Origin of the sequence: Pseudomonas sp. (genome assembly GCF_046581935.1) — a bacterium.
Classification (GTDB): Bacteria; Pseudomonadota; Gammaproteobacteria; order Pseudomonadales; family Pseudomonadaceae; genus Aquipseudomonas.
The window spans coordinates 342,948-424,243 of sequence record NZ_JAYGFK010000003.1 but is presented as its reverse complement, the minus strand read 5'-3'; the positions used below and the strand labels follow the sequence as shown (position 1 = coordinate 424,243).

General features: G+C 58.6%; 77 protein-coding genes and 2 pseudogenes (1 of these 79 only partly in view). 43 read left to right on the top strand and 36 right to left on the bottom strand.

Going from position 1 to position 81,296, the window contains the following annotated elements:
- Positions 1-136: 136 nt before the first annotated feature.
- From VCA57_RS03970 to VCA57_RS03945, 6 genes are all read right to left on the bottom strand, one after another.
- Positions 137-619: an Lrp/AsnC family transcriptional regulator gene (locus VCA57_RS03970; RefSeq protein ID WP_411183653.1), complete on the bottom strand. Its 483-nt coding sequence runs from the start codon at positions 617-619 to the stop codon at positions 137-139.
- A gap of 81 nt (positions 620-700) precedes the next feature.
- Positions 701-1,702 carry a N(2)-acetyl-L-2,4-diaminobutanoate deacetylase DoeB gene (doeB, locus tag VCA57_RS03965; protein WP_411183652.1) on the bottom strand — a complete coding sequence of 334 codons (1,002 nt, stop codon included), beginning with the start codon at positions 1,700-1,702 and terminating at the stop codon, positions 701-703.
- Between the two features lie 125 nt (positions 1,703-1,827).
- Positions 1,828-3,018 (bottom strand): ectoine hydrolase DoeA, encoded by a 1,191-nt coding sequence (gene doeA, locus VCA57_RS03960; RefSeq protein WP_411183651.1) that lies wholly within the window; start codon positions 3,016-3,018, stop codon positions 1,828-1,830.
- A 98-nt stretch (positions 3,019-3,116) separates the two neighbouring features.
- Positions 3,117-4,094 carry a cyclodeaminase gene (locus tag VCA57_RS03955; RefSeq protein ID WP_411183650.1) on the bottom strand — a complete coding sequence of 326 codons (978 nt, stop codon included), beginning with the start codon at positions 4,092-4,094 and terminating at the stop codon, positions 3,117-3,119.
- A gap of 9 nt (positions 4,095-4,103) precedes the next feature.
- Positions 4,104-5,075, bottom strand: coding sequence for a hydroxyectoine utilization dehydratase EutB (eutB, locus tag VCA57_RS03950; RefSeq protein ID WP_411183649.1), 972 nt, complete (start codon positions 5,073-5,075; stop codon positions 4,104-4,106).
- Positions 5,076-5,592: 517 nt separating this feature from the next.
- A complete protein-coding gene (locus VCA57_RS03945; RefSeq protein ID WP_411183648.1) occupies positions 5,593-6,990 on the bottom strand; it encodes a PLP-dependent aminotransferase family protein in 1,398 nt (465 codons plus the stop codon).
- Positions 6,991-7,207: 217 nt separating this feature from the next.
- Here VCA57_RS03945 and ehuB point away from each other — a divergent pair, with 217 nt between their 5' ends.
- From ehuB to ehuA, 4 genes are all read left to right on the top strand, one after another.
- Positions 7,208-8,053: an ectoine/hydroxyectoine ABC transporter substrate-binding protein EhuB gene (gene ehuB, locus VCA57_RS03940; RefSeq protein WP_411183647.1), complete on the top strand. Its 846-nt coding sequence runs from the start codon at positions 7,208-7,210 to the stop codon at positions 8,051-8,053.
- A gap of 64 nt (positions 8,054-8,117) precedes the next feature.
- Positions 8,118-8,777, top strand: coding sequence for an ectoine/hydroxyectoine ABC transporter permease subunit EhuC (ehuC, locus tag VCA57_RS03935; RefSeq protein ID WP_411183646.1), 660 nt, complete (start codon positions 8,118-8,120; stop codon positions 8,775-8,777).
- Positions 8,774-9,436, top strand: coding sequence for an ectoine/hydroxyectoine ABC transporter permease subunit EhuD (gene ehuD, locus VCA57_RS03930; protein ID WP_411183645.1), 663 nt, complete (start codon positions 8,774-8,776; stop codon positions 9,434-9,436). Before ehuC ends, ehuD begins: the two co-directional genes overlap by 4 nt.
- 41 nt (positions 9,437-9,477) lie before the next feature.
- A complete protein-coding gene (gene ehuA, locus VCA57_RS03925; RefSeq protein WP_411183644.1) occupies positions 9,478-10,257 on the top strand; it encodes an ectoine/hydroxyectoine ABC transporter ATP-binding protein EhuA in 780 nt (259 codons plus the stop codon).
- A gap of 3 nt (positions 10,258-10,260) precedes the next feature.
- Here the strand turns inward: ehuA and VCA57_RS03920 are convergent, their stop codons facing one another.
- The 4 genes from VCA57_RS03920 to VCA57_RS03905 all read right to left on the bottom strand — a co-directional run bounded on the left by VCA57_RS03920 (position 10,261) and on the right by VCA57_RS03905 (position 12,774).
- The gene (locus VCA57_RS03920) at positions 10,261-10,536 is read right to left on the bottom strand and encodes a PilZ domain-containing protein (protein WP_411183643.1); all 276 of its coding nucleotides are present in this window, start codon (positions 10,534-10,536) and stop codon (positions 10,261-10,263) included.
- A gap of 87 nt (positions 10,537-10,623) precedes the next feature.
- The gene (locus VCA57_RS03915) at positions 10,624-11,511 is read right to left on the bottom strand and encodes a lysophospholipid acyltransferase (protein WP_411183642.1); all 888 of its coding nucleotides are present in this window, start codon (positions 11,509-11,511) and stop codon (positions 10,624-10,626) included.
- 88 nt (positions 11,512-11,599) lie between these two features.
- Entirely contained in the window at positions 11,600-12,211 is a 612-nt protein-coding gene (locus VCA57_RS03910; protein WP_411183641.1) for a pyridoxamine 5'-phosphate oxidase family protein, read from the bottom strand.
- Positions 12,212-12,222: 11 nt separating this feature from the next.
- Positions 12,223-12,774 (bottom strand): DNA-3-methyladenine glycosylase I, encoded by a 552-nt coding sequence (locus VCA57_RS03905; RefSeq protein ID WP_411183640.1) that lies wholly within the window; start codon positions 12,772-12,774, stop codon positions 12,223-12,225.
- A 66-nt stretch (positions 12,775-12,840) separates the two neighbouring features.
- Here VCA57_RS03905 and glyQ point away from each other — a divergent pair, with 66 nt between their 5' ends.
- From glyQ to VCA57_RS03855, 10 genes are all read left to right on the top strand, one after another.
- Positions 12,841-13,788: a glycine--tRNA ligase subunit alpha gene (gene glyQ / locus VCA57_RS03900; RefSeq protein ID WP_339409334.1), complete on the top strand. Its 948-nt coding sequence runs from the start codon at positions 12,841-12,843 to the stop codon at positions 13,786-13,788.
- Positions 13,785-15,839 carry a glycine--tRNA ligase subunit beta gene (gene glyS / locus VCA57_RS03895; protein WP_411183639.1) on the top strand — a complete coding sequence of 685 codons (2,055 nt, stop codon included), beginning with the start codon at positions 13,785-13,787 and terminating at the stop codon, positions 15,837-15,839. The genes glyQ and glyS overlap by 4 nt, the downstream gene beginning before the upstream one ends.
- 115 nt (positions 15,840-15,954) lie before the next feature.
- Positions 15,955-16,488: a D-glycero-beta-D-manno-heptose 1,7-bisphosphate 7-phosphatase gene (gene gmhB / locus VCA57_RS03890; RefSeq protein ID WP_411183638.1), complete on the top strand. Its 534-nt coding sequence runs from the start codon at positions 15,955-15,957 to the stop codon at positions 16,486-16,488.
- A gap of 32 nt (positions 16,489-16,520) precedes the next feature.
- Complete coding sequence (locus VCA57_RS03885; RefSeq protein WP_411183637.1) at positions 16,521-17,294, top strand: lysophospholipid acyltransferase family protein; 774 nt, start codon at positions 16,521-16,523, stop codon at positions 17,292-17,294.
- 248 nt (positions 17,295-17,542) lie between these two features.
- Complete coding sequence (locus tag VCA57_RS03880) at positions 17,543-18,166, top strand: CDP-alcohol phosphatidyltransferase family protein (RefSeq protein ID WP_411183636.1); 624 nt, start codon at positions 17,543-17,545, stop codon at positions 18,164-18,166.
- Positions 18,167-18,176: 10 nt separating this feature from the next.
- Positions 18,177-19,934, top strand: coding sequence for a bifunctional alpha/beta hydrolase/class I SAM-dependent methyltransferase (locus VCA57_RS03875; protein WP_411183635.1), 1,758 nt, complete (start codon positions 18,177-18,179; stop codon positions 19,932-19,934).
- Positions 19,934-21,292 carry a phosphatase PAP2/dual specificity phosphatase family protein gene (locus VCA57_RS03870; protein ID WP_411183634.1) on the top strand — a complete coding sequence of 453 codons (1,359 nt, stop codon included), beginning with the start codon at positions 19,934-19,936 and terminating at the stop codon, positions 21,290-21,292. The genes VCA57_RS03875 and VCA57_RS03870 overlap by 1 nt, the downstream gene beginning before the upstream one ends.
- Positions 21,282-21,737 (top strand): hypothetical protein, encoded by a 456-nt coding sequence (locus tag VCA57_RS03865; RefSeq protein WP_411183633.1) that lies wholly within the window; start codon positions 21,282-21,284, stop codon positions 21,735-21,737. The genes VCA57_RS03870 and VCA57_RS03865 overlap by 11 nt, the downstream gene beginning before the upstream one ends.
- 10 nt (positions 21,738-21,747) lie before the next feature.
- The gene (locus VCA57_RS03860) at positions 21,748-22,368 is read left to right on the top strand and encodes a lysophospholipid acyltransferase family protein (protein WP_411183632.1); all 621 of its coding nucleotides are present in this window, start codon (positions 21,748-21,750) and stop codon (positions 22,366-22,368) included.
- 1 nt (position 22,369) lies between these two features.
- Positions 22,370-23,311, top strand: a complete 942-nt coding sequence (locus tag VCA57_RS03855; protein WP_411183631.1) for a phosphatidate cytidylyltransferase — start codon at positions 22,370-22,372, stop codon at positions 23,309-23,311.
- 1,547 nt (positions 23,312-24,858) lie between these two features.
- Here VCA57_RS03855 and gyrB read toward each other — a convergent pair.
- From gyrB to dnaA, 4 genes are all read right to left on the bottom strand, one after another.
- On the bottom strand, positions 24,859-27,276 hold the full coding sequence (gene gyrB, locus VCA57_RS03850) for a DNA topoisomerase (ATP-hydrolyzing) subunit B (protein ID WP_411183630.1): 2,418 nt from the start codon (positions 27,274-27,276) through the stop codon (positions 24,859-24,861).
- Positions 27,277-27,280: 4 nt separating this feature from the next.
- Positions 27,281-28,384, bottom strand: coding sequence for a DNA replication/repair protein RecF (gene recF, locus VCA57_RS03845; RefSeq protein WP_411183629.1), 1,104 nt, complete (start codon positions 28,382-28,384; stop codon positions 27,281-27,283).
- Positions 28,385-28,391: 7 nt separating this feature from the next.
- Entirely contained in the window at positions 28,392-29,495 is a 1,104-nt protein-coding gene (gene dnaN / locus VCA57_RS03840) for a DNA polymerase III subunit beta (protein WP_411183628.1), read from the bottom strand.
- 85 nt (positions 29,496-29,580) lie between these two features.
- Complete coding sequence (gene dnaA, locus VCA57_RS03835) at positions 29,581-31,050, bottom strand: chromosomal replication initiator protein DnaA (protein ID WP_411183627.1); 1,470 nt, start codon at positions 31,048-31,050, stop codon at positions 29,581-29,583.
- Between the two features lie 523 nt (positions 31,051-31,573).
- On the opposite strand from dnaA, the gene rpmH reads away from it, so the two are divergent.
- The 24 genes from rpmH (at position 31,574) to VCA57_RS03715 (ending at position 53,653) form a co-directional block, all read left to right on the top strand.
- Entirely contained in the window at positions 31,574-31,708 is a 135-nt protein-coding gene (rpmH, locus tag VCA57_RS03830) for a 50S ribosomal protein L34 (protein ID WP_002551315.1), read from the top strand.
- Between the two features lie 15 nt (positions 31,709-31,723).
- Positions 31,724-32,128, top strand: a complete 405-nt coding sequence (rnpA, locus tag VCA57_RS03825) for a ribonuclease P protein component (protein ID WP_411183626.1) — start codon at positions 31,724-31,726, stop codon at positions 32,126-32,128.
- Positions 32,121-32,366 (top strand): membrane protein insertion efficiency factor YidD, encoded by a 246-nt coding sequence (gene yidD / locus VCA57_RS03820; protein ID WP_411183625.1) that lies wholly within the window; start codon positions 32,121-32,123, stop codon positions 32,364-32,366. The genes rnpA and yidD overlap by 8 nt, the downstream gene beginning before the upstream one ends.
- 2 nt (positions 32,367-32,368) lie before the next feature.
- Positions 32,369-34,120: a membrane protein insertase YidC gene (yidC, locus tag VCA57_RS03815; RefSeq protein ID WP_411183624.1), complete on the top strand. Its 1,752-nt coding sequence runs from the start codon at positions 32,369-32,371 to the stop codon at positions 34,118-34,120.
- A gap of 75 nt (positions 34,121-34,195) precedes the next feature.
- On the top strand, positions 34,196-35,563 hold the full coding sequence (mnmE, locus tag VCA57_RS03810) for a tRNA uridine-5-carboxymethylaminomethyl(34) synthesis GTPase MnmE (protein ID WP_411183623.1): 1,368 nt from the start codon (positions 34,196-34,198) through the stop codon (positions 35,561-35,563).
- A 665-nt stretch (positions 35,564-36,228) separates the two neighbouring features.
- Positions 36,229-38,121 carry a tRNA uridine-5-carboxymethylaminomethyl(34) synthesis enzyme MnmG gene (gene mnmG, locus VCA57_RS03805; RefSeq protein WP_411183622.1) on the top strand — a complete coding sequence of 631 codons (1,893 nt, stop codon included), beginning with the start codon at positions 36,229-36,231 and terminating at the stop codon, positions 38,119-38,121.
- Complete coding sequence (gene rsmG / locus VCA57_RS03800) at positions 38,121-38,768, top strand: 16S rRNA (guanine(527)-N(7))-methyltransferase RsmG (RefSeq protein ID WP_411183621.1); 648 nt, start codon at positions 38,121-38,123, stop codon at positions 38,766-38,768. The genes mnmG and rsmG overlap by 1 nt, the downstream gene beginning before the upstream one ends.
- A 13-nt stretch (positions 38,769-38,781) precedes the next feature.
- Positions 38,782-39,570: a ParA family protein gene (locus tag VCA57_RS03795; RefSeq protein WP_411183620.1), complete on the top strand. Its 789-nt coding sequence runs from the start codon at positions 38,782-38,784 to the stop codon at positions 39,568-39,570.
- Between the two features lie 10 nt (positions 39,571-39,580).
- The gene (locus VCA57_RS03790; RefSeq protein WP_411183619.1) at positions 39,581-40,453 is read left to right on the top strand and encodes a ParB/RepB/Spo0J family partition protein; all 873 of its coding nucleotides are present in this window, start codon (positions 39,581-39,583) and stop codon (positions 40,451-40,453) included.
- A gap of 157 nt (positions 40,454-40,610) precedes the next feature.
- Entirely contained in the window at positions 40,611-41,018 is a 408-nt protein-coding gene (locus VCA57_RS03785; RefSeq protein WP_411183618.1) for a F0F1 ATP synthase subunit I, read from the top strand.
- A 16-nt stretch (positions 41,019-41,034) separates the two neighbouring features.
- A complete protein-coding gene (gene atpB, locus VCA57_RS03780; RefSeq protein WP_411183617.1) occupies positions 41,035-41,904 on the top strand; it encodes a F0F1 ATP synthase subunit A in 870 nt (289 codons plus the stop codon).
- A gap of 113 nt (positions 41,905-42,017) precedes the next feature.
- On the top strand, positions 42,018-42,275 hold the full coding sequence (gene atpE / locus VCA57_RS03775; RefSeq protein WP_002555987.1) for a F0F1 ATP synthase subunit C: 258 nt from the start codon (positions 42,018-42,020) through the stop codon (positions 42,273-42,275).
- A gap of 55 nt (positions 42,276-42,330) precedes the next feature.
- A complete protein-coding gene (locus tag VCA57_RS03770) occupies positions 42,331-42,801 on the top strand; it encodes a F0F1 ATP synthase subunit B (protein ID WP_090240971.1) in 471 nt (156 codons plus the stop codon).
- A gap of 14 nt (positions 42,802-42,815) precedes the next feature.
- A complete protein-coding gene (locus VCA57_RS03765; protein WP_411183616.1) occupies positions 42,816-43,352 on the top strand; it encodes a F0F1 ATP synthase subunit delta in 537 nt (178 codons plus the stop codon).
- A 21-nt stretch (positions 43,353-43,373) separates the two neighbouring features.
- The gene (gene atpA, locus VCA57_RS03760; protein WP_411183615.1) at positions 43,374-44,918 is read left to right on the top strand and encodes a F0F1 ATP synthase subunit alpha; all 1,545 of its coding nucleotides are present in this window, start codon (positions 43,374-43,376) and stop codon (positions 44,916-44,918) included.
- Between the two features lie 50 nt (positions 44,919-44,968).
- On the top strand, positions 44,969-45,829 hold the full coding sequence (gene atpG / locus VCA57_RS03755; RefSeq protein ID WP_411183614.1) for a F0F1 ATP synthase subunit gamma: 861 nt from the start codon (positions 44,969-44,971) through the stop codon (positions 45,827-45,829).
- A gap of 30 nt (positions 45,830-45,859) precedes the next feature.
- Complete coding sequence (gene atpD / locus VCA57_RS03750) at positions 45,860-47,236, top strand: F0F1 ATP synthase subunit beta (protein WP_411183613.1); 1,377 nt, start codon at positions 45,860-45,862, stop codon at positions 47,234-47,236.
- Positions 47,237-47,318: 82 nt separating this feature from the next.
- Positions 47,319-47,744 (top strand): F0F1 ATP synthase subunit epsilon, encoded by a 426-nt coding sequence (locus VCA57_RS03745; RefSeq protein ID WP_411183612.1) that lies wholly within the window; start codon positions 47,319-47,321, stop codon positions 47,742-47,744.
- Between the two features lie 136 nt (positions 47,745-47,880).
- The gene (glmU, locus tag VCA57_RS03740) at positions 47,881-49,239 is read left to right on the top strand and encodes a bifunctional UDP-N-acetylglucosamine diphosphorylase/glucosamine-1-phosphate N-acetyltransferase GlmU (RefSeq protein ID WP_411183611.1); all 1,359 of its coding nucleotides are present in this window, start codon (positions 47,881-47,883) and stop codon (positions 49,237-49,239) included.
- Between the two features lie 84 nt (positions 49,240-49,323).
- Entirely contained in the window at positions 49,324-49,935 is a 612-nt protein-coding gene (locus tag VCA57_RS03735) for a LysE family transporter (protein WP_411183610.1), read from the top strand.
- Positions 49,936-50,008: 73 nt separating this feature from the next.
- Positions 50,009-50,776, top strand: a complete 768-nt coding sequence (locus tag VCA57_RS03730; protein ID WP_411183609.1) for a DeoR/GlpR family DNA-binding transcription regulator — start codon at positions 50,009-50,011, stop codon at positions 50,774-50,776.
- Between the two features lie 10 nt (positions 50,777-50,786).
- Complete coding sequence (glmS, locus tag VCA57_RS03725) at positions 50,787-52,622, top strand: glutamine--fructose-6-phosphate transaminase (isomerizing) (RefSeq protein ID WP_411183608.1); 1,836 nt, start codon at positions 50,787-50,789, stop codon at positions 52,620-52,622.
- Positions 52,623-52,636: 14 nt separating this feature from the next.
- Positions 52,637-52,867: a hypothetical protein gene (locus VCA57_RS03720; RefSeq protein ID WP_411183607.1), complete on the top strand. Its 231-nt coding sequence runs from the start codon at positions 52,637-52,639 to the stop codon at positions 52,865-52,867.
- A gap of 24 nt (positions 52,868-52,891) precedes the next feature.
- Positions 52,892-53,653 (top strand): YoaK family protein, encoded by a 762-nt coding sequence (locus tag VCA57_RS03715; RefSeq protein WP_411183606.1) that lies wholly within the window; start codon positions 52,892-52,894, stop codon positions 53,651-53,653.
- 19 nt (positions 53,654-53,672) lie between these two features.
- On the opposite strand, the pseudogene VCA57_RS03710 reads toward VCA57_RS03715, so the two are convergent.
- A pseudogene (locus VCA57_RS03710) lies at positions 53,673-53,801 on the bottom strand (precorrin-4 C(11)-methyltransferase); the annotation flags it as partial.
- A gap of 48 nt (positions 53,802-53,849) precedes the next feature.
- On the bottom strand, positions 53,850-54,719 hold the full coding sequence (locus tag VCA57_RS03705) for a LysR family transcriptional regulator (protein ID WP_411183605.1): 870 nt from the start codon (positions 54,717-54,719) through the stop codon (positions 53,850-53,852).
- Positions 54,720-54,949: 230 nt separating this feature from the next.
- Between VCA57_RS03705 and VCA57_RS03700 the strand changes: the two genes are divergently transcribed.
- The 3 genes from VCA57_RS03700 to catA are packed head-to-tail and all read left to right on the top strand — an operon-like array spanning position 54,950 to position 57,373.
- Positions 54,950-56,071, top strand: coding sequence for a muconate cycloisomerase family protein (locus VCA57_RS03700; protein WP_411183604.1), 1,122 nt, complete (start codon positions 54,950-54,952; stop codon positions 56,069-56,071).
- A 24-nt stretch (positions 56,072-56,095) separates the two neighbouring features.
- Complete coding sequence (catC, locus tag VCA57_RS03695; protein WP_411183603.1) at positions 56,096-56,386, top strand: muconolactone Delta-isomerase; 291 nt, start codon at positions 56,096-56,098, stop codon at positions 56,384-56,386.
- A gap of 57 nt (positions 56,387-56,443) precedes the next feature.
- A complete protein-coding gene (gene catA, locus VCA57_RS03690; RefSeq protein ID WP_411183602.1) occupies positions 56,444-57,373 on the top strand; it encodes a catechol 1,2-dioxygenase in 930 nt (309 codons plus the stop codon).
- A gap of 88 nt (positions 57,374-57,461) precedes the next feature.
- Here the strand turns inward: catA and VCA57_RS03685 are convergent, their stop codons facing one another.
- The 7 genes from VCA57_RS03685 to VCA57_RS03655 form a co-directional block, all read right to left on the bottom strand.
- Positions 57,462-57,938 (bottom strand): MarR family winged helix-turn-helix transcriptional regulator, encoded by a 477-nt coding sequence (locus VCA57_RS03685; RefSeq protein WP_411183601.1) that lies wholly within the window; start codon positions 57,936-57,938, stop codon positions 57,462-57,464.
- Between the two features lie 127 nt (positions 57,939-58,065).
- Positions 58,066-59,061 (bottom strand): 3-hydroxybutyryl-CoA dehydrogenase, encoded by a 996-nt coding sequence (locus VCA57_RS03680; RefSeq protein WP_411183600.1) that lies wholly within the window; start codon positions 59,059-59,061, stop codon positions 58,066-58,068.
- On the bottom strand, positions 59,058-60,164 hold the full coding sequence (locus VCA57_RS03675; RefSeq protein WP_411183599.1) for an NAD/NADP octopine/nopaline dehydrogenase family protein: 1,107 nt from the start codon (positions 60,162-60,164) through the stop codon (positions 59,058-59,060). The genes VCA57_RS03680 and VCA57_RS03675 overlap by 4 nt, the downstream gene beginning before the upstream one ends.
- A gap of 96 nt (positions 60,165-60,260) precedes the next feature.
- Positions 60,261-61,007 (bottom strand): ABC transporter permease, encoded by a 747-nt coding sequence (locus VCA57_RS03670; protein WP_411183598.1) that lies wholly within the window; start codon positions 61,005-61,007, stop codon positions 60,261-60,263.
- On the bottom strand, positions 61,004-61,798 hold the full coding sequence (locus tag VCA57_RS03665; RefSeq protein WP_411183597.1) for an ABC transporter permease: 795 nt from the start codon (positions 61,796-61,798) through the stop codon (positions 61,004-61,006). Before VCA57_RS03665 ends, VCA57_RS03670 begins: the two co-directional genes overlap by 4 nt.
- Positions 61,795-62,586, bottom strand: a complete 792-nt coding sequence (locus VCA57_RS03660; RefSeq protein ID WP_411183596.1) for an ABC transporter ATP-binding protein — start codon at positions 62,584-62,586, stop codon at positions 61,795-61,797. Before VCA57_RS03660 ends, VCA57_RS03665 begins: the two co-directional genes overlap by 4 nt.
- A 15-nt stretch (positions 62,587-62,601) precedes the next feature.
- Entirely contained in the window at positions 62,602-63,585 is a 984-nt protein-coding gene (locus VCA57_RS03655) for an ABC transporter substrate-binding protein (protein WP_411183595.1), read from the bottom strand.
- A gap of 495 nt (positions 63,586-64,080) precedes the next feature.
- On the opposite strand from VCA57_RS03655, the gene VCA57_RS03650 reads away from it, so the two are divergent.
- Entirely contained in the window at positions 64,081-65,055 is a 975-nt protein-coding gene (locus VCA57_RS03650; RefSeq protein ID WP_411183594.1) for an AraC family transcriptional regulator, read from the top strand.
- Positions 65,056-65,061: 6 nt separating this feature from the next.
- Here VCA57_RS03650 and VCA57_RS03645 read toward each other — a convergent pair whose 3' ends face one another.
- From VCA57_RS03645 to VCA57_RS03585, 13 genes and pseudogenes are all read right to left on the bottom strand, one after another.
- A complete protein-coding gene (locus VCA57_RS03645) occupies positions 65,062-65,967 on the bottom strand; it encodes a ketopantoate reductase family protein (protein WP_411183593.1) in 906 nt (301 codons plus the stop codon).
- Positions 65,964-66,908: a transcriptional regulator FeaR gene (feaR, locus tag VCA57_RS03640; protein WP_411183669.1), complete on the bottom strand. Its 945-nt coding sequence runs from the start codon at positions 66,906-66,908 to the stop codon at positions 65,964-65,966. Before feaR ends, VCA57_RS03645 begins: the two co-directional genes overlap by 4 nt.
- A gap of 174 nt (positions 66,909-67,082) precedes the next feature.
- Positions 67,083-68,570, bottom strand: coding sequence for an aldehyde dehydrogenase family protein (locus tag VCA57_RS03635; protein WP_411183592.1), 1,488 nt, complete (start codon positions 68,568-68,570; stop codon positions 67,083-67,085).
- 24 nt (positions 68,571-68,594) lie between these two features.
- Positions 68,595-69,488 carry a transporter gene (locus tag VCA57_RS03630; RefSeq protein WP_411183591.1) on the bottom strand — a complete coding sequence of 298 codons (894 nt, stop codon included), beginning with the start codon at positions 69,486-69,488 and terminating at the stop codon, positions 68,595-68,597.
- Positions 69,489-69,563: 75 nt separating this feature from the next.
- Positions 69,564-71,261, bottom strand: a complete 1,698-nt coding sequence (locus tag VCA57_RS03625) for a GMC family oxidoreductase (RefSeq protein WP_411183590.1) — start codon at positions 71,259-71,261, stop codon at positions 69,564-69,566.
- Between the two features lie 138 nt (positions 71,262-71,399).
- Positions 71,400-72,509 (bottom strand): methyl-accepting chemotaxis protein, encoded by a 1,110-nt coding sequence (locus VCA57_RS03620; protein ID WP_411183668.1) that lies wholly within the window; start codon positions 72,507-72,509, stop codon positions 71,400-71,402.
- Positions 72,510-72,620: 111 nt separating this feature from the next.
- Positions 72,621-72,959 (bottom strand): annotated as a pseudogene (locus VCA57_RS03615) (PAS domain-containing protein); the annotation flags it as partial.
- A 17-nt stretch (positions 72,960-72,976) separates the two neighbouring features.
- Entirely contained in the window at positions 72,977-73,744 is a 768-nt protein-coding gene (locus VCA57_RS03610; RefSeq protein WP_411183667.1) for a class II aldolase/adducin family protein, read from the bottom strand.
- 13 nt (positions 73,745-73,757) lie between these two features.
- On the bottom strand, positions 73,758-74,750 hold the full coding sequence (locus tag VCA57_RS03605) for a ketopantoate reductase family protein (RefSeq protein ID WP_411183589.1): 993 nt from the start codon (positions 74,748-74,750) through the stop codon (positions 73,758-73,760).
- Positions 74,751-74,802: 52 nt separating this feature from the next.
- Positions 74,803-75,564, bottom strand: coding sequence for an ABC transporter ATP-binding protein (locus VCA57_RS03600; protein ID WP_411183588.1), 762 nt, complete (start codon positions 75,562-75,564; stop codon positions 74,803-74,805).
- 5 nt (positions 75,565-75,569) lie between these two features.
- Positions 75,570-77,372: an ABC transporter permease subunit gene (locus tag VCA57_RS03595; protein WP_411183587.1), complete on the bottom strand. Its 1,803-nt coding sequence runs from the start codon at positions 77,370-77,372 to the stop codon at positions 75,570-75,572.
- Entirely contained in the window at positions 77,369-78,406 is a 1,038-nt protein-coding gene (locus VCA57_RS03590; RefSeq protein ID WP_411183585.1) for a branched-chain amino acid ABC transporter permease, read from the bottom strand. Before VCA57_RS03590 ends, VCA57_RS03595 begins: the two co-directional genes overlap by 4 nt.
- Positions 78,407-78,502: 96 nt before the next feature.
- Entirely contained in the window at positions 78,503-79,651 is a 1,149-nt protein-coding gene (locus VCA57_RS03585; protein ID WP_411183584.1) for an ABC transporter substrate-binding protein, read from the bottom strand.
- 682 nt (positions 79,652-80,333) lie between these two features.
- On the opposite strand from VCA57_RS03585, the gene VCA57_RS03580 reads away from it, so the two are divergent.
- Positions 80,334-81,296 carry the 5' portion of an amidase gene (locus VCA57_RS03580; protein WP_411183583.1) on the top strand. It continues 159 nt past the right edge of the window, so the window shows 963 of its 1,122 coding nt (coding positions 1-963); the start codon lies at positions 80,334-80,336; its stop codon lies beyond the right edge, outside the window.

Genomic DNA, 81,296 nt, shown 5'->3' with positions numbered 1-81,296 from the left:
TAGCCGCTGCGAAGCGTTCGCAGCGGCTAAAAACACTGAAATATGCGAGATACTGATCGTTTTTTGGTCAGTTGCCGTTTTAAAAATCAGCAAGGGCTGAAGTCGACCGGAAATACAGGGCTACTTCAGAGCATCCTTAGGTGGCCTCGTCTAACTCGGCGGGCGGGCCTTCGATGTCGAGTTTTACCGTCTTGGTGACGATGTAGGTGAAGTAGCGTTCGATGCCGAGATCGTCCAGCAGCAGTTGGTCAATAAAGCGCTGGTAGTGGTCGATGTCGCGCGCGCGGATCATCACCATGTAGTCAACACCGCCGCCGGTGGCGTAACAAAACGCCACTTCCGGCGCCTCACTCAGGCGCTGCTCAAAACGGCGCATGTCTTGCGCGGTGTGGCGCGCCAGGGTGATTTCCACCAGCACTTGCTGGGTTTTGAACAACGCCGCCCAGTCGATCTGCGCGCGGTAGCCTTTGACCAAACCGGCGGCCTCCAGCTTGCGTACGCGCTCCCAGGCGGGGGTTACCGAGAGGTTGATGGCCTCGGCCAGGGCCGACTTGGTGATCCGTCCGTCCTCGGAGAGGATGCGCAGGATTTTCAGGTCGTAGCGGTCGAGTTTGTGCATCGTTGGCCTCGGTTAGTCAGGGTTGCGTGCATTGAGCAGTCGCCGCTAAAGCGCCTCCCACAGGAAGCGCCGCGAGCAGGTTCAGCCCAGCACGTCGGCGACCACGGCGATGGTATCACCGCCTTTGACCAGCCCCGGGAAGTGCCGGGCCGCGAGCACGCCGCTGCGTTTGGCGTGGTATTCGCTGGGCGCGCTGCCGGTGCGCTGAACGCTATGGACGCGGGCGATGACTTGGCCTTTTTCCACGTGGTCACCAAGGTCGCTGCACATTTCCAGCAGGCCGTCCTCGGCACTGGCGACAAAGCAGTCGCCGTCAGGCATATCAAGCATCACCGAGTCGGCCGCGTCGATCTCGCCTGCCAGCAGGCCAAAGTGAATCAGCAGGTTGCGCACGCCACGCTCAGCGATGGCTAGGCTCTTGGCCGTGCTGCTGCCGCCGCCACCGAGTTCGCTGGTGACGAACACCTTGCCTTGCTCCTCAGCGGCGGTGTCGTACATGCCCACCGCGTCCAGCTCCAGCATGCGCATGCTGTAGGGCGCAGCGAAGGCGCGCATGCCGGCTTCACAGGCGGCGTCCTGGGCTTTGTCCGCCAGCATGTGGCAGGCGGCGAAGGGCAAAAAGTCCAGGGTTTTACCGCCGGAGTGAATATCCAGCACCACGTCGGCCATGGGCAGCAGGGTGCGCTGGAAGTAGTCGGCGATTTTCTGCGTCACGCTGCCGTCGGGTTTGCCGGGGAAGCTGCGGTTGAGGTTGCCCTTGTCGATAGGCGAGGTGCGGGTGCCGGCCTGCACCGCCGGGGTGTTCATAAACGGGATGATGATCACCCGGCCGCTGACGTCTTCGGCGCGCAGGCTTTGTGTCAACTTGGCCAGCGCCAGCGGGCCTTCGTATTCGTCACCGTGGTTACCGCCGGTAAGCAGCGCGGTAGGGCCGCTGCCGTTCTTCACTACGGTGACCGGGATCATCACTGCGCCCCAGGCGGAATCGTCCCGCGAGTAAGGCAGTTTGAGGAAGCCGTGTTGCACACCGTCGCGGGCAAAATCGACGGTGGGGCTGATGGGGTTGTCGCGTAATTGGGTCATGGCCGGGGCCTTTGATCATTAAGGAAGGGGCTGGCGGCGTTCCGTTTTAGCCGCGACTGTTGTCAGGGGATCGTCGCGGCTAAAGCCCCTCCCACGTTCAGTAACAGGGGCTTGCCGCTACGGGATCAATCCTTAACGAACAGCTTGCGCGGTATGTCGCAGAAGGTTTCCACGCCGCTGTCGGTGATCAGGATCGATTCGGTGATTTCCAGGCCCCAGTCGTCCAGCCAGAGGCCGGGCATAAAGTGGAAGGTCATACCCGGCTGCAGCACGCTCTCGTCGCTCGGCCGCAGGCTCATGGTGCGCTCGCCCCAATCCGGCGGATAACTGATACCGATTGGGTAGCCGCAGCGGCTGTCTTTATGAATGCCGAACTTCTCCAGCACCTTGAAGAAGGCGCGGGCGATGTCGCCGGTGGTGTTGCCCGGCTTGGCGGCTTCCAGCCCGGCAGCGATGCCTTCGACCACGGCCTGTTCGCCATCGAGGAAGTGCTGCGGCGGTTTGCCCAGGTAAATCGTGCGTGACAGCGGGCAGTGGTAGCGCTTGTAACAACCGGCGATCTCGAAGAAGGTGCCGGCACCGCTCTGCATGGGCGAGTCGTCCCAGGTCAGGTGCGGTGCGCTGGCGTCCGCGCCGGTGGGCAGCAGCGGCACGATGGCCGGGTAGTCGCCGCCGTGGCCGTCGGCACCGAGGATGCCGGTGCGGTAGATCTCGGCGACCAGTTCGTTTTTGCGCAGGCCCGGTTCGATTTTCTCGAAGATTGCCGCGTGCATTTGCTCGACGATTTTCGCCGCGATGCGCATGTAGCCGATCTCGGTCGGCGACTTAATCGCCCGCTGCCAGTTGACCAGTGCGGTGGCGTCAACGAAGCGCGCCTTGGTCAGGTTGCGTTGCAGCGACAGGTAGGCGGCGGCGCTGAAGTAGTAGTTGTCCATCTCGACACCGATGCTCAGCTTGTCCCAGCCGCGTGCGGCGATGACGTGCTGAGACAGGTAGTCCATCGGGTGGCGCTCGGTGGACTGCACGTAATGGTCCGGGTAACCGACGATGTTGGCCTGGTCCATAAACACGGTGCGCTTGGCACCGTTGGCGTCCTGGCCACGGCCAAACCACACCGGCTCGCCCTCTTGGGGCAAAAGCACGCACTGGTGCACGTAGAACGACCAGCCGTCATAGCCGGTGAGCCAGGCCATGTTGGACGGGTCGGTGACGATCAGCAGCTCGATGCCACGCTGCGCCATGGCTGCGCGGGCCTTGGCGATGCGCTGGGCATATTCCTCCCGGGTGAAGGGCAGGTTGACGATGATTTCGGACATGGATGAGTCCCCGTTAGTGATGCTCGACAGTACTGATGTGGGAGGGGCCGGGCGGCGTTCTGCTTCAACCGCGATGTGCACCAACCTCTCCTACAGGTTTATGAATCGAAGTTGAGGCCTTTGCCGGCCTGCCGCGCCCGTTGGTAGGCGAAGCTGGCGATGGCGGTGTCTTGCGCGCCGGTGCCGGTCAGGTCGCAGAGGGTGATCTGCTGCGCTGAGGTGCGGCCGGGGCGTTGACCGGCGATGATTTGCCCGAGTTCGGCGAAGTCATCTGCGGCATTGATCAACCCGGCGTTGATGGCGTGGTGCAGCTCGCCGAGTACGCGGGTCTGGCTGAGGCGGTCGGCGACGTAGGCATCCACCTGCGCCAGCGCGGCCGGGGCGATTTCATTCTTGTGCTCGGCATCCGAACCCATGGCGGTGATGTGCAGGCCAGGGCGCAGGTGCTGCGGCTGGATCAGCGGCTCGCGGCTGGGCGTGGTGGTGATGACGATGTCGGCACCGTCCAGCACCGCGTCGATACTCGCCACGGCGCAGGCATCGTCTAGCTCGGCGGCCATGGCAGCGGCCTTGGCTGGCTCGCGCGCCCAGATGCGCACCTCGCTCACCTCACGCACCAGGCGCAAGGCCTGCAATTGCAGCCGCGCCTGTTCGCCAGCACCAAGAATGGCAACCACCTTGGCGTCTTCACGGGCTAGCCATTTAGCGGCCACCGCACCCGCCGCCGCAGTACGCACGGCGGTGAGATAGCCGTTATCCAGCAGCAATGCGTCGGCCAGGCCGGTTTGTGCGGAGAACAGCATCATCAAGCCGTTGAGGCTGGGCAGGCCGAGCGCGGGGTTGTCGAAAAAACCGGGGCTGACCTTGATGGCGAAATGCGCCACGCCTGGCAGGTAGGCGGTTTTTACGTCGACCTCGCCGTTGTGCTGGGGGATGTCCAACCGCAAGATTGGCGGCATGGCCACGGCAGCGGTGGCGAGCAGGCGGAAGGCGTTCTCCACCACCGCCAGGCTGTCGTTATCAAGGCCAACGCAGCTGCGCAGGTCGGCCTGGTTGAGGATCAGAGTCTTGGCCATGGGGGTTCCTTAGGCGTCTGCGCCGTTGAGCACGCGCAGGTGCTGGTCGATATCGATGTTGCGACCGCTGATCACCACCACCACCGGGCCGCGTGGCGTGATCAAGCCGTCGAGCAGGGCGGCAATGCCAACGGCAGCGCCGCCTTCCACCACCAGGCGCTCCTCGCGGTAGGCGTGACGGATGCCACGGGCGATAGAGGCTTCGTCGAGCAGATGAACCTGATCGCACAGCTCACGGGTGATGGCGAAGGTGTAGCGGTTGTCGAGGCCAATGCCGCCGCCGAGCGAATCCGCCAGGGTCGGCAGTTCTTCGACATCCACGGGCTGCCCGGCCTGCAGGCTGGCGTGCATTGCCGCACCACGTTGCATGCTGATGCCGTGGGTGCGGATCGCCGGACTGGACGCTTTGATCGCCAGCGCCACGCCGGCAAACAGGCCACCACCGGAGAGCGGCACCAGCACTTCGCAAACATCCGGGCACTGCTCAAGAATCTCCAGGCCGAGGCTGCCCTGGCCGGCAATAACATGCGGGTGGTCGAACGCCGGAATAAACGCCGCGCCCTGTTCGCGGGCAATGCGTTCGGCCTCGCGCTGGGCATCGTCCTGGCTGCGGCCAACGATCACCACCTCGGCACCCAGCTCACGGATGGCGCGCACCTTGTTCTGCGGCACCAGCTCGGACAGACAAATCGTCGCCTTCACGCCCTGCTGCGCGGCCGCATACGCCAGCGCTCGGCCGTGGTTGCCCGTGGAGGCAGTAACCACCCCCAAGCGCTGCTGCTCGGCACTCAATTGCGCCACGGCATTGCTCGCCCCGCGCAGTTTGAAGCTGCCGGTGGCCTGCTGTGATTCCAGCTTCAACCACACCGGCACGCCGGCCAAACGACTCAGGCTAGGCGAGTGTTCCATGGGCGTCTGCCGGACCAGACCAGCGATACGCTGGCGAGCCTGCAGGAGGTCATGCAGTGGGATAAAAGACATGGCACGCATTCCGTAACGACATGCGACCGAGTGTATGAGCGGAAAATTAACCCGCTGAATGTACTAGGACGATTTTTTATTGCGGGTGATCGCGGATGGGCTTTAGCGCCTCGCAATCGTTGCGCACCCGCCCGTAGCCCGGATGCAATCCGGGAACCTGAGCGTGGGTAAGCTCCCGGATTACATCCGGGCTACGACAAAGCGTTTACGTAGGGTGGATCACGCTTCACCGATCCACCATTTCGGTGGACGTAAAAAGCGACGTCCACCCTACGCGCTCCAAGGTCTTATGAGCCGAAGGTGATCTCTTCGGACTTCTTTAAAAGCATGCGCGGCCCCACTGAGTCCGAAGCCGGTATGCAATCCGGGAGCCTGGTGTGAGTCGCTTCCCGGATTGCATCCGGGCTACGCGAAGGCAACCTCTCCAACCCTCGCCAGCAAGCGGTTGAGGGAACAAAACCTGCACGGTATCGAGGGTATTGTGGGAGCGGCTTCAGCCGCGAAGCGCTTTGCCGCGCTAGAAGTCATGCACCTTCGGGTATTGCTCGAACACGTCACGCACGATTTGCACGCCCTGGCGCATCTTGCTTTCGTTGCATTCGGCACCGACACACAAACGCACCGCGCGCGGCCTTGGCATGCCGGGCGGGACAAAGGGGTCGGGCAGGGTCAGGGCGACATTGCGCCGGCGCAGTTCGCGCAGCAGGCCGTCGATCTCCCAGCCGTCAGGCACGCGCAGCCAGCTGTTGAGCGAGTAAGGGTGGCTGCCGATCAGGTGTTCGCCCAGCGCCTGCTCGACCAGCGTTTGCCGATCGGCCAATAGCTGGCGTTGCAGTTGCACCAGGTCTTCGGCTTCGCCGGAATTGATCCAGCGCGTGGCCACTTCACCGAGCAGTGCAGGGGCCATCCAGCTGTTCACCCGCAGGATGCTCTCAGTGCGCAGCGCCAGGCGCTTGGGCATAACCAGGTAGCCGATGCGCAGGCCGGTGAGCACCGACTTGGTCAGGCTGGTGCAATAGAACGACAGCTCCGGGGCGTAGTGGCTGAGCGGGCGGGTTGTTTGCTGGCCGGCTAGCAGCGGGCCATACACATCGTCCTCAATGATGTACACGCCAAAGCGCCGGGCAATTTCGGCGATCTCCCGCCGGCGCTCATCGGGCATCAGCGAGCTGGTGGGGTTATTCAGGTTGGGCGTGCAGACCAACGCGGTGATGCGCTCGTTACTGCACATGTCCTCGAAGTGCTCGGGATTAAGGCCGAAGCGGTCCATCTCCAGGCCCTTCAAGGTGAAGCCGAGCACCTGCGAGCTGCCAATTGCGCCGTGATCGGTCAGCCCTTCGCAGAGCACCACATCGTCCGGGCCGGCCAGGGTCGCCAGGGCGAGGAAGATGCCGTGGGCGGCACCGTTGGTCAGCAAAACATCCTCAATGCCGACATTCATGCCCAAACGTGCCAGCCAGCGCACCGCTGCATCGCGGTGATGCTGCATGCCGGCAATCGGCCGGAAGGCGTGAATCCACGGTTGATCAGGCTCCTGCGACAGCTCCAGGCAGGTCTGCCGCCAGAGGCGATCATGGGCATCGGTGTGCAGGATGCGCGCGTTGGAAAAGTCCATCAGCGCCTGCTCGCTGTGATCCAGCATGGTGCTGGCCACGCGCTCGCTGGTCCGCCGCGAAACGAAACTGCCACGGCCGACCTCACAGCGCACGCGGCCCTGGCGTTCCAACTCCTTATAGGCGTTGGTCACGGTTTGCACGCTGATGCCGAGCGCATCAGACACCTGGCGCTGGGGCGGCAGCCGCTGACCGTCGATCAGGGTACCCTGTTCAATATCGACGGCAACGGCCTGTACCAGGAGTTTGTATTTCGATTCGCCCGGGCGCGCAGCAGCCAGGGCCTTCTTCCAGTTTTGCATCGACGGCTCCATGGGCGGCTGTGCACAGCATCCCGCGCATGAGCTTGCGATTCAATTGTCCTAGTGCAATGCCATAGGCAAAAAAGCCTTTGTATGCTCGGTCCAAGGGTGGAAAACAGTACTCAAAAAATAACCTACCCGTAATGCTCTTGATGCAACTGCCTCCTAACACCACATGCCGCCGCTGGCGGACTACAAAAAACAGGAGAACATCACGATGATCAGCGTTAAACCATCCCGCATCGGCCGCCTCGCACTGGCCTGCAGCCTCTTCGCCAGCGTCACCGCTGTGGCACAGGCTTCGACCCTGGATACGATCAAGGAAAAAAGCAGCGTTCGCATCGGTTACGCCAACGAAACGCCCTTCGCCTATACCGCGCTGGATGGCAGCGTGACCGGAGAATCGCCGGAGATCGTCAAGCAGATTTTCGCGCAAATGGGCGTCCAGACCATCAAGCCGGTGCTGACCGAATGGGGTTCACTGATCCCCGGTCTGCGCGCCAGCCGCTTCGACCTGATCGCCGCCGGTATGTACATCACCCCCGAGCGTTGCAAGCAGGTGCTGTTCACTGACCCGCACTATCAGTTGCCCGACACCCTGCTGACCAAGACCGGCAACCCGAAAGACCTGCACAGCTATGCAGACATCGCTAAAAGCGGTGCCAAGGTAGCAATCATGGCCGGTACGGTGAACCTGGGTTACGCCCGCGACGCTGGCATCACCGATCAGCAAATACTTCAGGTGCCGGATACCACCGCGCAGTTGCAGGCCGTGCGCGCCGGACGTGCCGATGCCGCAGTTGGTACTCAGCTGACCATGAAGGGCTTGGCCGATAAGGGTGGCGACAGCGTGGAAGCCATCGCCGAGTTCAAGGACGACCCATCCCACACCGGTTACGGTGCCCTGGCTTTCCGCCCGGAAGACAAGGACCTGCGTGATGCGGTGAATGCCGAGCTGAAAAAATGGCTAGGCACTAAAGAGCACCTGGCGACGGTCAAGCCATTCGGCTTCGATCAATCCAACCTCACCGACAAGACTGCCGCCGAGCTCTGCGGTCAGTAGTGAGCGGCCCCTGCCGCGCGCTTCGGCGCGCGTCCTGTAACCGTCCTTCGAGCGGTAGTTATTGATGACTGATCTATTCCCCCTCCTGCTGCAAGGCGCGTGGGTCACCGTGCAGGTCACCTTCTGGGGCTCGCTGCTGGCCATCGCCTCGGCCGTGATCGCCGCGCTTGGTCGGCTGTCGCCAATTGGCCCTGTGCGCTGGCTGGCGATCAGCTATATCGAGGTGTTTCGCGGCACCTCGTTGCTGGTGCAGCTGTTCTGGCTGTACTTCGTATTGCCGATGCCGCCGTTCAATGTCGAGATGAGTGCCTTTTCCGTGGCCGTCGTCGGCCTTGGCCTGCACATTGGTGCCTACGGTGCAGAAGTGATGCGCGGGGCGATTCGCTCGGTGGCCAAAGGCCAATACGAGGCGTGCATCGCGCTGAACATGACGCCATTCAAACGCTTTACCCGCATCATCCTGCCGCAGGCGCTGCTGTCAGCAATTCCGCCGGGCACCAACCTGCTGATCGAGCTGCTGAAAAACACCTCGCTGGTGTCGCTGATCACCCTGTCTGACCTGGCCTTCCGCGCCCGTCAGCTGGATCAGGCGACCTTTATGACCCTGGAAATATTCGCCCTGACCCTGCTGCTGTATTTCATCATGGCCCAGGCGATCAACCTCGGCATGCGCCTGCTGGAAAAACGCCTGAGTCGTGGCCGGATGCGAGGTGGCCTGCAATGAACTTCTTCGACTGGAACTTCGCCCTAAGCATCCTCCCGCAATTGCTCAAGGCCTCGCTGAACACCTTGTTGATCACCTTTGCCGGCTTTGCCATCGCCATCGTTCTTGGCCTGTTTCTGGCCATCGCCCGGCGTAGTAACTACCTGTGGTTGTCGTGGCCAGCAACGGCGCTGATCGAATTTATCCGCAGCACGCCGCTGCTGATTCAGGTGTATTTCCTGTTCTACGTGCTGCCCAACTATGGCCTGAGCATGACCGCGCTGCAGACCGGGATTATCGGCATCGCCCTGCACTACGCCTGCTACACCGCCGAGGTGTACCGCGCCGGCCTTGATGCCGTGCCGCGTGGCCAGTGGGAAGCGGTGACGGCACTGAATATCTCGCCGCTGTCGGCATACCGGCAAATCATCCTGCCGCAAGCGCTGCGCCCGATCCTGCCGGCACTGGGTAACTACCTGGTAGCGATGCTCAAGGACACCCCGGTGCTCTCGGCGATTACCGTGGTGGAAATCATGCAGCAAGCCAAAAACATCGGCTCCGAAAGCTTCCGCTACCTTGAGCCCATCACCATGGTTGGGGTGTTCTTCTTGCTCCTCAGCTTGGCCCTGGCCTGGGGCGTGCGCCGCCTCGAAGACCGCATGGAGTTGCAGCCACGATGAACTCACTTGACCTTAATTTGCCCGCTGCAGGGAGTACCTTCATGGCCCAGCCTCTTGTTCGCTTCACCGACGTAACCAAGCGCTACGGCAACCTGACCGTATTGAACAAACTCAACCTGGAAGTCGCCCCCGGCGAGAAGGTGGCGATCATCGGCCCCAGCGGCTCGGGCAAATCCACGCTGCTGCGCGCCCTGATGACCCTGGAAAGCATTGATGAAGGGGTGATTGTGGTCGACGACCAACCCTTAACCCATATGAGCACTCGCGACGGCCGCCTGGTGCCAGCCAGCGCCAGCTACCAGCGCAAGGTGCGCGGCAAGATCGGCATGGTGTTCCAGAGCTTCAATTTATTCCCGCACATGAACGCCCTGCAGAACGTCATCGAAGCGCCGATCCAGGTGCTGGGGATGAACCGCAAGGAAGCCACCGAGCGGGGCAAGGAATTGCTCGACATGGTTGGCCTGAGCGAGAAATTCAACCACTACCCGGCGCAGCTTTCCGGCGGCCAACAGCAACGCGTGGCCATCGCCCGTGCCTTGGCCATGCGCCCCAAGGTGATGTTGTTTGATGAAGTAACCTCGGCGCTCGACCCCGAGCTATGCGGTGAGGTGCTCAACGTTATTCGCCGCCTCGGCAGCGAGCACAACCTGACCATGTTGATGGTCACCCACCAGATGGGCTTCGCCCGCGAGTTCGCCGATCGAGTGTGCTTCTTCCACCAGGGCTGCATTCACGAACAAGGCACGCCGGAAGAGTTGTTCACTAACCCGCAAGAGGTGCGCACGCAGAGTTTCCTGAGTGCCGTGAACGAGGCGCATTGAGCCTCAGTCTGGCTGCTCCTCAAACACAAAGCGCAGGCCGACCCCGTCACTATCTACGCGCATCACCTCCATCTGCAGGACCGGTGCTTCAATCGGCAGGTCCTGCACTTGGCCAGTGACACGGGTGCCCTGGCTGAGGGCGGCGAGGGCGGGGTGTTTGACATAGACACCGCCGTCGGAGAGGTCGCCGGTCTGGGCGACCAGCTCACCAAAGCTCGGGTGGCTGATCTTGATCCGGCACTTCATGGGAATACGCGGATGACGGCGTTGATTGGACATGAAGGACAATGATCCTTGAGCGTGAAAGGATCAGCCGTTAATAACCTACTTTCTGCCATTCGCCCAGACTATTGGCAAAATGCTGCCTTAGTACCAACGCTTCTCGCCTTCAGGGCGCTTTTTAAAGCGCTTCATGCTCCACATGTATTGGCTCGGGTAGGTGCGTACATAACGCTCAATAACCTTGCTCATGCCGGCCACCGCAGTTGCCGTATCGGTGCTGTACATGTCCTCCGGGGCAGCTTCAAGGATGACCTTAAAACCCGAGCCATCCGGCAGGCGCAGCGCATGCAGAAACACTCCATTGGCTTTGCCGCCACTTAGCATGCCGGCGACAAACTTGCTGGTCAGCGCCTCTGTGCCGAGGAAGGGTACAAACACACCTGACGACAGGCTCGGCTCCGGATCAGCCGGAATCCCCACCGCACCGCCTTTACGCACTTCTTTGATAACGCTGAGAATGCCTTCTTTGGTCGACGGGGCGACACGGTTACCCAACTGCACGCGTTGTTGACGCAGCAGCTCATCAACCGCCTTCAGCTTGGGCGGACGGTAGAAGATGATCGGTTTGCATTGCGCACAATAGAAGTGGTTGAGCACTTCCCAGTTGCCCAGGTGACTGGTGATGCCGACCACGCCCTTGCCGCTGGCCAAGGCTTGCTGCAGCACCTCTAAGCCTTCGACTTCACGCACCAGGCCGATGGACTTCTGCGCCGGCCAGATCCAGGCACAGGCGCTCTCGGTCAGGGTTCTACCGATATCCATCAACGATTGGCGCAGCAGACGCTGATGCGCGGCTTCGTCCAGTTCAGGAAAGCATTTGCGCAGGTTGATGCTGGCGACCGTACGCGAGCCGTTCGGCAGCCGCCACATCAGCCAGCCAATGGCCGCCCCCACCGCCTGCACGGCACGCCAGGGCAGCATGGCAAACAAACGTAGAAAGCCCACCACCAGGGCACCTTTGAGCTTTTCCACAGGTCACTCCAGCCGATCAAAAGGCGCTTATTGTAACCGCCTCGCACTCTCTTGACTGTTACAAGCGCCCGCCCAGGCGGCGAGAGCGTCAGTACAGCATCGTCTTCAAACGCTCCTGCAACCCGCGCTCGTAAGCCGGCACATCGAAGTCCGCCTCCATCACAGCCTTGAGGAGATCCCCAGCCGACGGCAGGCTGGAGCGCTCGACATGCCGCTCGGCATCCCACAGGCCGGAGCGCACCGCCGCCTTGGAACACTGGAAGTAGCACGTGTCGACGCTGATGCGCAGCACGCTGCGCGGCAGCTTGCCTTGCGCGCTACACAGCTCCAGCAATTCCGGCTCCAGGCAGATGCTGGCGCGGCCGTTGACCCGGAAACTCTCGCCGACACCCGGTATCAGAAACAGCAGCGCCACATGCGGGTCGTGGATGATATTGCGCAGGCTGTCGATGCGGTTGTTGCCGGGGCGATCCGGCAGCAGCAGGGTGCGGTCATCGAGCACCCGCACAAAGCCCGGCGCATCGCCACGCGGCGAGCAGTCCAGGCCATCCTGGCCATGGGTGCCAAGAATCACGAAGGGCGAGGCGGCAACCAGCGCCTGATAGGGCTCGCTGAGGTAGGCGATTTCCTTGCGCAGGGAGCGTTCGTGGGGCTCGCCGTACAGTGCATGGAGTTGTTCCAGGGTTTCGATGCGGTTCATGGCGAATGCTCCTATTGCAGTTGCGCGTAACGATCACAGTCGGTGGTGTGGTCCATGACCATGCCGGCGGCCTGCATATAGGCATAACAGATGGTCGGACCGACAAAGGTGAAGCCGGCCTTTTTCAGCGCTTTGCTCATGGCCTCGGCTTCAGCGGTTACCGCAGGCACCTGGCTACGCTCGCTGAAGTGATTGATCGTTGGTACACCGCCGACAAACGACCAGAGCAGCGCCACCGGGTCATCCAGTTTTAGCCAGGCCTGGGCATTCTGCCGCACGGCTTTGAGCTTGAGACGGTTGCGAATGATGCCGGGGTCTTGCATCAGCGTGCCTTCGATGTAGTCGTCGGTGAGCGCCGCCAAGCGCTGCACATCAAAGCCAAACAGCACCTCGCGGTAACGCTCGCGCTTCTTCAGCACGGTGATCCACGACAGCCCGGCCTGAAAGCCTTCGAGCAACAATAACTCGAACAACACCTGCGCATCGCGCTGCGGCACACCCCATTCGTGGTCGTGATAAGCGATGTACAGCGGATCGTCAGTGCACCAAAAACAGCGTGGCATGCGGGTTTTCCCTGGCTTCGGTATACTCGCGGACTTTCTGAAGCCGCCAAAGTACGGGTGAAATTTGTGAGCCAGACTACGCCTGCCGTGCGCACCTTCCAAGATTTGATCCTCGCCCTGCAACAGTACTGGGCCGAGCAGGGTTGTGTGGTGTTACAGCCCTACGATATGGAAGTTGGCGCGGGCACCTTCCACACCGCCACCTTTCTGCGCGCCATTGGCCCAGAGACCTGGAACGCCGCCTACGTGCAGCCTTCCCGTCGTCCGGCTGACGGTCGCTATGGCGAAAACCCCAACCGTCTGCAGCACTACTACCAGTTCCAGGTGGTACTGAAGCCGAACCCGGAAAACTTCCAGGAGCTGTACCTCGGCTCGCTGAAAGCCATCGGCATCGATCCGCTGGTGCACGACATTCGCTTCGTCGAAGACAACTGGGAATCGCCGACCCTCGGCGCGTGGGGCCTGGGCTGGGAAATCTGGCTGAACGGCATGGAAGTCACCCAGTTCACCTACTTCCAGCAAGTCGGCGGCATTGAGTGCTACCCGGTGACCGGCGAGATCACCTACGGCCTGGAACGCCTGGCCATGTACATCCAGGGCGTCGATTCGGTGTACGACCTGGTGTGGACCGACGGCCAGTTCGGCAAGGTGACTTATGGCGACGTGTTCCACCAGAACGAAGTGGAGCAGTCGACTTACAACTTCGAGCACGCCAACGTCGACAAGCTGTTTGAGCTGTTCGATTTCTATGAGTCGGAAGCCAACCGCCTGATCGAGCTGGAGCTGCCGCTGCCCACTTACGAGATGGTGCTCAAGGCCTCGCACACCTTCAACCTGCTGGATGCGCGCCGGGCTATTTCGGTGACTGCGCGTCAGCAATACATCCTGCGGGTGCGCGCCCTGGCCCGTTCGGTGGCGCAGAGCTACCTGCAAGCGCGGCGTAAACTCGGCTTCCCGCTCGCCGCCCCCGACCTGCGTGATGAAGTATTGGCCAAGCTGGAGGCAGCAGAATGAGTACCCGTGATTTCCTAGTAGAACTGGGCACCGAAGAACTGCCACCGAAAGCCCTGAAAACCCTCGGTGAAGCCTTCCTGGCTGGCATCGAAAAAGGCCTGAAAGCCGCTGGTTTGTCTTACAGCGCCAGCCGCTATTACGCAGCACCGCGCCGCCTGGCCGTGTTGATCGAGCAGCTTGAAGAACAGCAAGCCGATCGCACCCAGAACATCGATGGCCCGCCCGTCCAGGCGGCATTCGATAAAGACGGCAACCCGACTCAAGCGGCCCTTGGCTTTGCCAAGAAGTGCGGCGTTGAGCTGAGCCAGATCGACCAGAGCGGGCCGAAGCTGAAATTCAGCCAGAGCATTCCTGGCCAGGCCGCCGCTGGTCTGCTGCCGAGCATCGTCGAAACTTCGCTGAACGAGCTGCCGATTCCCAAGCGCATGCGCTGGGGTGCACGTAAAACCGAATTCGTCCGTCCAAGCCAGTGGTTGGTGATGCTGTTTGGCGACGAGGTGATCGATTGCGAAATCCTCGCCCAGCAAGCCGGCCGGGTTTCCCGTGGGCATCGCTTCCATGCCAACCATGACGTACGCATCAGCGCGCCGGCTAACTACGCCGAAGACTTGCGCAGCGCCTATGTGATTGCCGACTTCACCGAGCGCCGCGCGCAAATCGCCGCGCGGGTCGACCAACTCGCCGCCGAGCAACAAGGCACGGCCATTGTGCCGCCGGCGCTGCTCGATGAAGTCAGCGCGCTGGTCGAGTGGCCGGTGCCGCTGGTGTGCTCCTTCGAGGAGCGCTTCCTGGAAGTGCCGCAAGAAGCGCTGATCACCACCATGCAGGACAACCAGAAGTACTTCTGCCTGCTCGATAGCAACGGCAAACTGCTGCCGCGCTTTATCACCGTGGCCAACGTTGAGTCCAAGGACCCGGCACAGATCGTCTCGGGTAACGAGAAGGTCGTGCGTCCACGCCTGACCGACGCCGAGTTCTTCTTCAAGCAGGACAAGAAGCAGAAGCTGGAAAGCTTCAACCAGCGCCTGGCCAACGTGGTATTCCAGGCTCAGCTGGGTTCGGTTTACGACAAAGCCCAGCGGGTTTCCGCCCTGGCTGGCTTTATCGCCCAGCGCATCGGCGGCGACGCCAAGCGCGCCGCGCGTGCCGGCATCCTCTGCAAATGCGACCTGGCCAGTGAGATGGTTGGCGAATTCCCGGAAATGCAGGGTATCGCCGGCTACTACTACGCCAAACACGACGGCGAGCCCGAAGACGTCGCCCTGGCGCTGAACGAGCAGTACATGCCGCGCGGTGCCGGTGCCGAACTGCCCAGCACCCTTACCGGTGCCGCCGTGGCCCTGGCCGATAAGCTGGACACCCTGGTCGGCATCTTCGGTATCGGCATGCTGCCCACCGGCAGCAAAGACCCGTACGCCCTGCGCCGCGCCGCGCTGGGTGTGTTGCGCATCCTGATCGAGAAGCAATTGGACCTGGACCTGGCCGAAGCTGTCGCGTTCGCCATCAGCCAGTTGGGCGATAAGGTCAAAGCAGCTGGCCTGGCTCCACAAGTGTTGGACTTTATCTTCGACCGCCTGCGTGCGCGCTACGAAGACGAAGGCATCGACGTGGCCGTGTATCAAGCGGTACGTGCGGTTAGCCCGACGTCGCCACTGGACTTCGATCAGCGTGTGCAGGCCGTACAAGGTTTCCGTGCGCTGCCGCAGGCGTCTGCTTTGGCAGCGGCGAACAAGCGCGTGTCCAACCTGCTGAGCAAAGCCGAAGGGCAAGTAGCGGCAAGTGTTGAGGCGCACTACTTCGACAATCCCAGCGAGTTCGCCCTCAATGCGGCCATCCAGCAAGCCGAGCAAGCGGTGCAGCCACTGGCCGCAGCACGCCAGTACAACCTGGCACTGGGCCAACTGGCCAGCCTTCGCGAGCCGGTGGATGGCTTCTTTGAAGCCGTGCTGGTGAATGCCGAAGATGCCAACGTGCGCGCCAACCGATATGCCCTGCTGGCCAAGCTGCGCGGGCTGTTCCTCGGTGTCGCCGACATCTCGGTACTCGGCTAACGCAACGCCGGATGGGTTGAACCGCGCAGGCAGCGCAGCGATATCCATCACCCTGTATACGATGGGTTACGCCGCTTTGCGGCTAACCCATCCTACGGAGCTTTAAGCTGCCGCCATGAAACTGCTGATTCTCGACCGCGACGGCGTGATTAATTACGACTCCGACGCCTATATCAAAACCCTCGACGAATGGATTCCGCTGCCTGGCGCGATTGAGGCCATTGCGCGTTTGTCACAAGCCGGCTGGACCGTCGCTGTGGCCACCAATCAATCCGGCATTGCCCGCGGTTACTACGACCTGGCCACGCTGGACGCCATGCATACGCGCTTACGTGAGCTGGTGGCAGAGCAGGGCGGCGAACTGGGCTTGGTGGTTTATTGCCCGCACGGTCCGGATGACGGCTGCAATTGCCGCAAACCGAAACCCGGCATGCTTGAGCAAATTGCTGCGTACTATGCAGTGGCACTCAAGGACGTTTGGTTTGTTGGCGATACCAGCGGTGACCTGACAGCCGCGCAGGCCGTCGATTGTCAGCCTGTGTTGGTAAAAACCGGCAAAGGTCAACGAACCCTGGCCAAAGCATTACCAACGGGCACACTGGTATTCGATGATCTGGCGGCAGTCGCCGCTCAGCTACTCCACTCATAAAGCAGGTCCTGCCTGCGACGGTAAAGCCCCTTATGTCGACACTGCAGACCATCAGAACAGTCATCTTCTACCTGCTACTCGCTTCCACCTCCTTCTTCTGGTGCACCCTCAGCGTCTTCGTCGCACCCTTTTTGCCGTTTCGTGCGCGCTACCGGTTTGTCAATCAGACCTGGTGCCGCTGCGCCGTTTGGCTGGCCAAGGTAGTGGTCGGCATCAACTACGAGATCAAGGGGCTGGAGAATATCCCTGAACAGCCCTGCGTGATTCTCGCCAAACACCAAAGCACCTGGGAAACCTTCTTTCTCTCGGCACTGTTCGAGCCACTGAGCCAAGTGATCAAGCGCGAACTGCTGTATGTGCCGTTCTTCGGCTGGGCCATGGCCATGCTCAAACCTATCGCCATTGACCGCAGCAACCCCAAGGCAGCACTCAAACAACTGGCCAAGCAGGGCCATGAGCGTCTGGAGCAGGGCGCTTGGGTACTGGTATTTCCGGAAGGCACGCGTATTCCACCAGGCCAGATCGGCAAATTCGGCCGAGGCGGCGCGTCCCTCGCGGTAAACGCCAACTTGCCGGTACTGCCGATTGCCCATAACGCCGGGGAGTTCTGGCCCAAAGACGGTTGGAGAAAAACGCCTGGGACCGTGCAAGTGGTTATCGGCCCGTTGATGCACGCCGAAGGCACAGGGCCGCGTGCCATTGCCGAGTTAAATGATCGCGCGTTCGCATGGGTCAGCCAGGCGCAGCGCGATATCGGCTCACTGGATGCACAGAGCCAGCCGCTGGATACCCAAGCACCAGCCTGAGCGATTGTGGATAAGTCCTGTATAAGAATACCAGCAGAGTGCCATCAACATACGTAACCTATTGATAGTAAATACTTTAAGGCCTGAAATGGACTATCAGGCCTGCGGGGATAAGTTTTCGCCCCAGTACCCAGTAATTGGCCAACCGGCAAATCCGCGCGCTCGCGCACAGTCTTACTGGGCTGTACGGCAAATAAAGCGGTTAAGCTGAGGCGATACACCCAAGCAGCGAAAAGGAACGATTCGCCATGCTGTCTATCTATCAGCTCAAACCTGCCTTCCAGAACCTACTGCGCCCCGGCGTTAAACACCTCTACGACAAAGGCGTGACGGCCAATCAGGTCACGCTGTTTGCTGCTGTGGTTTCCGTTTTACTCGGCATCCTGCTGCTGGCTCTGCATCAGCACACCTGGTTGTTCGCCCTGATTCCGCTGTGGATGCTGCTGCGTATGGCGCTAAATGCAGTCGACGGCATGCTTGCTCGTGAGTTCGGCCAACAGTCGCAACTCGGTGCCTACCTCAATGAACTCTGCGACGTGATCGCCGACTGCGCGCTGTTTCTGCCCTTTGCCTTGCTGCCCGGCGTATCACCGTTGTTGGTGGTGCTGGTGGCGCTGTTCGCGCTGATTAGCGAATACGCCGGCGTGCTCGGCCCGATGGTGGGCGCCTCGCGCCGTTATGACGGGCCGATGGGCAAGAGCGACCGGGCCTTCTGCTTCGGTGTGCTGGGTGCCGGCGTAGCCTGCGCATTGCTCCCGGCAGCCTGGCTCAACGGCCTGCTCGCGCTGATTCTCGCCCTGCTGCTTTACACCCTGTACAACCGCGTGCGCCAGGGTTTGGCCGAAGCGGCACAGCCAACTGACTCGAAATAAGGATATCTCGATGCGCCAAGCCGAAGAGCTCAGCTTTACCACCCACGACGGCGTAGAGCTGTTTTACCGTCATTGGCCGGCCAGCAACGCGAACAGCGCCGCGCCTAAACGCGCCGTGGTGATGTTCCACCGCGGCCATGAACATGGCGGACGCATGGCCCATCTGGTCGATGAACTGGACATGGCCGATTTCGACTTCTTCGCCTGGGACGCACGCGGCCATGGCCTGTCGCCTGGCGAGCGCGGCGATAGCCCCAGCTTTGCCACCAGCGTGCGCGATGTGCAGACCTTTATCGACCACATCAGCGCCAACCATGGCCTGGCGGTGGAAGATATCGCGGTACTGGCGCAAAGCGTCGGCGCGGTCGTAGTGGCCACCTGGGCGCATGACTACGCGCCGAAGATCCGCGCCCTGGTGCTCGCCTCGCCGGCCTTCAAGGTCAAACTTTACGTGCCCTTGGCACGTCCCGGCCTCAAGCTGATGCGCGCGTTGCGCGGCAACTTCTTCGTCAACAGCTACGTAAAAGCCAAATACCTCAGCCACGACCCTGAACGCATCGCCTCCTTCGACGCCGACCCGCTGATTACCCGCGCCATTTCGGTGAATATGCTGCTCGGCCTGTATGACGCCGCCGAGCGCGTAGTGGCTGATGCTCAAGCGATTCAGATTCCCACCCAGTTGCTGATCTCAGGTGCCGATTTTGTGGTGCACCGCAAACCGCAGCAGCAGTTCTTCGAACGCCTGGGCAGCCTGCGTAAAGAGCAGCACATTCTCCCTGGGTTCTTCCACGACACCCTCGGCGAGCGTGACCGCAGCCATGCGCTAAGCCGCGCTCGACGCTTCCTCTTACGCAACTTTGAAGAACCGCTGCAACGGCCGTCCTTGCTCGACGCGGATCGTCTCGGACTGACCTGCGCAGAGTCAGAAAGCCTCGCCGCGCCGCTGCCGCACAACTCCCTCGGCGACCTTTACTGGCGTGCCACCCGCGCCAGTCTCAAGCTTGGCAGTAGCCTGGCGGACGGGGTCAAACTGGGTTTCGACACCGGTTTCGACTCGGGTAGCACCCTGGATTACGTCTACCGCAACCAGCCCAGCGGCAAAACGCCAATCGGCAAACTGATCGACCAGAACTATCTCAACTCCATCGGCTGGCGCGGCATTCGCCAGCGCAAGCTGCATGCCGAAGAGTTGCTGCGCCTGGCCATGGGCAAGCTGCACGAGCAGGGCAGTGCGGTGCGTATCGTTGATATCGCCGCCGGCCATGGCCGCTACATTCTCGAAGCGCTGCAGGGCATGGAGCAAAAGCCCGAGTCGATCCTGCTGCGCGACTACAGCGACATCAATGTGCGCGACGGCAGCGCCTTGATTGAGCAGAAAGGCTTGGCGGACATCGCCCGCTTCGTCAAAGGCGATGCGTTCGATAAAGCCGACCTCGCCGCACTTGATCCCAAACCGACGCTGGCAGTGGTTTCCGGTTTGTATGAGCTGTTCGGCAGCAATCAGATGGTCGGTGACTCGCTCGCCGGGCTGGCGGCAGCCGTCGAGGAGGGCGGTTATCTGGTGTACACCGGGCAGCCCTGGCATCCACAGCTTGAGCTGATTGCGCGCGCCCTGACCAGCCACCGCGACGGCCAACCCTGGGTGATGCGCCGCCGCAGCCAGGCGGAAATGGATCAACTGGTCGAGGCCGCAGGCTTTCGTAAACTGACCCAGCGTGTCGATGAGTGGGGCATCTTCAGCGTGTCTTTGGCGCAGCGGGTGTCCTGATGCAGGGCGCTACGCTTAGCCGCGAGCCGGGGCTATGGAAACGCGGGGTGCTCTGGCTACTGCTGTTGGCCCCGGTGTTTTTTGCCAGTTACAACTTCGCCAACTGGTTAAGTGGCCAACGTGAGGACGTTGGCACCCTGGTGTTTGCCTGGGAAAGCCACATGCCGTTATGGCCGTGGACTATCGTGCCTTACTGGTCAATCGACCTGCTTTATGGGCTGTCTTTCTTGCTGCCATTTACTCGGCGGGAAATGGATCACCACGCGCTGCGCTTGCTCAGTGTGCAGATCATCTGCATCGCCTGCTTTATGCTTTGGCCCCTGCGTTTCACCTTCGAGCGACCTGAACTGGATGGCCTGTTTGGCCATATGTTCGACGTGTTGATGGGCTTTGATAAACCCTTCAACCAAGCACCTTCGCTGCATATCGCCCTGCTGGTGGTGCTGTGGGTGATGTTCGCCCGTCACACCCGTGGCCTGCTGCTACGCGTCGCGCTACACGGCTGGATGGCGTTGATTGGCCTGTCCGTGCTGACCACCTGGCAACACCATTTCATCGACTTGCCCACCGGGGTTTTAGCCGGCTGGCTGTGCGTCTGGTTGTGGCCGTTACAGGGTAAAAGTCCGCTGCTTAATTGGCAGCTGAGCCGCGATCCAAAGCGCTTACGCCTGGCATTACGCTACGGCTTTGGCGCAGCACTGCTCAGCGCCCTGGCGGTGAATATCGGTGGGAGCTGGCTATGGCTGTTATGGCCGGCATTCTCCTTGCTGCTGGTCGCACTCAACTATCTGTTGTTCGGTGCGGCGGGCTTTCAGAAAAACCCCGAGGGCCGGCTAAGCAGCGCTGCAACCTGGTTACTCGCGCCTTACCTGGCCGCCGCATGGCTCAACTCACGTTTATGGACCGGCGCTCAACCGACCCCAAATGAAGTCAGCACCGGCGTTTGGCTGGGGCGTATTCCTGCCCCTGGCGAAGCCGAACAATTCCATGCGCTGTTCGATTTATGTGCCGAGCTGCCGTTAATAGCCAGCCCTAAGGCCTACCGCTCGCTGCCCCTGCTCGATCTCTGCGTCCCTAACCCAGCCGACTGCCTGCAGGCCGCGCAGTGCATTGAGGATTTACGTCAACACGGCACCGTGCTGGTTTACTGTGCGCTGGGTTATTCACGCAGCGCCACTGCGGTTGCCGCCTGGTTGCTACACAGCGGGCGCTGCAAGGATGTAGCAGAAGCCCTGGCCCTGCTGCGCCGCGCGCGTCCTCAGGTGGTGCTGAGTGAAGCTCATCAACAAGCCCTGCAAAGCATGCTAGCGCTGGACCACCACAGCACATCTAGCGAGGCGGCAGCCTATGGCAACTGAAATGCAGCTGTTCACTGTGGCCAGTTTGCTGCGTCGGGGCAGGGCGCTGGATCGGCTGTCCAGCGTACTCACGGTACTCGCCCTAATCATTGGCCTGGCACCGCTTCTCGGCGTCACGGCACAACCGCTGTCGGCAGTGCTCTGTGCGCTACTGGTCTTGCTGGGCATTGGGCAGAAGTACTGGGCATTGCGGGTGGCGCTGGATGCTGAACTGTTCCAGCGACTTGCCGAGCGTGCTGATCAGTTGGCTACGCAGAAAATCGATCTCGACCAGGCACTGGTCCTGCTACAACTACAACCGGCTAATCAGCCTGCGCGCAGCTGGGAAGAACGCAGCCGGGGTGCCCTGGGCTTGTTACGCCGGCAAGCGCTCTGCTTACTCGCGCAACTGCTCGTCGCTGTGCTGAGCCTACTTGGCCTGCCATGGCTTTCAATCACTGGATAAGGAGTCGTCCATGCTCGCGTCCCTGACCGCGTTCATCATCACCTCGGCCGCACGCTTACTCACCGGTGCCCGTGCACTCTGGCTTGGTTGCACACCCACACCCGTGCAGCGGCTGTACTACGCCAATCACAGCAGCCATGGTGATTTCGTCCTGCTCTGGGCATCGCTGCCCGCGCCGCTGCGCCGCACCACTCGACCGGTTGCCGGTGCCGATTACTGGCAACGCGATGGTGTGCGTCGCTACCTGATCAATAAGGTCTTCAACGGCGTATTAATCGACCGCGAACGGGCAACCCCTGAGGCAAACCCGTTACAGCCCATGCTTGATGCGCTGGATCAGGGTGATTCGCTGATTCTGTTCCCGGAAGGCACGCGCAATCTTGAGGATGGTCTGCTGCCATTTAAAAGCGGCCTGTTTCACCTGACTCGCTTACGCCCTGACATCGAATTGGTGCCGGTGTGGATCGCCAACCTCAACCGCGTTATGCCCAAGGGCAGGGCGCTGCCGTTGCCGCTGCTGTGTACCCTAAGTTTCGGCAAACCGCTTGAGCCGCTAACCGATGAAAGCAAGGATGAATTTCTACAACGCGCCCGTAATGCCCTGTTGGCACTAGCGCCCGAGGAGGCTTGAGATGGATAACAACACTCTGTTGCTGTTCGCCGGTATCGGCGCGCTGTTACTGCTCGCCTCGGCCATTGGTTGGCTGCTTAAGTGGCGTAGCGGCCCTACACCCAACAGCGTTATCGACAACCTTAATGCGCGAATCAACGCCTGGTGGGTGATGGTCGTGGTGATCGGGATTGCCTTCCTTTTTGGCAATCTGGGCGTGATCCTGCTGTTCTATTTCGTATCGTTTTACGCGCTGCGTGAGTTTATGACGCTCACCCCAACGCGGCGCAGCGATTATCCCGCGCTGGTCGCAGCCTTCTACTTCGCCCTGCCAATGCAGTACCTGCTGATCGCGCTCGACTGGTACGGCTTGTTCGCTATCTTTATTCCGGTGTACCTGTTTCTGCTGCTGCCGATCCTGGCATCGCTGGGCGGCGATACCAAGCGCTTCTTGGAGCGGGCGTCAAAAGTGCAGTGGGGGCTGATGATCGCGGTGTACTGCATCTCCTCAGTACCGGCTCTACTCACCCTGGATATCCCTGGTTATGAAGGCCGCAACCTGCTGCTGATCGCCTGGCTGATTATCGTTGTGCAGCTGTCTGACGTGCTGCAATACGTGTGCGGCAAGTTGTTCGGTAAGCACAAAATTGCGCCCAATCTGTCGCCATCGAAAACCATCGAAGGCTTTGTCGGCGGTATCAGCCTGTCCTGCCTGATCGGCGCATTGCTCTGCTGGATTACCCCATTCAACGTCTGGCAGGCGGCCTTGATGGCCATGACCGTAAACCTGCTGGGCTTTGCCGGCGGCCTGGTGATGTCGGCAATCAAACGTGACCGTGGCGTGAAAGACTGGGGCCATATGATCGAAGGCCACGGCGGCATGCTCGACCGCCTCGACTCCGTCTGCTTCGCCGCCCCCGTGTTCTTTCATTTTGTGCGCTACTGGTGGGTGCCGCTGGCTTGAGCCAAACCTGAGTGCATCACGTTGTAACCCCGCCATAACGAAAACCCCGGTTAACCAAAGGTTAACCGGGGTTTTTCGCTGCTGGAAAACGCTATCACGCAGCTTTGCTATTTCTTCAGTGCCCACGCATCAAACTCAAAGCTAGTAGGTTATCCAGCTCAACCTCCATACGTAGGGGAGCTGCGAAGCGTTCACGAGCAGTAGCTATTAACGCTTCATCTTCTTCGCTCATCAGCACAGGACGAGATGGCAACTGTCCGCACTTTGGCGCGCAGGTTGACACACCCGCTAGCAACAAATGTCGACTACGTTGCCGCCGGTTGCCATGTAAGAAGGTCGCCATAACCCTGCCCGAAGCCGAATATAGGCCCGTTACGCGAAGTACCTGCCAGCGGCCTCACTGGCATACCCATCACCCGACAATGCTCCAGTCACGTTAGTTCCTTTCAAGGTAACGGTCTACGGCATCATCCCACGCCTAAGGTAACGTTAATGAGTAGCACAGAAACAAAAACACACACGTGGTGATCACTGTACACGGACGATTATTTATAAGTTATTGATTTATATACTAATTAAATAAATGGCACAGGCTTTGCTATGTATTAGGTACAAGAACAATAAAATCAGCAGCATCGCGACTCGACACTGACACAACAAAAACAACAGACAGGTCGGTAGCAAACAGATTTTTTTGGAGAAAGCAGGCTTTTTAGGGCTCGGCCCGGCAACCAGATAGAACAATAAAACTACCTTGAGGTAGCGAGCTGGTTGGATCACAACGTGACAAAGCACCGCTAGCGTCCAAAAAAATACGTTTTCTCTTGGCCTTCCTAGGTCAGAAAAAGCTCGCGGCACCAACGGTCATCAAAAATAACAACAGACCGCCTAACAATAAAAATATGAAGCCATTATTTGAGGGGAGCCACGGCTCCCCTCAGTGCTTTCTGATATCCGTGTTTCTGTGCTTTTTCAGCCAACAAAAAACCCGCCGAAGCGGGTTTTTTCCTGACCATTCAACATCCTGTCAATGCGTCCTAGCGATGGTCAATCATCCTTGATTCCGAGCACATCCGTTGCTCAGTGGATGGCATTAGATTAGTGCTCGCGAGGCAGTTCAGGAAGTGGCTAACAACGCCTTGCCGTGTAAGCCATTCGCTATAGCGGTTTGCTGAAGGTGAAGATAGACCTTCTTAGGGACTGACCACATTGCTATATGTGGTGTGCTCATAAAGCGACTTAGCTTTCTTACAGGGATTTCATAAGCTACACCGCATCTCCAAACGCCGCTTGCTCCAACATCTGACGCTGCCACTGCCAATCCGGCATATGGCTAAAGAACGACGCCCCGCAACTAGCTATTACTACCATACGCATGGCTACATCATAAAAAGTGAACTCGACTCCACAAGTCGAATACCACTTAAGCCCGAAAAATCTCCTTAAATGTAAAACCCCGGAAGACCATTCGGTCAACCGGGGTTTCTTGGCAGAGCAGTGGGACATTAACTCTGGCCGAACCGCTTAACTTTCCCTTCTCGAGAAAATCAGAAATCCAGGTTAGACACCGCCAGTGCGTTGGTCTCGATAAAGTCCCTACGCGGTTCTACGGCGTCTCCCATCAGGGTGTTGAAGATTTGATCGGCAGCAATCGCGTCTTCAATACGTACCTTGAGCATGCGGCGTACTTCTGGGTCCATGGTGGTTTCCCAGAGTTGATCAGGGTTCATTTCGCCGAGACCTTTATAGCGCTGGATGCTGTGACGTTTGGTACTTTCCGCCATCAACCAAGCCAGGGCATCTTTGAATGTGTTGACCGCTTTTTTGCGCTCGCCACGCTGCACGTAGGCACCGTCTTCCAGCAAGCTGTTGAGTTGGTCGCCCAAGGTAGTAACGGTTTTGTAGTCGTTACTGGCGAAGAAGTCGCGGTTGAAGATGATGTAGCTGGAAACCCCATGCGACACCAACTCAACCTGTGGCAGCCAGACATGACGCTCCTGGTCTTCGTGCAAGCTGGTTTTGTACACCAGGCCGGATTTTTCCATGCCTTTCAGGCGCGCATCGAGCAGGCCTAACCATTGCTCCATGGCAGCTTTATCGGCCAGCTGTTCGGCTTCCACACGCGGGATGTAGACGAAGTGCTCAGTGAGCTCCAACGGGTACAGACGCGACAAACGGTTGAGGGTCTTCATTACCAGGCGGTAATCGTTAACCAGGGTTTCTAGCGCGCTGCCAGACAGGCCAGGGGCACTTTCGTTTACGTGTAGGCTGGCATCTTCCAAGGCCGACTGGGTCATGTATTCCTCCATGGCCTCGTCGTCTTTGATGTACTGCTCTTGCTTGCCTTTCTTGACCTTGTAAAGCGGCGGCTGAGCAATGTAGATGTAACCACGCTCAACCAGCTCCGGCAGCTGACGGAAGAAGAAGGTCAACAGCAGGGTGCGGATGTGCGAACCGTCGACGTCGGCGTCGGTCATGATGATGATGTTGTGGTAACGCAGCTTGTCGATGTTGTACTCATCGCGGCCAATACCACAGCCCAACGCGGTGATCAGGGTGCCGACTTCCTGGGAGGAAATCATCTTGTCGAAACGCGCTTTCTCAACGTTGAGAATCTTGCCTTTGAGCGGCAGGATCGCCTGCGTCTTGCGGTTACGGCCCTGCTTAGCAGAACCGCCCGCGGAGTCCCCTTCCACGATGTAGAGTTCGGAAAGGGCAGGGTCTTTCTCCTGGCAGTCGGCCAGTTTGCCCGGCAGGCCAGCGATATCCAGCGCACCTTTACGGCGGGTCATTTCACGGGCTTTACGCGCCGCTTCACGGGCACGCGCGGCATCGATCATCTTGCCAACCACGAGTTTGGCTTCGTTGGGATTTTCCAACAGGAAGTCAGAAAAGTACTTGCCCATTTCCTGCTCGACGGCCGTTTTGACTTCGCTGGAAACCAGCTTGTCTTTGGTCTGCGAGCTGAATTTTGGGTCCGGTACTTTTACCGAAATAATCGCCGTTAGGCCTTCGCGGGCATCATCGCCGGTGGTGGCAATTTTGTGCTTCTTGGCCAGACCTTCCTGCTCGATATAAGCATTCAGGTTGCGCGTCAATGCCGAACGGAAACCAGCAAGGTGGGTGCCGCCATCACGCTGTGGAATGTTGTTGGTGAAGCACAACAGGTTCTCGTTGAAGCTGTCGTTCCACTGCAAGGCGACTTCTACACCAATGCCGTCTTCACGCTGCATGGTGAAGTGGAATACTTGGTTGACCGCAGTTTTGTTCTGATTGAGGTATTCAACGAAAGCACGTAGGCCGCCTTCATACTTGAACAGCTCTTCCTTACCACTGCGTTCATCCTTGAGCATAATGCCCACACCGGAGTTGAGGAACGACAGTTCGCGCAGGCGCTTGGCCAGGATGTCCCAACTAAAGTGGATGTTGGCAAAGGTGCCTTCAGACGGTTTGAAGTGTATCTGTGTGCCGGTGGTATCACTGTCGCCCACAGCAGCAATCGGTGCCTGCGGCACGCCATGCACATAGGTCTGTTCCCAAATTTTGCCACTGCGGCGAATGGTCAGGATCAGTTCCTTGGACAGCGCGTTTACTACGGAAACGCCTACACCGTGTAGCCCGCCGGAAACTTTGTAGCTGTTGTCGTCGAACTTACCGCCGGCGTGCAGCACCGTCATGATCACTTCGGCGGCGGAAACACCTTCTTCCTTGTGAACGTCCACTGGAATGCCACGGCCGTTATCGCGCACGCTGATCGACTCATCCGGGTGGATGGTGATGGTGATTTCGCTGCAATGCCCAGCCAGTGCTTCGTCAATCGAGTTATCGACCACCTCGAACACCATGTGGTGCAGACCGCTGCCATCGTCTGTATCGCCGATGTACATACCAGGCCGCTTGCGTACGGCATCCAGGCCCTTGAGGACCTTAATGTTATTGGAGTCGTACGTTTGGTTTTCGCTCATGCCTTCACTCCCGGTGGTCGTGGGTCTGGGTAATGCCACCATGTTCCACGTGGAACATGGCAACTGGCGTATCCGTGCGCCAGCCTTCCCTCAACAATTCATGGTCTACACAGGTGATAAACACCTGGCAGTGCAAGTCTTCCAACAATCGGCACAATGCACGGCGGTGCTGTTCATCCAGTTCTGACGGCAAGTCATCCACCAGATAGATACATTGGCCGTGCTTGGCCTGATTTACTAAATGACCCTGCGCAATACGCAGGGCACACACTACTAATTTTTGCTGGCCGCGCGAGAGTATCTCGGCGGCATTGTGCGCACCAAAGCGCAACCGAAGATCGGCTCGCTGTGGGCCCGCCTGGGTATGACCCAATTGCTGATCGCGCGGGAGAGTAGAAGCGAGCACTGCATTCAGCTCACGCTCTTTATCCCAGCCACGGTAATAACTCAGGGTCAGACCTTCAAGCTCAACAAGCTCATTCAGGGTGCGCTCGAAAACCGGTTTCAGGGCCTGAATATAAGCACGTCGATAACCGTCAATTTCGTCGCTGGCCAGGCACAATTCTCGATCCCAGGCCGCCTGCGAAGCGGCGTCAAGTGTACCATGCCGCAGCCATGAGTTCCGCTGACGCAGGGCCTTCTGCAGACGCTGCCACGCAGGTAAAAAAAGAGGTTCCACGTGGAACACTCCCCAATCGAGAAACTGCCTTCTGATCTTCGGTGCGCCTTCGAGAAGACGGAAACTGTCAGGGTTGATCAACTGCAGCGGTAGCGTCTCTGCCAGTTGTGCAGCACTACGTGCATTCTGCCCGTCGATACGAATCTGAAATTCACCCTGGCGATCCCGCGAAATACCCAAATTACTTTGCCGTCCATCAGACATCTGCACCTGACCGAAAATCGTGCAGGCGAGCTGATCGTATTGAATGACGGGGAGCAGGCGTGTACTGCGGAAGGAGCGGGCCAAGCCAAGCAAGTGGATCGCTTCAAGCAGGCTGGTTTTACCGCTGCCATTGTCGCCGGAAAGGATATTGATACGAGGGGAAGGGGAGAGGGTCACCGGGTGCAGGTTACGCACCGCGGTGACGGTAAAACGAGTAAGGGACATTCAGCAGTTACAGACGCATCGGCATAACAACATAAGACGAATCATCGTTGTCGGCTTCTTGCACTAGAGCACTACTGTTGGCATCGGAAAGAATCAGGCGAACCTGCTCTGTGGTCATCACGCTCAACACGTCAAGCAAGTAGCTGACGTTGAACCCGATCTCCAGCGCACTGCCGTTGTAATCAACAACGATTTCTTCTTCGGCTTCTTCCTGCTCTGGGTTGTTGGCCTGAATTTTCAGCAGACCAGATTCCAGTTGCAGACGAATGCCACGGTATTTCTCGTTGGAAAGAATCGCTGTGCGGCTAAAGGCTTCACGCAAACCTTGACGGTCAGCAACCACCAGCTTGTCGCCACCACGCGGAAGAACGCGCTCGTAATCCGGGAACTTACCATCTACCAGTTTCGAGGTGAAGGTGAACTCACCGGTGGTAGCACGAATATGGTGCTGACCAAGGACAATGCTGACGCTGCCATCTTGTTCAGTAAGCAGACGAGCCAGTTCAAGAATACCTTTGCGCGGCACGATGACTTGATGACGTTCAACCTGTTCGATATCTGCACTCATGGAGCACATGGCCAAACGGTGACCGTCGGTAGCTACGGCGCGGAGGATGCCGGTCTGCACTTCGAGCAACATACCGTTGAGGTAATAACGAACGTCCTGTTGCGCCATGGCAAAACTGGTGCGTTCAATCAAACGACGCAGCTTGCTTTGCACCAGGCTGAAGGTCAGTGAGCCTGGACCTTCTTCAACAGTCGGGAAATCGTTAGCCGGTAGCGTCGACAAACTGAAGCGGCTCCGACCCGCCTTGATCAGCAACTTCTGCTCATCGATACGAATATCGATCAGTGCATCGCTCGGCAGGCTCTTGCAAATGTCCATCAGCTTGCGCGCAGGTACGGTGATCTCGCCGGACTCCGCTGGCTCTTCCAGGGTGACACGACCAACCAGCTCGACTTCCAGGTCAGTACCGGTCAACGAAAGTTGCTGGCCTTCAACCACCAGCAGAACATTCGAAAGCACCGGCAAGGTCTGACGGCGTTCCACGACGCCGGCGACCAGTTGCAGAGGTTTCAACAAGGCTTCGCGTTGAATGGTGAAATGCATGGTCTAGTCCCTTGCCTAGTGGAGTTGCGTAATTAGAACCTGTTTAAAGTGACACGAGCTAGAGCCCGGCAGACTTTTAACGGTTCTAGGTTGTCAGCGTACGCAGCAGATTTTTATAGTCCTCGCGGATGTCCGCGTCGGATTCCTTAAGTTCAGCAATCTTACGGCATGCATGCAATACCGTTGTGTGATCACGCCCGCCGAAAGCATCACCAATTTCCGGCAAGCTGTGGTTAGTCAGTTCTTTCGACAAAGCCATCGCCACTTGGCGAGGCCTAGCTACAGAACGCGAACGACGCTTGGACAGCAGATCGGAAATCTTGATCTTGTAGTACTCAGCCACCGTGCGCTGGATATTGTCGATACTGACCAACTTATCCTGCAGGGCTAGCAGGTCTTTGAGCGATTCACGGATCAGCTCGATGGTAATGTCACGCCCCATAAAGTGCGAGTGAGCGATCACCCGCTTTAATGCACCTTCCAGCTCGCGCACGTTAGAGCGGATGCGCTGGGCAATAAAAAAGGCCGCATCGTGTGGCAGGTCGACTTTGGCCTGGTCGGCCTTTTTCATCAAAATCGCCACGCGGGTTTCCAGCTCCGGCGGTTCAACAGCAACCGTCAACCCCCAACCAAAACGCGACTTGAGACGCTCTTCCAGCCCGTCGATTTCTTTCGGATAACGGTCACTGGTGAGAATTACCTGCTGACCACCTTCAAGCAAAGCGTTGAAGGTGTGGAAGAACTCTTCCTGTGAGCGTTCTTTTTTGGCGAAGAACTGAATATCGTCGATCAGCAACGCGTCTACCGAACGATAGAAACGCTTGAATTCATTAATGGCATTCAGCTGAAGTGCCTTGACCATGTCCGCAACAAAACGCTCGGAATGCAGATAAACCACCTTGGCATTCGGGTTCTTCGCCAACAGGTGATTACCCACCGCATGCATCAAGTGAGTTTTACCCAAGCCCACACCACCATAAAGGAACAGTGGGTTGTAACCATGCTTGGGGTTGTCCGCCACCTGCCAGGCTGCTGCACGGGCCAGTTGGTTGGACTTACCTTCAACAAAGTTATCAAAGGTAAAGGTACGGTTCAGGTAGCTGGTGTGCTTGAGCCCACCTTCGACCTGCACCGTGCGTTGTTCAGTACGCGCCGGTGCCTGCTGACTGGCAGCGCCGGCCATAGGATCAAAACTGGCACGTGACGGTTCAGCACTTACGCCGTTCGTCGGAGGTGCCGCCGCAGGTGCTGGCTTTGCGGCGATTGGCGCAGGCGCTGTAACAGATGCAGCTGCACGGGGCGCACTGCTGCGTTTACTGCCTATTAATAAGGAGATATCCGGTACTAGACCGTTGGTCCGTTCCGTAAGCAGTTCAAGCAAGCGGCTGAGGTATTTTTCATTGACCCAATCAAGGACGAAACGATTGGGTGCGTAGACGCGAAGCTGGTCGCCTTCGGCTTCGACCTGCAGTGGACGGATCCAGGTGTTGAATTGCTGAGCAGGCAGCTCGTCGCGCAAAAGCTCGACACACTGTTGCCAAAGTTCCACAGACACGGACATCCCCTAGATCGCAAGGCGCGAGGCAAAAAACAGCGCCCATTGTAGCCGTCGAAGCTTGAGTTATCCACATGTACAGGCTTCTATGCGCAAGGAAAATCAACGTGTTATTCGCATTAATGGCTTGATGGTGTAGGCCAGACAAAGGCTGTGGATAAACCTTCATAAGGTACTGGGATAACCCAGGGTAAAAACCGGTGGAAAACCCTGCTGTGGGTAAAACGCCATTCCATCCTCAGCTTGTGCGCTGCTTCCACACAGTTGCAGCACGCTTTTTTGACAGACTTACCCTTGGCCGAAAGGCTTAAATCTATTGGTCTTCAGACACTTATACACAGATGCTAGGTGAGCTAATAGTTACTAACATTACTAAACATCTTTAAATATTCTCTTCTTTATATTTCTTTATGCATGAAAAGCCTGGTTGGAAATTGACCTGACCCTCGGGTTTCTCTAGAATTGCCGGTCTCTTAAAACGGGGGCCATTCCGGCCCGTAGTCGACCACCCAGGTACCGCATCATGAAACGTACTTTCCAACCCAGCACTATCAAACGCGCTCGCACTCATGGCTTCCGCGCTCGTATGGCCACCAAGAACGGCCGTGCTGTCCTGTCGCGTCGCCGCGCCAAGGGCCGTAAGCGTCTCGCCGTTTAATATTTCGGTCTTGTGGTGAGTCGAGACTTCAGTCGGGAAAAGCGTCTGCTAACCCCCCGACAATTCAAGGCAGTCTTCGACTCCCCTAGCGGCAAAGCTCCGGGCAAAAATGTCCTGCTGCTGGCGCGCAACAATGAGCTTGATCATCCCCGTTTGGGATTGGTGATCGGCAAGAAGAGCGTCAAGCTCTCGGTTGAGCGCAATCGTCTGAAGCGCCAGATCCGCGAATCGTTCCGCCTGAATCAAGATAATTTGGTTGGTTGGGACATTGTGGTGGTGGCACGTAAAGGCCTTGGTGATCTGGAGAACATTGAGCTGGCACGCCAGTTTGGCAAACTCTGGAAACGCCTCGAACGCAGCAAGCCGCCTAGCCCGGAAGCCGTCGTAACACCTGGGGTGATCGACAGTCCCCATGCGTAAACTGGTTTTGCTTCCTATCCAGTTCTACCGTTACGCCATCAGTCCCTTGATGGCCAGCCACTGTCGTTTCTACCCAAGCTGTTCTTGCTACGCGCTTGAAGCCATTGAACATCATGGCGTCATGCGCGGTGGCTGGCTGACTCTACGTCGGCTGGGCCGCTGTCACCCGTGGACTCCCGGTGGCTACGACCCGGTCCCCCCCGCGAAAACCTCCCGTTCCTCTTCGATGGCCGAATAATCATGGATATTCAACGTTCAATCCTGATCGTCGCCCTGGCAATCGTGTCCTATATGATGGTTCTCCAGTGGAACCAGGACTACGGTCAAACTGCCCTACCGACAGAAATTGCCGCGACCAGCAGCACCGTGCCAGGCTTGCCGGATACCAGCGCCACGACTTCAAACTCAAGTTCTGGTGACGATATTCCGAGCACGGCGGCTGCCGCTGAACCGAGCGCTATCGGTACAGCACCAGTAGCGACCAGTGATGAACTGATTCGCGTGAAGACCGATGTACTGGATCTGGCCATCGATCCGCGCGGTGGTGATGTGGTGCAACTGCGCCTAACGCAGTACCCACGCCGTCAGGATCGTCCCGATGTACCTTTTCAACTGTTCGACAACGGTGGCGAGCGTACTTACCTGGCACAGAGTGGCCTGATTGGCACTAACGCACCGGATAAGTCCAGCGGCCGTGCCCTGTGGAGCAGCGACAAGAAAAGCTATGAGCTGGCTGATGGTCAGAATCAACTGCAGGTTGATCTGAAACTCAGCGAAGGCGGCGTCAACTACATCAAGCGTTTCACCTTCAAGCGTGGCTTGAACGCTGAATGTACGGTCAAAGAGCAACAGCTGAAAAAGCCTGGGTGCGTTGACCCAGCGTCCTATCAGATGGATGTCAGCTACCTGATCGACAACCAGAGCGGCCAAGCGTGGAGCGGCAACATGTTTGCCCAGCTCAAGCGTGATGGTAGCGCTGACCCTTCGTCGACAACAGCTACCGGCACCGCCACCTACCTCGGCGGTGCGCTGTGGACGCCTGAAAAGTCATACCAAAAAGTGTCGATGAAAGACATCGACAAACAAGCCTTCAAAGAAACCGTTCAAGGAGGCTGGGTTGCCTGGCTACAGCATTACTTCGTCACTGCCTGGATTCCAAGCAAAGACACTACTAACCAAGTACAGACCCGCAAAGACAGCCAAGGCAATTACATTGTCGGCTTTACCGGCCCGGCCATTCAGGTTGCTGCCGGCGCTCAGGGTGAAATCAGTGCCGTTCTCTATGCCGGCCCGAAACTACAAGGCCATCTAAAGACCTTGTCGCCAGGTCTTGAGCTGACTGTCGACTACGGCATTCTCTGGTTCCTCGCTCAGCCTATCTTCTGGTTGCTGGAACATATCCACAGCCTGCTGGGTAACTGGGGCTGGTCGATCATTGTTTTGACGATGATCATCAAGCTGATTTTCTTCCCTCTGTCCGCTGCCAGCTACAAATCCATGGCCCGCATGCGTGCTGTAGCGCCTAAGCTTGCTGCGTTGAAAGAGCAGTTTGGCGACGATCGGCAAAAAATGTCCCAAGGCATGATGGAGCTGTACAAGAAGGAGAAGATCAACCCGCTTGGTGGTTGCTTGCCTATCCTGGTACAGATGCCGGTATTCCTGGCGCTGTACTGGACATTGCTGGAAAGCGTAGAAATGCGCCAGGCACCTTGGTTGCTGTGGATAACTGACCTGTCGATCAAAGACCCGTTCTTTATCCTGCCGATCATCATGGGTGCCACCATGTTTATTCAGCAGCAACTCAACCCAACTCCGCCGGATCCGATGCAGGCTAAGGTGATGAAAATGATGCCAATCATCTTCACCTTCTTCTTCCTCTGGTTCCCTGCCGGTCTGGTGTTGTACTGGGTGGTCAACAACTGCTTGTCCATCGCCCAGCAGTGGTACATTACCCGCAAGATTGAAGCCGCGACCAAGGCCGCAAACGCCTGATTTTCGCTAGCTTCTAAGCTGTAACAAACGCCCCTTTTCAGGGGCGTTTTGCTATGTCGACTTCAGGAGAACCGCATGCAAACCGTCACAGAAACCATTGCTGCCGTTGCCACAGCCCAAGGCCGTGGCGGCGTTGGCATTGTGCGGGTGTCTGGACCACTGGCGAAAAAACTGGCCACGGCAATCTGCCAACGTGACTTGAAACCACGCTATGCCCACTACGGACCATTTTTTACCGATGACCAACAGATGCTCGATGAAGGCCTGGCCCTGTACTTTCCAGGGCCTAACTCCTTCACCGGCGAAGATGTACTGGAACTTCAGGGCCACGGCGGGCCGGTGGTGCTCGATCTGCTGCTGCGCCGCTGTGTACAACTCGGCGCACGTCTGGCGCGACCGGGCGAGTTCAGCGAGCGGGCTTTTCTCAATGACAAACTCGACCTGGCCCAGGCCGAAGCAATCGCCGACTTGATCGAAGCCAGTTCTGCACAGGCCGCGCGCAATGCCTTGCGCTCGCTGCAGGGCGAATTCTCACGGCGGGTACATGGCCTGACCGAGCGCCTGATCAACCTACGCATCTATGTCGAAGCGGCTATCGACTTCCCAGAAGAGGAAATCGACTTTCTTGCCGACGGCCATGTGCTCAGCCTGCTCGAAGGTGTGCGCAGCGATCTCGCTGGTGTGCTGCGCGAGGCAGGGCAAGGTGCCCTGCTGCGTGATGGCATGACCGTGGTGATCGCCGGTCGGCCAAACGCCGGTAAGTCCAGCCTGCTCAATGCCCTGGCCGGTCGTGAAGCCGCCATCGTGACTGAGATCGCCGGCACTACCCGTGACGTGCTGCGCGAACATATCCACATCGATGGTATGCCGCTGCACGTAGTCGACACCGCAGGATTGCGGGACACCGAAGATCAGGTTGAACGTATTGGTGTGGAACGTGCGCTCAAGGCCATTGGTGAAGCCGACCGGATTCTGCTGGTGGTCGATGCCACTGCGCCGGAAGCGAATGACCCCTTTGCTCTGTGGCCGGAATTTCTTGATCTGCGTCCTGACCCTGCAAAAGTCACTTTGATCCGCAACAAGGCTGATCTGTCTGGCGAACCAGTGCTGCTGGAAGTCTGTAATGACGGCCACGTCACCATCAGCCTGTCGGCCAAGTCCACTGAGGGCCTGGATTTGCTGCGCGAACACCTCAAGGCATGTATGGGCTATGAACAGACCTCCGAGAGCAGCTTTAGCGCACGTAGGCGGCACCTTGAAGCCTTGCGCCTGGCCTCTACTCACCTGGAACACGGCCATGCGCAGCTAACCCTGGCAGGCGCAGGCGAGTTACTTGCAGAAGACCTGCGCATGGCTCAACAAGCCTTGGGCGAAATCACCGGGGCGTTTAGCTCTGATGACCTGCTGGGGCGGATCTTTTCCAGCTTCTGTATTGGCAAATAACATCGTTTAGACAGGTCGGGTGAGTTAGCGGCGAGAGCAATGGACCTGCAATCACTGCCGATTCCATGTGCCGTAACCCATCATCTGCGGCATATTCCTGATGGGCTACGGCGCATCAAACATTCATCCATCTTCACTATTGCCGACTGCGGCTAACCCATCTACGTAGCGTCCCCTCTAAAACTATGTTTATGCCACTTAGGCAGGCCTTCGCCTGGGCGCAATACGCACGTTTAACCATTTATTTATCCACCTAAGCCCTGTGGAAAAGCCCGCCTAAGCCCTGCACATAACCCGGTGATAAAACGGAGGATAACGCCCCCTGTGGATAACCATCACTTTCATCCACAGCTTGCATACGGCAACTGAACAGGCAGCTGGCAGGATCAGCACAGACTTTTAAATCGCTGTAAGCCTTTAATCTATTGGCCTGTAGAAATCTATCCACAGAAAAGCCGTTGCTAAGTAATAAACATATAAACAAGGCTTTATAAAAATTCTCTCTTTTATTCTTTATTAACCGGCACAGCCAAACAGCCCTCAAGCGAGCTGGCTATTTTTTGTGCAAAAGGCTTCTTTCACACCGGCTAAATCCCTATACTTGCCGCCTTTCCCGCTTTTCAATCCAAAAAGCCCCCCATTTCTCAACAGGCACGAGGTGCGTGGTGGATTTCCCTTCCCGTTTTCAGGTGATCGTCATCGGCGGCGGTCATGCCGGTACCGAAGCTGCGTTGGCAGCAGCACGCATGGGGGTAAAAACCCTGCTGTTGACCCATAACGTGGAAACACTCGGGCAGATGAGCTGCAACCCGGCGATTGGCGGGATAGGCAAGAGCCATCTGGTCAAGGAAATCGACGCGCTTGGCGGCGCCATGGCTGAAGCCACCGACAAGGGTGGTATCCAGTTCCGTGTACTGAACAGCCGCAAGGGCCCAGCGGTACGAGCTACTCGCGCGCAGGCTGATCGCGTGCTGTACAAAGCCGCTATTCGCGAAACGTTGGAAAACCAGGCCAACCTGTGGATATTTCAGCAGGCCGCTGATGACCTGATCGTTGAAAACGCTGAAGTCAAAGGCGTAATCACCCAGATGGGCCTGCGTTTCCTCGCGGATTCCGTGGTGTTAACCACTGGCACCTTCCTCGGCGGACTTATCCACATTGGTATGCAGAACTACTCCGGCGGCCGTGCGGGCGATCCACCCTCAATTGCCTTGGCGCAACGTCTGCGCGAATTACCGCTGCGCGTCGGTCGTCTGAAAACCGGTACACCGCCACGCATCGATGGTCGTTCGGTAGATTTCTCGGTGATGACCGAGCAGCCGGGTGATACGCCAACACCGCTGATGTCTTTCCTTGGTCGCGCCGAACAGCAACCGCGCCAGGTCAGCTGCTGGATCACCCATACAAACGCGCGTACCCACGAAATCATCGCGGCCAACCTCGATCGTTCGCCGATGTATTCCGGGGTGATCGAAGGGGTTGGTCCACGCTATTGCCCGTCGATTGAAGACAAGATCCACCGCTTCGCCGACAAGGACAGCCATCAGGTATTTATCGAGCCAGAAGGCCTGAATACCCATGAGCTGTATCCCAATGGCATTTCCACCTCGTTGCCGTTCGATGTGCAATTGCAGATCGTGCGCAGCATCCGCGGTATGGAAAACGCGCATATCGTCCGTCCTGGCTACGCCATCGAGTACGACTACTTCGACCCGCGTGATCTGAAATACAGCCTGGAAACCAAGGTGATCGCCGGGCTGTTTTTCGCCGGGCAGATCAACGGCACCACCGGTTACGAAGAAGCTGGTGCGCAAGGGTTACTCGCTGGTGCTAACGCCGCACTGCGCGCTCAGGGCAAAGACAGCTGGTGCCCGCGCCGCGATGAGGCTTACATCGGTGTGCTGGTCGATGACCTGATTACCCTGGGTACCCAGGAGCCATACCGCATGTTTACTTCGCGTGCCGAATACCGGTTGATCCTGCGCGAAGACAACGCTGATCTGCGTCTGACTGAAAAAGGCCGCGAATTGGGCCTGGTGGATGATGTGCGCTGGGCTGCATTCGAGAGCAAGCGCGAGGCCATCGCGCAGGAAGAACAGCGCCTGAAAAGCACCTGGGTACGACCGGGTACAGCCCAGGGCGATGCGATTGCCGCCCACTTCGGCACGCCGCTGACTCACGAATACAATCTGCTCAACTTGTTGGCCCGTCCGGAAATCGATTACGCCGGGCTGGTAAGCATCACTGGCGGCGGTGCACCGGACCCACAGGTGGCCGAGCAGGTCGAGATCAAAACCAAATACGCCGGGTATATCGACCGCCAGCAGGACGAAATCGCCCGCTTGCGCGCCAGTGAAGACACCACGCTGCCAGTCGATATCGACTACGCGGGGATTTCCGGGTTGTCCAAGGAAATTCAGCACAAGCTTGGCAACAGCCGCCCAGAAACCCTCGGGCAGGCCTCACGGATTCCGGGCGTTACCCCAGCAGCGATTTCCCTGCTGCTGATTCACCTGAAAAAACGCACTGCCGGTCAGCAGTTGGAGCACAGCGCCTGATGTCGTTGGTTACTGCACGCCATGCCGAAGAACTCAGCCAGGGCGCTGTTGAGCTGGGTGTTGAACTCAGCACGCAGCAGCACGAACAGCTACTGGCTTACCTGGCTCTGCTGATCAAGTGGAACAAGGCCTACAACCTCACAGCGGTGCGCGACCCGAATGAAATGGTTTCGCGCCATTTGCTCGATAGCCTGTCCGTAGTGCCTTTCGTGGCAGAGGCTGGGGATAACTGGTTGGATGTCGGCAGTGGCGGCGGTATGCCGGGAATTCCCCTGGCCATTCTGTTTCCCGAGCGGCAGTTCACTCTGCTGGACTCCAACGGCAAGAAGACCCGATTCCTGACTCAGGTGAAGCTGGAGTTGAAACTGGCCAACCTGCAAGTTATCCACAGCCGTGTTGAGGAATTCAACCCAGCTGTGCCATTCAGCGGGATTTGCTCGCGGGCGTTCAGTTCACTGGAAGATTTCAGCAACTGGACTCGGCATTTGGGTGATAGCAATACCCAATGGCTCGCGATGAAAGGCGTTCACCCAGATGACGAACTGCAGGCCCTGCCAGCGGACTTTCGTCTCACCGCCACCCACGTGCTCAAGGTTCCCGGTTGCCAAGGTCAGCGCCATCTGCTGATACTGCGTCGCTCGGCTTAGGGGGAACAGCAGCATGGCTAAGGTATTCGCAATCGCTAACCAGAAAGGCGGCGTGGGCAAGACCACCACCTGCATCAATCTGGCTGCTTCGCTGGTGGCGACCAAGCGCCGTGTGCTGCTGATTGACCTTGACCCTCAGGGCAACGCGACCATGGGCAGCGGTGTGGATAAGCACGCGCTCGAGCATTCGATCTACGATGTGCTGATTGGCGAATGCAACCTGGTCGATGCCATGCAGTTTTCCGAGCACGGCGGCTATCAGCTCCTGCCGGCCAACCGCGACCTGACAGCAGCGGAAGTATCGCTGCTGGAAATGAAGATGAAGGAAAGCCGCCTGCGTTATGCCCTGGCGCCGATCCGTGAGAATTATGATTACATCCTCATCGACTGCCCGCCGGCGCTATCGATGCTGACGGTCAATGCTCTGGTTGCTGCTGATGGCGTGATCATCCCCATGCAATGTGAGTACTACGCCCTGGAAGGGTTGTCCGACCTGGTCAACAGCATTCAGCGCATCGCCGAGATCCTCAATCCAAAACTGAAGATCGAAGGCTTGCTACGCACCATGTATGACCCACGCATCAGCCTGACCAACGATGTTTCGGCGCAGCTCAAGCAACACTTCCCCGATACCCTGTATCAAACCGTGATCCCACGTAATGTACGTCTGGCTGAGGCGCCGAGCTTTGGTATGCCGGCACTGGTGTATGACAAGCAATCCCGTGGTGCCATTGCCTACCTGGCATTGGCCGGCGAACTGGTACGCCGCCAACGCGCCAACGCCCACACCGCAACCGCATAAGGAAATTCGCATGGCTGTGAAAAAACGAGGACTGGGACGCGGTCTGGATGCCCTGCTGGGCGGCACCAGTGTTAATGCCTTGCAGGAAGAGGCCGCGCAGGTCGACAGCCGTGAACTGCAATACGTGCCCCTCGACCTGATCCAGCGCGGCAAATACCAGCCGCGCCGCGACATGGATGCCACCGCTCTGGAAGAACTGGCGCAGTCGATCAAGTCTCACGGCGTGATGCAGCCCATTGTGGTGCGGCCAATAGGCGAAGGCCGTTTCGAGATTGTTGCAGGTGAGCGGCGCTGGCGAGCCAGTCAGCAAGCCGGCCTGGACAAGATTCCAGCCATGGTTCGCGAGCTACCCGATGAAGCCGCCATCGCCATGGCGTTGATCGAGAATATCCAGCGTGAAGACCTCAACCCCATCGAAGAAGCCATGGCCTTGCAGCGCCTGCAGCAAGAATTCCAGCTGACCCAACAACAAGTTGCCGACGCGGTAGGCAAGTCGCGGGTGACCATCAGCAACCTGCTGCGTTTGATCGCCCTGCCGGAAGAGATAAAAACTCTGCTTTCCCATGGTGATCTTGAGATGGGGCATGCCCGTGCTTTGCTCGGTTTGCCTACCGAACAGCAGACGGAGGGCGCGCGACATGTTGTCGCACGAGGCCTCACTGTGCGCCAAACTGAAGCGCTGGTTCGCCAGTGGTTGAGCAGCAAAGAAAAGCCTGCTGCGGTGGTAAAAGCTGACCCCGATATCATCCGCTTGGAGCAGCGTCTGGCTGAGCGCCTAGGCTCGCCAGTGCAGATCAAGCATGGTCAGAAAGGCAAAGGTCAACTGGTGATCAGCTACAGCTCACTGGATGAACTTCAAGGTGTACTTGCTCACATTCGTTGAAACAATTGCACGTGTAGCGAGTAGTCGGAAATCACTACCCAGCAGTTGAATGGGGGGGGAACCACCCCTATACTCTGCGCGCATTTCGTCGGCACAAACTATGCCAAGTTATTGATTCAACGGTGCCGACGCCCGAGTTGAGCTTTCAGGAAACAAGATGGATGTTCGCATGCAAAATCGCCTGCCTTTCCATCGGCTAGCTGTTTTCCCTGTACTGCTGGTGCAACTGCTAGTTCTGCTGCTGTTAGCCTTGTTGTTGTGGCTATGGCTGGGCGCAGTTGCCGGTTACTCAGGGTTGTGTGGTGGTTTGGTTGCGTGGCTACCCAATATGTATTTCGCCCACAAGGCGTTCCGTTTTAGTGGAGCGCGGGCTGCTCAAGCCATCGTCCGGTCTTTTTATGCCGGTGAGGCGGGCAAACTGGTTTTAACGGCAGTGCTGTTTGCACTGACCTTTGCAGGTGTGAAGCCTTTAGAGCCGCTGGCAGTGTTCGGCGTGTTCTTCCTGACCCAACTGGTCAACTGGTTCGCACCGTTGCTGATGAAAAAAAGACTTTCGAGACCTTAAGGCGTTTGAGGCACACATGGCAGAACAAACAGCTTCGGGCTATATCCAGCACCACTTGCAGAACCTGACCTATGGGCAACTGCCGAATGGTGATTGGGGCTTTGCCCACACAGCACAAGAAGCCAAAGAAATGGGTTTTTGGGCATTTCACGTTGATACCCTTGGTTGGTCCGTCGCGTTAGGCCTGCTTTTCGTCTTGTTGTTCCGTATGGCTGCGAAGAAGGCCACCTCCGGTCAACCTGGCGGCCTGCAGAACTTCGTTGAAGTGCTGATCGACTTCGTCGATACCAGCGTGAAAGACAGCTTCCATGGTCGCAGCGCAGTGATTGCACCATTGGCGCTGACTATTTTCGTCTGGGTATTCCTGATGAACGCAGTCGACCTGATTCCGGTCGACTGGATTCCGCAACTGGCGATCATGATCAGCGGCGACTCGCACATTCCGTTCCGTGCCGTCTCTACTACGGACCCGAATGCCACCCTGGGCATGGCCCTGTCGGTGTTTGCGCTGATCATTTTCTACAGCATCAAGGTCAAGGGCATCGGCGGCTTTATCGGCGAACTGACCCTGCACCCGTTTGGTAGCAAGAACCTGTTCGTGCAGGCGCTGCTGATCCCGGTCAACTTCCTGCTGGAATTCGTCACCTTGATCGCCAAGCCGATTTCCCTGGCCTTGCGACTGTTCGGCAACATGTATGCCGGTGAGCTGGTGTTTATTCTGATCGCTGTGATGTTCGGCAGTGGTCTGCTCTGGCTGAGTGCCTTGGGCGTTGCCTTGCAGTGGGCGTGGGCGGTATTCCACATCCTGATCATTACTCTGCAAGCGTTCATCTTCATGATGCTGACCATCGTCTACCTTTCGATGGCGCACGAAGACAACCACTAAGAGCGTCTAGACGCTCATAGTGGGCGCCCGCAAGGGCATAGAAGTACCGGTTTTGCTTTACCGTTTTACCCTTAAAAACCTAAACCAATACGACGTAAAAGTCGGGAGGAAAGATGGAAACTGTAGTTGGTCTGACCGCTATCGCTGTAGCACTGCTGATTGGCCTGGGTGCCCTGGGTACCGCCATTGGTTTCGGCCTGCTGGGCGGCAAGTTCCTGGAAGGCGCTGCGCGTCAGCCGGAAATGGTTCCGATGCTGCAAGTGAAAATGTTCATCGTTGCCGGTCTGCTCGACGCCGTGACCATGATCGGTGTTGGTATCGCACTGTTCTTCACCTTCGCGAACCCCTTCGTTGGTCAACTGGCAGGCTAATCACTCGGTTTTCGAGTGATTGGTTTGATGGACAACGAACGAGCGAGGTGTTGGCGTGAACATTAATGCAACCCTGATTGGCCAGTCCGTTGCCTTCTTCATCTTCGTGCTGTTCTGCATGAAGTACGTGTGGCCTCCGGTCATTACGGCTTTGCAAGAACGTCAGAAGAAGATCGCAGATGGCCTGGACGCAGCTAGCCGTGCAGCTCGTGACCTGGAGTTGGCCCAAGAGAAAGTGGGTCAGCAACTGCGCGAAGCTAAAGGCCAAGCAGCCGAGATCATTGAGCAAGCCAAGAAACGCGGTACCCAGATCGTCGACGAGGCCCGTGAACAGGCTCGTGTCGAAGCTGACCGTGTGAAGGCTCAGGCTCAGGCCGAGATCGAACAGGAAATCAACGGTGTCAAAGACGCGCTGCGTGCCCAATTGGGTAGCCTGGCCGTTAGCGGTGCCGAGAAGATCTTGGGCGCATCTATCGACCAAAACGCGCATGCGGAGCTGGTTTCCAAACTGGCAGCCGAAATTTAAGCGAGGGCGCGATCATGGCAGAACTGACCACGCTGGCCCGACCTTACGCCAAGGCTGCCTTTGAGTATGCTCAGGCCCACCAGCAACTGGCCTCTTGGTCAGCCATGCTCGGCCTGGCTGCAGCGGTGTCGCAAGACGACACCATGCAAAGCTTGCTCAAAGCACCGCGTTTGACGAGTACAGACAAGGCCACCACCTTTGTTGAGGTGTGTGGTGACAAGTTCGACGCCCAGGTACGCAATTTCATTCACATCGCCGCTGAAAACGATCGCCTGGCCCTGTTGCCAGAGATCGTTGAACTGTTCGAGCTGTACAAAGCCGAGCAGGAAAAGTCGATCGACGTGGATGTCACCAGTGCCTTCGCATTGAGCGATGAACAGCAAGACAAACTCGCCAAGGTTCTCAGTGCACGGCTCGGCCGAGAAGTGCGTCTGCACGCCGCGGAGGATGCCGCTCTTATAGGTGGTGTCGTTATCCGCGCCGGCGACCTGGTTATCGATGGCTCAGTTCGCGGCAAAATCGCGAAGCTGGCCGAAGCATTGAAATCTTGAGTTTGAAGGGGCAGCAGAGCTATGCAGCAACTCAATCCTTCCGAAATAAGTGAAATCATCAAGGGGCGTATCGAGAATCTCGATGTCGCCTCTCAAGCCCGTAACGAAGGCACTGTCGTCAGCGTATCTGACGGCATCGTGCGTATTCACGGTCTCGCCGACGTTATGTACGGCGAAATGATCGAGTTCCCGGGCGGTGTCTACGGTATGGCACTGAACCTGGAGCAAGACTCCGTGGGTGCAGTGGTTCTGGGGGCTTATACCTCCCTGGCCGAAGGCATGAGCGCCAAGTGCACTGGCCGCATCCTGGAAGTTCCGGTTGGTCCGGAATTGCTGGGTCGCGTTGTCGACGCACTGGGTAACCCAATTGACGGCAAAGGCCCGCTGAACAACGTCGCTACCGACGATGTTGAGAAGGTTGCGCCGGGCGTGATCTGGCGTAAGTCGGTCGACCAACCGGTGCAAACCGGTTACAAGTCGGTTGATGCCATGATCCCGGTTGGCCGTGGTCAGCGTGAGCTGATCATCGGTGACCGTCAGATCGGTAAAACCGCTCTGGCCATCGACGCCATCATCAACCAGAAGAACAGCGGCATTAAGTGCGTCTACGTTGCCATTGGTCAGAAACAATCGACCATCGCTAACGTGGTTCGCAAGCTGGAAGAAAACGGCGCGTTGGCTAACACCATCGTTGTCGCGGCTTCCGCTTCCGAATCCGCCGCGCTGCAGTTCATTGCACCGTATGCCGGTTGCACAATGGGCGAATACTTCCGCGACCGCGGTGAAGACGCGCTGATCGTGTATGACGATCTGTCCAAGCAAGCAGTGGCTTACCGCCAGATTTCCCTGCTGCTGCGCCGTCCACCAGGCCGTGAAGCCTACCCAGGCGACGTGTTCTATCTCCACAGCCGTCTGCTGGAGCGTGCTTCGCGCGTTTCCGAAGAGTACGTTGAGAAGTTCACCAATGGCGCCGTGACTGGCAAGACCGGTTCCTTGACCGCTCTGCCGATCATCGAAACCCAGGCTGGCGACGTTTCCGCGTTCGTTCCGACCAACGTGATCTCGATCACCGACGGTCAGATCTTCCTGGAATCGGCCATGTTCAACTCGGGTATCCGTCCTGCGGTCAACGCCGGTATTTCGGTATCCCGCGTGGGTGGTGCTGCACAGACCAAGATCATCAAGAAGCTCTCCGGTGGTATCCGTACCGCTCTGGCTCAGTACCGTGAACTGGCAGCATTCGCCCAGTTTGCTTCTGACCTGGACGAAGCCACCCGTAAGCAACTTGAGCATGGTCAGCGCGTTACCGAGCTGATGAAGCAGAAGCAATATGCGCCGATGTCGATTGCCGATATGTCGCTGTCGCTGTATGCCGCTGAGCGTGGTTTCCTGCAGGACATCGAAGTTGCCCAAGTGGGTGCATTCGAACAAGCCCTGATTGCTTACTTCAACCGGGATCACGCCGCTTTGCTGGCGAAGATCAACGAGAAGGGTGACTTCAATGACGACATCGATGGCCAGCTGAAAGCCGGTATCGAGAAGTTCAAGGCCACCCAAACCTGGTAAGCCGCAGCGGGGGCCGCGAGGTCCCCGCTTGCTAACCCGATAGGTGTCAAATGGCAGGCGCAAAAGAGATTCGCAGCAAGATTGCGAGCATCAAAAGCACGCAGAAGATCACCAGCGCCATGGAAAAGGTGGCGGTCAGCAAAATGCGCAGAGCACAAATGCGCATGGCTGCTAGCCGTCCCTACGCGGAGCGTATCCGTCAGGTGATTGGTCATCTGGCCAACGCCAACCCGGAATACCGCCACCCGTTCATGATTGACCGTGCCGTTAAGCGCGTCGGTTATGTGGTGGTGAGTTCGGACCGTGGTCTGTGTGGTGGTCTGAACACCAACCTGTTCAAGGCTCTGGTTAAAGACATGGCGAGCAATCGCGAGCAAGGCGTGGAGATTGATCTCTGCGTGGTTGGCAGCAAAGGTGCGGCGTTCTTCCGCAACTTTGGTGGCAATATCGTTGCTGCGATCAGCCACCTGGGCGAAGAACCATCGATCAATGATCTGATTGGTAGCGTCAAGGTAATGCTCGATGCCTACCTCGAAGGTCGCATCGATCGTTTGTCCGTGGTCTCGAACAAGTTCATCAATACCATGACGCAAAAGCCAACGGTGGAGCAGTTAATTCCGCTAGTGGCCGATCCGGATCAAGATCTCAAGCACCACTGGGATTACCTGTACGAACCCGACGCCAAAGAGCTGCTGGACGGCTTGATGGTGCGTTACGTGGAGTCGCAGGTGTACCAGGCAGTGGTTGAGAACAACGCGGCTGAACAAGCGGCCCGGATGATCGCGATGAAAAACGCCACCGACAACGCTGGCGATATCATCAAAGACCTGCAGTTGGTTTACAACAAAGCACGTCAGGCAGCGATTACCCAGGAAATTTCGGAAATCGTCGGCGGCGCTGCCGCGGTTTAAGCACGGTTCAAATATTCAGAGGAACCAAAGATGAGTAGCGGACGTATCGTTCAAATCATCGGCGCCGTTATCGACGTGGAATTCCCGCGTGATCAAGTGCCGAATGTTTATGAAGCGCTGAAAGTAATCGGCGCCGAAACCACCCTCGAAGTTCAGCAGCAGCTGGGCGACGGCGTGGTACGTACCATTGCGATGGGTTCGACCGAAGGCCTCAAGCGTGGCCTGAATGTCGGCAGCACTGGCGCAGGTATCCAGGTGCCGGTCGGGGTGAAAACCCTGGGCCGGATCATGGACGTGCTGGGCAACCCAATCGACGAAGCTGGCCCGATTGGCGAAGAAGAGCGTTGGGGCATTCACCGTGCCGCGCCTTCCTACGCTGAGCAAGCTGGCTCGAATGAACTGCTGGAAACCGGCATCAAGGTTATCGACCTGGTTTGCCCGTTCGCCAAGGGCGGTAAAGTCGGTCTGTTCGGTGGTGCCGGTGTCGGCAAGACCGTAAACATGATGGAACTGATCCGTAACATCGCCATCGAGCACAGCGGTTATTCCGTGTTCGCCGGTGTGGGTGAGCGTACTCGTGAGGGTAACGACTTCTACCACGAGATGAAGGACTCCAACGTTCTCGACAAGGTAGCTCTGGTTTACGGTCAGATGAACGAGCCACCAGGCAACCGTCTGCGCGTAGCACTGACCGGCCTGACCATGGCCGAGAAGTTCCGTGACGAAGGCCGTGATGTACTGTTCTTTGTGGACAACATCTACCGTTACACCTTGGCCGGTACTGAAGTATCCGCACTGCTGGGCCGTATGCCTTCTGCAGTGGGTTATCAGCCGACCCTGGCCGAAGAAATGGGCGTTCTGCAAGAGCGTATTACTTCGACCAAGACCGGTTCGATCACCTCGATTCAGGCCGTATACGTACCTGCGGACGACTTGACCGACCCAAGCCCGGCGACCACCTTCGCCCACTTGGACGCCACCGTTGTACTGTCCCGTGACATCGCTTCCCTGGGTATCTACCCAGCGGTCGATCCACTTGACTCTACTTCGCGTCAGCTGGACCCGATGGTTATCGGCCAGGAGCATTACGACACCGCTCGCGGCGTTCAGTACGTACTGCAGCGCTACAAAGAGTTGAAGGACATCATCGCGATTCTGGGTATGGACGAACTGTCCGAAGCAGATAAGCAGTTGGTATCCCGTGCTCGTAAGATCCAGCGCTTCCTGTCCCAGCCGTTCTTCGTGGCCGAAGTCTTCACCGGTTCGCCAGGCAAGTACGTCTCCCTGAAGGACACCATCGCCGGCTTCAGCGGCATTCTGAAAGGTGACTACGATCACCTGCCAGAGCAGGCGTTCTACATGGTTGGCAGCATCGAAGAAGCTGTTGAGAAAGCGAAGAAACTGTAATCACCCGTGCGCCCGGTAACGGGCGCTTACGGTCTGTTTGTACAGCTAATGGTGTGCCAATAGATCGATAGTGAGGTTAGACATGGCTATGACAGTCCATTGCGACATCGTCAGCGCAGAAGGCGAGATCTTCTCCGGTCTGGTCGAGATGGTGATTGCGCACGGCAACCTGGGTGATATCGGTATCGCTCCAGGCCACGCGCCGCTGATCACCGACCTCAAACCGGGTCCAATTCGTCTGGTCAAGCTGGGTGGCGAAGCCGAGGTGTTCTACATCTCCGGTGGCTTCCTGGAAGTTCAGCCGAGTGTGGTGAAAGTTCTCGCCGATACCGTGCAGCGTGCTGCCGATATCGATGAAGCTGCTGCTCAGTTGGCCCTCAAGGCCGCTGAGAAAGCCTTGAATGAGCAGGGCGCGGAGTTCGACTACGGTTCCGCTGCCGCTCACTTGGCTGAGGTCGCGGCGCAGCTGCGTACCGTTCAGCAGATGCGCAAGAAGTTCGGCGGTTAATTCCACCGCTTCATCGCAAACGAGTAAAAGGGTAGCCTTGGCTGCCCTTTTTCTTGCCTGTCATTTCATCTTTTCAGTTGGTTGTGTCGTGGACTTATCCACAGGGAACAACCGGCCTAGCCCAGGACCATCTTCTATGTCGCTCGATATCGTCATCCTCGCCGCCGGCCAAGGCACCCGTATGCGCTCGGCCTTGCCCAAGGTTCTGCATCCGGTTGCCGGTAAGTCCATGCTCGGTCATGTGATCGACAGCGCCCGCCAGCTCAAGCCGCAAGGCATTCATGTGGTGATCGGACATGGCGCGGAATTGGTCCGCGAGCGATTGGCTGCGGATGATCTGAATTTCGTGCTGCAGAGTGAACAACTGGGCACCGGTCATGCCGTGGCTCAGTCGCTGCCAGCCCTGACTGCCGAGCGAGTGCTGATTCTCTACGGCGATGTGCCGCTGATTGAAGTCGCCACCCTTGAGCGCTTGCTGGAGCGGGTATCGGAGCAGCAGTTAGGCCTGTTGACGGTCAACCTGAATGACCCAACTGGCTACGGCCGCATCGTTCGTGATGGCAGTGGGGTGGTTAAGGCCATCGTTGAACACAAGGACGCGACGGCTGAGCAGCGCCTGATCAGCGAAGGCAACACTGGCATCCTCGCTGTACCGGGCAAGCGTCTTGCTGACTGGTTGGGCCGCTTATCTAACAGCAATGCTCAGGGCGAGTACTACCTGACGGACGTGATCGCCATGGCTGTGACCGATGGCCTGGTGGTCGCCACCGAGCAGGCGGTCGATGAGATGGAAGTGCTAGGTGCCAACGACCGCATTCAGCTGTCGCAACTGGAACGCCATTACCAATACCGCGCTGCGCGCCGCTTGATGGTGCAAGGCGTGACCCTGATCGACCCAGCGCGTTTTGATCTGCGCGGTGAAGTGACTGTGGGCCGTGATGTCACCATCGATATCAACGTGATTCTCGACGGTAAGGTGGTCATCGAGGACGGCGTACAGATCGGGCCTAATTGCGTGATAAAGAACAGCACGCTGCGCAAAGGCGCAATTATCAAAGCCAACAGCCACCTGGAAGGTGCCGAAGTGGGCGTGGGTGCCGACTGTGGGCCATTCGCGCGACTGCGTCCGGGTTCGGTGTTGGGTGCCAAGGCCCATGTGGGTAACTTCGTTGAGTTGAAGAACGCCAAACTGGGCGAGGGCGCCAAGGCTGGCCACCTGAGCTACCTGGGTGACGCGGAAATTGGTGCGCGCACTAACATCGGTGCTGGCACCATCACCTGCAATTACGACGGGGCAAACAAGTCCAAGACTGTGCTCGGTGAAGACGTGTTTGTCGGTTCAAACAGCGCGCTGGTTGCTCCAGTGACACTCGGTGATCGCGCCACTACCGGTGCCGGCTCGGTAATAACCAGCGATGTACCGGCTAACACCCTAGCCGTCGGCCGCGCCAAGCAGCGCAATATTGAAGGCTGGAAGCGTCCAAGCAAGAAGTGATGAACACTTGGAACGGGCGCTACTTTAATAAAGGTTCTGAGGCTAACTCATCCCAGTTTTGGATCTAGCGAGGAGGATGCAGGAATGTTCGGTGTTACCGATTACGGTGCCTTTGTGCTGGCATTTATCATCCTTTTGGCGATTCCCGGGCCGGGTAACCTGGCCTTGATCCTTTCCACCGGCAAGGGTGGCATTCGCGGTGGCTTGGCTTCGACCTTCGGCATCATCTTCGGCGATCAGGTATTGTTGTGGCTGGCTGTTGCCGGCGTGGCCGCGTTGCTCAAAACCTATCCAGCGGCTTTCCATATGGTGCAATGGTTGGGCGCGGCCTACTTGATCTGGCTAGGTCTACGTATGCTGCTGGCCAAGCCAGGTGCGGCACCAACGTTGGATATAAAACCACGCCGGTACTTGTGGCAGACCTTAGTCATTACGTTGTTCAACCCCAAGGCCATCATCTTTTACATGGCCTTCTTCCCGCTATTCATTGATCCGCAGCGGCACTTGGGGCTGGTTACTTTCGGCTTTATGGCGCTAACCATCATGGTGCTGACCTTTCTCTATGGTCTGCTGATAGTCCTACTTACGCACTTTCTTGCCGAACGTATGCGTGCCAGCCCAAGAATCGCGTGCGGTATGGAAAAGCTTGGAGGCTTGTTTCTGGTGGGATTCGGGGTCAAGTTGACGCTGAACTGATCGACGGTTGCTTGCAGAGACGTCGGCCTTATGTTTTGATTCGCGCCATTATCTTTCGAATCGAAACATAAACATGTCTAAGCGAAACACTCCGCAACGTCGTCACAGCATTCTTGCCCAGCTCGCCGAGCAAGGTGAGGTGAGTGTGGATGAGTTGTCGAAAGCCTTCGCGACCTCTGAAGTGACCATTCGCAAAGACCTCGCCGCACTGGAGAAGAGTGGCCTGTTGCTGCGCCGGTATGGCGGTGCGGTGCCCATGCCGCAGGAGCTGATCAGCGACGTTCAGCCCATCTCGAAATACAAACAGGCCATCGCCCGTGCCGGTGTGGCGCGCATCCGTGAGCATGCACGGATCATCATCGACAGCGGCACCACCACGGCGGCAATGATCCCGCAGCTCGGCCACAAACCTGGCTTGGTGGTGATGACCAACTCGCTCAATGTGGCCCGTGCGATCAGCGAGCTAGAGCACGAGCCGGTGTTGCTGATGACCGGTGGCACCTGGGACCCGCATTCGGAGTCGTTTCAGGGCCAAGTGGCCGAACAAGTGTTGCGCTCCTATGACTTTGACCAGCTATTTATCGGTGCCGATGGCATCGACCTGAGCCGTGGCACCACCACCTTTAACGAATTGCTCGGCCTGTCGCGGGTGATGGCCGAGGTGGCTCGCGAAGTGGTGGTGATGGTCGAGAGCGACAAGATCGGCCGCAAAATTCCCAATCTGGAGCTGCCCTGGAGCAGCATCCATACCCTGATAACTGACGAACGCCTCAGCCTTGAGGCGCGTGAACAATTGACCGAGCGCGGGATCAAGCTGATCTGCGCGCCTGTTGAAGCATAAGGAGAAGGCTATGTGTGGCATCGTAGGTGCAGTCGCCGAACGTAATATCACCGCCGTACTGGTTGAAGGCCTCAAGCGCCTGGAATACCGCGGTTACGACAGCGCCGGCGTGGCGTTGCTTAATGATCAAGGCGTGCTGCAACGTAGCCGCCGTGTAGGGAAGGTCAGTGAGTTGGAAAGCGCCCTGCACCAAGAGCCGTTGGTTGGTCGCTTGGGTATCGCCCACACACGCTGGGCGACCCACGGTGCGCCGAGTGAACGCAATGCTCACCCGCATTTCTCGGGCAGTGATCTGGCCGTGGTGCACAACGGCATCATCGAGAACCACGAAGAATTGCGTGCCCAGCTCCAGGGCCTCGGTTACGTGTTCAGCTCCGACACTGACACCGAAGTGATCGTCCATCTGCTCGATCACAAGCTAAAAACCCAGCCGGACCTCAGCGCTGCCTTGAAGGCAGCCGTCAAGGAGTTGCACGGTGCTTATGGCCTGGCAGTAATCAACGCCAAGCAGCCGGATCGTTTGCTTGCTGCGCGCAGCGGCAGCCCGTTGGTGATTGGTCTGGGCCTTGGCGAGAACTTCCTCGCCTCCGATCAGTTGGCCCTGCGTCAGGTCACCGACCGCTTTATGTACCTGGAAGAGGGCGATATCGCCGAGATCCAGCGCGATAGCGTGCAGATCTGGGATGTTGACGGCCAGCCCGTGGTGCGTGAGAGCGTGCAGTATCACGAGGGCGCAGAAGCCGCCGACAAGGGCGAGTACCGCCATTTTATGCTCAAGGAAATCCACGAGCAGCCTAAGGTCGTGCAGCGCACCCTGGAAGGCCGTTTGGGCAGCGATCACGTGCTGGTCCAGGCGTTCGGCCCGCAGGCTGCCGAGCTGTTCGGCAAAGTGCGCAACGTGCAGATCGTCGCCTGCGGCACCAGCTACCACGCCGGCATGGTCGCCCGTTATTGGCTGGAAGAGCTGGCCGGTATTCCCAGCCAGGTCGAAGTCGCCAGCGAGTTCCGCTACCGCAAGGTGGTGGTGCAGCCGGATACCCTGTTCGTGAGCATTTCCCAGTCCGGTGAAACCGCCGATACCCTGGCCGCATTGCGTAACGGCAAGGCGTTGGGCTATCTGGCCAGCCTGGCGATCTGCAACGTTGGCATCAGCTCGCTGGTGCGTGAATCCGACCTGTGTCTGCTGACCCTGGCCGGCCCGGAAATCGGCGTGGCCTCGACCAAAGCCTTCACCACTCAGTTGGTCGCGCTGATGCTGCTAACCCTGTCCATCGGTCAGGTGCGCGGCACTCTGGATAAAGCCCTTGAAGCCGAGCTGGTAGAGGAGCTGCGCCGCCTGCCGACCCGCCTGGGTGAAGCCCTGGCGATGAATGATGTGGTCGAGAAAGTCTCCGAGCTGTTTGCTGAGAAGCACCACAGCCTATTCCTCGGGCGTGGCGCGCAGTACCCAGTGGCAATGGAAGGTGCGCTCAAACTCAAGGAAATTTCTTACATTCACGCCGAAGCCTACCCGGCCGGCGAGCTTAAACACGGTCCGTTGGCGTTGGTCGACAGCGACATGCCCGTGGTCACCGTGGCACCCAACAACGAGTTGCTGGAAAAACTTAAATCCAACTTGCAGGAAGTGCGCGCCCGTGGCGGTGAGTTGTTGGTATTCGCCGACGAGCAGGCCGGTATGAGCAACGGCGAAGGCACCCACGTGGTGAACATGCCACACATCCACGACGCCCTTGCGCCGATTCTCTACACCATTCCGCTGCAGCTGTTGTCCTACTACGTGGCCGTGCTCAAGGGCACCGACGTAGACCAGCCGCGTAATCTGGCGAAATCGGTAACGGTTGAATAAGCAGGGGCGAGCTGATGCAACGTGAAGATATAAAGAATAAGCAGGCACAGGGTGTCGTCTTTGATACGCATATCATCGTCAACCCGGCCAATACCCGGGAATGGATCGTGATGTTGAAGAAAGACGCAGGCACCAGCTTCTTTCTGGTTGATGACCAGGAGCAGGTGGAGTCCTTCGCCGACCTCAATGACCTGATCGAAGAGTTGCGCCTACTCGGCATCAAAGGCGCAGAGATTCATCTCTAACAGGCTGTATATCAGGGTCACCCAATGCCCATTCGTTATGCGAGAAGTCTGACCGGCCGCACTCGCAGCGCGGCTGCCAACCGGCATCTGGGGTTTACCCTGGCCTTTGTTGCAGGGGCGATCAATGCCGGTGGATTTCTTGCCGTGCAGCAATACACCTCGCACATGACCGGCATTGTCTCGGCCATGGCCGATAACATCGTTCTGGGTGCGTATGAACTGGTGTGGGGTGGCCTCGGCGCGGTGATGTCGTTTCTGCTCGGTGCGGCGTGTTCGACGGTGATGATCAATTACTCACGGCGGCGGCATCTGCACAGCGAATACGCCTTGCCGCTGCTGCTTGAGGCATTGTTGCTGCTGTGTTTCGGCTTTTTGGGCGCGGCAATGGCGCAGATTACCGGCTTGTTTGTACCGCTGACGGTGATGCTGCTGTGTTTCATCATGGGCCTGCAGAACGCACTGATCACCAAGCTTTCCAACGCCGAAATCCGCACCACGCATATCACCGGAATCATCACTGACATCGGCATTGAGCTGGGTAAGCTGTTCTATTGGAATCGCACGCGCGGGCCTGAAATGGCCCGAGTGATAGCCGACCGTCAGCGATTGCGGGTGCTCAGCCTGTTGGCGCTGTACTTCTTCCTCGGTGGGGTGATCGGTGCACTGGGTTTCAGCTACTTGGGATACATCGCCACCGTGCCGCTGGCCTTGCTGTTGGTGTTGCTGGCCAGCGTGCCGGCGCTGGATGACCTGCTGTTACTCGCGCGGCGTGCGCTGCGCCGCTGAAATCGCCAAGTTGGCAACTTCAGGCGTCTGGCGTTCGGAACAGGTGGCGATGCTCGGCGTTGTACAGCGCCGAGTCGGCGAATTGTTCGGCGTGCAGCACGCGGCCGACGAGTATCAGCGCGGTACGGCGAAAGCCTTTGGCGCGGACCTATTTCTCGATGCTGAAGCCAATCTGCGGAGATTCAGGTCCGTGATCTCAGCCCACCTCGCGCACTAATGCTAGGCAACGTCTGAGCAACGGCGAATCATCATCCTTGCGGTAACTGATCACTATCGGCGAGGTTGCCGTGACGTCGAGCAGTGGCGTATAGCCAATATCGTCGCGGTGCAGGCGCTGCACCGAGGCCGGCACCAGGGCGATGCCGATCCCGGCTGCCACCAGGCCGATGGCGGTCTGCATTTCATTGGTCATCTGTGCCACGCGAATCTTCAAGCCATTACGCGCGAACAGCCCGAGCACGTGGTCGGCATAGCTGGGTCTTGGCGTTCCGGGGTAGAGCACGAAGGGTTCAGCCGCCAGATCTTGCAGCGATGCCGGGGCGGCCAACAGGCGATGGCCTGCTGGTAGGGCAGCGACCAGCGGATCTTCACGAATCACCTCCTGCACGATAGCCGGGTCGTCGATGTAGATGCGCCCGAAGCCGATATCGATACGCCCGCGCTTGAGTGCTTCTACCTGCTGCAAGGTGATCAGCTCTGACAGTCCCAGTTCGATGGCCGCTTCGCTGCGCAGCTGACGGATTAACTCCGGGAGCGCGCCATATAGCGTGGACGGGGCGAAGCCGATCCCCAGCCAACGCCGTTGACCCTCGGCGATACGTCGGGTGTCTTCACTGACCCGCCCGAGTTGCTCAAGCAATTGCACGGAGTGTTCGTAAAAGAAACGCCCGGCTTCGGTGAGGCGTAGCGGTCGGCTGCGCTCGATTAACGCTACCCCCAGCTCATCCTCCAGTTGCTGAATCTGTCGACTTAGCGGTGGTTGAGCGATGTGCAAACGTTCAGCCGCACGGGTGAAATTGAGAGTTTCTGCCAGCGCGCGGAAGTAGCGTAAATGGCGAAGCTCCATGATACCTCCAGGGTATGAAATTAGACCGATTCAATATTGGACTGGCTTATTTGCTGAGGTCAATCTGTGGTTCGATAAAAATTAAACCTAAAGGATATGCTCGTGATGACTCGCATCCTTTCCTCTTTTGCTGATTTTTCGCGCCTGGCTGGCCTCGAGAGCGGGGCACCCCAGTGCCTTGGTTCGCTGTTGTGTGCCAGCTGCGCTGACCTGCATATGGATCACCTCCAATGAGCGTTCCCCTGATCGAAAGCCTCGACACTCTAATCGTCGATTTGCCGACCATTCGCCCGCACAAGCTGGCAATGCATACCATGCAGCAGCAGACGCTGGTGATTCTGCGCTTACGTTGCAGCGACGCTATCGAGGGGGTTGGCGAGGCGACCACCATCGGTGGCTTGGCCTATGCCGGGGAAAGCCCGGAGAGCATCAAAACCAACATCGAAAGCTATTTCGCTCCACTGTTGGTTGGCCAGCCGGCCGGCAACATCAATGCCGCGATGCAACGTATTGACCGCTCAATCCGTGGCAATACCTTCGCCAGGTCAGCGGTGGAGACCGCGTTGTTGGATGCCCAGGGCAAGCGTCTGGGGCTACCGGTCGCTGAGCTGCTCGGTGGTCGGGTGCGTGATGGTCTGGAGGTGGCCTGGACGCTGGCCAGCGGTGATACCGCCAAGGACATCGACGAGGCTGAGCGGATGCTTGATCTGCGCCGCCATCGCGTCTTCAAGTTGAAGATCGGTAGCCGTGAGGCAGCTCTGGATATTGCCCATGTGGCGGCTATCAAACGAGCGCTGGGCGACCGTGCCAGTGTCCGGGTGGACGTCAACCAGGCATGGAGTGAAGCCGTTGCTATGCGTGCCTGTCAGGCGCTTGGTGATGCAGGAGTGGACCTGATCGAGCAGCCGATTGCGCGCCAGGACGTGCAAGCCCAGGCCCGCGTCAGCGCCCGCAGCCCAGCACCGATAATGGCTGACGAAGCCATCGAAAGCGTGGCGGACAGCTTCAATCTGGCACGTGCTGGTGCAGCGCCGGTATTTGCCCTGAAGATCGCCAAAAACGGCGGTCCACTTGCCGTGCTGCGCAGTGCCTATATCGCTGAAGCGGCAGGCATCGGCCTGTACGGCGGCACCATGCTTGAAGGCAGCGTCGGCACCTTGGCTTCTGCTCATGCATTCGCCACCTTGGCCAAGTTGGAGTGGCATACCGAACTGTTCGGCCCGCTGCTGCTGACCGAGGACATTCTCGTCGACGTGCCGGTGTACAGCGATTTTGAATTGAAGATACCGACCACACCAGGCCTCGGTGTGACGCTCGATGAAGAAAGACTGAAGCACTTCTGCCGTCGTTAATCCCCTTATAAAAAGGACGTTGCCATGCTGTTCCATGTGCGCATGACCGTAAAACTGCCTACTGACATGCCTGCCGAGCAGGCTAATCGCTTGAAGGCGGATGAAAAACAACTGGCTCAGCGCCTGCAGCGCGAGGGTACTTGGCGACACCTGTGGCGCATCGCCGGGCTGTACGCCAACGTCAGCGTGTTCGATGTGCCTGATGCCCAAGCCCTGCACGACACTTTGATGCAGTTGCCGTTGTACCCCTACATGGAAATCGAGGTCATGGCGCTGTGTCGTCACCCGTCCTCAGTTCATGACGATGATCGTTGATCCGCTCTTTTTGCTCGCATAATCCGTTCAAGACAAAAACAAGATGAGGAGACAGCCATGACCGTACGTATCGCGCAGACCGTGGATGTACAAAAGTTCTTTGAAGAGGCCAGTGGTTTCACTAATGACCAGGGTAACAGCCGTATGAAAGCGGTGGTACACCGTGTACTCAACGACACGGCGAAGATCATTGAAGACCTGCAAATCACCCCGGAAGAATTCTGGAAAGCAGTGAACTATCTCAATGAGCTCGGCAGCCGCCAGGAGGCTGGTCTGCTGGTTGCCGGTCTGGGGGTCGAGCATTATCTTGACATGTTGATGGACGCCGAAGATGAACAGGCCGGTCTAACCGGCGGTACCCCACGCACCATCGAAGGGCCGCTGTATGTCGCCGGCGCGCCGCTGAGCAAGGGCGAAGCACGCCTCGATGATGGCCTGGATACCGCTACACCATTGTTTATGCAGGGGCGTGTGTTCGATACCGACGGTAAACCGCTGGCTGGTGCCATCGTCGACGTGTGGCACGCCAACACGGGCGGCACCTATTCCTACTTCGACCCTACGCAGTCGGAGTTCAACCTGCGCCGCCGGATCGAGACCGACGCCGAGGGCCGCTATCGCTTCCGCAGTATAGTACCGTCCGGCTACGGCTGCCCACCCGATGGTCCTACCCAGCAATTGCTCGACCAGCTCGGCCGCCATGGCCAGCGTCCGGCACACGTGCATTTCTTCATCTCTGCGCCGGGTCATCGTCACCTCACTACCCAGATCAACCTGGATGGCGACAAGTACCTGCACGATGACTTTGCCTACGCTACCCGTGATGAGCTGATCGCCCGAATCGACTTCTTCGACGACGCGGCGCGTGCTAAGGCCCATGGCGTAGATGGGCGCTTTGCCGAAATCGAATTCGATTTCACCCTGCAATCCACCACCGAGCCTAAAGCCCAGCAGCGCCATGAGCGAGTGCGTGCGCTGGAGAGCTGATAAGAAAGAACCCCCTATAGCAACAGGTTTGCTATAGGGGCGCTTGTCAGTACACCAGTGTCTGAGGGCGGCGAGCTCTCGACGCTGATCAGTGCTCTGGCAGGTTGGCGAAGATACTCGCCAAGACCTGATTGAGTTTGCGCAGTTGAGCTTCGCTCAGGCCCTGGAAGCTTTTGTGGAATAACTCATCGGTAAGTTCATGCATGTCGAAAAACGCTTGGCGGCCTGCTGCCGTCAGACTGACTTGCGTGACGCGGCCATCTTGGGCGCTCTGACTGGTCTCCACCAGACCATCATCCTTCATGCGGTAGACGATCTTGGTAATGGTCGAAAGCTTGGCCACAGCATGTTCGGAAATCTCCGAAATGCTCGATTCATCGTTCTCGAAGAGAATATTCAGCACCCGCCAGCGCGGGATATCCAAGTCGATCCGCTTGAGCAGCTTCTCCATAGCCATGGTGTAGCGCCCGTACACACGTGCCAGCCAGTAGAAAGGAAACTCTTCCTTGTGAAAATCTTCGCTGGCAGGGTTGTAGCGGCTGCGGCGTTTCTTGGGAATGGACATGAAAGGAACTGCTTTGTGAAAGTCGACGGACAATCATAGACATTTCTACTAAATTCGGCACCCGCCGCGATGCCATCACAGCAAGCGCGATGGTGCGGCAGGTGCATGGATCTGTTTGGTCGGGTGGTCAGTAGTTGTTTTCCAACGCCTGATCGAAGCGTGCGCTAAGCCCTGTGGCATCGAGCAGGCGAAAGAATTCCTGCATGCGCTGCGCTTTGTAGGCATCGATATCCTGGCCGGTATAGTCGTAGAAACCCTGGCCGTCGCGCAGGCCGTTACGGCCGTTGGCCATATTGTCACGAACCACATCGGCACACTCGAAGCGCTCACCGAGCTGGCCGGACAGGTAGCGGGAAGCGTAGAACAAGATGTCGCCGCCGCCCCAGTCGATGAATTCGAGTAGGCCGAGTACGGCGAAGCGCAGACCAAAGCCGACGCGGATGGCTTTGTCGATGTCTTTTGCGCTGGCTACACCTTCCTCGACCATGCGCGCCGCCTCGTTCATCGCCTGGGCCTGGATGCGCGGGATGATGTAGCCGGGAGAGGCTGAGCAGACCACGGGTACCTTGCCGATACTCTGCAGCAGCTCGACCATGTCGCTAACCACGGCTTGATCGGTGATCTCGCTGCGGCTGATTTCCACCAGCGGTATGAGATCCGCGGGGTTCAGCCAGTGGGCATTGATGAAGCGCTGCGGTTCGTTGATGAACGTTGCCAGCTCACTGACCAGAAAGGTCGAGGTGGTAGAAGCCACCCGCGCATCGGCCGGAATGCAACCGCCTAGCCAGGCGAACAGCTCACGTTTCATGTCGAGCACTTCCGGTACGCCTTCAAACAGGTAGCGTGCCTCGGCCAGCGAGGCTTCGCAGCCCTCGCGCGACAACACCGTGAGGCGAGCCAGGGCAACCTGCACCTGCGTGTTGGTGAGACGACCGAGTTCGACCTTGGCCTGCAGTTCGCGGCTGACCGCATTGCGTACTTGAGCGGTATAGGAGAGGCCGTCCTCTGGGCTGCGCTGCTTCACGTCGATCAGCACAACCGGTAGACCGCCCTGGATGAAGGCCAGTGCCATGCCCTGGCCCATACGTCCGGCACCAATGATATGTACTTTTTTCATGTTCATGGCAGCGCTCCTTCTCGCAGCAGGTGCTGCATCTGCTCGCGAGACAGCTGTGCCAGGCCAAGATTTTCCAGGGTACGACCTTCGGCATAGAGGTCGCGCTCGGCTACAGCGGAGGCGATTGCCAGCAGCCCGGCAGCGATTGGCGTTGGCACGCCGGCCCAGCGCCCCACGGAAACTATTAGCGACAGGCCTAGGCGTGTGTCTTCGAGCATGTAGCGGTGGTGCTGCAGGTCGATGTCTTCGCGCCAGTCGCCGCTGTCGGTGAGTTTGCCGTGGGCGCCACGGCCGTACATCCATTCGTCGCCGTTGCTGGCGTAGTGATCAGCCAGTGGGAAGTGTGGCGCGCCATAGCCCAGGGCCTCGCGAACGGCCATGCGCTCAGCGTCCAGGTCGTTGGTGACCCGACGGATTGACGCTTGGGTGCCTTCGTTGTGGATATCCCAGCGCTCGAAGTGCTCCAGGGGGCCGGCATTCATCATGATCAGTGGCGGGTGGATGATCGGTCCGGCATTCATTAGCGCGCCAGACAGGCCATCTTCAATGGGCTCGACGCTTGGATAGGCCGCGCACAGTACGCTGAAGGCGTGCTCACTCAGGCGCGCCGGGAATACGCCGGTGGGCAGGCGTGTGGCATAGCAACTGATCACCAGTTCGGCCGGACCGTGTTTGCGAGCCAGATAGGGCAGGGTGCCGGTTTCGGCGAAGGCCACATCGGCCGAGTTGCCAGCGTCGCTCATGGCTTTGGCGAACAGGTAGCTGCCCAAAGTACCTGGTGGCAGGAACACCACCTGACCGTTCTGTAGCAGCGGTGCCAGTTCTTTAGCCATATCTTGGTGCGTGGTCGAAGGCAGTGGAATGACGATCAGTTCCACACCTTCGACGGCAGCAGCTAGTTGGTCCATGAGTTGCAGACCGCTGCTGTCGTCGCCCAGTGGTAGCAGGCGGGTGCCGCGAAAGTCCCTTACCTGAATGCCGCCCTGGTCACGGATTGCCACGAATGCCGCGCTATCACGCCGCCAGAAATTCACCTTATGCCCAGCTTCGCTCAGTTCTACGGCGGCTGCGTAGCAGCCATGCCCTCCACCCAGAACACAGATTTTCATGTTACGACTCCTTTTTTGGCAGCCGGCTCCCATCCACCGCATGAGTGGTAGAGAAGGGAGTCCGGCCTGATGCCGTTGGCGGTTAACGATCAGTCTTCAGGGCTGGCCCCGAAGCAGGTATTTGCGTGTGTACTGCAGCGTGACGTTAAGCAGCAGTCCGATTAGCGAAATAAGGATCAATGGCACGAACATGTCGACCATCTGGAACGAGCGGGCGGCCAGGCTGAGCAGATGGCCAAGACCATCAGTGGACAAGATCATCTCAGCCAGGAATACCGTCACGCAGGCGATCAGCAGGCTGATTCGGCAGCCGGTGAGGATCGCCGGCAAGGTCGCGGGCAGTACCACACGATAGAGGCTGGCGGTGCGCCCCGTTCCTGCCGCCCGCGCTGACCACAGCAGCTTGGGTTCCACCGAGCGTGCGCCGTGAAAGGTCGCCAGCAGAATAGGGAAAATAGCGTCAGCCACCACCAGGGCGATCTTGGACGCATGGTCGTAGCCGAAGATCAGCACGAAAGCCGGGTAGAAGGCTATCTTCGGAATCGGCGCGAGCACGCGGATCACCGTTTCCAGCAGGCCGCCGGCCACTCGGCTGGCCAGCAGGCCAATGGTTACGCCGAAGATCAGGGCGATGGCGAACCCACCGAGAAGTCGGATCAGGGTTTGCTGCAGGTGGAAGAGAAACTCCGCTTGCGGCAGCAATTGCGCCAGGCGCATGAGCACCGCACTCGGCGCAGGCAGCAGGTTGGCCGCCACCCAGCCGAGGCGGGTGCTCGTCTCCCAGGCCAGCGCCAACAGCAACAAGGGAATCAGAGGTAGTAAGGCATTGACGAGGCGTCTCATGAGGCCGCTCCACTGTGGCTGTCCTGGCGAGTTTCGGCCCAATGCGTCAGGCGGCGGCGTAGGCGCTCGAACAGCCAGTCGAGGAGGAAACCCAGGGTGGCGAGGATCAGGATCATGGCGTACACATCCGGGTACAGCGCCATGTCCATGGCATTGAAAAGCAGGTCACCTGCACCGGACTGACGAGCAATCATTTCCGAACTGATCATCACGATCAGCGCCATGGATAGGCCTACGCGGCAACCCAGCAGTACATCGGGCAAGGCTGCTGGCAGCACCACCTTGAACAACCGTGTTGGTGCCCCCATCCCCATTGCCGCTGCCGACCAGATCAGTTTTTCGTCCATGCTGCGGGCGCCGTGGTAGCTGTGGAACAGCAGTGGCAGGCTGACCCCGAGAAAAATCACCAGGATCTTCGACAGGTCACCAATACCGAACCAGAGCATCACCATGGGCATCAGTGCCGCCTTGGGAATCGGGTAGATCACGCTGAGCAGCGGGTTGAGCATGCGTGCCAGGGTTTCGCTGCGGCCCATGCACAGGCCAACGGGTACGGCGAACGCCAAGGCCAGGGCAATGCCGCAGGCCATACGCCGCAATGAGTCGCCGATACCACTCAGGGCCTGGCTGTCAGAGAGAATCACCGGTAACTGGCGCAAGGCTTCGCCAGCGGTGGGGAAACCGTCTAGCTGCATCCAGCGGGCAGTGATTTCCCACATCAGAAGGAGCGTCAGCACCACCAGCAGCGGGCCGAGCTTGCCGAACAGCTGATAATGACCAAGAGCCCTCATGCGCTGCAGGCCTCCAGGTGAACGTCTTCGATCAACTGCTCGAGGTAGACGATGTAGTCCTGGTAGCGACGGTTTACCAGCAGTTCGCTGCGTACCCGCGGCCGAGGCAAATCGATGTCGACGATTTCCTTGATCCGTCCAGGGGAGCGGGTCATCACCACCACGCGATCGGAAAGGAACACGGCTTCATCCACCCCGTGGGTAACGAACATCACCGTCTTGCGATCGCGCTCCCATATCTCCAGCAACTCGTTCTGCAGCACAGTGCGGGTGTGCGCATCCAGAGCGCCGAAGGGTTCGTCCATAAGCAGGATCGCCGGGTCGTAGGCCAGGGTGCGGGCGATGGCCGCGCGCTGGCGCATGCCACCGGAAAGCTCCTTGGGATAGAAGTCGGCGTACTCCGCCAGATTGACCTTGCTCAGCAGGGCCATCGCCCGCTCACGGGCCTCACGCCGCCCGACGCCCTGTTCACGCAGGCCATACATGACGTTACCGATCACAGTTTTCCAGGGGAACAGGGCGAACTCCTGAAACACCGGGCCGCGATCGGGGCCAGGCCCGCTGATGGTCTTGCCCTGTGCGACCAGAACACCGGAGCTCTGCTCGACGAAACCGCCGAGCATGTACAGCAGGGTCGACTTGCCGCAGCCGGAGGGGCCGAGGATGGACACGAACTCGCCCTCGCGGATCTCCAGGTTGATATCGTCGAGTGCCATATGGGTGTGGCGGTCGGCGGTGTAGAAGGATTTGCACAGCTTGCTGATGCTAATCATGTTCTGGCTGGTCATGCCTTCATTCTCCCTTCAGGGCTGCAGCAGCACGGTGGGACGAAACTGATCAGCCTGTAGAGGGGCTTTCAGTAGACCGATTTCCAGGTACTGGTCGAACATCTTCTGTATGCCGGCAAAGTCCGGTTGCGCCTGCGGGTCACGGGCGAAGTCGTTTTCCTTAAGCAGGTATTGATCGAGCAGAGCGGTGGGCGCTCGGGTCACCTCGGACACCACCTCTATGGTTTGCGCTCGGTCGGCCTGCAACAGGCTCATGGCTTTCTGCAGATCCTTCATGTAGTGCTTGGCCAGTGCGGGATTGGCATCGACGAAGTCTTTGCGGCACACCTCGAGCAGGTGCACGGTGTTGGGCATCAGATCGGATAGAGCAAATAGCTTGCGTACACCGCCCTTGGCTTCGGCCTTCACCGCGAAGGGTTGATTCATCACCGCAGCATCTATACGGCCGGCGCGCAGAGCGGCTTCGGAGCCAGGGAAGCCGGTTTCTACCAGTTTGATGTCCTTGGCAGGGTCGAGCCCGTGATGCTTGAGCAGCATTGCCATCTGGCCGTAGGAACCTGAACCGTAGACGTTGACGCCGACGGTCTTGCCTTTGAGGTCGGCGATGCTCTTGATCGGCGAGTCTTCTTGCACGGCCCAGTACAGCGAGAACGAGCCCGGGGCCTCGGCCACATGCTGGGCGATCACATAAGCCTGTAGGCCGTTGGACAATGCGCCCTGGCCAAGCGAAAGCGGGGCTTGAGATGAACAGTCGAGTGCGCCCGCGAGCATTGCCTGGACCATCGGCGCGGTACCTTGGAACTGCGTCCATTCGATACGGTACGACTTGCCCAGTTCGGGGAACGCGTCGGCGCGGCGCATCATCCAGTACTTCATTTCTTCGGCTGGTATCGACCAGCCGACACGGATGGTCGGTAGGTCATCGGCGCTTGCCGGGTTGCCAAACCCCAGCACGGCTGCGCAGGTGAGTAACTGTAGAGAGCGAGTGAACGTCTTCATGCTGTCATCTCCGGTTGCCATCGATCAGGGACGGTGAGCGCCAGGCCGCTACGAATGTGCGCAGCTGGCATGTGTGCTTGGTCCGATTCTAGGTAGGGGGGCAGGCAGGCGCTGACCGAAACACGCAAGCGTGATTCGCCAGGCGCAACTCAATGAATCGGTAGCGCGGCTGTCACCCTATGTGACGCATTGCGGTACGGGCAGGTCGAGCAACTGTCTGTTTTGGTGCGCTAGAACGAGGTGTTCGAGATGGCCGCCCAGCCATGCGGGTCTAGGCGTCAAGGCCTACGGGGGGCTATCTAATTGACTGTCAGAAGGCCGTGCTCGGTATGGATATTGCTTTCTTATTCACGTGAATTATTGATCGTAATCCGATGTCCTGGTTGCGATCAGTCATCGAAGATTAGGGTCTGTTGGCGTTTCAGTACGGCTGCGCCGGCCTGGCCCTGCGGCTTACGCTGAAACGTCAACAGACCCTACGTGGATGTACGACATATGTTCGATCACTTGCGGCATCACAAACTCATGAGTTCCGGCGGCTTTAAGGAGGTCAAGGATGCGGTCAGCCGCTGCCTTTGGCCGCACCACATGAACATGCCCGCGGGAGAATCGTTGAACTCCGAGTTGTACGGCGTATTTTTCGGCGATGCGGCCTTGTTTGATCTGCACTATGGCGCCAGCGTCGAGATCGATGCCGGTGACATCGAGCGCTTTTATCTAGTGCGTATCACCCTAGAAGGGAGTGGCCTGATTCGCCTTGGCCAGCACAGTGCAGTGCTGCAACGTGGCGGCCTGACCGTCTCGTCGCCGTCACAGCACAGCTACATTCGTACCGACCGCGATTGCCGCAGTCTGATTCTGCGGGTCGCTCGTGATGCTATGGAACGGCAGTTGCAACACCTGCTGGATCGACCATTGAGCCGGCCTTTGGTGTTCGATATCAGTGTCGAACCCGACCATCCAGGGTTGCTGGTGATCAGTCAGACCCTCGACTACATCTGCGGTCTTTGCCAGCACTGTGAACCCGAGACCCAGCCTGCGGTGTTCGGTACGGCGCTGTCGGACTATCTAGTCTCGGTGTTGTTGACTCAATTGCCGCACAACTACCATGCCGAACTATACGACGAGCAGCGCAGACCTTTGCCATCTCATGTGCGGCGTGTTCGCGATTACATCGAAGCCCATCTGGAGCAGCCGCTACCGCTGCTGCAACTGGCTGAGGTCGGGGGTGTCTCGGTGCGCACTCTGCAGAACGGCTTCGCTCAGTTTCTCGGCCAGAGTCCCAGCGACTACCTGAGGAGTCGGCGTCTGGCACGGGTTCACGCAGCGTTGCAGCAGGCTGGCAGTTGTGACAGTGTCACCGATATTCTGCTGCGCCATGGCATCGGCAGCTTTGGTCACTTCGCTGTGTTGTACCGCAAGCGCTACGGTTGCCTGCCTTCCCAGACCCTACGCCGGGGTGCAGCCTGAAACCATTTATTCGCCCAGGCGCACCAGGCGATAGAGGGTTTCCAGAACCGGCGTGCTCAGTTGGTGGTAGCGTGCGTGCTGCAGTAACGCGCCATTGATTGATTCGATTTCGCTGGGTCTTCCGGCTTGGCGATCCTGCAGCATCGAGGGGCGGTGTTCAGCCTGCTCGGCATACACCAAGCGCATGCGTGCGCGAACGCGCTCACTGTCGAAAGCGATGCCCGTGGCCATGGCGATGCGCTGGCTTTCGTCGATCACCTGCTCGGCCAGCCAGCGGCCATCTTCGCTCGCGCCTATCACGCCAACTGGCTTCCCGATCAGCACACACAAGGCATTGAGGGCCGCATTGAACGCGACCTTTTCCCAGATGGCTGTTTGCACCGCTGCATCCGCAGCGCAGTCAAAACCAGCGTCGTTCAGTAGCTTGCTGATCGCTTGTAGTTGGACGCACGAGTCACCTTGGTAGCGCCACAGTCGTATTTTGCCGCTGTCGCTTGCGTGCACGACGCCTGGTGCCGCGAGGTCTGCCGGTACGTCGGTCATGCCGATCAGGACACGCTCGGCGGATACCGTTTCGATGATGCACTCGGCATTGCCCAGGCCGTTCTGCAGGGTTAGCAACCAGCTGTGCGGGCCGATCAGGTGACGTACCGAAGCGATCGCTGCTCGGGTGTGCATACCTTTGGTGAAGACCATCAGTAGGTCGAATGGTCCTTGGGTGTCTTTGGCCAGTGCAATGGGCAGCCTGACCTGGTGCTGGCGTTCACCGAGATGCAGGTGCAGGCCGTGCTCAGTGATCGCCATGATGTTGGTTGTGTCGACCTCGACCAAGCTGACTCGCGCGCCACCAAGTACCAGGCGTGCGGCGAACAAACAGCCCATGGCACCGGCACCGATGATGGCAATGTTCATGGGCGTCCTTGGTTATTTTGCGCGCTGATCGTGCCCATGGCGTTTGCGCGGTAATCCTTGGGCGGCATGCTGTAGTGGCGCTTGAATACCCGGGAAAAGTGCGCTGAGTCGGTAAACCCCCACTTGTAGGCGATGGTGGTGATTGGCAGGGCATTATCACCGCTCTGAGCCAAATCTCGTGCGGCGCAATGTAGACGTTGGCGCTGGATGTAGCGGCCAATGCTGTCACCATCGAGTTCGAACTGACGGTAGAGCTGGCGTACTGAAATGTTCAGCCTCGCGGCCAGTTCGGTTGGTGTCGGTGGTGCCAGCAGCGTTTTGTTGATCATCCGTTCTGCGAGTCGCCGTAGGGGGCGGCCGGTATCCGGCACATCATCAGCATGCAAGGAGGGTTGCAGCAAACTGATCAGGGCGTCCTGCAATGCTGCGCCATGAGATTGGCCCGCGCCCAGATTCATTTCCCCAGCGCTGATCTGCTGCAACATGCCGTGGAGCAAACGCCCACTCAGGCCGCTCTGTTCGATTGTGCCGAAGCGCCGGGCGTGTGCAGGTAGGAGCCGATCGACGGCGTCACGGCAGAGGTGGATAGACAGTTGTGCGATCAACCCATTAGGTTGCATTTCGAACGCTTCGGCAGAGTCGAGCAGGGCCATATCGCCTGGGTGCAAGTTAAATGTTTGCGCGCTGCGGTTGATCACCATGCTGCCTGCGCGCTGCAAGACGAGAAAATAAAATCGATCATCGCCACGGCTTGCGCTGCCGCGTTCGCGGCGAATCGACTGGGCGTTTACCTGAATATCCGCCAGGTTCAGATCACCCAATTGATGGTGCTGTATATCGCCTATGAAATTGTCCGTATGAGTGCAGCGTTGGGTGATAAATCGCCCACACACGGCATGTACTGAATGATTCCAGTGGTCGAAATCGTGGAGGTTTTGCACACTCACAAGGCACCTCGAAGGGCTTTCTAATAGTTTTGGTGCGCAATTGGGATGATTTTGCACACATGACTAATCACGGGAAAATTCAAGCATTTCTCGCGCCAGAAACGAGTGTGGTGTTGTGCGTTTTTGAGCGGGCTGAAGCAGGGCCGGAAAGCCGGCCCTAAAGGCGGTTCAGTAGCGGATCATCACTGACTTGAGTTCGGTGTAATCATCGACAAATGCGCTGCCGAATTCGCGGCCTGTACCCGATGCCTTGATGCCGCCGAAGGGTACTGACGGATCGAGAAAGGTGTGCATGTTGATGTAGACCGTGCCGGCCTCGATCTGCGGGATCAGGCGCAGTGCCCGGGACAGGTCGTTGGTCCAGATGCTGGCAGTAAGGCCGAATGGCGAGTCGTTCATCAGGCCAGGCAGTTCTTCGACATCGTCATATGGCAGCACACATATTAGTGGGCCGAAGGTTTCCTCGTGCAACAGGCGATCCTTGGCGCTGCTTGCGAGTACCAGCGTTGGCTCAACAAAGTAACCGGGGCGTTCAATCGCGTTGCCGCCGCAGACGATGCGGCTTTCCTCGCGGGCCAGGTCGAAGAATTGCACCATCTTGTCGAGTTGCGGCTTATTGGCCAGAGGTCCGAATTGGACGCTCTCATCAAGGGGAGAGCCAATGCTCATGCCTTTCAATGCGGTGCTGAATTTCTCGAGGGTCTCGTCGAGGCGCGAGCGCGGTACATAGAGCCGTTCCGGGGCAGCGCAGACCTGACCCTGGTGCACGTAACCGGTTTGGATAAGGCCGCCAATGGCTGCGTCGAGGTCGACGTCTGGCAGCAGTGCCGCGGCATTTTTGCCTCCCAGTTCCAGGGTTACTCGGGTGAGATTGGCGGCCATTGCCGCCTGGCCAACTTTTAGCCCGGTCGGCACCGAGCCGGTGAACGAAACTTTGGCTACCAACGGGTGGTTGACCAATTGTGCGCCGACTTCGCCGGTGCCGTTGACGATGTTCAACACGCCGGCCGGCACACCAGCTTCCATCGCCAGCTCGGCCAGGCGCAGCAACGTCAGTGGGGTGAATTCACTGGGTTTGAGCACCAGCGTACAACCGGTGACCAGGGCAGCGGCGATCTTCCATACACCGATCATTACCGAAAAATTCCACGGCACGATACCGGCCACCACGCCCACCGGCTCACGACGGGTGAAGGCGGTGTACTGCTCGCCGGACATCGACGGGAAAGAGGGGGACATTGTCTCGCCGTTGATCTTGGTCGCCCAGCCGGCGTAGTAGCGTAGGAACACCGCGCTTTGGCCGACTTCGAACATCCGCGATAGATGGATGGATTTGCCTGAGCAGAGGGTTTCCAGTTGGGCCAGTTCTTCGCTGTTAGCTTCGAGCAGATCGGCCAGACGGTTGAGGATGACCCCGCGCTGATAGGGCAAGGTCGCGGCCCAGCTGCCTTTAAAGGCGCGGTGTGCTGCACTGACGGCGGCTTCAACGTCAGCAGTATCAGCGGCGGTTACTTGGGCAATGGCTTCGCCGTTAGCTGGATTGATGATCGAGATACGCCTATCGGCGGCGCTAGAGCGGTAAGCACCGTCGATGAAATGGGCATGTTGGCGCTGTAGGAACGCCTGCACCTGAGGAAGTATTTGGATGTCGCTCATGGGGTGACTCCTGGCAGATAAAAATCAAAGAGGGATGGCAACGTTCAACCAAAACTTATCGCCTTGCGGACGGTTCACTACGTCGAATTCGTGCTGGTAGCGGCCCTGGATGTTCAAGCCCGAGGCCGTTGTATAGGTGAGTTGCGGGCCCAGTGCGGTGGCGCGGCCTTTGAAGTCGCCAAGTACCGCCCCTTCGCCGCTGTCGCCACTTACCTGTCTGTAGGCGTAGCCACCGATACCTACGGCCCAGTTGCCGAAGTGCTTGGCGGCAACGAAGTCTGTATGCACCTCGTTGCCGGAACGGTAATTGGTGTCACGGTTCTCGTAGTTGTGGTCAAACATGGTCTTCATCGAGAACTCGTAACCTTGCGGGTTGCGGTAGGTGAAGGCGAACAGCGGTTCGACCGTGGCGTAATTACGCCCGATGTTAGCCAGCTCGTTCTTGTCGTAGCGGCCGGTTGGCAGGTACAGGTCAACGGCGGCAATCCAGTGCCAGTTACCGGCGTGCCAGCCGACTGCCAGCGGACTGAAAATGAAGTCGCCCATGCCGGCGCGATCCTGGCGGCCGCCTGCTCCCATGTTGACGTCCACATCGGCCGCGACCAGGAAGGCGTGCATCGCCCAGTCGCCACCGAGGATCTTTTTGTCGGTGACATGGATGGCCCGCAGGATGGTAGCGGCGGTATTGACCTTGAAGTCGTCGAACGCCGGATTCGCGTTAGCGAATTTGTCGGCGGTGTAATAGGTGTTGTAGCTGACTAGGTAGCTGCCTGGCGGCGGCATGGCGCCGGTCATGAAGCCTTCACTGCCATTGGCGTAGGCACCGCCACCGCCTTCAGTGGCCCGTGCGCTCTGTCCTAGGGCGAGCAGGGCAAGTGAGATGGCAGTAATCAGGTAACGCTGCTGAAAGAAACGCATGGGTGATCCTCGATCCGATTTCTGGGCGTGCGGGAGCCCCTGGCGCGGTATGCGCGCCAAGGCGGGAAAGGTCGATCAGGAGCGGCTGGGTTCGATGAGTAACTGCGGTGTGCCAATCAGCGCATCGAGGCCCAGCGTTTGCTCGTGTGGTGCGCTTAGCGTTAGAGGGGCCTTGCCGAGGATGAAATCGGCACCGCGTTCGCCCAGCATGATTGCCGGCGCGTTGGTGTTGCCGCTGGCGATCTGCGGGCACACGGAGAGGTCGACTACCCGCAGGTTCGGCACGCCATGCACACGCATCTGTAGGTCGACCACCGAGCTGCTCGGGTCAATACCCAGGCAACAGGTGCCGCCAGGGTGGTAGACCGTCTTGATCGCCTGGCGCACGAACGTCTCGATGCCGGCAGTGTCCTGCCAGTCGATATTCTCGGGCGCGGTGATCTTCTTGATCAGGCTCTTCAGCGCCGGTTGCTGCATCAGCTTGAGGCCGGTTTGCACGGCACGTATCTGCCCTTGCAGGTCATCTTCGTCGCCCAGATAGTTGGGGTCGATTAACGGCATGTCCGCCGGGTCGGTGCTGCGCAGACGCACTTCGCCGCGGGCTTTGGGGCGTAGATGGCCGACCTTTACTGTAAGACCGTGCTCGGCGGCGGGCGGGGCTTCACCGGGGGTGTTGTCGAAATTGTCCATCACCGGCAGGAACATGAACTGGATGTCTGGCCGGCCGGCGCCCTGGGTATCGATGAAGCCGCCGCCTTCGAGGATGTTGCTGGTCAGCAGGCCGCTGCGAAAAGCCAGCCACTGGAGCATGTGCTTGATGCCGCGCAGGCCCTTGTCTTCGCCGAGGATGCTGTTCTGTTCGTGGGTGGTAGCGTTTAGCGACAGGTGCAGGTGGTCATGGAAGTTTTTGCCCACCGGCAGATCGATCAGAGTCTCGATACCGAGGCTGGATAGATGTTCCTTTGGCCCTATGCCTGAGAGCATGAGAATCTTCGGGCTGCCGAAAGCGCCGGCGCTGAGGATCACTTCCTTGCGAGCGCACACGGTGATCGGCGCGCCATTCTTCTCGCTGAACTTCACTCCGGTGGCGCGGCCGTTCTCAACGATCACCTTGTGCGCCAAGGCGTCGGTTACTACGGTCAGCTTACTGCTGTCGCGCACCGCTTTCAGGTAGGTGCGCGCGGTGCTGGCGCGGGCACCATTACGCGTGGTGGTCTGGTAGAAACCGACCCCTTCCTGGGACGCGCCATTGAAATCGTTAATGTAGGGCAAGCCCATCTCTTGGCCCGCGCTTACGAAGGCCATGGTCATCGGGTGGCGGTAGCGGTTCTCACTGACTGGCAGTGGGCCGTCTTGGCTGTGGAATTCACCGCTCAGGCTCTCGTTGGCTTCTGCCTTTTTGAAGTAGGGCAAGACATCGCGATAACCCCAGCCCGGGCAGTTCCAGTCACTTACCCAGTCGTCGTAATCCTCATGCTGGCCACGTATGTAGATCATCCCATTGACCGAGCTACCACCGCCGAGCACCTTGCCCTGGGCAATGATCATTTCGCGGTCGTTACAGTGTTTCTGCGGCACGGTCATGTACGGCCAGGACTTCTGCTGGAATACCTGAACCACAGTGGCCGGCATGGTATGGAAGGGGCTGCTGTCCTTGCCTCCGGCCTCAAGCAGCAGCACGCTGCCAGCATTCTGCTGGATCAGCCTGGCTGCAACCACGCAGCCGGCCGAGCCGGCGCCTATCACGATGTAATCGTATTCCTGAGTGGACATGGGGTGGCCTCGCTAATGTCCCGAAGGGATCGTTATGAGGCTCTATTCAAGCCTTTGCGGGCGATAGGAAATTGATCGTGGTGGCCAGGTTGTTGTACGTGCTTGCCAGATTTTTCCGAACATCTAGCTGTAGCGAGCTCAGCCCTTGAGGAAACGCTGCGCCAGGCTCAATTGCGATTCGGCCAACTGGTGCAGCGTCTGGCTGATCTCGGTGGTGCGTCCGGCCTGCTGGCTGGTGCGCTCGGTGAAGCCGGCGATCTCGGTGATCTGCTGGTTGATCTGCTCGGCTACCTGACCTTGTTGCTCGATGGCGGCGGCCATCTGCAGGCTCATGCCGCTGATCTGGCCGACTTCCTCGCAGATGCGTACCAGTGCCTGGCTCGTTTGCTGCACATCTGCGCTGGCGCGTAACGCGGCCAGTTCGCCCCTTTTTGCGGTTGCCAAGGCGTTGCTGCTACCACTGCGCAGGCTTTCGATGGAGCGCTGGATTTCATGAGTCGAATCACGGGTGCGTGAGGCGAGGCTGCGTACTTCGTCGGCGACCACGGCGAAACCCCGGCCAGACTCACCAGCGCGGGCGGCTTCGATAGCGGCGTTGAGGGCCAGCAGGTTGGTCTGTTCGGCAATGCTCTGGATCACGCTGGCGATACCGCCAATGGACTCAATGGCTTCGGCCAGGTTACCGACGGCGCTGCCGATTTCCTCCACTGAGGTATGCATGGTCTGAGTGGAGTTCTGGCTGTCGTCCGACAGGCGTTCGCCGTCGCGGGCCAACTGGTCGGCGTTTTGCGCCGCTTGGGCGGTGCTCTGCAGGTTGCGTGAAAGCTCTTGGATGGTGGCGCTCATCTGGTTGATGGCCGCCGCAGTCTGTTCGGTCTCGCGTACCTGTCTGTCCAGTTGTTCGGCGGCGCTCTCCACCACTTCGGCTGAGGTATGTGCCTGCTGGCGCAGTACCTCGCTGTTGATGCAGATACGCGACATCACCGTAGTCATGCGCGCGCGTTGGCTGTTCAGGGCCATTACCAGCAAGGCACTGCTATCGGCGTGGTGGCTATGCAGTGGTGCCAGTAGCTGCTCGCTGTAGATTTCCCGGTACTGACCAAGGATGTTGCGGGTCAAGCGGCGCTGACGCAGGGCTGGTTGTAGCCCGGCCAGCAGCAGCGTGAATAGCCCCAGCAAGCCTGTGGCCAGGGGCAGTTGCGCAGTGATGATGGCAGCCAGTACGAGCAGCCCAAGACCCAGTTGCAAGCCATGGCTTGCGAGCAACGCGGTGCAGCGCTGGCTTGGTGTCCATGGCGATTGACCACGGCTGAGGCGGGCATAGAGCGCGCTGGCGGCCAGTGTTTCTTCGCGGCTGATCGGCTGGTAAACGGTGCCGAGCGCCGACAGTTTGCCGTTATCGAACAGCGGTACTACATAGAGGGTGTGCCAGTAATGCTCGCCCTGCCGGTGCCGGCCCATGACTGGGCCCGTCCAAGGTACGCCGGCATGCAGTGCCCGCCACATGCTGTCGATGACCACGGCAGGCATGCGCGGGTCATTGATCTGCTCGTGGGGCTTACCGATCAGCTCGTCCTCGCGTAGGCCGCACATCCGCAGGTAGGCCGCATTGCAACTGAGCAGCACGCCCTGTGGATCGAGACGCGAAATCGGCGGTTCGTCGAAGTGCAGGAGGTTGGGGTGGACGGCGGCATTCATGGCACGATTCCTCGTGGTTACCAGGGCAGTACGCGCTCGGCGCGCATTTTGCGCACCATGGCGTCATAGAACTTGGTGGCGAAGCCACTCTCGCGGATCAGCATGGCGGTGAGGTTGGCGCATCTTTCGGCGATACCGTCTTCAAGCGGATTGTCTTCACCGCCCAACGCCCCGGCGGCACACTGGTTCTCGGCGGCGCGTTGCACCGTCCAGAGTAGGAAGAAGGCTTTCTCGATGCTGCTCTCGCCGACCGCGATACCGTGATTGCGTAGCACCAGAATGTGCTTGTCGCCGAGGCTTTCGATCATCCGCGTCTTCTCGTCTTCGAACAGGGTGATGCCTTCGAAGGTGTGGTAACCGATGCGCCCGTAAAGTTGTGCGCCGTAGAAGTCGTCATGGGTGAAGCCGCGCTTCTTTTGCACCACCGCGGAGATCGGCGTGGTGTGGGTGTGAAGAATGCATTGAATATCGTCGCGCGCGCCGTGTACGGCGCTGTGCAGAGCGAAGCCAGCGGGGTTGCCGTCGTAGGGCGACTCGTCGAGCTTATTGCCGTGCAGGTCGACCTTGAGCAGGTTGGCTGGGGTGACTTCGCTGTAGTTCAGGCCGAACGGATTGACCAGATAGTGGTGGGCCGGCCCAGGTAGGCGCGCGGAAATGTGATTGAAGATGGTCTCGGTCCAGCCGAAGTAGTCGACTAGGTGGTAGCAGTGGGCGAGCTTGATGCGCAGTGCCCATTCATCGTCGCTGCAGTGAGTGGGCTTGCTGAGGTCGGTCATGGCGTTCATGGCAAAGTCTCTGTCAGTGTGCATGGATCTGGGCACCGCGAAAGCGCGCCAGAGTGAGGATGTCTTGGGTGGTGGGCATGGCAAGTCCTTGGTAGCCCGCCAGCTCGATTACCGCGTCACCGATGGCGGCCAGTTCCAGTGGCCGGCCGTGTTCGTAGTCTTGCAGCATGGAGGTGCGCACCGGCCCCATACCGGCACCCAGTTCCATGAAGGTTTGCGGATCAAAGTTGATGCGTGCGCCATAGGCCGCTGCGGTGAGCAGGGTTTCCTGGAGGATCTTGGCAACCACGGTTTTCAATTCGGTCTTGCCGTACAGTTCTTCCAGGGTCGCGCCAGTAACCACCGATAGCGGATTGGAGCTGAGGTTGGCGATGATCTTGGTCCACAGCTGATCGCGGATGCGCTCGGTAGCACGGGCCTCGATACCGCTGTGAGCGATCAGTGCACGTACCCATTCCAGGCGCTCACTCATCTGCTCGTTCGGTTCGCCGAGAATCATCAGGTGCGGGTTATTGGAGCGTGCTACGCCGGGGCACTCGGTTTCAGCGGTGATAAACACCACACAGCCCAGTACCTGATCCACGTTCAGTGCTGCGCTCAGCACGCCGTCTGGATCCACCGCCTGCACCTGGCGTTCGGCGAAGCGTCCCGCGACACCGTGGAAGTACCACCAAGGCACGCCATTGACCACCGGGACCACGACGGTCTGCGGGCCGATCAGTGGTGCGAGACTGGGCAGCAGATTGGCGAGTGCTGGGGCTTTGGTGCAAACGAACAGCAGATCCTGTTCACCCAATGTGTTGCAGTCGTCGCTGGCGTTTACCCGGGCGTGATGTTCGCCATCCAGGTCGGTCAGGTGTACGCCGTTTTCGCAGAGCGCTGCGAGTGTGTTGCCACGGGCCAGCATACTTACCGATTGGCCTGCGACAGCCAGGCGTGCCGCCAGGGTGCAGCCGATGGCACCGGCACCAACAATGCACAGGCGTGGAGGGGTCGAGCGAGCCATGAGGCTTTCTCCTTGCAAATAGATAGCGCCCACAGCGCAGGCGCGTGGTGGCTCAGGTCGCGAGCATTTCCTGGTGTTTGCTGGCCAGGCCGAGGTAGGCCTCGATTACCCGCGGATCGTCGGCCAGTTCGGCGGCCGGGCCCTGCATGGCGATCTGTCCGGTTTCCAACACGTAGGCATAGTCGGCTACCCGCAACGCGGCGCGGGCGTTCTGCTCCACCAGCAGGATTGATACTCCCTGACGGCGCAGGTCGGCGATGATGCGGAAGATCTCGCGGGTGATCAGCGGCGCTAGCCCCAGGCTCGGTTCGTCGAGCATCAGCAACTTGGGCTTGGCCATCAGCGCACGGCCCACGGCGAGCATCTGCCGCTCGCCGCCGGAAAGGGTCGACGACTCTTGTTTGCGTCGTTCGAACAGGCGCGGGAACAGGCTGTAAATTTCCTGGAGGGTGCCGTCTAGGTACTTATCGCCTTTGCGGTAGCGCATAAAACCGCCGAGACGTAGGTTGTCCTCGACGCTCATGCTGCCGAACAGCTCGCGCTTTTCCGGCACTAGGCCCAGACCGCGCCCGACCAGCACTTCGACTTCCGGTACGGCTTCCAGAGTACCGTCGAAGTTGACCTGGCCCTTGGAGCCAAGCACGCCCATGATCGCCGAGAGTAGGGTGGTTTTGCCGGCACCGTTGGGGCCGATCACGGTGACGATCTGGCCTTCGCCGACGGTCAGGCTGGCATTGCTTAGCGCCTCCACCTTGCCATAGGCCACGCTGAGGTTTTTCACTTCGAGCAGGGTGTTGCGAGGTTGATTGCTCATGGTCTTCACTCCGCTCCGCCGAGATAGGCTTCGAGTACTGCCGGGTTTTTCTGTACGTCGTCGGGCAGGCCTTCGGCAATCTTTTGTCCGAACTCCATTACCGTGACGCGGTCCACCAGGCCCATGACGAAGTCCATATCGTGTTCCACCAGCAGGATCGCCATGCCTTCGCTACGCAGCTTACGCAGCAGGTCGCCGAGGGCTTCCTTCTCCTTGTGACGCAGGCCTGCGGCGGGTTCGTCGAGCAGCAGCAAACACGGGTCAGCACACAATGCGCGGGCGATTTCGAGGATGCGTTGCTGGCCAAGGGCGAGGCTACCGGCTTCCTCATAGAGGTAGTCGCCGAGGCCAACTCGTTCCAGCTGGCGCCGGGCTTCACGCAGCAAGTCTGCTTCTTGGCCGCGCTCCAGGTGAAGCAGCGCCGGTACGATGCCCTTGTCGCCACGCAGGTGAGCACCGATGGCGACGTTCTCCAGCACACTCATGGTCGATAGCAGCTTCACGTGCTGGAAGGTCCGGCTCATGCCCATGTGGGCGATGCGGCGCGAGGGAATGCCATTAATCTTCTCGCCAAGGAACAGCACCTCGCCCTCGGTAGGGGTGTCGACCCCGGAGAGCTGGTTGAACATAGTGCTCTTGCCGGCACCGTTGGGGCCGATCAGTGCGAGGATTTCTCCGGCGTGGATTGATAGGTTCATCTGGTTATTGGCTACCAAGCCGCCGAAGCGCTTGGTCACGTTACGCGCTTCGAGGATCACCTGGCCGCTATTTGGTAGGTCTCGGCGCGGTAGTCCGCTCGGCTGGTCATCTGCTCTTGGGGCATTGTGGCCGTTGCGCCAACTGGCTGGAACCAAACGCACCAGCAGTGGCCATAGACCGCCCGGAGCGCGCTGCATGAGCAGCACGATGAGCAGGCCGAAAACGATTGTTTCGTAATTGCCCTGGCTGCCCATCAGCATGGGTAGCCAGTCCTGCAGCCATTGCTTGAGCATGGTCAGAATGCCGGCCCCGAGGAGGGCACCCCAAACGCTACCGACACCGCCTATCAGCGCCATGAACAGGTAGTCGATACCCATGTTCAGACCAAACGGCGTCGGGTTCACGAAGCGTTGGGTATGTGCGTAGAGCCAGCCCGAGATGGCGGCGAATAACGCCGAGATAAGGAACACCACCAGCTTGGAGCGGAAGGTATTCACGCCCATCGACTCAGCCATTATCTGACCGCCCTTGAGCGCGCGGATGGCTCGGCCTTCGCGGGAGTTGAGTAGGTTGCGGGTGATTAGGATCGCGACCAGTAACACAACCCAGATCAGGTAATAGATCTTCTCACCCTTATCCAGGGATAGGCCGAACAATGAGATCGACGGCAGGTCGGCGATGCCAGTCTGGCCGCCTAGGCCATCTAAGGTGCCGAACAGATAGTAGAGCGAAATGCCCCAGGCGATAGTGCCGAGCGGCAGGTAGTGCCCGGACAACTTCAGGGTCAGGGCTCCAAGCAGTAGGGCGACGCAGGCCGTGAGGGCGATACCCACCAGTAATGATAGCCAGGGTGAGCCGGCGGTCCAGGCGAGCCAGACTGGCAATTGCTCGGCGGTGGTCAGGTAGGCGCTGGTATAGGCCCCGAGTCCGACGAAAGCTGCCTGGCCGAAGCTGGTCATGCCACCGACACCAGTGAGTAGGACTAGACCCAGTACTACCAAGGCATACAGGCCTATGTAGTTGAGCAGGGTAATTTGGAAGGACGGCAGTAGCAGTGGCGCGACGCCGAGGACAATAACCAGCAGGGTGACGAGCAGGCGCGGTTTCATTCTTCTTCCTCCACGTGACGGCTAGTCAGCGAGCGCCAGAGCAGGAACGGGATGATCAGGGTGAACACGATGATCTCTTTGTAGTTACTGGCCCAGAACATCGAGAAGGCTTCCACTAGGCCAACTGCCAGCGCGCCCAAGGCGGCGATGGGATAGCTGACCAGGCCGCCGATGATGGCGCCAACGAAACCTTTCAGGCTGATGACGAAGCCAGAGTCGAAATAAAGGGTGGTGATCGGGGCGATGAGAATCCCCGAAAGGGTGCCAATGAAGGCCGCCAGGGCGAAGGTCGCCTTGCCCGCCAGGCTCGGCGATATGCCCATCAGCCTTGCACCCATGCGGTTCACCGCGGTGGCGCGCAGGGCCTTGCCATATAGGCTGCGTTCGAAGAACAGGAACAGGCCGACGATCAACCCCAGTGAGACAACGATGACCCACAGTGTCTGGCTATTCAGTGTTACCGGGCCGAGCTCCAGCCCCGCCTCGGAGAACGGCCGAGTGCGTGCACCTTCGGGGCCGAACAGCAGCAGGCCGACACCTACCATGGCTACGTGCACGGCAATCGAGACAATCAACAGCACCAGCGAGTGGGCACCAGCGATGGGCTGGAAGAACAGGCGATACATCTGTGGACCCATAGGCACCAACAGGGCCAGGGTCAGCAGGGCCTGGATCGTCATGGGCAGGTCTGCCAGTAATAGGTTCTGCACCAGCAGCACCATGGCCACGGCATAGGCGAGCTTGATTGGCAGCCATTTGGGTAAACGAAAGCCGTGGCCTTTGCGCAGTACGCCGAGAAGATCCAGGGCGCAGTCGATCACTGTCAGGACGAGTAGCAGCCAGACTAGTTTGGTTGGCTGACCCGCCTGCAGCGCGGCCATGGTCAGCGCGCCAAAGGTGACGAACTCACCTAGGGGGATCAACAGAATCCGTGTCACGGTAAATACTAGGAGAATGGAAAGCGCCAGCAGTGCGTAGATCGCACCGTTGGTCACGCCATCCTGGCCTAGCAGCATGGCTATCTGAAAGTTCATTGCAAGGCATCCTCAACTGCAGGGTTCGCCAGCGGCACGCGGCAGGCGGGCTGTCCAGATGGATGCCCGCCGATTTTTAGTTATTGAGGGAGCGATTTACTTGAGCAGAACCCATTTACCGTTCTTCACGGTAATCAGCTCACGACCACGGGTGTCGAAGCCGCTGTGGTCCTCGGGCGACATGTTGTATACGCCCTGAGTCGCAGCCAGCTCGTGGGTTTGTTCCAGTGCATCACGCAGGGCTGCGCGAAATTCCGGGGTGCCTGGCTTGGCGTTCTGTTCGGCCAGGGGAATGGCTTTCTCTAGCAGCAGGCCCGCATCGTAGACATTGGCACCGAAGGTGGCAGGCTCGCGACCATTGAGCTTGGTGTACTCATCAATGTACTTGCGGGCCACCATTTTGGATGGATGGTTGTCCGGTATTTCATCAATCACCAGCATCAGGCTAGCGGCCAGGATGGTGCCTTCAACCTTGCGCCCGCCCAGTTGCAGGAACGCTGGCAGAGCAGCGCCATGGGTCTGGTAGACCTGGCCCTTGTAACCCTGGTCGAACAGCGTGGCCTGCGGCATTACCGCTGAGCTGCCTGGTGCGGCGACCAATACTGCGTCCGGTTTGGCCATGAGAATTTTCAAGCCCTGGCCGGTGGTGGATGTGTCCTGGCGTTGGAAGCGCTCGTTGGCGACGATTTTCATGCCGTTCTTGTCGGCCAGGGCAGTCATAACTTTGCCCCAGTTCTCGCCATAGGGGTCGGCGGTACCGATCAGCCCGAGTGTTTTTACCCCGGTTTTGACCATGTGCTCGACCAGGGCTTGGGCGATCAGCTCATCGTTTTGGGTGGTCTTGAATACCCATTTCTTCTGCTCTGTCATGGGCAGTACTACGGCGGCGGTGCCGACTGGTGCGAGTAGCGGCGTGCCCGACTCGGCGGCGAACTGGATGACCCCCATGGCGTTGGGCGAACCGCTCGGGCCGATGATGGCGTCGACGTGTTCTTCGTCGATCAGTTTCTTGAACGCTTTGACTGAAGCCGTCGGATCACTGCCGTCGTCCAGTGATATGTAGGTGATGTTCTGTTCGCCGACTTTCTTCGGCATCAGCGCCACGCTGTTCTTCTGCGGGATACCGACCAGGGCTATAGGCCCGGTCGAAGAGGTGATCACGCCGATTTTTACATCGGCCTGAGCGGCCATCGACGCGCAGAGCGCACTCAACATCAGGGTGGACACAGCTTTCTTAAACAGCATGTCGTGCTCCAGGGTGCAAGGCTAATAAGCGGGCTGAACGGCGGTACCCAGAGGTATCGGAAAAGCCTCTCGTAATGCGCCCGGTGATATTCACCGGCTAAGGCATCACCGCCTGATGGCAGCCGGTGAGCTAGCGACGAAATTGCAGATTGCATGCCAGAACTCGAGCTGCACCAGCAGTGCGCGTATCTCCCCCAGCCCTCTACGCTCCCAAAAAAATGCGTATTGCCAAGCGCCATTGAGCGCCTGCGGCACCAGTAAAAACAGTGATCTGAGCTATTTTTTCACATAATAATTAAGGTGAAAAAACCATCAAAAAACTATGATTTTCTACAGTTAAAAATGGCGTGTATTTCTTTTTAAACGAGCGTTTTTTATTTCACTCGAGCTGTCCGAAAATCAGCCAGGTAACACTTTTGTGCGCACTTGTTTTTACTTTAAACGATCGTATCTTATTGTTTTATATGGGTTTATTTTATTATTTTGGCGTATTTTAGCTTTCTTGGAGAGCGTTACCAATCTGCACGCTGCTGGTGCTTTTAATGGAATTTTGCACCAAATTCGGACGCAAATATTTTTCGTATAATTCAATTGACAATTCACGTAAATGTGACGATTTTAGATTTAGCGAATTGGCAGCCTCGTGCTCGCCACGCCAGCAACGTTCGAGAAGGTAGATGGCATGACGATGGTGATCGAGCAGATGAAATTAGGCGGCACTGGCCTGAAGGTGATGGTGAAGGACACCATCGATATTTCTGGCTATCCGACCCGCGCCTCCAGTAGAGCGCTGCAGGACGTTGGGCCAGCCCCGCAGAATGCCGCCGTGGTGGATGCGCTGTTTAACGGTGGTTGCCAGATTATTGGCAAGACCGTTCTGCACGAGCTTGCCTTTGGCACTACCGGTATCAACCATTACGCCGGTACTGCCGAGAACCCGCGTTACCCCGGGCATATTCCAGGTGGCTCCTCCAGTGGTTCGGCTGCAGCGGTTGCTGCTGGGCTCTGTGATTTTTCCTTGGGCACCGATACCGGCGGCTCCGTGCGTATTCCGGCTTGCTGCTGCGGCGTGTTCGGCTTCAAGCCTACGTTCGGCCGCATTGATCGCCGCGGCGTGATGCCTGCGCAGACCAGCCTGGATTGCGTCGGACCCTTCGCCGGCAGCTTGTCCCTGCTGATTGAGGCGATGCGCATCATCGATCCATCGCTCAAGCCATTGCCAGAAGTCGAAAGCATTCGTATCGGTATGGTCTCGGTCGAGGCATCGGCCGAGGTGCAGCGTGCTGTCGACGCGGTGCTGGATGCCAGTGGCCTGACGCTCGGCAAGGTGCAGCTCCATAGCATGCAGGCCGCTTATGACGCCGGTATGGTGATGATCAATCGCGAGACCTGGAATGCCTGCGGTCATCTACTCGATAGCGGTCTGGTTGCCGCGGATGTTGCTGGCCGCTTACAGGCCGCTGCGCAGACCAGCGATGCCGCACTGGCCGACGCCGAGCAGGTACGCACCATCTTTACTGCTGAGGTGGATGCTGTCCTAGAGCGCTTTCCGATCCTGGCGCTGCCGACCATGCCGGACTACCCACTGCGTCTCGAGGATGCTGCGGATACCCGTGCAGTACTGGGTATGACTGCGTTCGTGAGG

Excerpts from the sequence above, each read along its gene's own strand:
- VCA57_RS03705 (WP_411183605.1), bottom strand. The coding sequence starts at position 54,719 with ATGGAGCTTCGCCATTTACGCTACTTCCGCGCGCTGGCAGAAACTCTC.
- gyrB (WP_411183630.1), bottom strand. The coding sequence starts at position 27,276 with ATGAGCGAAAACCAAACGTACGACTCCAATAACATTAAGGTCCTCAAG.
- VCA57_RS03955 (WP_411183650.1), bottom strand. The coding sequence starts at position 4,094 with ATGGCCAAGACTCTGATCCTCAACCAGGCCGACCTGCGCAGCTGCGTT.
- VCA57_RS03660 (WP_411183596.1), bottom strand. The coding sequence starts at position 62,586 with ATGACCAGCCAGAACATGATTAGCATCAGCAAGCTGTGCAAATCCTTC.
- glmS (WP_411183608.1), top strand. The coding sequence starts at position 50,787 with ATGTGTGGCATCGTAGGTGCAGTCGCCGAACGTAATATCACCGCCGTA.
- glmU (WP_411183611.1), top strand. The coding sequence starts at position 47,881 with ATGTCGCTCGATATCGTCATCCTCGCCGCCGGCCAAGGCACCCGTATG.
- VCA57_RS03635 (WP_411183592.1), bottom strand. The coding sequence starts at position 68,570 with ATGAGCGACATCCAAATACTTCCTCAGGTGCAGGCGTTCCTACAGCGC.
- catC (WP_411183603.1), top strand. The coding sequence starts at position 56,096 with ATGCTGTTCCATGTGCGCATGACCGTAAAACTGCCTACTGACATGCCT.
- VCA57_RS03670 (WP_411183598.1), bottom strand. The coding sequence starts at position 61,007 with ATGAGACGCCTCGTCAATGCCTTACTACCTCTGATTCCCTTGTTGCTG.
- VCA57_RS03860 (WP_411183632.1), top strand. The coding sequence starts at position 21,748 with ATGCTCGCGTCCCTGACCGCGTTCATCATCACCTCGGCCGCACGCTTA.
- VCA57_RS03655 (WP_411183595.1), bottom strand. The coding sequence starts at position 63,585 with ATGAAGACGTTCACTCGCTCTCTACAGTTACTCACCTGCGCAGCCGTG.
- ehuC (WP_411183646.1), top strand. The coding sequence starts at position 8,118 with ATGACTGATCTATTCCCCCTCCTGCTGCAAGGCGCGTGGGTCACCGTG.
- catA (WP_411183602.1), top strand. The coding sequence starts at position 56,444 with ATGACCGTACGTATCGCGCAGACCGTGGATGTACAAAAGTTCTTTGAA.
- VCA57_RS03600 (WP_411183588.1), bottom strand. The coding sequence starts at position 75,564 with ATGAGCAATCAACCTCGCAACACCCTGCTCGAAGTGAAAAACCTCAGC.
- atpB (WP_411183617.1), top strand. The coding sequence starts at position 41,035 with ATGGCAGAACAAACAGCTTCGGGCTATATCCAGCACCACTTGCAGAAC.
- VCA57_RS03880 (WP_411183636.1), top strand. The coding sequence starts at position 17,543 with ATGCTGTCTATCTATCAGCTCAAACCTGCCTTCCAGAACCTACTGCGC.
- VCA57_RS03595 (WP_411183587.1), bottom strand. The coding sequence starts at position 77,372 with ATGAAACCGCGCCTGCTCGTCACCCTGCTGGTTATTGTCCTCGGCGTC.
- VCA57_RS03650 (WP_411183594.1), top strand. The coding sequence starts at position 64,081 with ATGTTCGATCACTTGCGGCATCACAAACTCATGAGTTCCGGCGGCTTT.
- VCA57_RS03735 (WP_411183610.1), top strand. The coding sequence starts at position 49,324 with ATGTTCGGTGTTACCGATTACGGTGCCTTTGTGCTGGCATTTATCATC.
- VCA57_RS03715 (WP_411183606.1), top strand. The coding sequence starts at position 52,892 with ATGCCCATTCGTTATGCGAGAAGTCTGACCGGCCGCACTCGCAGCGCG.
- VCA57_RS03970 (WP_411183653.1), bottom strand. The coding sequence starts at position 619 with ATGCACAAACTCGACCGCTACGACCTGAAAATCCTGCGCATCCTCTCC.
- VCA57_RS03910 (WP_411183641.1), bottom strand. The coding sequence starts at position 12,211 with ATGAACCGCATCGAAACCCTGGAACAACTCCATGCACTGTACGGCGAG.
- VCA57_RS03765 (WP_411183616.1), top strand. The coding sequence starts at position 42,816 with ATGGCAGAACTGACCACGCTGGCCCGACCTTACGCCAAGGCTGCCTTT.
- gmhB (WP_411183638.1), top strand. The coding sequence starts at position 15,955 with ATGAAACTGCTGATTCTCGACCGCGACGGCGTGATTAATTACGACTCC.
- atpG (WP_411183614.1), top strand. The coding sequence starts at position 44,969 with ATGGCAGGCGCAAAAGAGATTCGCAGCAAGATTGCGAGCATCAAAAGC.
- VCA57_RS03675 (WP_411183599.1), bottom strand. The coding sequence starts at position 60,164 with ATGAAAATCTGTGTTCTGGGTGGAGGGCATGGCTGCTACGCAGCCGCC.
- VCA57_RS03905 (WP_411183640.1), bottom strand. The coding sequence starts at position 12,774 with ATGCCACGCTGTTTTTGGTGCACTGACGATCCGCTGTACATCGCTTAT.
- doeB (WP_411183652.1), bottom strand. The coding sequence starts at position 1,702 with ATGACCCAATTACGCGACAACCCCATCAGCCCCACCGTCGATTTTGCC.
- eutB (WP_411183649.1), bottom strand. The coding sequence starts at position 5,075 with ATGTCTTTTATCCCACTGCATGACCTCCTGCAGGCTCGCCAGCGTATC.
- ehuB (WP_411183647.1), top strand. The coding sequence starts at position 7,208 with ATGATCAGCGTTAAACCATCCCGCATCGGCCGCCTCGCACTGGCCTGC.
- VCA57_RS03870 (WP_411183634.1), top strand. The coding sequence starts at position 19,934 with ATGCAGGGCGCTACGCTTAGCCGCGAGCCGGGGCTATGGAAACGCGGG.
- VCA57_RS03630 (WP_411183591.1), bottom strand. The coding sequence starts at position 69,488 with ATGCGTTTCTTTCAGCAGCGTTACCTGATTACTGCCATCTCACTTGCC.
- VCA57_RS03610 (WP_411183667.1), bottom strand. The coding sequence starts at position 73,744 with ATGAACGCCATGACCGACCTCAGCAAGCCCACTCACTGCAGCGACGAT.
- VCA57_RS03720 (WP_411183607.1), top strand. The coding sequence starts at position 52,637 with ATGCAACGTGAAGATATAAAGAATAAGCAGGCACAGGGTGTCGTCTTT.
- VCA57_RS03795 (WP_411183620.1), top strand. The coding sequence starts at position 38,782 with ATGGCTAAGGTATTCGCAATCGCTAACCAGAAAGGCGGCGTGGGCAAG.
- VCA57_RS03855 (WP_411183631.1), top strand. The coding sequence starts at position 22,370 with ATGGATAACAACACTCTGTTGCTGTTCGCCGGTATCGGCGCGCTGTTA.
- VCA57_RS03680 (WP_411183600.1), bottom strand. The coding sequence starts at position 59,061 with ATGAACATGAAAAAAGTACATATCATTGGTGCCGGACGTATGGGCCAG.
- VCA57_RS03700 (WP_411183604.1), top strand. The coding sequence starts at position 54,950 with ATGAGCGTTCCCCTGATCGAAAGCCTCGACACTCTAATCGTCGATTTG.
- VCA57_RS03605 (WP_411183589.1), bottom strand. The coding sequence starts at position 74,750 with ATGGCTCGCTCGACCCCTCCACGCCTGTGCATTGTTGGTGCCGGTGCC.
- atpA (WP_411183615.1), top strand. The coding sequence starts at position 43,374 with ATGCAGCAACTCAATCCTTCCGAAATAAGTGAAATCATCAAGGGGCGT.
- VCA57_RS03945 (WP_411183648.1), bottom strand. The coding sequence starts at position 6,990 with ATGCAAAACTGGAAGAAGGCCCTGGCTGCTGCGCGCCCGGGCGAATCG.
- VCA57_RS03790 (WP_411183619.1), top strand. The coding sequence starts at position 39,581 with ATGGCTGTGAAAAAACGAGGACTGGGACGCGGTCTGGATGCCCTGCTG.
- yidC (WP_411183624.1), top strand. The coding sequence starts at position 32,369 with ATGGATATTCAACGTTCAATCCTGATCGTCGCCCTGGCAATCGTGTCC.
- VCA57_RS03730 (WP_411183609.1), top strand. The coding sequence starts at position 50,009 with ATGTCTAAGCGAAACACTCCGCAACGTCGTCACAGCATTCTTGCCCAG.
- recF (WP_411183629.1), bottom strand. The coding sequence starts at position 28,384 with ATGTCCCTTACTCGTTTTACCGTCACCGCGGTGCGTAACCTGCACCCG.
- rsmG (WP_411183621.1), top strand. The coding sequence starts at position 38,121 with ATGTCGTTGGTTACTGCACGCCATGCCGAAGAACTCAGCCAGGGCGCT.
- VCA57_RS03920 (WP_411183643.1), bottom strand. The coding sequence starts at position 10,536 with ATGTCCAATCAACGCCGTCATCCGCGTATTCCCATGAAGTGCCGGATC.
- ehuA (WP_411183644.1), top strand. The coding sequence starts at position 9,478 with ATGGCCCAGCCTCTTGTTCGCTTCACCGACGTAACCAAGCGCTACGGC.
- VCA57_RS03585 (WP_411183584.1), bottom strand. The coding sequence starts at position 79,651 with ATGCTGTTTAAGAAAGCTGTGTCCACCCTGATGTTGAGTGCGCTCTGC.
- VCA57_RS03885 (WP_411183637.1), top strand. The coding sequence starts at position 16,521 with ATGTCGACACTGCAGACCATCAGAACAGTCATCTTCTACCTGCTACTC.
- rpmH (WP_002551315.1), top strand. The coding sequence starts at position 31,574 with ATGAAACGTACTTTCCAACCCAGCACTATCAAACGCGCTCGCACTCAT.
- doeA (WP_411183651.1), bottom strand. The coding sequence starts at position 3,018 with ATGTCCGAAATCATCGTCAACCTGCCCTTCACCCGGGAGGAATATGCC.
- yidD (WP_411183625.1), top strand. The coding sequence starts at position 32,121 with ATGCGTAAACTGGTTTTGCTTCCTATCCAGTTCTACCGTTACGCCATC.
- ehuD (WP_411183645.1), top strand. The coding sequence starts at position 8,774 with ATGAACTTCTTCGACTGGAACTTCGCCCTAAGCATCCTCCCGCAATTG.
- mnmE (WP_411183623.1), top strand. The coding sequence starts at position 34,196 with ATGCAAACCGTCACAGAAACCATTGCTGCCGTTGCCACAGCCCAAGGC.
- dnaN (WP_411183628.1), bottom strand. The coding sequence starts at position 29,495 with ATGCATTTCACCATTCAACGCGAAGCCTTGTTGAAACCTCTGCAACTG.
- VCA57_RS03745 (WP_411183612.1), top strand. The coding sequence starts at position 47,319 with ATGGCTATGACAGTCCATTGCGACATCGTCAGCGCAGAAGGCGAGATC.
- VCA57_RS03785 (WP_411183618.1), top strand. The coding sequence starts at position 40,611 with ATGGATGTTCGCATGCAAAATCGCCTGCCTTTCCATCGGCTAGCTGTT.
- VCA57_RS03590 (WP_411183585.1), bottom strand. The coding sequence starts at position 78,406 with ATGAACTTTCAGATAGCCATGCTGCTAGGCCAGGATGGCGTGACCAAC.
- VCA57_RS03645 (WP_411183593.1), bottom strand. The coding sequence starts at position 65,967 with ATGAACATTGCCATCATCGGTGCCGGTGCCATGGGCTGTTTGTTCGCC.
- VCA57_RS03625 (WP_411183590.1), bottom strand. The coding sequence starts at position 71,261 with ATGTCCACTCAGGAATACGATTACATCGTGATAGGCGCCGGCTCGGCC.
- atpD (WP_411183613.1), top strand. The coding sequence starts at position 45,860 with ATGAGTAGCGGACGTATCGTTCAAATCATCGGCGCCGTTATCGACGTG.
- VCA57_RS03665 (WP_411183597.1), bottom strand. The coding sequence starts at position 61,798 with ATGAGGGCTCTTGGTCATTATCAGCTGTTCGGCAAGCTCGGCCCGCTG.
- VCA57_RS03685 (WP_411183601.1), bottom strand. The coding sequence starts at position 57,938 with ATGTCCATTCCCAAGAAACGCCGCAGCCGCTACAACCCTGCCAGCGAA.
- atpE (WP_002555987.1), top strand. The coding sequence starts at position 42,018 with ATGGAAACTGTAGTTGGTCTGACCGCTATCGCTGTAGCACTGCTGATT.
- VCA57_RS03865 (WP_411183633.1), top strand. The coding sequence starts at position 21,282 with ATGGCAACTGAAATGCAGCTGTTCACTGTGGCCAGTTTGCTGCGTCGG.
- glyS (WP_411183639.1), top strand. The coding sequence starts at position 13,785 with ATGAGTACCCGTGATTTCCTAGTAGAACTGGGCACCGAAGAACTGCCA.
- VCA57_RS03875 (WP_411183635.1), top strand. The coding sequence starts at position 18,177 with ATGCGCCAAGCCGAAGAGCTCAGCTTTACCACCCACGACGGCGTAGAG.